This window comes from Micromonospora sp. BQ32 (genome assembly GCF_059358895.1).
In genome coordinates, this window is record NZ_JCADBI010000014.1 from 56,327 (window position 1) to 168,656 (window position 112,330).

Genomic DNA, 112,330 nt, shown 5'->3' on the forward strand with positions numbered 1-112,330 from the left:
CGACGACGTCGCCGCCACCAACCGCGCCCTGGACCGGCAGGACGGCCCGACCGTGCTGGCGGGCCACTCCTGGGCCGGCACGATCATCAGCGAGGCCGGCAACCACCCGAGGGTCACCGCGCTGGTGTACGTCGCGGCCCGCGCGCCGGACGCCGGCGAGGACTACGCCGCGCTCGCGGCCAAATACCCCACCCCGCCGGCGAACGCCGGCCTCGTCCATCACGACGGGTACGCGCAGCTCAGCGAGAGCGCTTTCCTGGCCGACTTCGCCGGGGGCGTCGAGGAGACCCGCGCCCGCGCCCTGTACGCGGTGCAGGGCCCGATCGCCAAGGACCTCTTCCAGGGCCGCACGACGACGGCCGCCTGGCGGGACCGGCCCTGCTACTACTCGATCTCGACGCAGGACCGCACGACCGCACCGGAGCTGGAGCGGTTCCTGGCCGATCGGATGAACGCGACGGCCATCGAGGTCGAATCATCGCATCTCGCCATGGTCACCCACCCGGAGACGATCGCCGACCTCATTCTCATGGCGACCAGGGGCACCCGCAGCCCCGCGTAGGGCGACCGAGGTCGACCGCGCGACTCCCCACCGCCGTGTCGGTGGGCTTGACGGGGCGTAGACATCGGAGGTTTACTGCGTCAACGATGCCAGTCGATGAATTCCGACCGTCCATTGTGGGTGGCGTGAGTCGTCGGCTGGTCTCGGTGCCCCATCCCCCACCACCCCGCACCACCTCAGCCGAGCATCGGCGGCCCGGCTTCCGCACCACCGCCATCGCGGCCTCCGGCCTGCCCGCCTGCACAGCCTGAGGTCGACGCTCAGCAGAGGAGCAAGACCATGCGTTCCCGTCCCCGCCTGTTGGCACTCGTCACCGGCCTGGCCGTCATGCTGGCCAGCCTGGTCGCCCTGCCGACCCCCGCCTCGGCGGCACCACTGACCAAGGTCCTGGTGTTCAGCAAGACCGCCGGTTTCCGGCACTCGTCCATCCCCAACGGCATCGCCGCGATCCAGCAGCTCGGCTCGGCCAACGGCTTCACCGTGACCTCGACCGAGGACGCCGCCCAGTTCACCACCTCCAACCTGGCCCAGTACCAGGCCGTGGTCTTCCTGTCGACGACCGGCGACGTCCTCAACGCCAGCCAGCAGACCGCGTTCGAGTCGTACATCGCCGCCGGTGGTGGCTACGTGGGCGTGCACGCGGCCGCCGACACCGAGTACAACTGGCCGTGGTACGGCTCGCTGGTCGGGGCCTGGTTCGACTCGCACCCGGCGATCCAGACCGCCACCGTGCGGATCGAGGACCAGACCAACCCGTCGACCGCGCACCTCGGCACCACCTGGGTCCGCTCCGACGAGTGGTACAACTACCGCACCAACCCCCGGTCCAGCGCGCGGGTCCTGGCCAGCCTCGACGAGTCGTCCTACAGCGGCGGCAACATGAGCGGCGACCACCCGATCACCTGGTGCAAGGCGTACGGCGGCGGGCGTGCCTGGTACACGGGCCTCGGACACACCGAGGCGTCGTACACCGACCCGAACTTCACCCGGATGCTGCTCGGCGGCCTCCAGGTCGCGGCGGGCTCCGTGACGGCCGACTGCTCGCCCCGCACCACGACCCCGCCGCCCACCCCCAGTGGCTCCACCCTGCGGGCCCGGGCCAACAACCAGTACGTCAGCGCGCCCAACGCCACCACCGCGCTGATCGCCAACCGCAGCTCCGTCGGCACCACCGAGCGGTTCGATGTGGTCAACCTCGCCAACGGCAACGTGGCGCTGCGCGCCAAGGGCAACGGGCAGTTCGTCGCGGCCGAGAACGCCGGGGCCGCCGCGCTGATCGCCAACCGGGCCACCGCCGGCGCCTGGGAGACCTTCCAGCTCGTCCGCAACTCCGACGGCACGGTGAGCCTGCGGGCCACGGTGAACAACCGCTACGTCGCCGCCGACAACGCGGGCGCCTCCCCGCTGATCGCCAACCGGACCTCCATCGGTCAGTGGGAGAAGTTCGACCTCGTCACCACCAACTGACAGCGCCTCGACGCGCTCTCTCACCACCCCTCCCGGTCGTGGTGCGCCCCCGCGCGCCCGTCCCCCGGTCGTCGAGAAAGGACGATCATGCCCTCGTACCCCCGGCGCTGGCCCCGGGCTCTCCTCGCGGCGGTCACCACCGTCGCGAGCGTGACCCTGGCTGTGGCCGCACCGTCCACCGCGCAGGCGGCGGTCATCCCCGCCTCGGACTATCAGCAGGTCAAGCTCGCCACCGGCTCGGGCGAGCTCGGTGAGGCCATGTCCCTGGCCGTCCTGCCCAACCGCTCGGTGCTGCACACCGCCCGCAACGGCGTCCTGCGGGTGACCGACGTGGCCGGCAACACCAAGGTCTCCGGCACCCTGTCGGTCTACACCCACGACGAGGAGGGGTTGCAGGGCGTCGCCGTCGACCCCAGCTTCGCCACCAACCGGTGGATCTACCTGTACTACTCCCCCTCGCTGAGCACCCCGTCCGGGGACGCCCCGACCACCGGCTCGCAGTCCGACTGGGACCGGTGGAAGGGGCACCTGCGGCTGTCGCGGTTCACCCTCAACAGCGACGACACGCTCAACCTGGGCAGCGAGAAGATCGTGCTCCAAGTCGCCAACGACCGTGGGCAGTGCTGCCACGTCGGTGGCGACCTGGACTTCGACGCCGCCGGCAACCTGTACCTGACCACCGGCGACGACACCAACCCGTTCGAGTCGTCCGGCTACGCGCCACTTGACGAACGGACCAACCGCAACCCGCAGTTCGACGCCCAGCGCACGTCGGGCAACACCAACGACCTGCGGGGCAAGGTGCTGCGGATCAAGCCGCAGGCGGACGGCACGTACACGATCCCATCGGGCAACATGTTCGCCCCCGGCACGTCGGGCACCCGCCCGGAAATCTACGCGATGGGTCTGCGCAACCCGTTCCGGATGAGCGTCGACAAGGCCACCGGTGTCGTCTACCTCGGCGACTACGGCCCCGACGCCGGGTCCACGAACTCCAGCCGTGGCCCCTCCGGTCAGGTCGAGTTCAACCGCATCGCGGCGCCCGGCAACTACGGCTGGCCGTACTGCACCGGCAGCAACACCAGCACGGAAACATACAATGAATACACCTTCCCGTCCGGGCCCTCGCAGTCCAAGTACAACTGCACGGGCGGGCCGACCAACAACTCGTTCCGCAACACCGGGCTCACCACGTTGCCCGCGGCGAAGCCGGCCTGGATCAAGTACGCGGGCGACTCCGGTTCGCCGTCGGAGTTCGGCAGCGGCTCGGAATCGCCGATGGGTGGGCCGGTCTACCGGTACGACGCCTCACTCAACTCCAGCATCAAGTTCCCGGCCTCGCTCAACGGTCAGTTCTTCGCCGGCGAGTACGGCCGCCGCTGGATCAAGGCCATCGCGGTCAACTCCGACGGCACGCGCGGGGAGATCTCCAACTTCCCGTGGAGCGGCACCCAGGTCATGGACATGGCCTTCGGCCCGGACGGCGCGCTGTACGTGCTGGACTACGGCACCGGCTCGAACAACCAGGCGCTCTTCCGGATCGAGTACATCGGTGGAGGCAACCGCAGCCCGATCGCGGTCGCCTCGGCGAACCCCACCTCGGGGCCGAGCCCACTGACCATCTCCTTCTCCTCGGCCGGCAGCTCCGACCCGGAGGGCGGCGCCCTCAGCTACCTGTGGACCTTCGGTGACGGCACCACGTCGACGGCGGCCAACCCCACCAAGACGTACACCACGAACGGCACGTACAGCCCCACCCTGAAGGTCACCGACCCGACCGGCCTGTCCGGCACGGCGAGCCTGGTCGTCACCGTGGGCAACACCGCCCCGACGGTGTCACTCACCTCGCCCACCGACGGGCAGCTGTTCGCCTTCGGTGACACGGTGCCGTACCAAATCTCGGTGAGCGACCCGCAGGACGGCACGATCGACTGTTCCAAGGTGAGCCTGACCTACGCGCTGGGCCACGACAGCCACGCCCACCAGATCACCTCGAAGACCGGGTGCAGCGGCACGATCACCGTCCCGACGGACGGCGAGCACGACGCGGCGGCCAACATCTACGGGGTCTTCGACGCCGCGTACACCGACAACGGCGGGCTCACCACGCACAGCATCAAGACCCTGCAACCGAAACACCGCCAGGGTGAGCACTTCAGCGCCCAGTCCGGTGTCCAGGCCACCGACCACACCAACGCCGAGGGTGGCCGCACGGCCGGGTTCATCGAGAACAACGACTGGATCTCCTACCAGCCGTACAACCTGTCCAACGCGAACCGGTTCACCGCCCGGGTCTCCTCGGCCGGCGCCGGCGGCACCATCGAGGTTCGCGCCGGGTCCGCCACCGGCACCCTGCTGGGCACCGCCACGGTGCCGGTGACCGGTAGCTGGGAGACCTTCGTCGACGTCTCCACCGCGATCAGCAACCCGCCCGCCTCGACGACCACGCTGTACCTGGTGTTCAAGGGCGGCTCGGGCAACCTGTTCGACGTGGACGCGTTCACCTTCACCACCGGCACCACCACCCCCAGCGGAGGAATCACGCTGCGGGCGCAGGTCAACAACCAGTACGTGTCGGCCGTCGGCACCAACCCGCTGATCGCCAACAAGGCCAGCGTGTCGACGACCGAGCAGTTCGACCGGGTGGACGCCGGCAACGGCAACATCGCCCTCCGGTCGCGCGCCAACGGCCTGTACGTCTGCGCCGACAACGCCGGCGCCAATCCGTTGATCGCGAACCGTACGACGATCGGACCGTGGGAGACGTTCCAGATCATCAACAACTCCGACGGGACCGTCGGTCTGCGGGCTCTGGCCAACAACCAGATCGTGGCCGCCGAGAACGCCGGAGCCGGGGCACTGATCGCCAACCGGACGTCGGTCGGGTCCTGGGAGAGGTTCGTCCTGACCACCGGCTGACCAGTGGTGGGCCCGGCCTGGACGGTGACCAGGCCGGGCCCTACCCGGTGAAGTAGGCGGCGCTCTGCGGGTCTGCCGGGTAGTAGGACTCCACCGCGATCTCCTCGACGGTGATGTCCATCGGGGTGCCGAAGGTGGTGATGGTCGAGAACAGCCGCAGCTCCTGTCCACCGACCCGCAGGATCATCGGGATCACCACGTCGGCGTCGACCCGCTGGCCGGTCGGCTCCTCGGGCAGCGGGTTCAGCAGTTCGTCGTAGAGTGCCGCGAGTTCCGGGTCGGGAGCGGCGGCGAGCTGACGCGAGATCCGGCTGCGGAACACCGCCCGCACATCCGCCAGGTTGACGACCAGGGGGGCCAGCCCGCGCGGGTCCAGGCCCAGCCGGACCAGGTTCACCGGTGGCCGCAACAGGTCGGGCGCCGCGTACGCGAAGAACGGGTCGACCGCCCGGTTGGTCAGCACGATGTTCCACCGGCGGTCGAAGACCAGCGCCGGGTACGGCTCGTGCGCCTCAAGCACCCTGCGGACCGCGTCGAGGGCAGCCGACAGGGCGGTGTCGTCGAGCGGGCGCTGCGCGTACCGGGGCGCGAAACCGGCGGCCAGCAACAGCTGATTGCGATCACGCAGCGGCACGTGGAGCTGGTCGGCGAGCCGGAGGATCATGCCGGCGCTCGGCGTGGACTTGCCGGTCTCGACCAGGCTGACATGCCGAGCCGAGACATCCGCGGCGATCGCCAGGTCGAGTTGGCTGAGCCCTCGGCGCTTGCGCCACTGCCGCAGGAGTTCCCCGACCTCGTACACGATCATGAGCCTACTCATCGTCGCTCCGGGCGCCATGACATGCGATGTCATCGACAACCACCCGGGCCGGGGAAACACTTGCGCCCATGACCACCGAGAACAAGAGCATCGTCGGTCGCGCGTTGGCGGGGCTGATCGATACGGGAGACGTCGACACGCTCGCCTCGTACCTGAGCGAGGACTTCATCCATCACCGGTCGGACGCGACGACCTCGACCAAGGCGCAGTGGCTCGCCGCGGTCCGCGCCGCGCTGGGCCCGACCGTCGGTATGCGGGTCGACATCCTGCACCTGCTGGCCGACGGTGACCACGTCGTGGTGCACTCGCGACGCCGACTGCCCGGTTCGGGGCCGGAGATCGTGGTGGTCGACGTCCTGCGTATCGCCGACGGGTTCATCGTGGAGGTCTGGGAGATCATCGAACCGGCCGGCCACGCAGCCGCCAACGCGGCGTGGTGGAACTCGGCCGTCGACGCGCGTGGCTAGATCGGGAAGCGGCCGCGGCGCCAGTACCAGTGGCCGCCGGCGCGCAGGTGGTCGATGAGCGCGCGCTGGAGCACGGTGCGGCGTGGCAGCTCGTCGAGCGGTGTGGTCAGGGTGCGGAACCCGAACCGCAGCACCTCGATGTCGGCGTCCGGCCCCTCCGACTCCTGGTAGGGCTGCAGCTCGAACCGGCGCTGGAACCGCACGATGTTGGAGTCCTCGGGAAGGTACTCCCGCAACTGCGGGTCGAGCAGCCAGGAGGCGCAGGAGAACGCGGTGTAGCGCTCGTCGGGAAAGTGCCGTGGGAAGAACGCGCGGGCCTCGTCGAGCGACGCCGCGACCGCCTGCGGGGTCAGCGGCCCCGTGTCGGGGACGTGCAGGCCGATCGCGCCGTCGCCACGCTGGTGCTGTAGCCGGCCCAGCTCGTAGACGCTGCCGCGCGAGTGCAGCGTCAGCCAGCTCTGCATGACCGGCCAGCCCTCGCCGCGCATCCGCCGGTCGATCGCGAGGCTGCGGCCCAGGTCAGCGAGGGTCACCCAGGTCACGGCATCGGGGATACCGTGGTCGCGGTGGTATCCCCGCACCACGTCGACCAGGGCCAGGTACGCGTACACGTAGAGGTGCCGCCAGGCCGGCCCCCGCTCTCGCGGCAGTTCCGGGCCGGGCGACATCCAGTCGTAGCCCGCGAGGTCGGCGCGGACCAGCGCGATCGAGCGGTCGAGCAGCCAGCGCAGCTCCGGGGTCCACAGCGGAGAGTCGGGGTCGGGCCAGCCTGCCATGATCTCGGTCGCGTCGTCCGGCGGCACGGCGAGCCGGTCGAGGATCGCGGGCGCGTCGGCCTTGGCTGGCAACGGAGCTGACGGTCTGTCACCGGCGAGCCGGTGCACGCGGTCGACGTCCTCGACGGGCACCCCGAGCCGGGCGGCGATGTCGTCCAGATCCACGCGACGACCCTACCGGCGGGCGGGCAGTTCAGGAGCCCGCCGGCACTCCGGCGTCGAACTGCCCGATCATCGGTGCGAGGAGGTCGTTGAGCTCCCGGTTGTCAACCCGCGTTGCGCCGCGGCCGTCAGCCAACGAAGACGCAGAAGGGATGTCCGGCCAGGTCGGCGTACACGCGGAGAGGCTCGTCGGGGTCGTCGATGCGGTCGTACAACAGTCGGCCGCCGAGGCGCAGCACGCGCTCATGCTGGACCAGCAACTCCTCGACGGACTCCACGGTCAGGTCCAGGTGCAACTGCTGGGGCACGGTATTCGACGGCCACGTCGCCTCCGGCAGCTGCTCCACCTGCTGAAACGCGATCTGGGGTCCACCGGCGGGCGACCGCAGCACCAGCCAGTCGCGGCCACGTTCGTCCGCCTCGCCCGCCGCTGGCGGTTCGTCACCGGGCCGGTAGACGAAGCCCAGTAGCTGTCGATAGAACTCCGCCAGCGCCCTCGCATCGGTGCAGTCGAGCACCACCGAACACAGCTTGGGCACGCTCTCCTGGTCAACCACGCTCGATCACCTCCGGGTGCCATTCTGGTCGAACCGCGACGCTGCCGCAGCGGCACCGACTTGACAAGGGGCCGGTTCCAGAGTGGACGATGCACCGTGCGAATTCTTGTGGTGGGTGGCAGCGGCCTGATCGGCGCTCACGTCGTGGAGGTGCTCCGGGAACGTGGCCACGCCGCCACCACGGTGGCGCGTACCGCCCAGCCGGGCGTCGACCACCTGCTCGATGTCGGGTCCGCCTCGATCGAGGACCTGCGGCCATTGCTCGCCGGTCACGACGGCGTCGTGTACGCCACCCGCACCGAAGAGCAGCGGCCAATGCCCAAGCCGATCTACCCCGAGTTCCGCCGCGACAACGTCGACCCGGTGGTGCGCCTGTGCACCGCCGCCCGCCTCGAAGGTCTCACCCGGGGCGTCGTGATGGGCTCCTACTACACCTACTTCGACCGGCTCCACCCGCAGTGGCGCCTCGCCGAACGGCACACGTACATCCGGTGCCGCCTGGAGCAGGCCCGGGAGGGGCGGGCGGCCGCCGGCGAGGGCCTGCCGATCGCCGTACTCGAACTGCCCTTCGTCTTCGGTCGGGCCGGCGACCGGCTGCCCAACTGGGCCGGTCCGCTGGACCGGTGGGCCCGCTCGCGTACCCCGCTGGTCGCCCCGACCGGCGGCAGCGCCGCGGCCTCCGCCCGCAGCGTGGCCGAGGTCGCGGTCGACGCCCTGGAGCAGACCAGCGGCGCGGACATCCCGGTCGCCGACGAGAACCTCAGCTGGCACGACATGATCGCGCGCATCGCCGACGCGGTGGGCCACCCCCGTCGGGTCCGCCGCCTGCCGGCCGGCGCGGCGCGGGCCGCGCTGCGACTCGGCGGCGTGGCGCAGGCCCTCGGCCGCAAGGAGTCGGGGGTGAACCCCAGCTACCTCGCCGATCTCCTGCTCGCCGACCTGTTCATCGAACCGACGAGCGGCCGGACGCTGGACCCGGCGCTGCGCGAAACCTTCCCCGCTGCCTAGCAGTCTGGACTTTCCTCAGACGGTCGGGCCAGATATGCGCTCTTGGCGTCGGGTGAAAACCCGCAGGCCTGGTAGAAGGCGTGCGTCGCAGGCGAACGCGAACCCGTCATCAGCATCGCCTTGTAGCAGCCCGCATCCCAGGCGGCCTGGAGTGTGCCGGCCATGATCAGCCGACCCAGGCCGGTGCCACGCCGCGACTCCTCGACGACGACGTTCTCGATGACCGCGTACGGCGACGCCGACCGGGTGAGGTTCGGGATCACGTTGAGGTACGTCGTGGCGACGACGACACCATTCACTTCGAGGACGAAGAGATGCAGCGCCGGCGAGCTCAGGATCTGCTGAAAGGCCGCGACGTCAGATCCGTCGCGCAGCACCGGATCGTCGGGGTTCAGTTGACGGTAGAGGCCGATGATCTGCTCGAAGTCGTCCGACCGGGCCGCACGGAACATGGCTGAAGCGTAACCAACAGTGGCAGCGTGGCCAGCAGTGGCCGAGATCAGGACCTGACACTCGGCGCATGACCCCGTGGGCGGCCCTCGGCCGGGCTGCTCGGCGCACCGATAGTGGCCAATACACCGTTGCCGCCTCGCGCAGCGTCAGATTGCCCGGCCCAGCACCGCAGGTGGCCCCAGCCGTAGAACACCCTGCTGGTCAGTCGATTCAAGGTTAGTTGCAGATCTGCTGCATGGCGGCCCGGCACATTTGCGGTCACAGCCCCGATGAACAGTACCGACACGGGGGGATCCGGGCGACGCGCGGTCCGGATCAGAGCTTCGTCTCGCTCCGCGAGAAGTCGGGCGGTGGATGGCCCGCTGCGGAGCGGTTCGTCACGGGTCGCACTGTTCCGGGGATGTCGACCGAGTGATCCGGGAGGGGGTGATTGACATGCAGAAGTCGAGCAGCACGCTCAACCGACTCGGCTCGGAGAAGCGGGCCGAACCGATGGTTAAGTCCGTGGGTTGCGGCATTTGCTGGGCCAGCGGCTGGGCGCCGTTCGTCGCGGCGTGCTTGGGGCCGCCGCCGTACTCGCAGGCCATGTGACCGATTCCGACCGGCCGTCCGGGGTGGGCGTGACGCCCGCTCCGGACGGCCGGGGCCGTACCTCTCGAAGCGACGAAATCCCGCCGGTCCCAGACCAACACGGTGCCGACGCAGCTGCCGGGCCGACGGCCGGCCAATCCCGAGGGAACCCTTATGACAACCGCGCTTTCCCACGCGTCCGGTGACTCGGTCGCCGGCACCGCCGACCCACCATCGCCTGACTGGGGCATTCACCTGCAACCCGTCGGTGGGCTGTTGGTGGACCGCAAAAGCCTGAACTACGTACGACTGTCCAGCGAGGCGCTGGAGATCGCCCTCCAACTGGCACGGACGCGCAGTGTGGTCCGCACCGCCCGGATCCGGGCCGGCACCTCCCACCGTGACCCGAACGAGGTTCAGGCGGAGATGGTCGAGGCACTGAACGGATCGTTGTTGACCTCCTCCTGGCTCAACGGGGCGCTCGACCAGCCCCTGCGGGTGTCCGGCTCGACCGACGCGTACCTGCCGCTACTGGCGTCGCTCCAACTCACCAACCGGTGCAACCTCAGCTGTTCGTTCTGTTACGCGAGTTCCGGGCCCGCCCTGCCCGGCGAGTTGACCGCCGACGACTGGGTCAAGGTGCTGGAGCGGCTGGCCCAGTCCGGAATCGCGGCCGTGACCCTCACCGGTGGTGAGCCGACCATCGCCCGGGAATTTCGGCGCATCCTGGCGACCGCCACCGCGCTGATCGACCACGTCGACATCTTCACCAACGGCCTGCACTGGTCGGACGAACTGGTCGCGATGGCAGCCGCCTGCGGCAACATCCGGGCCCAGATCAGCATCGACGGACGCGCTGAGCGGCACGATCTCATCCGGGGCCGAGCCGGGGCCTACAACGAGTCGCTGCACACGATGCGTCGCCTTGCCGCAGCAGGGGTACCGGTGATCGTTGCGATGACGGTGACCCCCGCGAACTACCGGGACGTCGCCGCCGTCGTCTCCGACGTGGACAGCGCCGGCGCCCGGCTGTTCCGGGCAGGTCGGGTGGTACCGGTGGGCAGGGGTGACCAGGACGGGTTCGGACTGACACCGGATCAGGTCGCGGATGTGATCCGGCAGTTCCAGGAGACACGCCACCTCAACCTCGAGGCGCTGGGCTGGGACCAGTGCGTGGATCTCGGTGAGCAGTTGGCGCCGATCGGGCTGCCCGTCGAGTTCCTCACTCCCGGCTACCTCAGTTGGCACGTCCGTGCCGATGGCCAGGTGACCCCGTGTCAGATCGAGGCGGAGTCCCTCGGTCGGATCCTCGCCGAGCCACTGGAGCTGATCGGGGAACCTGGTCGGTTGGCCACCGTCCGGTCCACTGCCCGCGGTTGCCGCTGTATCCAGCGGCTGAATCCCACCGAAGACGTTGACCTGCCGTTCGGTCTGACGCCGGGACCGTCGATCCGTGTGGACGCGGCGACCAGCGGCTGCTGTGGTACGGCGCGCTGCGGCTTGGGGTGCGGTGATGACTGAAAGTGTCGTTCTGGCCGTTATCGGTCTGCTGTTCGGTGCGCTGTTCGTCGTCCTACGAAACCGGGCGTACCCCACCGAGCCGATGCCCCCGGTGATGGACGCCGCTGCCGCAACGGATCAGGCGGCGGCGACGGTACGGCGCCTCTGTGGTCTCGACATCACGGGCTGGCGCTCCTTCGCCGTCCTGCACTTCGATGGCATCGTCGACCGGCTGCACCACCTCGGGCTCGTCGCCCGGCAACGGGAGTTCCTCAACGGGTGGGGTCTACAGGGCTCTTGGCGGGTCCGCTTCATTGGCGCCGACGGCAGCGTCCTGGTCGGGCTCTCACCCCGGGGCGAGGTCGTGCTCTTCGAACTCGCCGGTGATCTACGCGATCGGGTGGTCGACCGCGTCGTACCCTCTCGACTGTGCGACGGCGCGACCGACGACGGCACGGATCGGGGCGGCGACGTCGGGGTGGCGCCGGACACTGGCGACGACAAGGGGCTGCGACAGCGGCTGGGTGTCCCCGACGGGGTCTGGGCCGGGGCGGAGCCGGTGGGCGCCGGGTACTGGACCCGTGAGGACGAGTCGACCGAGCGTATTCGTCGGTTTCGGGCGACCAGTCCGGACGTTCGGATCGAGTTCGAGGTGGAGTCACTCGGCGCGACGGTGCTGCGCGTTGACTCCCTGGTGGAGTTGACCAACGAGCAGATACCGGCACTCGAGCGGGCCGAGCAGCGGGAAGTCCTCGCCGGTGCGGGGGCGCTGCTCGGCTCGGTGCTGGCACTGGTCGGCGGGGTGGCTCTCCTCGCGTTCGCCGGTGGTACCGCGCAGGCGTCGTTAGCCGCAGTGTTGGCGGTGCCGGTCCTGCTGGCGGTCCTCTTCGGTGAAGGCGGCCGGTTCCGGTACATCGCGGTGCACGGTTACGAGGGGACGCAATCGTGGGCCGCCTTCAGGGCGATCAACGCGCTCACGTCGGCGGTGACGGCGGTGACCATGAGTGCCGTGGTGGTGGTCGCCGCCCTGGCCGGTTCGCTGGTCGCCCAGCGGGTCGGGATTCCCACAACCTCGGATCTCGGTCGGCAAGTGATCTGGGGCGCCTGCCTGGCCGCGATCTGGCTGGGACTCGCCGCGGCGGGGTACGCCCTTCTGCGTCGGACGGGACTCGCCCGGGTCTCTCCGAACCCGGACCGGCGTTCGTTGCGTACGGTCGGAATGGACCTGCCCCACGTGCTCTCGCTGACCGCGCAGAGTTCGATCGGCGAGGAGGCGGTCTTCCGGCTTCTCGCGGTGCCGGTCGTACTCTGGCTGACCGGTCAGCCGCTGCTCGCCGCCCTGGTCGCCGCGGTGCTGTGGGCCGGTACGCACAGCGGCAGCATGGTCCGTCCGCGGTGGATCCGATTCGCCGAACTGACCCTCATCGGCGTGACGTTGGGGCTCGTGGCCATCGAGATCGGGATCGTTGCCGCCCTGGTCGCGCACGCACTCTACAACCTCGTCGTGCTCAGCGCGCCGCTGCTCGGCGTCGACTCCGGCCGGCGGCGGGTCAGCGAGGAGGCGCCGGCTGAGGCTCGGCGGGTATCGGCGACATCCACCGCCTGAGGTCCCGGACGCGCCGCCCGCGCCCGCCCTGTCCATTCGTCAAACCCAAGGAGTCTCACCGTGCGTACCGATATCCGCCGTAACCCTCCGGAGGCCGGCCCGGTGCCTCCCACAGATCCCGTGGCGGTGCCGTTGCGTGAGCTGCTCGGCCTGCTCCGCCCGCAGCGGCCGGTACTGCTGGTGGCGGCCGTCCTCGGCCTCCTGTCGGCCGGCCTCGCCCTGGTTCAGCCGCTGCTGGCCATGCGCACGATCAACGCGATGCTGCTCGGCCAACCGGTCGCGTCACTCGCTATCTGGTTGGTCTTCCTCTTCCTCGCCGCCGCGGTGATCTCCGGTGTGCAGAGTTTCCTGTTGCAACGCGGCGGCGAGGCGCTGGTGTTACGGCTGCGACTCGGTTTGACCGACCGGCTGCTGCGGCTGCCGATGCGGGAGTACGACCAACTCCGCACCGGGGATCTCCTGTCCCGGGTCGGCACCGACACCACCCTGCTACGGGCAGTGGTGGCCAACGGGATCGTCAACGCGGTCATCGGCGTGGCGTCACTGGCCGGTGCGATCGCGCTGATGCTCTGGCTCGACTGGTTCCTGTTCGTCTTCGCGGTCGCGTCGGTGGCCCTGGGCGGGTCGATTCTGGCGTTCGTGATGATCGGGATCAGGCGCTGGTCAGAACATGCGCAGGGGCGAGTCGGTCTGCTTCTCGCCGATCTCGAGCGGGCCCTGGCGGCGATGCGGACGGTCCGCGCCGCCAGGGCCGAGGATCGGGAGGCCGAACGGATCGGTGGACGAGCCCGGGAGGCGTATGAGGCGGGCATCCGGGTGGCCCGGCTAGACGCGATGATCGTTCCGGCCGTGTCCCTGAGCGCCAACGGCTCATTCCTTCTCGTCCTCGGTCTCGGTGGTGCTCGAGTCGCCTCCGGCCACCTGGACATCGGCCAGTTCGTGGCCTTCCTCCTGTACGTGTCGTTCCTGCTCGTCCCGTTGGTCGCCGTCTTCGCCGGGGCAAGCGCCGTGCAGAAGGGGATGGCCGCGCTGCAACGCATCCACGAGACCATGCGGCTCGACCCTGAGCAGACCGCCGACGTCGAGCGGGACGGCGCCGACGACGGGAACGGGCCGCCCGCTTCGATTGCCGGGCCAGAGACGCCGGCCCTGGAACTGCGCGATGTCCACTTCTCCTACGGCCCGGGTCGGGAGGTGCTGCGGGGGGTGTCGTTCGACGTCGCGCGGCATACCAGTGTGGCTCTCGTTGGTACGTCAGGTGCGGGCAAGACCACTATCTTCGCCCTGGTCGAGCGCTTCTACGAGGCGTCCTGGGGAACGATCCTGCTGGACGGTCGGGACATCGCGTCGATGCCGGTCGACGAACTACGGTCGACGGTCGGGTACGTCCAGCAGGAGTGCCCGCTGCTCGCCGGTACCCTCCGTAACAATCTCACGTACGCCTACCCCGGTGCGGACGAGGATGAACTCGCCGAGGTGCTCCGGGTGACCAACCTCGACGAAGTGGTGGACCGACTGCCTGACGGGCTCGACACCCAGGTGGGCGAGCACGGCAGCATGCTCTCCGGTGGGGAACGCCAGCGGGTGTCGATCGCTCGCGCGTTGCTGCCCCGACCTCGGTTGCTGCTGCTCGATGAGCCGACCGCGCATCTGGACGCGGCCAACGAGGCGGGGTTGGCGGAGTTGGTGCGCACCATCTCGCGTTCATGCACCGTGCTGATGATCGCTCACCGGAGTTCGACAGTTCGGGCCGCCGACCGGATCGTGGTGCTCGCCGACGGAGAGGTGACCGCGACCGGTGCCTCCGACCGGCTGCCAGCCGGGGTCGGCATACCGACCGGGTTGTTGGCCGAGCAACGAAGAGAAGCTGTTCCCGTGGATTGACCTGGGATCGTGCCAACCACTGAGGCTGCGAACTCCGCAGCGCCGCGTGCGGTGCTGCGGATTCGCGTTCTGGAAGCGGGGTTTGTCGGCTCTGACGGGCGGCCCTCGGCCTGAAACGCTTGTGGCGGCAGGATGACCAGCGCTCGCGCGGCCAGTAGGCTGCTCCACTCGCGGACCGAACTGGGTGGCTGTCTGCTCAGCGAGGTGTGGTCAGCGCAGTCGGGTCGGCTGGCGGCCTCGCGCAGCCAGCCGACCGCCGGCGAGCATCTGCAAGCACGCCCTGACTCGCGGCGAGCTTATCGCGGACCTGTTCGACCTCCGGATGCCCGATCGCTGTGAGGATCTCCAGGGCGCGCAGCCAGCAGAGGTTGGCGGCCTCCGGATAGCCGAGGGCCTGCTGGGTGTCACCCAGGTGCCGTAGGGCCTCCGCCTCGTTGTAGCGGTGTCCCAGTTCCCGGTTGAGTTCCAGCGCCCGGCGGTAACAGCGGGCCGCCCGCTGGTAGCGACCGAGATGGTGATGGGCATAGCCGAGCGTGTCCCAACTGTTCGCCTCGCCGGTCCGGTCCCCGAGCTGACGTTGCAGGACGACAGCCTCCTGGCAGTAGCGGATCGTCTCCTGGTACTCCCCGAGCATTGCGTGATCCCACCCGAGCGCGTTGAGAGCGCGGGCCGCACCTGCCTGATGCCCGTTGTCGCGGAACAGCCTCAGCGCCCGCCGGTCATGGCGCAACGCTGCTGCCTGATCGCCTTCCTTATCGCTGACCCAGCTCAGGGTCAACAGCGTGTGCGCCTCGCCGACCCGGTCGGCGAGTTCGTCCAGCAACATCAGTGCGCGTTCCAGGTGAGCCCGTGCCAATTCGAGCCGGCCGGTCTCCGAGTAGGCGGGAACGATGTCCTGGTGCGCCTGTGCCCGCGCCGCCCGGTCACCATTGCGCTCGGCGACAGCCAACGCGCGGTTCTGCACGGCGACGAGGTCCTCCCAGTGCCCCCGGCGGCCCAGAAAGGTGGTCAGTGCGCCGGCGAGCTGCCAGACGTACCGGTCGAGCCCGTGCCTGGCGGCCAGCTCGACCACCTGCCTGAGCACGGCGTACTCCTCGGCGAACCAGGACAACGCCTGGGCGTTGTCCGCTGGCTCCTCCGGCTGAACGCCCGCTTGGACTGGCGGCGGCTCGCTCGGATTCCGCAGCGGGGACAGCCGCCGGTCGGCGCACTGAGCGCTGTGGAGGTAGTGGCCCACGATCCGGTGCAGGGCGTCGCGGTGTATCTCCGCAGGCTCCAACTCGACCAGTTCCGCCGCGTACGCCCGCAGCAGGTCGTGGCAGGTGTACCTGCCCGGCACCCACTCCACCAGAAGCTGCGCCCGGTTCAGTTCAGCGAGGATGCCCCGTGCCTGCCGTTCCGGCACGGCGGCGAGGCTGGCGGCGGCCCGCACCGAGATGTCCGGCCCGGGGTGCAGCCCCAGCAGGCGGAACAGCCGCGCCGCCGGCTCGCCGAGCGCGCGGTACGACCAGGAAAACACCGACCGTAGGTCGGTGGCCGGGTCCCCGCTGCCGGAGAAGCCGTCAAGGCCGCCCTGCAGTTCGGCCAATTCCCGGCCGAGCGCGGCGAGCGGAAACCCGGGCTGGGTCGCCGCGCGGGCCGCCACGATCGCCAGCGCCAGCGGCAACCCGGAACACCGCTCGACGATGTCGTTCACTGGCTGCGGTTCGGACTCCACCCGGCCGCCACTGAGTCGACGTGCCAGCAGCTCCCGGGCGTCAGCGGTGCTGAGGAGGTCGAGCGTGACCGGGTGGGCGCCCTCGACCGCCACCAAGCCGGACAACTGCTGTCGGCTGGTCACCACCACCACGCAGCCCGCGACACCGGGCAGCAACGGACGGACCTGCTCGGCGTCGCGGGCGTTGTCGAGCACGATCAGCATTCGCCGACCGGCGACAATGCTGCGGTACAACCCGACCTGCCCGTCCAGGTCCAACGGCACCGAATCGGGCGGCACACCGAGGGCGTCGAGGAAGCCGCGTAGCGCTACCGCCGGTGGCATCGCCTCCGCGGAGGGCTCGAAGCCGCGCAGGTTGACAGCCAATTGGCCGTCGGGAAACCGGTCCAGGTTGTCGTGGGCCCACCGCAACGCGAGCCAGGTCTTACCGATCCCGCCCATCCCCGCGACAGTCATAATGGCGGTCCCGCTTCGGGCCTGGCGGTCCACGGCGTGGGTCAGCGCCGCCAGCTCACGAGCCCGGCCGGCGAAGTGCGCCGGCGGCGGCGGCAGTTGTCGGGGCGGGTGAGCCGTGGCCGGCTCCGCGGGTGCCCGCACCACGGCCGAGGCGGCGGCGAACTCACGATCGCCGTGCAGGATCCGTAGAAACAGCTCCTGCAGGTCACGCCCCGGGTCGATGCCCAACACGTCGGCCAGGCGTTGCCGGATCTGCTGGTACTGGTCGAGGGCTTCCGCCTGTCGACCGGAGCGGGACAGCGCCAGCATCAGCTGGCCGGCGAGACGCTCGTCCAATGGTTGTTCGGCCAGTTCACGCGACAGCTCGGACACCAACGCCGAATGCTGACCGCGACGCAAGGCGATGTCGGTACGGTCGCGCTCGGCGGCCAGCCGTGCCTGACGCAGAGCGGTACGCAGGGCGTTGAACCAGGGGGTGTCCAGGCGCGCGAACGGATCACCACGCCATAGCCCGATCGCCTCGTCGAACTGCCGCAGCGCGTCGTCGTCGTCCACGGCGAGCCGGACGCGGGAGACCAACTCCTGGAAACGGTGTAGATCCACCATCATGGGATCGACCTTGAGCAGGTAACCGCCCTGTTGCCGGACGATGGCGACGTCGTCGGCGCTCCTCAGACAGCGCCGTAACCGGGAGAGGTAGCTGTAGAGCGCGCCGTGTGCGCGTTGCGGCGGCCGGTCCACCCACACCCGGTCGAGCAACTGGTCGACGTGAACAACCTTGTTCGCCTCGACCAGCAGAACTGCCAGCACACATCGCTGACGGACATGCCCCAGGTCAATCGCTGTGCCGTCGATGAAGGCCTCGACGTCGCCCAGCAGCCTGAATTGCACGACCATGAGCCCTCGCTGTTCGCACCTGCCCCCATCAGCAGATTCAAGCTTCCCACAAAGTTTGTTCAAGGGGCGTCCGCTAGGTGATGGGCAGGGTCGCGCGGACTGAATCCGAGCCCTCTGAAGACCGTTCCGGTGGCTTGTCAAGACAGGGTCCATCCAGGCCATACGAGGGTCGATCTCGAATGTTGGACAGGCCACGCGTGTTCGGAATGCGACCACAAGGTGGGATCACCCTGATGGCCGCGGTGATCACATGTCATCTCGTCGACTTGCGCGACCCGCTCACAGTTGCGCGCCCGGGTGAGAACTGCCGAGCTGGAGGAATTCGAATGCGACGGAGGGGCCGGCCAGCCAGGCAAGCATCCGGTTGACCTGACGATCGGCTGATTAAGTCCGTATTTTCGTCATGCACGTGGCTATGCCGGAGACGCGGCGGTGAAGGGCCGCGAGCCGGATCCGTAGTGGGCCATCGCCTACCTCGAACGCCCCCGCCTCTGCAACCAGGCGGTGTCCAGGGGCTGCGGACTCGTCCGGGTGCGTGGCCCACCCCTGGCATCGCCTGTGGCACCCGACTGCCCGCTGCGGAGTGCTGAAGTGCTGCCCGAACCCGCCCGAGCCGCGACGCTGGGCTGGGCTGGGGCTTCCAGGGCGGGACGGCTGCGTCGAGTCTCAGGTGAGCTGTTCGGCCAGTCCGACGAGGATGCCCTCGGGGCCGCGGACGTAGCAGAGCCGGTAGACGTCCTCGTACCGCTCCAACTCCCCCACGAGCTCGGTGCCGTGGCCGCGCAGCCGGGTGATCACGTCCTCGATGTCGTCGACGGCGAACATGATCCGTCGAATGCCCAGCGTGTTCGCCGGCGCGTTCCTCGGTTCCGCGCTGATCGCCGCCGGTCGGTGGAACATCGCCAGCTCGACCTTGCCGTGACCGTCCGGGGTCCGCAGCATCGCCACCTCCTGCCGGACGTCGTCGATCCCGATGACACGCTCCACCCACCGTCCCTCGACCGGCCCTCGCCCCTCCAACTCCATGCCGAGCTCGACGAAGAACGCGATGACCGCGTCGAGGTCCTCGACAACGATGAGGACGTTGTCCATCCGCTGGATCGCCATGCTGGATCTCCCTGCTCTGGTGCGGTCACTGAGGTGCGGGCTTCATCAGGCCGCGGAACCTTGTGCGCGCGGACCAGTAGACCCCCTCGGGATATCGATCAGAGCAACGGGGTGCAGGTACTCGATCTGAAAATGGGAACACTGCTGGCCGGTGAACTTCGCCGACACGACGATCACCAGGCCACCATCTCGACCAAGCAACCTGCGCACCTCTCTCCCCTGCTTGCGACCAAGCAACGTGTGGAACACAATTTCCGCCGCCGCCGCAGTGCCGTACGTCGACATGCCCGCACACAGAAACCCGCGCCCCGTCGTCGGCGCGAGAGGGTTTCTCCCGACCAGGATCACCGCCAGGTCCTGAGTGGGCACGCCGGCTATCCGTTGCAGGTCGTAGCCCTCGACGCGGAATTCGGTGCCAATCGCGATCGCGCCGTTCGCGGCGTCGATACGCACGTCGCTACCGGCATACATCTCATTGAAGCCGCGCAGAAAGTCCGCAGCGCACGAGTTGAACAGCGGACCACCGAGAACAACCAGATCGCCGTGCAGGGTGCGGGCGACGCGTTCACTCATGTGGATCGACAGCGGCTTCTTCCGGTAGTAGCGCCCCAGTGCCTTCGCAACCCAGGCGATCGCCATGACCTCGCCATAGTTGGTCTTGTAGGACCGCGCAGTTCCCCCCGGGCTCTTCGAAAACGCTGACGTCGACACCACGATGTCCACCGCGCCACTGCGCGAGAAGGCCAGGAAACGTCGTGCGTGCGTGACGGAACCGATCAGGTGTCGGGCAGCGATAAGGACCGGTATGGTGCCCAGGGCGCCAAACAGGTTCAGCAGGTCACCGAGCGACATCCCCGACCTCCGGACCGCGTCAACGGGATAGCTGCGTCGTCGCCATATCGTAGAGGGGGTGCGCGACATGGACGCAGACCGAACCGGCCGCTCGGAGCACGTCCTGCGCCTGCTCGGCACCGGCGGGTGGATGCCCAACGATCAGCGGGAGACGTCCTGCTTCGTGATCCGGCGGGGGACCGCAGTGCTGATTTTCGACGCGGGCACAGGGATCAGGAGGCTCGCGACTCAGCCGTCGCTGCTGGAGGGTGTCGAGCGCGTCGACATCGCTCTCAGCCACTTCCACCTGGACCACCTGGTTGGGCTGAGCTACCTCGACGCGATCGGCGCCGGCATCGAGAAATTCGTCTGGGGCCCGGGGCGCGCGGCGTACGGGGTTCCGACCGTTGACATCCTGAACCGGATCCTGGCGCCCCCGTTCTCCGCGGCCGCCCGGCAGGAGTTGTTCACCGCCGTCAAGGACATCGACACGGCTCGCGAACAGATCGGGCCACACCAGGTCAGCGCGCGGATACAAGGTCGGCATACCCACCCCTCCGTCTCCTTCCGCTACGCAGACCTCATCGCCTACTGCACCGACACCGCGTTCGACGCGGGCAATGCCGGGCTCGCGCGCGGCGTTCGGTTGCTGCTGCACGAAGCGTGGCTGGCCGGCCCCACCGGCTCGGCGTCGCACTCGACCGCGAGCGAGGCGGCGCGGATCGCGCTGATGGCTGAGGCGCAGGCGCTCATCCTGGTGCACCTCGACCCCCGCGCCGAGCACAACCTGCTGCTGACCGAGGCCCGAAGCCTTTTTCCCACAGCTGAGCTCGGCCGTGACGGGCTCGCCATCTCGCTCGACGCGTCGTGAGGCGCGGTCAAGAGCAGCGCGCGAACGCGTCGCGGTCACGCTCGATCGAACCCGCCGCTCGAATGCCGGCCCGCCAGGCTGCGCCGGTGCTGTCTCCCACGCCTCACATCCTGACGGCCACGGGACGGTTGGAAGGCTGAGTGGGTAAGACTGAGACGTGGCACCTGCGTCACGTGAGGGGCGGTCAGCTATCCGTTGTCCCAAGTGTCAGGGTGAGCCCTTCCTCAGCCGCCAGCACGACACCGTCGAACTCCACCTGCGCGGCGGCCACCGCAGCCGCCCGATCATTGCCTGGCCAGAAGTGGGTGAGCATCAGGCGGCGGGCACCCGCCCGGCGAGCCCACAGACCGGCTTCGCTGGAGGTCAGGAGATTACGGGTCGGACGGCTGGTCTCGCCGTCATAGTCCGTCGCCTCGACGATGAACAGGTCGGCGCCACGGCCCAGTTCGGCCAACGCGGGAGCCGGCCCCGTGTCCCCGGAGTAGGCCAGAACGATCCCGTCGGCCTGAAGCCGGATGCCGGCGTTGGGCACGAAGTGCGGCAGAGACAGCCCGGTGAGGTCGAACGGCCCGACCCGGTAGCTGCCGGGCAGGGGGTGCAGGTCAAACACCGCGTGCAGGTCGACATCGGGCTCCAGGCCGCTGAGCCGGTCGAGCACCCCGGGCGGGCAATACAACGGCAGCCGTGATCCGCCGGGCTGACCGTAGAACCGCATCCTGAACAGACCGTGCAGGTCGACGCAGTGATCCGGGTGCTCATGGGTGATGACGACAGCGTCCACCGCACCATCAGGCCAGTGCTTGAGCAACCGCGGCAGCGTGGCGTAGCCCAGGTCAAGCACCACGCGGTAGCCGTCCCAGTCCATTGCGAAGCCGCTACAGGCACGGCCTGGCTCGGGAAAGGCACCGGAACTGCCGAGCACGGTGACCTGTCGCATCCGCACAGCCTGCCAGTCGGCTCACGTGGGGTCGACACCCGCTGACGGACGCGCCGTGGTGATGATGATGATCGTGCCGGACGGTCGGCGAGGTGGCCTGATCAGCGCCTGTTCCGCACCAGTTAACACCGTTGGTCGATCCGGGGCCCGTCAGTAGCGTCGTGCGCGTTCGGTCGACGACCTGATCGGCCTTGACCACAAGGAGAAACACGGATGATCTCTCCGTTTGCGCGGCGCTTAGCGAGCGCGGCAGTCACCGGCACGATTCTGGCTGGGGCGATGCTCATGTCGGCCAGCCCAGCTACGGCCGCCTACCCCACCTGCTACAGCAAACGGAAGGTGGCGACGTTCCCGTACAACGAGCTGGTGTGGATTCCCGCCGTGTCGTCCACCGGCTCGACCAGCTGCAACCTGCGTCTGGGAAACTACAACAACACGGGCGTCAGTGTGCTCCAAGATGCGATCAACCGGTGTAACCGGCCGCAGAACTTCACCCCGGTTGTCGTGGACGGCGACTTCGGGCAGAAGACCAAGGACCTGCTCATCGTGGGACAGGCGCTCCGGGAGACAGAGGCGGACGGCATCTATGGCCCCCTCACCCGGGACGCGTTCTACTGGCCGCTGCCGTCGGGGGAAGGCTGCCGCGCGGTCCTCTGACCGCCGGTGCGTCATCGAGGTGGCCGCACAGCGCCGAACACCACCGCGGTGACCACCCGCGAAACGCTGGTCTGAAGCGCGGGGGGTCACCGCGGCTGGTGGGCAGCACCGCCACCGTCTGGGTCTTGCGAACGAACCGCAGCCACCCTGATCATCGCCGTGTGTTGCGCATCCACTTCTCAAGCGAAGACCTGGCGCGTATCCATTTCGCGCCCAGCGTCGACTGGTTCTGGGAGACGGCACTCAGCATCCACCAGCTGCGCTTGCGGGACTCCAATCCGCTGCTCGACTCGTGGAAGCGATCCGCACGGCAACAGCTACATCCGTCCGGCGAGCTGAGGACGAAGACGAACCCGATCATCGCTCTCAGCCCGCCGCGGGGCTACTTCCCCGACTTCCTCACGCCCCCGGACCACGGGTTCGATTCTGGCGTCGAAGCCATCCTGTCCACCCCCCGCGCGCGGCTGCGACAGGAGATCGGCCTACTCGCCACGTCCCACAGGGACATCCACGCCGACGTCGACGGCCTCGCCGGAGGCCAACCGGCGGCGCTGGCCGACCTCGGTGCCGCCCTACGGGCCTACCGCGACGTGGTGCTGGCACCTATGTGGGCACGGGTATCCGCCGCAGTCCAGGCCGACCTGCAACGCCGCCTGCGGCACCTGGTCGCCGGAGGGTGGGCGCAGGTGCTCGACACACTGCACCCGCAGGCCCGGTACGCCGACGGCAGCCTGCACATCGCACAGTGGGGCGTAGCCGGCGACAGCGACCTGCACCTCGACGGACGCGGGCTGACGCTGATCCCGTCGTACTTCAAGGAAACCCGGCAGCTGATGGTGCTCGCCGACTTCGACCTGCCGCCGGTGCTGGTCTATCCGGTCGACCCCGTCATCCGGGTCCTGGCCGACGCCGGTCACTCACCCCTGGCGGCGCTGATCGGCACCACACGCAGCCGCATCCTCGAACTCGCGGCGGGCCGCAACACCTCCGAGATCGCCCGGATCGCCGGCGTCTCCGTGCCGGCGGCGAGCAAGCACCTCGCGATACTGCGCCAGAACAACGTCGTCACCAGCGTTCGGCGCGGTGGCATGGTCATCCACACCACAACCGCGCTCGGCATGGCGCTGCTGGAAGGTCACTGCCAGTTCACCTCAGACGGCCTGGAGACGGCCTGATCTTGACGCCATCTCCGAGGGCTCCGCTCTCCGCCGAGGGATGCGGAGGCGAGCTGCCGACTCTTGCCACCTCGATGCCTGACGTTCCGCTCACAAGTCCTGTGCCCGTTATCCGGTTGCTCACGCGCGTTACCGTGTCCCGTGATCGTATGGCTCAACGGCACCCACGGCGTGGGCAAGACGACGACCAGCGCGCTCGTGCAGCAACTGATACCGGATTCACGGGTGTTCGACGCCGAGAAGGTCGGCGAAACACTCATGGACATCACACCCGGGCTACCCGCCACGGACAACTTCCAGCACTGGCCGCCATGGCGGCAACTCGTCGTCGAGACCGCCCGCCGCGTGCTCGACTACACCGGCGGCACTCTGGTGATGCCCATGACCGTCCTGGTCGAGCAGTACTGGCGCGAAATCAGCACCGGTCTTGCCCAACATGCCATCCCGGTAAGGCACTTCGTTCTCCACGCTGACGAAGACACCCTCCGCGGGCGTATCGAGGGGGAACACCCCGTCCCCTCCCCGTTCCGCCTCAAGTACCTCAAGCCCTACGCCGAGGCGGCCCGCACGTGGCTACATGCCGAGGCCGAGGTCGTCGACACTACGAACCTGACTCCCGCCCAGGCCGCCGTGCAGATCGTCCGAGCTACCACGGAAGGCTCTCTGCGGACCTACACGCATCTCCTGCCGACCAGCGAGGACCGAACACGCAGCGCCATCGACACCGGGCTCGGCGAGGACCAGGCCACCGAGGGCGGCCCGGAAGCCGTTGACGGCCTGGAGACGGCATGATCATGATTCAACGGCCTTCCGGACGGCCTCAGGTGCAGGTCAGGGCACCTGCACCCGTTACTTGGCGTTGAAGTAGTTGGCCTCCGGGTGGTGGACCACGATCGCGTCGGTGGCCTGTTCCGGCATGAGCTGGAACTCCTCGGACAGCTCGACTCCGATCCGGTCCGCGCCGAGCAGATCCATGATCTTCGCCCGGTCCTCCAGGTCGGGGCAGGCCGGGTAGCCGAACGCGTACCGGCAGCCCCGGTAGTCGTTGTGCAGGATGCCAGCCAGGTCCGCCGGGTCGTCGTGCCCCAGCGGGCGACCGTCGGGCAGGGTCATCTCGGCACGGATGCGCTGGTGCCAGTATTCGGCGAGCGCCTCGGTGAGCTGCACGGAGAGCCCGTGCACCTCCAGGTAGTCGCGGTACTCGTTGCGGGCGAACAGCTTCGCCGCGTACTCGCTGACCGGCTGGCCGACGGTGACCAGTTGCAACGCGACCACATCGAGCTGGTCGCCCTGGGGCCTGAAGAAGTCCGCCAGGCAGAGCCGCCGCTCCTGCCGCTGCCGGGGGAAGGAGAACCGGGCGCGCTCCGCGTGCCCGTTCTCGTCGAGCACCACCAGGTCGTTGCCTTCGGAGTACGCGGGGAAGTACCCGTACACCACGGCTGCCTCAAGGACCTGGTCGGCGATCAGCCGGTCCAGCCAGTACCGCAGGCGCGGCCGGCCCTCGGTCTCGACCAGCTCCTCGTAGGAGGGTCCGCTGCCGCCCCGGGCACCGCGCAGCCCCCACTGCCCGGAGAAGGTGGCCCGCTCGTCGAGCAGCGCCGCGTAGTCGGCCATCGGCACGCCCTTGACGACCCGGGTGCCGAAGAACGGCGGGGTGGGCACCGCCACGTCCGCGGCCACGTCGGAGCGGACCGAGGAGTCGTGCAGCTCCGGCAGCGACGTGGTGACCATCGAGCGCTGCCGTTCCCGGCGCGCCCGCCGGGCCGCGAGAGCCGCCTCCCGCTCCGGGTCGATCACCGGGGCGCCGCCCCGCTTGGCGGTCATCACCCTGTCCATCAGGGACAGTCCCTCGAACGCATCCCGCGCGTAGTGCACCTGCCCGGGGAACGTCGACCGCAGGTCGTCCTCGACGTACGCGCGGGTCAACGCCGCCCCACCCAGCAGGACGGGCCAACGCTCCGCGACCCCGCGGGTGGCCATCTCGGCCAGGTTCTCCTTCATGATGACCGTGCTCTTCACCAGCAGCCCGGACATGCCGATAGCGTCGGCGCGGTGCTGCTCGGCGGCGTCGAGGATGGCGCTGATCGGCTGCTTGATGCCGATGTTCACCACCTCGTAGCCGTTGTTGGACAGGATGATGTCGACCAGGTTCTTGCCGATGTCGTGCACGTCGCCGCGCACGGTGGCAAGCACGATGCGGCCCTTGCCGCCGTCCTCCGCGGTCTCCATGTGCGGTTCCAGGTAGGCCACCGCGGTCTTCATCACCTCGGCGGACTGGAGCACGAACGGCAACTGCATCTGGCCGGAGCCGAACAGCTCACCGACCACCTTCATGCCGTCCAGCAGGATGTCGTTGATGATCGACAACGGGGACCGGCCGCCGGCCATCGCCTCGTCCAGGTCGGCCTCCAGGCCGTTGCGCTCACCGTCGATGATTCGCCGCTTGAGCCGCTCGTCCAGCGGCAGCGCCGCCAACTCCTGGGCACGGCTGGCCCGGGCGCTGGTCACGTCGACGCCCTCGAAGAGCTCCAGGAAACGCTGCACCGGGTCGTAACCCTCGCGGCGCCGGTCGTACACCAGGTCCAGGGCGACCTCGCGCTGCTCGTCGGGGATCTTCGACATCGGCAGGATCTTGCTGGCGTGCACGATCGCCGAGGTCAGGCCGGCCTGCACGCACTCGTGCAGGAACACCGAGTTGAGCACCTGCCGGGCCGCCGGGTTGAGCCCGAAGGAGATGTTCGAGATGCCCAGCGTGAAGTTGACGCCCGGGTAGCGGCGGGAGATCTCCCGGATCGCCTCGATCGTCTCAAGGCCGTCGCGGCGGGTCTCCTCCTGCCCGGTGGCGATCGGGAAGGTCAGCGCGTCGATCAGGATGTCGGCACGGTCCATGCCCCACCGGCCGGTCAGGTCGTCGATCAACCGCGCCGCGACCCGGACCTTCCACTCCTGGGTACGGGCCTGCCCCTCCTCGTCGATGAGCAGCGCCACCACCGCCGCGCCGTGCTCGCGGACGATCGGCATCACCCGGGCGTACCGGGAGTCGGGGCCGTCGCCGTCCTCGAAGTTCACCGAGTTGACCACGCACCGGCCGCCGAGCATCTCCAACCCGGCCTCCACCACGTTCGGCTCGGTGGAGTCCAGCATGATCGGCAGGGTGGACGCGGTGGCGAACCGGCCGGCCAGCTCCCGCATGTCCTGCGTGCCGTCCCGACCGACGTAGTCCACGCACAGGTCGAGCAGGTGCGAGCCGTCGCGCGCCTGGCTGCGGGCGATCTCCACACAGGCCCGCCAGTCGCCGGCGAGCATCGCCTCCCGGAACGCCTTCGAGCCGTTGGCGTTGGTCCGCTCCCCCACCATCAGCACCGACGCGTCCTGCGCGAACGGCACCGGGTGGTACACCGAGGAGACGCCCGCCTCGTGCCGGGGCTCGCGGGCCGGGGCGGTGACGCCGTGCAACCGCTCGGCCAGCACCCGGATGTGCTCCGGGGTGGTGCCGCAACAGCCGCCGACCAGCCCCACGCCGTACTCGGTGATGAACCGCTCCAGAGCCTCGGCCAGCTCCACGGGAGTCAGCGGGAAGTACGCCCCGTCGGCGGTCAGCACCGGCAGGCCGGCGTTCGGCATCACCGACAGCGGGATGCGCGAGTGCTGCGACAGGTAGCGCAGATGCTCGCTCATCTCGGCCGGGCCGGTGGAGCAGTTGAGTCCGATCAGGTCCACGCCGAGCGGCTCGATCGCGGCGAGGGCCGCACCGATCTCGCTGCCGACCAGCATGGTGCCGGTGGTCTCCACGGCCACGTGACAGATGATCGGCACCGGTAGGCCCAGCTCGGCCATCGCCCGCTTCGACCCGACCACGGCCGCCTTGACCTGGAGCAGGTCCTGGCAGGTCTCGATGATCAGCGCGTCCGCGCCACCGACGATCAGACCGGCGGCGTTCTCCTGGTAGGCGTCGCGCAGGGTCGAGTAGTCGGCGTGCCCGAGGGTGGGCAGCTTCGTGCCCGGGCCGATCGAGCCGAGCACGAACCGGGGCCGCTGCGGGGTGCTGGCCGCGTCGGCGGCCTCCCGGGCGATCCGGGCGCCCGCCTCGGACAACTCGCGGATGCGGTGCGGGATGTCGTACTCGGCGAGGTTGGCGAGGTTGGCGCCGAAGGTGTTGGTCTCCACGCAGTCGGCACCGACGGCCAGGTAGGCGTCGTGCACCCCGCGCACCACGTCAGGGCGGGTGACGTTGAGGATCTCGTTACACCCCTCCAGCCCGTCGAAGTCGTCGAGCGTGAGGTCCGCGGCCTGAAGCATCGTGCCCATCGCGCCGTCGGCGATGAGAATGCGATCAGCCAGCACATCCATCAATGAAGTCCGCACCCGTTCAGGTTAGTGCGATTCGGCCGGACTCCACGACCATCCTCGAGCGATCCCCTATTGTGTCACGGGGATCACCCTGTCTGGTTCGTTCGGGTATGACCTGCTGCCGGAGCGGCCGACCGGCGCGGCCGACGGGCCGCACCCTTTCCCTGCACGTAGGCTGACGGACGTGAAGGACAACAGGGACGCCACCGTGCCACACGGTATGACGACCGGGCGCGGTCCCGGCGCCAGCCGCGACGAGCAGGGTGAGGTGACGGCGTGACCGAGTTCGACGGACTGCCGGTGCTGCGGTCCCCGGTGGCGATCGCCGCGTTCGAGGGTTGGAATGACGCCGCCGACGCGTCCACCGCCGCGGTCGAGCACCTGGAGCAGGTCTGGAACGCCCGGCAGATCGCCGAGCTGGATCCGGAGGACTTCTACGACTTCCAGGTCAGCCGGCCCACCATCACCATGGCCGACGGGGAGACCCGGCGGGTGGAGTGGCCGACGACCCGGTTCATGGTGGCCAGCCCGGAGGGCACCGACCGTGACGTGGTGCTGATCCGCGGCATCGAGCCGAGCATGCGCTGGCGGACGTTCTGCGAGCAGGTGCTGGAGATCTGCCACAGCCTGGAGGTGGAACGGGTGGTGCTGCTCGGCGCGTTGCTGGCCGACGTGCCGTACACCCGGCCCCTGCCGATCAGCGGCAGCGCCTCCGACGCGCAGGCCGCCGAGCGCTACCAACTCACCCCGACCCGGTACGACGGGCCGACCGGCATCGTCGGCGTGCTGCACGACGCCTGCACCCGCGCCGAGGTGGACGCCGTCTCGTTCTGGGTGCACGTGCCGCACTACGCCAACAACCCGCCCTGCCCGAAGGCCACCCTCGCCCTGCTGCACCGGGTCGAGGAGGTCGTCGACCTGCCGGTGCCGATGGCCGACCTGGCCGAGGAGTCCGCCGAGTGGGAGCAGCGGGTGCGCAGCGCCGCCGAGCAGGACGCGGAATTGGGCGAGTACGTCCGCGAGCTGGAAGAACGGGTCGGCGACGAGGGGATCACCCCGTTGACCGGTGACGAGATCGCCCAGGAGTTCGAGAAGTACCTGCGCCGCCGGGGCGGTTCGGCCGGCCCCACCGCCGGCTCCTGGTAGCGCTGTCTCGCTGGCTCTTCGCTGCGGGCCTTCGGACCTTTTGTGGTTCGGGGGCCCGTTTTCGCGTGTCCGGGGTAGCGCGGTCACACCCGCTAGGGCATCCTAGGAACCTAGATGTGATCAAGGAGGCGGGTGTGCAGATCAACCCCGGGGCCGCCGAGTTCCCGCACCGACAGATCGCCGCGCAGCTCAAGGCCCAGGTCCGCCGCGGCGACTGGGGGCCGGGTGAGCGGCTGCCGTCCATCCCGGCCATCGCCGAGATGTTCGGCGTCGCCAAGCAGACCGTGCAACGCGCCGTCGACCAGCTGCGGGTCGAGGGAATCCTGATCACCAAACCCGGCTCCGGTACGTACGTCCGGGGCACCCGCCGCCGCCTCAACCGCCTCTCCCGAGGCCGGTACGGCGGCTTCCGCGGCTACCACGCCGACCTGGCCGCCCGATACCGTCAACAACTCGTCTCCGTCGGGCACGCCCCCGCCCCGGCCGAGGTGGCCGACGCCTTCGGTGTGTCGGACGGCACCAGCCTGCTCTGCCGCCGGCACCTCGTCCGCACCGACGACTCCCCCGTCGAGGTGGGCGCGTCCTGGTTCCTGCCCCGCGACACCGCCGGCACCTCCCTGGAGCGCACCGAGGCGTTCGGCCGGCCGCTCTACCAGGAGGCCGAGGAAGCCACCGGACGGCGGTACGTCTCGGCCACCGACACGATCAGCGCCCGCCAGCCGAGCCGCGAGGAGGCCGAGACTCTCCAGATCCGACCCGACACCCCGGTGCTGCACCTGCTGCACGTCGCGTACGACGCGCACCGCAAGCCGATCGAGGTGTCCCAGGCGACCTGGCCCGGCCCCATGACCACCCTCACCGAGGAGTACAAGATCCCCGGCCCGACCCCCGACCCGGAGCCCGACCCGGGCCTGGTCCTGGGCTAGCGGACGCTTCGCGGGTCGCGGCCCCGCCCGCCCTGGGCCCACCGACGTCGATCATGAGGTTGACGGGGGTGGCGTCTTGCCAAGGTCGACTCGGTTTCCTGGAAGTCGGGGCATCGCACCGCCCCGGACACCGCGACTTCCTGAAAACCGAGTCGATCAACGCGTGCGCGGGCTGCTAGAGACGGATGCCCAGGAGGGCGTCCACCGTCTTCGCGAAGAGGGCGGGCGCTTCGGCGTCGTCCGGGGCGCCGGCGAGAGTCGCCTCGGCCCAGCGGTCGGCCGCGGCCAGGGCTCCGGGGGTGTCCAGGTCGTCGGCCAGCCGTGCGCGTACCTCGGCCAGCAGCTCGGCCCCGGACGGCCCGGCGGGCGCGGCGGCGGCCCGCCGCCAACGGTCCAGGCGCTCGTGCGCGGCGGTGAGCAGGTCGTCGGTCCAGGTACGGTCGCTGCGGTAGTGCCCGGAGATCAACGCCAGCCGGATCGCCATCGGGTCGACCTTGTCGGCGCGCAGCCGGGACACGAAGACCAGGTTGCCGCGGGACTTGGACATCTTCTCGCCGTCCAGGCCGATCATCCCGGCGTGCACGTAGTGCTCGGCGAACGGCGCCTGGCCGGTGAGCCGCTCGGCGTGCGCGGCGGACGCCTCGTGGTGCGGGAAGAGCAGGTCGTTACCGCCGCCCTGCACGTCGATCCGGTCGCCGAGCAGGTTGAGCGCGATCACCGCGCACTCGATGTGCCAGCCAGGGCGACCCGGGCCCAGCTCACCGCCCGGCCAGGACGGCTCGCCCTCGCGGACGCCGCGCCACAGCAGCGGGTCCAGCGGATCCCGCTTGCCGGCCCGGTCGGGGTCGCCGCCGCGCTCGGGGAAGATCTCCAGCATCTGCTCCCGGGTCAGGTTCGACTCGTAGCCGAAACGGGGCGTGGCGGAGATGTCGAAGTAGACGTCGCCGGTGCCGTCGTCGAGCCGGTACGCGGCGCCGTCCTTGAGCAGCACCTCGACCTTGTCGGCGATGTCCGGGATCGACTCGACCGCGCCCACGTAGTGCGCCGGCGGGATGATCCGCAGCGCCTCCATGTCCTCCCGGAACAGCGCCGTCTCGCGCATCGCCAGGACCACCCAGTCCTCGCCGTCGCGGGCGGCCCGCTCCAGCAGCGGGTCGTCGATGTCGGTGACGTTCTGCACGTAGCGCACCGGGCGGCCGGCGTCGCGCCACATCCGCTGCACCAGGTCGAACGTGATCATGGTGGCGGCGTGGCCGAGGTGGGTGGCGTCGTACGGGGTGATGCCGCAGACGTACATGCTCCCCGCGTCGGCCGGCGCACTCGGGTGGACACCCTGCCGCGCCGAGTCGTACAACGCCAGTGGCTCGCCCCTGCCCGGCAGCCGTGGCACCTCGTGTCCCGCCCAAGACTCCATGGGATCAGCCTAGCCAGCCCGGCGACGACGCCGGAGCGCCCCACCGGTGATCAAGATGACAAGCGCGTCACATGGGCGGCCAGGGCATCGCCGGCCAGTCCTCCGGAGGCTGGGGGAAACGGCCGCTCTCGCGCAGCCGGTCGACCCGGGCGGCCACCTCGGCCACCTCGCTGATCGTCAGGTGGTCGGCCAGCTCCGCGCCGAGCGCCCCGCCGACCTGCCCGGCCAGCGCGTCGAGCATCTCCACCGCGTCCGGGGGCAACTGCTTGCCGGCCCAGCCCCAGAGCACCGTACGGAGCTTGTCCTCCACGTGGAAGCTCACCCCGTGGTCCACGCCGTAGATCCGGTCGTCGGCCCCGACGAGCACGTGACCGCCCTTGCGGTCGGCGTTGTTGAGCACCGCGTCGAGCACCGCGAGCCGGGCCAGCCGTGGGTCGTCGGCGTGCGCCAGCTCGTACGCGGCGCCGTCGTCGTCCCGGGCCGCGGCGATCGGGATCCAGCGCGGCGGCAACTCCCCGGCGGGCAGGAAACCGACGAGTGGTTCGGCGTCCTCCGGCTCGTCGATCCACAGCTGGCAGGAGCCGGGGCCGAACGGGCCGTCGCGCAGCACGGTGGGCGGCACCAAACCCCACCCGGTGGCCCGCGAGACCAGGTACGCCGAGACCTCCCGGCCGGCCAGGGTGCCGTCGGGGAAGTCCCAGAGTGGGCGCTCGCCACGGACCGGCTTGTAGACGCAGCGGGCGGTCACCCCGTCCAGGGTCAGGATGCCGCGCAGCGTCGTGTTCGACGCGTCGACCAGCCGACCCTCCAGGTCGAGGACGCCGTCACGCAGCAGCCGCAGCGCGGCGTCGCCGTCCTGGCGAGGCTGGAGGCCGGACGAGGTCACCGGTGATAACCGTTGTGCCGCGGGCAGAGGTGCCCGGCGGGGTCCAACGGTTGGCCGCAGAGCGGGCACGGTGGCCGGCCCGCGTTGACCACTCGCCGGGCCCGCTCGATGAACTGGCGGGTCGCCTGCGGGGTGAGCCGGACCCGGAGCCGATCCAGGTCCTCGTCCGGCTCGTCGTCCTCGTCGTCGTCCTCGTCGTCGTCCTCGTCGCCGAGCTCGACCTCGGGCTCCACCTCGCCCGCCGCGATCGCCTCGATCACCACGGTCGCGGTGTCCACGTCGAAGGCCAGGCCGAGGGTCCCGACCCGGAACTCCTCGTCGACGGGGGTGTCCAGCGGCTCGTTGTCGCCGATCACCGGCGCCAGCTCGGGCAGGTCCACCCCGAAGCGGCGCTGCGCCTCGGTCAGCAGCTCCTCCAGCTTCTCGGCGAGCAGGGACACCTGGACCTTCTCCAGCGCGACGCTGACCAGCCTGCCGCCGCCGCGGGCCTGCAGGAAGAACGTGCGCTCCCCCGGCGGCCCGACAGTCCCGGCGACGAACCGCTCCGGCGGTTCGAAGGCGTGCACCTGGTGGGTCATACCCACGACCCTATCCGGCCCGCCCTGGCACCGCGCACCCCACCGACGCGAATCGCCGCAGCGGCGGCGCGCCCGGCGCACCAGGGCCTAAACCCGGGCGTGGCGGCCTCTCCGGCGGGCTTTGACGCCCCGGCCGGGGGCGATGTCGTGACGCGCCTCACCGCGACGCACCCGCCCCGCCGCCGACCGCCGCGTCCGAGTCGGCCACCCGGTTCGCGCGCCGACGCCGCTTGGCCGGCGGTGGCACCAGCGCCGCCAGGTCACCGCCGGTGTCGTTGAGTCGCACCAGAAACGGACGCAGCGGCGTGAACCGGATCGCCGTCACCGACGCCGGGTCGGCCACGATCCGCTGAAAAGCATCCAGGTGTACGCCGAGCGCGTCCGCCACGATGGCCTTGATCACGTCGCCGTGGCTACACGCCAACCAGACCGCCTCGGGTCCGTGTTCGGCGCTCACCCGGGCGTCCCAGGACCGCACCGCCGCCACGGCCCGCGCCGCCATCCCCGCCATCGCCTCCCCACCCGGGAAGACCACCGCGCTGGGGTGCTGCTGCACGACCGGCCAGAGCGGCTCCTTGGCGAGCTTCTTCAGCGGCTGCCCCTCCCAGCTGCCGTAGTCGCACTCGATCAGCCCGTCCTCGACCACCGGGGTGGCCTGCGGAAGCGCCAACTCCAGGGTCTGCCGGCAGCGGATGAGCGGGCTGGTCACCACGGCGGCCAGCGGCACCGCCCGCAATCGCTCGCCGACCGCGGTGGCCTGGGCGCGCCCGGTGTCGTCCAGCTCGACCGGTTGGCGGCCGGCCAGACCGCCATCGGCGTTCGCCGTGGTTCGGCCGTGTCGCAGAAGCAGAAGGGTCGCCACGGGGACCACCCTATGACCTGGGTCCCGCGCCGGGCCGTCGCGGGCTCCGCAGGCACCACCTGGCGTGGTCGCCACCAACGCCCTGCCGACGCCGCGCGCGCCCTGCCGACGCCGCGCGGGTGGGGTTCGGCCCGCTTTGGCCGCCTTCAGCCGACGCCCGCAGCGGGCGGTCTGCATGATCAACTCGGTCTTCAGGAAGTCGGGGCGTCCGACCCTCCCGGATGGCGCGATTTCAAGGAAGCCGAGTGGATCGCGGGCGCGGGGACCCCCGGCGCGGGAGGCGCGGGGCGCGGGACGCCCGACGCGGGAGGCGGGGTCATCAGGCGCCGTCGCGGGTGACGCGGCGGGGACGACTGCGGCCCCCAGCTCCGCTCGCAGGCGGGGCCGGGGGCCGTCGACGGGTCGATCAGGTGGCGCTGATCGTGCCGGTCAGCAGCAGGGCCAGGACCAGGGTGCCCAGCGCGACCCGGTACAGCACGAAGACGTACAGGGTGTGGTGGGCGACGTAGCGCAGCAACCAGGCGATGGCCGCGTAGCCGATGCCGAAGGCGATGAGGGTGGCCACGATCGTCTGGGCCACGGTGGGTACGGACGTGCCCGGGGCGGACGGTTCGAAGACGTCCCCGAGGCTGAACACACCGGACATCACCACCGCGGGGATGGCCAGCAGGAACGAGTACCGTGCCGCCGCCTCCCGGGTCAGGTTGAGCAGCAGACCGGCGGTGAGCGTGCCGCCGGAGCGGGACACCCCGGGGACCAGCGCCATGGCCTGGGCGAAGCCCATCACGATGCCGTCCTTCATCCGGAAGTTCTCCAGGGTGCGGGTCTGCCGCCCCCAGTACTCGGCGAACGCCAGCACGAACGCGAACACGATCAGCGTGGTCGCCACCACCCACAGGTTGCGCCCGGCGGTCTTGATCTGGTCCTTGAACACGAAACCGAACAGCCCGATCGGGATCGAGCCGACGATCACGTACCAGCCCATCCGGTAGTCGAGGCTGGAACGCACCGACTTGTCCCGGATGCCCACCAGCCAGGTCCGGGTGATCCGCCAGATGTCCTTCGCGAAGTAGATCAGCACGGCCGCTTCGGTGCCGAGCTGGGTGACCGCGGTGAACGACGCGCCCGCGTCCCGGTCGAAGAAGATCGCCGAGGTGATCCGCAGGTGCCCCGACGAGCTGACCGGAAGGAACTCGGTCAGTCCCTGGACGATGCCCAGGACGATGGCCTCGACCCAGGTCACTCGCCGACTCCCGAGAGGTCGAGAGCCTCGGCGACGGTACGCAGGGTCTGCACGCCGCTGTCCCGGTCGGCCACGAAGAGGGTGACCGACAGCGTGGTGACGCCGGCGGCGGCGTACTCCCGCATCCGCTCGGCGATGCGCTCCTTCGGGCCGAGCAGCGAGGTGCGGTCGATGAACTCCATGGGTACCGCGGCGGCGGCGTCGCGCTGCCGCTTGGCCAGGTACAGGTCCTGCACCTCGCGGGCGGCGTCGCCGTAGCCCATCCGGGTGGCGAGCTGGTTGTAGAAGTTCTGCTGCCGGCTGCCCATGCCGCCCACGTAGAGCGCGGCGTACCAGCGGACGAGTTCGGCGCAGGAGGCCACGTCGTCGCCGATCACCACGGGCACCGACGGCACCACGTCGAACCCGGCCAGTTCCTTGCCGACCTTGGCCCGTCCGGCGCGCACCGAGGCGAGCTGCTCCTCGGCGAACTCCGGGGCGTAGAACACGGCCAGCCAGCCGTCGGCGATCTCGCCGGCCAGCTCCAGGTTCTTCGGGCCTACCGCGGCCAGGTAGATCGGTATGTGCTCGCGGGGTGGGTGGAAGCCCAGTCGCAGGGCCTTGCCCGGGCCGTCCGGCAGCGGCAGCGTGTAGTGCTCGCCGTCGTACGCCACCTCCTTGCGGGCGATGGCCAGCTTCACGATGTCGACGAACTCGCGGGTCCGGGCGAGCGGCTTGGCGAAACGCACACCGTGCCAGCCCTCGGACACCTGCGGGCCGGAGACACCCAGACCGAGCCGGAACCGGCCGCCGGAGAGCGCGTCGATCGTCGCGGCGGTCATGGCGGTGGCCGCCGGCGTACGGGCCGGGATCTGCATCACCGCGGCGCCGACGTCGATCCGTTCGGTCTGGCCAGCCATCCAGGCGAGCATGCTGGGCGAGTCGGAGCCGTAAGCCTCCGCCGCCCACACCACCGAGTAGCCCAGCCGGTCCGCCTCCTGGGCCAGCGCCAAGTGGTCGGCCGGTGTGCTCCACGCCGTCTGGTATCCGAGACTGAGCCCGAGTCGCACTGGTCCTCCCCCATCCGTGGCACAGGTCGCCCCAGGTTACGCAATGCCGATAACGGACTCGATCACCGGCTCGACACCTTTGATCCCCCCTCCATCGGGGCAGCCCGGGGCGGCGGAACCGGCAGAACCGGCAGAGATACGGGAGCGAGGATATCCGTGGCGGCAGGTTCGAAATAAGGTTCACCCATGCAACAGCGACCGCTCGGCCGAAGCGGGCTGGCGGTTTCCCGGCTCGCGCTCGGCACCATGACCTGGGGCCGGGACACCGACGCCGACGACGCGGCCGCTCAGCTGAAGAGTTACCTCGACGCGGGCGGCAACCTGATCGACACCGCCGACGTGTACGGCGACGGCGACGCCGAGTCGGTGATCGGCTCGTTGCTGGGTTCCCTCGTCCCCCGCGAGGAGCTGCTGATCGCCACCAAGGCCGGGTTGCGCCCCGGCAGCGGCCGACGCCGGGACGGCTCCCGGGGGCACCTGCTGCGCACGTTGGACGCGTCGTTGCGCCGGCTCGGCACCGACCATGTCGACCTGTTCCAGGTGCACGGGTACGACCCGGACACCCCGCTGGAGGAGACCCTGGCCGCCCTGGACCACGCGGTGGCCAGCGGCAAGGTCCGCTACGTCGGGGTGTCGAACTTCTCCGGCTGGCAGACCGCGCGGGCCGCCGCCTGGCAGACCGCCTGGCCGGGGCGGGCGCCCGTGGTCGCGTCCCAGGTGGAGTATTCGTTGCTGGAGCGGGGCGTGGAGCGGGAGGTGCTGCCCGCGTGTGACGCGCTCGGCCTCGGCGTGCTGCCCTGGTCGCCGCTGGGCCGGGGGGTGCTCACCGGCAAGTACCGGCACGGCCGTCCGGCCGACTCCCGGGCCGCGTCGCCGCACTTCGAACGGTTCGTCGCCACGTACCTGGAGCCGCGCTGCTCCAGCATCGTGGAGGCGGTGGCGACCGCGGCCGGTGGGCTGGGGGTGTCGCCGCTGGAGGTGGCGTTGGCGTGGATCCGGGACCGGCCCGGCGTGACCGCGCCGATCCTCGGCGCCCGTACGGTGGGTCAGCTGCTCGGCGCGCTCCAGGTGGAACGCATCACCCTGCCCGAGGAGATCACCACCGCGCTGGACGACGTCTCCGCGGTGCCGGTCGGCTACCCCGAACGCGACGGCTGACCCGCCGGCCGGCACACGGCTGACCAGACCGCCGGGTCACGGCTGACCCGCCGGCCGGGTCACGGCGTCGGGCGGTTTCCGGGGAGGTCCTGGATCGCGGCCAGGAACCGCGACTGGTCGTCGCGCAGCGCGGGCTGGGTGAGCCGGATCCACGAGCCGTCGGCGAAGACGACGGTGGAGGCGAGCTGCACGAGCCCGCTCGCACCACGCTCGGAGTCGACCCGGGCCACCCGGTCGCGGCGCACACTCCACAGCACCCGCGGTTGCCGCCGGTCGGGCCGGTCGGCGTCCGGGCGGGGACCCATCCGCAGCAGGTGCAGGTGGGTGTCGGTCACCGCCAGCGGGGTGCCGCTGTAGCGCTCCAGGAAGAGCAGCAGGCTGCCGGCGAGGGTGGCGAGGTCGCCGCTGAAGACGTACCGGCGGCGGTAGGCGATCTCGGCGAGCTGCTCGGCCAGCGGCCGGTACCGACTCAGCCGGAACAGCGCGCGGAACGCCTCCTGCTCCTCGGTGAGCGGGATCGGCTCCCGCTGGGCGGGTTGGTGGGGCAGGCCCGGCTCCGGCGCGGCCAGCTCCGGCAGCCCGGCGGCGACGGCGCCGGCCTTGCCCGGCAGCAGCAGCACACCCGCGGCCAGCCGCACCGGCGCCAGCACGGCGTCGACCCAGACCACCGGGTTGACGATGTTGAGCAGCCCGAACAGCACCTTCGGGTCGAGCGCGTCGGCCAGCTCGGCGCCGACCTCGTCGGCGAGCTGCCGACCGGCCCGGTGGGTCTGCGACATGCGCACCGGCCCGAGCCCCACATAGCGGAGGTCCTGCCCGGCCAGCAGCGGCGCCACCAGGGCGCGCTCCGGCTCGTCGCTGGTGCGGAGTTCGTCGCGCAGCTCGCGCGCCTTGTCCCGGGCGGCCCGCGCGCCGCCGAGCACCGCGTCGGTGAACCGACCGAGCCGACCCCGCTCCCCTGACATCACCCGTCGCCTCCCTAGCGGCCCGCCGGCTGGCCTACCGGCGGCTGCCCGAAGACATTCTGGTCGACCCAGTCCGCGCCGCCCTGCACCGCCTGGTCGATCTGGTCGCCGACCTGTTCGCTGCCGGGAACGGAGAGCCCACTGGTCAACGCGACGGTCCCCCAGGTCACCCCGTGCACGACCGAGTTCGGCACGTTCCACGGCAGGTTGGTCGCCCAGTCCCGGGCGATCACCCGGGCGCCGTCGGCGACCCCGTGCGCCCGCAGCGCGCCGGCCCGCTCAAGGGCGCCCATGTCGAACGGGGAGCCGGACTTGCCCAGCTTGTAGGTGCCCTTGGAGGGGTCGAGGAACTTGTGGTGCCACTTGTCGAGCAAGCCGTCGGCACGGCGCTTGTCGGCGTACTTCTTGCCGGTGCGCAGCGCCTTCTGCATGTCGACCAGCTTGTCCAGGTGCGTCCGCAGCTTGCGCAGGTACAGCAGAACCCGCTGGAGCAGGCGGATGACCTTCTGCAGGTGCACCGCGAGCGGGCGGATGACCTTCAACATCCGGGTGACCACGATCAGGCCCCTGGTGACGGCCAGGCCCACGCCGGCAGCCCAGGACGCGCCCATGGTGACCGGCGCCATCAGCAACGCCGTCACCAGGGTCACCAGGAGGAAGTTCACGAACTCCACGCAGAGGTCCACGAGCACGTCGTGCACGGTCTGCAGGCCGTCGGCGACACTGCGCAGGTACTCCGCGGTCGCGGCGAACTGCTCGGCGACGCCGAGGAGTTGCTGCTCCACCTCGGCCAACCGCTGGCCGTACGCCACACCGGAGGGTGAACGCCAGCCGGCCTGCGCGGACTCCCGGGCGCCGCGGTGCCCCTGCGCCAGGTCGCGCACCTGCGCGGCCAGCGCGTCCCACTCGGCGGCCTTCGCGCGCAGCACGGCGGGCTCGCCGTCGACCAGGTCGACGAGCTGGATCAGCGGCCAGGCCAGGGTGCGGCAGACACTGTCGACGGCGTCCTGCACACCGGAGAGCGCGTTGTCGAGGCCGTTCCACAGCTCGACGGCGCTGCCGGCCGGGCCACTCATCCGAGCAGCCCCGACTGGATGGCCTTGAACCCGGCGTCGAGGTCCCGCTCGTTGTGCTCGTACGCCTCCACCGTGTCGGCCAGCGCCGTGGCCACCCGGCCGAACGCGGCGTTCGCGGCGGCGAACAACTCCTTGCCGCCGGTGACCTGCTCGGCGTACTTGTCGCGGAGCAGGTCGCTGGCGAACGGCAGATGACCGAAGGCGTCCGACGGCACGTCGCCGGCCGAGACGATCTGCCCCTCCAGCGCGGCGAGCGAGCTGGCGACCTGCTTGGCGGCTGTCTCCAGTCGACGGACCGCCTGCACGTCGACCTCGATATCCGGCGGCATGCCGTTCCTCCCCCATGAGTCGAGCGCACCGACGATACGATCTCCCGGCCGCCGGGCACCACCCGGTCGCACGATCCACGGGGAGGAATCTCATGACGGACCCGACGTCCGCGTTCGACGCGCTCGCCGGGCGGATCGCCGACATCGAGCGCCGGTTCGCGGGCCTCCGCGACGACCTGGCCGAGCTGTCCGGCACCGCGGCCGACGAGAGCGGGCTGGTCTCGGCGACCGTCGACGCCACCGGTGCGCTGACCGGCCTCACCCTCGCGCCCGCCGCCCTGCGCGCCGGCACCGGGGGGGTGGCCGAGCTGGTGCTCGACGCGTACCGGCGGGCCCGTGAGGTCGCCGCCGGGCACGTCGACGAGCACACCGAGGGGTTGGACGTCGCGCTCGGCGCGGGGCTCGGCGACCTGTTCGGCACGCCGGGGGACTTCTCGGCGCTGGGTCGGCTGGAAGAGACCGTGGCTCGGCTCGGGCGGCTGGACGACCGCTTGCCGGGCGCACCGGCGTGACGTCGCCGTCGCCGACCTGGCCGGAGATCGCCGCTCGGTTGCGGGACACCGTCGCCCGCTGCGACCGGGACACCGACCTGGAGCTCTCCGCCGGTCCGCGCGGGATCCGGCTGCTGGTGCGCCGCCAGGTGGTGCGGGTGGTCTGCCCCGGTCACGACGAGGCACGCCTGGCCGCGCTCGGCTGGCACCGCCCGACCGGCGCCGAGGGCTGGTGGTACGAGGCGGCGCGCACTCCGGAGCAGGTGGAGCGGCTCAGTGTGTTCGTGACCCGTACCGCCGCCGAGGTGTTGACCGACGAACCCGGCGTGCTCTCCTGCCGGCCGGTCCCGCCGGCTGCGGGCCCCGCCCCGACGGCGCGATCGGTTGCGGGCCCCGGCCCGACGGCGCGATCGGTCACGGGCCCCGGCCCGACAGCGCGATCGGTCGCCGCCCGGACGGCGCCGAACGATTCTGCCCCGGTCGAGGCGACCCGCGTCGAGCCGCCACCGGCCGAGGCGACACCGGCGAGGGCTGCGGAGCCGGCGGTGGCGGCGGTGCTCGCCGCGGCGGTCGACCGGCGGGACCTGGCCGGCTACCTCGGAGCGCTGGCCGGCGCCACGGTGTGCGTCCCCCTCTCCGGGGAACCGGCGCCCGATGCCGACTTCCCGTGGACGGTCGTCGGCGACCCGACCGGCGCGCCGCTGCTGCCGGTCTTCACCTCACCCGGGGCGCTCGCCGCGTTCACCGGGGACGGTGTGCCGTTCATCGCGCTGCCCTGCGCGGAACTGTTCGAGGACTGGCCGGACCCGTCCTGGGGGCTGACGGTCGACCCCGGCAGCGCCCGAGCGGTCGCCCTGGCCGCGCCGGCCCTCGCCGCCCTGCTGTCGGCGAACGTCCCCGCCGCCGACTGACGTCCTGCCCAGCCGGGACGACGCCCACCCTCCCGCGATCTTGCAGTTGCTGTGGCGACAGAGGGAGCGTTCCACTCATCCCGGCGACAGAAACTGCAAGATCGGCGCGACGGGGACACAGGGGGACACCGGGGGCAAGGGGGGCACGGGGCGGCACGAACCGCCCAGGGCAGCGTCGTTGGTCACCCCCGAGGGGGTGGCGAACGGCCGCTGGGCTGGGCAGCATGGGTGGCATGGACTACGAGTACGCGCCACTGCGGCTGCCGCCGAACGTCGACCGGTTGACCGCCGCGGCGCAGTTGGCGATCCAGGCGGAGTTCTCCGGATGGGAGTTGGCCCGGGTGCGGCTGTACCGGGACGGCACGCGGCAGGTGGTGCTGCGTCGCCGGCGGGTCAACCAGCCGCAGCCGGGCCTGTCGTACTGACGACCGGGCGGTGCCGCCCGGGGCCGGAGTCGGCCTCGGGCGGCACCCGGCCTAGTGCTGGTGCCCGGCGTGGTCGTGGTCGTCGTCGAGCTCCAGGAACGGGTGCTCGTCGAGTCGACCGACCAGCCGGTCGTCGGCCGCCGGCTGGAACGGGCCGACCGCGTCGTCGTCGTCGAACGACTCCAGGTCGACCGGCGTGCCCACCTCGCTGACCATGACCACCCCGTCGAGCGGTTCCAGCTCGGGGACGTCCAACGCGCCGAGCGAGCCGTCGCCGCTCTGCAGCAGCTCCAGCACCGCCTCGCCGACCCCTTCCACCGGCGCCGGCTCGTCGTCCTCCGGGGTGCCCTCGCGGCGGGCCGCCTCGGCCACCCGCAGCAGCGCGGCGACGCTCGGCACCCGGTAGTCACGACGCTGACGCACCGAGATCACGCGGGGGTGCGGGTCGCTGGCCTCGGCTCCCTCGCCGCCGCCGAAACGCTCGTCGGCCTCGTCCGGGTCGATCGAGTCGACATCCCACGGCGTCACCTCGCCGAAGGCGTCGAGCAGCCGCTCGTCGTACGCGAAGGAGGCGTTGTTCAACGCCACGTACGCCTGCCAGACGTCGTCGTCGTCGACGCGGCCCTGCGCGGCGCGTACGGCGGCCAGGTGGTGGCGGGCCGCTTCGATCACCCGCTCGAGAGCGGCGTCCAGCTCACCATGCTGGTCGGTCATGTGGGGCAGTCCCTTCACGATGGGGAGGTGGCGCGCCGGCCACGGCCGGACACGACTAGCAGGTGCGGAGGAACCGGTCGAGAACCCGCACGCCGAACTGTAGTCCGTCCACCGGAACGCGCTCGTCGATGCCGTGGAACAACGCCGAGAAGTTCAGGTCGGCGGGCAGCCGGAGCGGGGCGAACCCGAAGCAGCGGATGCCGAGTTGCGAGAACGCCTTGGCGTCGGTGCCCCCGGAGAGCATGTACGGGACGGGCCGCGCCCCCGGGTCCTCCGCGCGCAGGGCCGCCGACATGGCCTCGACCAGGTCACCGTCGAAGGTGGTCTCCAATGCCGGCTGCCGCTGGACGTACTCGATCGCGATGTCCGGGCCGACCAGCTCGCGCAGCTGCCGCTCCAGCAGCTCGGACTGCCCGGGCAGGCTGCGGCAGTCGATGGTGGCGGTGGCCCGGCCGGGGATGACGTTGTCCTTGTAGCCGGCGCTCAACCGGGTCGGGTTGGCGGTGTTGCGGATGGTCGCGCCGATGATGTTGGCGATGGGACCGAGCTTGGCGATGGCCGTCTCCGGGTCGTCCGGGTCCAACTCGATGCCGAGCAGATCGGAGACCTCGGTCAGGAAGGCCCGCACGGTGTCGGTGACCACCACCGGGAAACGGTGCCGGCCGATCCGGGCGACCGCCTCGGCCAGCGCGGTGACGGCGTTGTCGTCGTGCATCATCGAGCCGTGCCCGGGGCGACCCTTGGCGTGCAGCCGCAGCCAGTCGATGCCCTTCTCGGCGGTCTCGATGAGGTAGAGCCGCTGGCTGTCGTTGACCGAGTAGGAGAAGCCGCCGACCTCCCCGATCGCCTCGGTGCAGCCGTCGAAGAGGCCGCGGTGGTTCTCCACCAGGAAACGCGCGCCGTAGTCGCTGCCCGCCTCCTCGTCGGCGGTGTACGCGAGCACGATGTCGCGCGGTGGTCGTACGCCGGTGCGCTGCCAGTGCCGCACCACGGCGAGCACCATGGCGTCGAAGTCCTTCATGTCGATCGCGCCCCGGCCCCAGAGGTAGCCGTCACGCAGCTCGCCGGAGAACGGGCCCACCGACCACTCGTCGGCGTCGGCGGGCACCACGTCCAGGTGCCCGTGCACCAGCAGCGCGCCCCGGCTCGGGTCGGTGCCCGGGATGCGGGCCACCACGTTCGCGCGGCCCGGCGCGGACTCGTGCAGGACGGACTCCACGCCCACCTCGGCGAGCTTCTCCGCCGCGTACTCGGCCGCGCGGCGCTCGCCGACGCTGGTGTCGTTGTCACCCGTGTTGGTGGTGTCGATGCGCAGCAGGTCGCGGCAGAGGTCCACGACCTCTGCGGTGGGGTCGGGTCGGGCGGAGGCGGCATCGCTCGTCATCGCCTCTTCATACCAGCCCGAGCCGGTCGACGGGCCGGCGCACCGACGCGGACGGCCTGGCGCGGTGTGCGGACGGACCGGCGCTCCCCGCGTCCGGCGACGAGGGCATCGACGGGTGTCATCCGCCCCGCCCAGCGCGACCGCCACGGACCTCAGTCGGAAACACGTCGCAAGAGCTGGCGTGCGGGATCTCGGCTCGTCGACGGACGAACCGTACAGTCGAGGCTCTGGCGATGACCGGATGCGCCTGCCTCTCCGCAGCTCCACTCAGGGATACGATGTGACAGAGTCCGAGCCGCGCCACCTCCGGACCCACACCGTTCTCACCCGTGACCAGGATCGGGCGGGCGTCCGAGGCCACCGCGTCCCGGTCACCGACGTCGGCGGCGCCACCCTCGTCGTCCGGTGCGACATTCCCCCACGTGGCGCGGCCCGCCGGAGATCCCTTCGGCTGACCCGGGCGGCTCTCGAGAAGAAGTTTCCGGGCCGCGACTGGCCGGCCGAGCAACTGGTCCGGATCAGAGTGCCCGACTGGCGGTGGCGCTACGCCGTCGCCGCGCTCTGCGTGCTGGCCGGCCTGATCGCCGAGGCGTGGCTGTACGCGTTCGCGCTGGCCGTGATCTGCGCGGCGCTGGCGGTCAGCGCCGCGCACGCCCGGGTGCACGACGTCGACCGGTTCGATCCGGCGGTGCGGCGCGGCTTCGCGGCCACGCTGCGCGACAACCTGGCCGGCACCGCCCGTCTGTACCTGTTCCCGCTGGGCGCGGTTCTCGCGTTGTACCTCGTGGCCGCGGCGGTGCTCGGATCGCTCATCGCCCCGACGGCGACGCAGGACACGATCCTGGCCACGCAGAGCTTCCTGGATGACGCCGCCGACACGGTCGGCAGGCTGAAACTGCCCGAGTGGGGCCTGGCCCTCGTGCTGCTCGGGGCGTGGTTGCTGACCTCCCTGCTGACGGCGGCCGGCACTCCCCGCGCAGCGGGGGCATGGCTCAACGGGATCGTCCGCGGCTACGGGCGCTACAGCGGGCCGGCGGTCGCCACGGTCACCGCGCTGTCGGTGTTCACTCTGCTCACGGGCACGGTGGCCACCCTCCGCGGACGGGTACAGCTGGCCGCCGAGTGGACGACGGACGACTACCGGCACGCCGCGGCCGCGGTCGAGGAACGGCTGGCCGCCCAGGTCCTCGAACAGGTGGTCCGCGCGCTGCGCGAGCAGCTGCCGACGGACTACCAGCAGGTGCTCGGCGGCGCCGTCTCAGTCCAGGTGACCACCGAGCTGGAGCGGATCCGGGCGGCCGACGGCGACCGGTCCCGCGACGATCCGGTCGTCGCGACCGAGGAGGATCGCGTCGCCCGCCGGGGCGGCCTGCCGGAGCAGTCGGTCATCACCGTCTCCGGTGACGCCCCGGCGCTGCCGACTCCCGGCGATCTGACCGGCGAAAACGCGCAGACGGCGCGACGTTGGGCGGAGGCGGCGCCGCCGGTCGCGCCGACCAGCGTCGCCACTGACGGGGGCAAGGAGGTCCTCGTGCAGATGCCGAAGATCGCGACCGAACTGGCAGCGTGGAAGCGACTGGGCGATTGGGCCCAGGACCACCACCCGGCGGCCAAGCCACTGATCGACGCCGTCGCCGAAGCCTTCGACACCCAGTTGCAGGACCGGCTGCGAGCCCAGGTGCCGCCGCTCGTTCGGAAGATCTCGGGCCGGTCCAGCGACGTGCAGGCGGCCATGAGCACGGCGGTCCGCGACCTCACGGCGACCATCGACATCCCCGCCATCGCCCGCAGGTACGCCGATCAGGCTCGGCAGGCCGTCGCCGCCGCGCAGAACACCCTGTCGGCCCTCACGACCAGGCGCCAGCAGTCGACGGCGCGGGCCGCTCTACTCACCGAACTGCTCCAGGGGAATACCCACGAGCGGGCCCTCACGGACACCGCCACCGCGAGCGAGGCGGTGCGGCGCGCGGTCGTCGCGGAGCTGCGTTCCACCATCGACACCACGACGGCGTCGCCCGATCTCCGTCGCGCGGCCGCCGTCACCCTGCACAACCTGTCGGGCCGAGGAGTCCGGGAGGTCACCGCCACCGACCTCGCCAAGGCGGTGCGGATCTGTGGCTGCGGCACCTGACGGGAGGCAACTCCAGGCGCCGACTGAGCGCGCCAGTGCCGTTCGGCGAGACCGAACCGGCCGCGCCGGTGCGGGCCGGTTTCGCCGTGGTCGCGTTCGGGTACCGCCGCCCACGACCGTACGTCCCTGCCGGGGCTTCCGCCCGCCAGTCGAGGAGGGCACCATGTCCGCTGTTCCCCTGCCGCCGCTGCCGCCCGCGCCCGCACCCGAGGAGGGCTATCGACCCGCCGGTCGCAGCATCGCCGACATCGTGGACCGGGAGCACCGGCAACTGCTGGCGCTGCTGGACCAGCTCTCCGGCCCGGACACCACACCGCAGGAGGGGCTGGCGGTGCTCACCGCCGCCCTGTCGCGGCACCTCTCCGCCGAGGAGCAGTACCTGCTGCCGGCGGTACGCGCGGCGCTGCCGACGGCCGCCGAGCGGGTGGACGCGGAGATCAACGCCGACGCGGCCCTGCTGGGCGCCCTGAAGGGGCTGACGGACGAGGCGTTGAGCGACGTCGCCGAGCGGGTCCGCCGGCATGTCGACGGGGTGGGCGGGCTGGTCACCGAGCTGCGCACGATCGCCACCGAGGAGGAGTTGATCCGGCTCGGCAACCGGCTGGAGATCGCCGAGGAGGCCGCGCCGACCCGACCGCACCCGGGCACGCCGGCCACTCCTCCGTGGAACCGGATCGTGGAGCCGGCGGTCGGGGTGGTGGACAAGGTCCTCGACGCGGTGACGCGGCGGCCGACGTACCTGGCGGACCTGCCGGAGCCACCGCGCGACCGGTGACCGGCGACCGGCGACAGCCGGCATGCATTCATTATCACCGATCCGCTTGGGCTATTCCGCCAGCAGACGCGTAGTCCTACCGTCACCCTATGAACCTGGAGCTGCGTCACCTGCGGGTGGTCTGCGCGATCGCGGAGACGGGAAGTGTGACGAAGGCGGCGTCGGCGCTCGGCCTGGCCCAGCCGGCGCTCACCGCCCAGCTCCAACGCATCGAACGGACGCTGGGCGGCCCGCTGTTCGACCGGGACCGGCGCGGGGCTCGACCCACCGCGCTCGGTGAGCTGGTGCTGGCCCGCGCCCGGGTGCTGCTGCCGGCGATGAAGGGGCTGCAGGACGAGGCCGCCCGGCTGGCCGGGGCGGGCGACGCGCCGGCGTGCTACCGGTTCGGTGGGGTGAACAGCCCGATCCTGGGTCGGCTGGTGCACCGGTTGGCGGCCGAGCAGCCGCCCGCCCAGATCACCACGTACGCGTCCTGGTCGGTGGACGAGTTGGCGCAGTTGGTGGCCGGCGGTCGACTGGACTTCGCGCTGGCCGGGGTGTGCGGCGACGCCAGCCCGTCGGCCGGGTCCGGGTTGAGCTGGCAGGAGGTGGCCGTCGACCCGGTGCTGGTGCTGCTGCCGGAGACCCATCCCCTCGCGGCGCAGGACGAGGTACGCCTGGCGGACCTGCGCCACGAGCAGTGGGTCGCCGCGCCGGGCGACGGCTGCTTCGCCGACTGCTTCGCCGCCGCCTGCGCCCGCGCCGGCTTCACCCCCCGGAAGGTGTACGAGACCGACATCCGCGGCTGCGTCGACCTGGTGGAAGCCGGCGTGGCGGTGGCCCTGTGCCAGGCGACGTTCCGCCCGGTGAGCGGTCTGGTCACCCGTCAACTCGCCGGGACGCCGCTGCGCTGGCGGCTGCTGCTCGGCTGGCATCCGGACTCCCCCGCCGCCCAGGGCGCCGCGCTGGTGCTGGAGACGGCCAAGGCGGCGTACGTCGACTCGTTGGCGCCGCATCCGGCGTACCTGGCCTGGCTGCCCCGCAACCCGGGGTTCGGCGTCCGGCAGCCGAGCGGGGCCCGACCGGGCTGAGCGGCCGGTATTCCCGGCCGCTGGCGGTGCGAACCGCCGTGGGCCGGGTATCTGGCGGACATGACCGACCTCTACCCGCCCGCCGACGACCGCGAACTGCTGCGCCAGGCGGCTGCCGCGCACACCGCCGCCACCCGTGCGGTGGAGGCGTTCCTGCGCCGCCTGCCGACGGTGCCCGACCCGGCCGACGTGACCGAGTACGCGAACCTGCTCACCCGGGAGGACCAGACCCGTGGCGACCGGGACGCCGCCGCCGACGCGGCCGGACTGACCATCGGCAGCCTGGAGCCCGACAAGGGTCAGTAGCGCGCCGCGACGGTGCCGTCCCGGGTCGGGACGGCACCGTCGCGGGTGAACCTCGCTCAGCGTTCGACGAGCGGGTCGTGACCCAGGTCGAGCAGGGAGTGCCGCCAACTGTCGTCGGCGTTGCCGCGCGACGGTTTGGCGTCCATCAGCTCGCGGATCCGCTCGACCGCCTCCCGCATCACCTCGATGTCCTCCGGGGTGAGGTCCACCTTGCGCTTGGTCAGCACCTTGAGGATCTCCCGGCCCGGCTGGGGCAGGTCGAGGTTCGGGTTCGGGCTGAACGACTCCTCCCCCGAACCCCGGGTCAGCAGCCAGGTCCGCAGCTGCTCCGACGGGACGTTGACCTCGGCGTGGAAGTCCTCCCAGAGCACTTCCACCTCGGGGTCGAGCCGCGCTTCGCGTACCATCAGGTCTCCTCTCCGGGCGGCGGCCCGGACGTCTCCGGGTCGTCCTGGTCGGTCTTCGGGTGCAGGCCCTCCGCGGGCACCCGCGTCCGGCGGGGGTTCGCGGTGGGCGGCGCCAGGATCGGGTCGGGATGGTCGTCCTCGTCCCGGGGTTTCGCGGACTCCGCGGCCTGGTGCGGGTCCTCGTGTTCGTCCCTTCGCGCCGACCCGCTCATCGCGGGTGTGTGGTCGTGGCGGCGGTGTACCCCCGCTCGCCCGCGGTCACGTCGAAGGTGAGCGCGCCGTCGCGGACGTCCACCGTGACCTTCTGCCCCGGCGAGATCGCCGATTCCAGCAGCATCCGGGACAGGTGGTTGTCCACCTCCCGCTGGATCACCCGGCGCAGCGGACGGGCGCCGAACTCCGGCTGGTAGCCGTGCTCGGCGAGCCAGTCGATGCCGGCGGTGGTGAACTCCACCTGGAGGTCCTGGGCGTGCATCCGGCGGCGGGTCTCCTCCAGCAGCAGCGCGGTGATGTCGCGCAACTGCTCGGCCTCCAGCCGACGGAAGATGATCACCTCGTCGATGCGGTTGAGGAACTCCGGGCGGAAGTTCTCCTGGAGGCGGCGCATGAGCCGCTCCCGCAGCTCGTTGCTCTCCTGCTCGCTGCCCACGTCCCCGGTGCCGAACCCGACCGAGCGTTGGGCGCCGGTGATCAGCTCGGAGCCGAGGTTGCTCGTCATGATCAGTACGGTGTTCTTGAAGTTCACCGTGCGACCCTGGCTGTCGGTGAGCCGCCCGTCGTCGAGCACCTGCAGCAGGATGTTGAACACGTCCGGGTGGGCCTTCTCGATCTCGTCGAGCAGCACCACCGCGTACGGGCGGCGACGCACCGCCTCGGTGAGCTGACCGGCCTCCTCGTAGCCGACGTATCCGGGCGGCGCGCCGACCAGCCGGCTGACCGTGTGCCGCTCCTGGAACTCGCTCATGTCCACCCGGACCATCCGGTCCGCCTCGCCGAACAACGCCTCGGCCAGGGCCCGCGCCAACTCGGTCTTGCCGACACCGGTCGGGCCGAGGAACAGGAAGCTGCCCATCGGTCGCTCCGGGTCGGCCAGCCCGGCCCGGGAGCGACGGACGGCCTCGGCGACCGCGGTGACCGCGTCGTCCTGACCGACCACCTTCTGGTGCAGGTGACCCTCCAGGCGCAGCAGCCGGTCGCGTTCCTCCTCGGTGAGCTGGCTGACCGGGATGCCGGTGGCCCGGGAGACCACCTCGGCGATCTCCTGCGGACCCACCTCGGGCACCTGGGAGCCGGACGAGCCGTCCTCGCCGTTGGCGCGACGGATGTCCTCCTCCAACTCGGCGATCCGGTCGCGCAGCGCGGAGGCCCGCTCGTACTGCTCGTCGGTGACGGCCTGTTCCTTGTCCCGGCGTACCTCGTCGAGTTCCTGCTCCAGCTCCCGCACGTCGGAGGCGGGGGTACGGGTCCGCAGCCGCACCCGGGCGCCGGCCTGGTCGATGAGGTCGATCGCCTTGTCCGGCAGGAACCGGTCGGTGACGTACCGGTCGGACAGCTCGGCGGCGGCGACCAACGCCTCGTCGGTGAAGCGCACCTGGTGGTGGGCCTCGTACCGGTCGCGCAGCCCGCGCAGGATGGCGATGGTGTCGTCGACGCTGGGCTCGGGCACCAGCACCGGCTGGAAGCGCCGGGCCAGGGCGGCGTCCTTCTCGATGCTCTTGCGGTACTCGTCGAGCGTCGTCGCGCCGATCACCCGCAGCTCGCCCCGGGCGAGGGCGGGTTTGAGCATGTTGGACGCGTCCATCCCGCCCTCGCTGCCGGCGCCACCGGCCCCGACCAGGGTGTGGATCTCGTCCATGAAGATGATCAGCTCGTCCCGGTGTGCCCGGATCTCGTCGATCACCTTCTTCAGCCGTTCCTCGAAGTCGCCCCGGTACCGGGTGCCGGCGACGAGGCCGGCCAGGTCGAGCTGAACGACCCGCTTGCCGAGCAGGGTCTGCGGTACGTCCCCGTCGCAGATCCGTTCGGCCAGCCCTTCGACGATGGCGGTCTTGCCGACGCCGGCCTCGCCGATCAGCACCGGGTTGTTCTTGGTACGCCGGGACAGGATCTCGACGGCCTGCTCGATCTCGTCGGCCCGACCGATCACCGGGTCGATCTGGTCGTTGCGGGCCAGGTCGGTGAGGTCCTGCCCGTACTGGTCCAGCGTGGGGGTGCCGCGGTCCGGCTTCGGCCCGTTCATCGGCCCTCGCTCGGCGTTGGCGGCCTGCAACGACTCGGGTTGGATCCGGCCGGCGGCCAGCATCCGCCCGGCCGGGGACTCCGGGTTGAGCGGCAGCGCCATCAGGATGTGCTCGGGGCCGATGTAGTTGGCGCCCATCGCCCGGGACAGCTGATGGGCGTCGAGCAGCGCCCGCTTGGCGGCGGGGGTCAACGACAGGTTGGGCGGCACCTCTCCGCGCGGCGCCCCGTCGCCCTTTCCGCCGAGCGCGTTGAGCAGGGTGTCCGGGTCGGCGCCGGCCCGGCGTACCAGGTCGCGCAGCGGTTCGCGTTGCAGCGCCGCCCAGAGCAGGTGGTCGGTGTCCAGGTCGCTGCTCTGCCGTTGCGCGGCCCGCCGGGCCGCGTCGGCCAGCATCTCCCGGGCGTCGGCCGTCATCAGTCGGGTGATGTCGACCCGGTGCGGCGGTCGGCGCCCTCCCTCACCCCGGCCGAAGTACCTGGCCAGGAATTCGTCCCACGGGTCGGAGCCGATGTCACCGGGTCCCATCATGTCTGTCCTCCGCAGTAGGGCTCGGCACGGTCGGCAGGGGCTACCCGGCGCGAGCCCCGACAAACGCCGCGGGTGGCGGAGCACCGGCATCCCGGGAGTGGCGTCGAGCCAGGGCCGGCCGGTGGTGGCAGGCTGACGGGATGGATGAGACCCCGCTGCTGATCGTGGATGGCGCCAACGTGGTGGGCTCCCGCCCGAACGGGTGGTGGCGTGACCGTGCCGGGGCCGCGGCCCGGTTGCGCGACTCGCTCGCCCCGGTGGCGACCATCGGCTTGCCGGCCCGGCTGACCGCGCCGGTGGAGGTGGTCCTGGTGGTCGAGGGGGCCGCGCGGGACGTGCCGGGCACCGAGGGCGTCCGGGTGGTCTCCGCCGCGGGCTCCGGCGATGACACGGTGGTCGAGTTGGTGGAGGGCGCGCCGCGTCGTCGCCGGCTGGTGGTCACCGCCGACCGGGAGTTGCGCGGGCGCGTGACGGCGCTGGGCGCCGAGGTGTACGGCCCGCGCTGGCTCCGCGAGAATCCGACCAGCAACTGAGAAGTTCTCGCACTGGGACTCCCACAGATCGGACTCCCGGCACTTCCGGGGGCCTTCCGGACAGGCGGGCAGGAACACCGACAGGGCGGATGTTCTTTCGAGACCGCCGATAGGCTCTAATGGAGATCTCCCCGCCCCCAGGAGGTTCCGCCGTGGCGAGCGTCGCCGAGCTGAAGGCTGCCATCGATGTCGCCCTCCAACAGATCGGAGACGGGCAGACAGCCGTGCAGGCGGCCGGCGAGAAGTTGTCCGAGGCACAGCAGACCCTGGCCGGGGCGCTGGAGGGCAGCGGGCACGAGACGGTCGAGGCGGCCCAGGCGTCGCTGACCCAGGCCAGCCAGGAGCTGGAGGAGTGTCTCGCCGCGACACTTGTCGCGGTGGAGCAGGCGCAGCTCTACGTCTCCACCCTGTAGGCCACCATGTCCATCATCGAGGATGTCGGCGGGCAGGTCCGTGCCGCCACCGAGGAGTTCCCGCTGGCCCTGCTCGGGCAGGCGCTGGAGAAGTTCGGCCTCGCGGCGGAGCGGCTGCGCTGGGTACGGCAGGAGTCGGCCAACCCGATGGGGGTGCCCGAGCTGTCGGCCGCCACCGAGCATGCCGAGAGCGCCGGCTACGCGCTGCGGGTGGCACAGGAGCAGCTGTCGGCCTATCTGACGGCGATCGGGCTCGGCGCGGACGGCGCCCCGGCGCCCCGCCCTGAGCAACGCGCTCCCCGACACGACACGCCACCGGCGTCCGGGCCCACCGCGGTCGCGCCGGAGCCCGCCGAGCAGGTGCGGATGCGCCGCTGGTGGTCGGTGCGGGTGGCCGAGCTGACCGGCGGGCGCGAGGGCACCGACGACGAGCCCGACGAGCGGGTGGGTGACTCCCAGGAGTTGCTGCGCCGAGTGGTGGGTGGTGTCCGCTCCGGCGACCGGGACCGGCTCCGCAGGGAGCTGCGCCGGGCCCCGGCCGACGTGGGGCTGGGCATGGCCGCGCTGGCGCCGCCGCTGCTGCGCGAGCTGGCCGGTGAGCTGCTCGGGCACCCGCCTCGCGCCACCGACCTCGGGCGGCTGCGCGGCGAGTTGGACGGACGCGTCCGTGACCTGCTGCCCGGGCTGCCGCCGCCGGTGCTGGAGACCCTGTTGACCCGGGTCTGCCGGATGCCGCCGCCGCGCGGCTCCGGGGAGCCACCGCACGCCGCCGACTCCGCGGTCACCGCCGGGGTGGCGGCCGGGCTGCTGCTCGCCCGCCTCGGCCGGGACCTGCCGGCCGGCGGCGCGAGAGAACCGGCGGGCGCCGGGCAACCGGGCGGCGCGGGGCAACCGGCGGGCGCGGGGCAACCGGGCGGGACCGGGCGGCCCGCGGGCGCGGTTCCCCGCGCCGGCGGTGCGGTGCAGCGGTCGGGCGCCGCCGGCGCGCAGCGCTCCGGTGGTCTGCCGCCGCGCTCGGATGCGCCGACGTCGCGCCCCGGTGGGCTGCCCCCGCGCTCGGGCAGCCCCTGGCGGGACGCGCCGACGCGTCGGAGCTCCGATGGCTGACCGGCGCGGTCAGCTGGCCAGCCGGATCCGGGACACCCTCGCCGAGGCGTTGGGCGCCACCCGTACCCGGCTGTCCGCCGCCCAGGCCGACCTGACCGCCGGGCGGGAGCGACTGGCCCGTGTCCAGCGGGCGGCGGCCGCCGTACCGGAGCGGGTGGGCGCCCAACGGGACCACCGCCTCGCCGAGATCGACGCCCGCTACTCGGCCCGGATCGCGGAGCTGGCCCGGCGGGCCGCCGACGCGGCCCGCCAGGAGGCGCCCGGCTGCGCGGGGGCCGACTGGGCAGGGTGGGCGCCGACACCCGCCCGCCGGGCCGAACCGCCCGGCGCGCTGCGGGTCGGCACGGTCCGGATCGACGACGTCGACCCGGTGCCCGCGCTGGTGCCGCTGCTCGACGCCGGGCATGTCCATCTCTCCGGGGATGACCGCGCCGGCTGCGACGCGGTGGTCTCCGCGTTGCTGCTGCGGGCCGTCGGCCGCGCCGACCCGGGGGCGGTGCGACTGATCGGGTACGACCCGGATCAGCTCGGTGGGGGCCTGGCCGGATTCTCCCCGTTGGGCACGGCGGGGCTGCTCACCTTCGTCGGCCCGGGCGGGCTGGGTCCGCTGCTGGATGACCTGGTGGAGCAGATCCGCCGGATCAACGAGACGGTCCTCGCCGGCGAGTACGCGTCGCTACGAGAACTGGCCGCGGCGACCGGCCGACGACCCGAGCCGTGGCGGGTGGCGGTGCTGCTCGGTGGTGAGGAGCTGAACCGGCACGAGCGCGGGCAACTGGACCGGGTGGTGCGGGCCGGCGCGGCCTGCGGCGTACACCTGGTGGTGCACGGTGTGCCGTTGCCGGAGGACCCGACGGTGACCCGGGTGGTGGCCGGGGTGTCCGGCGCGCGGATCGGCGGGTCCGCCGGGCTGCCGGTCCGGCTGGACCCACCACCACCGGCGACGCTGGTCACCGAGACCTGCCGGGACGTCGCCGCCCGGGTGAACGCGGGCCCGCCGCCGACCCCCTTCGCCGACCTGCTGCCCCCGCCCGAACTGATGTGGCGGGAGGACTCCGCCGACGGCCTGACCGCGCCGATCGGCGAGGGCCCGCACGGCCGGCCGGTGCGATTGACGCTGGGTGACTATCCGCCGCACGCGTTGATCGGCGGGCCGTCCGGCACCGGCAAGACCAACTTGATCTTCGCGTGGATCGGCGCCCTCGCCGCCCGCTACCCCCCCGCCGAGCTGGAGTTCTACCTGCTGGATTTCAAGGAGGGGGTCTCCTTCGCGCGGTTCGCCCAGGGCCGGCGTGACCCGAGCTGGCTGCCGCACATGCGCCTGGTCGGCATCAACGTCAACACCGACCGGGAGTTCGGGCTGGCGCTGCTGCGCTTCCTCGCCGAGGAGCTGCGCCGACGCGCCGACGCGGCCAAGAAGCACGAGGTGACCAAGCTGGCCGAGCTGCGGGCGGTCGACCCGACCGGGCACTGGCCACGGATCGTCGCGGTGGTGGACGAATTCCAGATGTTGCTGGCCGGCCGGGACGTGGTCGCCCGGGAGGCGGCCGACCTGCTGGAGGACCTGGCCCGGCGCGGCCGGTCCCAGGGCATCCACCTGGTCCTGGCCTCGCAGGACGTGCGCGGCATCGAGGCGCTCTGGGGCCGCCCCGCGCTGGTCGCCCAGTTCACCCTGCGCATCGCGTTGCCCAAGGCGCTGCGCATCCTCGCCGAGCGCAACGACGCGGCGCAGTCGCTGCCGCGCTGGCACGCGGTGGTCAACGCCGAGTCGGGCATGGTGGAGGGCAACGAGGTGGCCCGCATCCCGTCGGCCAGCGACTGGGAGACCTGGAGCGGGTTGCAGCACCGGCTGTGGCGGATGCGGGCACCCGACGCGGCGCCCGCCCGGCTCTTCGACGGCGACGCGATCCCCCGGCTGGCGGAAGCCCCGGACTTCCGGGCGCTCACCGCTGCCCCGGACGGGACCGCGCCCCGCAACCCGGTCGCGCTGCTCGGCGAGATCATCGACGTGCAGTCCCGCTCGGCGGCGCTGCGGCTGCCGCGCGCCCCGGGCCGCAACCTCGCGGTGCTCGGCACCCGCGTCGACGAGGCGTGCGCGGTGCTGGACGCGGCGGCCCGGTCGCTGGCCCGTCAACACCCGCCGGGCACCGCCCGGTTCTCCATCGCCTGCCTCGACGCGGACGCCGACCCGATCGCCCGCGCCCTCTACGACGACCTGGCCGACGACGCCGCCTGGTACGACGAGGAGACCGTCGGCGAGCTGATGGCCGAGACCGCCGACGGGCTGAGCGGCCCGGGGAGCCCGCACTACCTGCTGCTGTTCGCGGTCGACGCGGCAGCGGGCGCGTTGGCCGCCCGGGCGGGCCGGCGTACCGGCCTGGAGCAGCTGCGCCGGATCATGCACGACGGGCCGGAACGACGCACGCACGTGCTGGCCTGGTGGCGGGGCGTCGCCCGGATGCGCGCCGACCTTGGTGGGCCGGCCGCCCGCACGGACCAGATCGGCGCCTGGGTGGCACTGGACGCGCACGGTGGCGAGCTGGGCTCCTCGCTCTACCCGGGCACCGGCGGCCCGGACTGGTATCCCCGCCCCTGGCGGGGGCTCTTCTTCGACCGGGCGGTGCACCGCACCGGACAGGTGATCATCCCGTATGGACCGACACGATGAACGAACCGGTGACCAGCGAGTCGTACGTGGCGCAGCTGCGGCGGCTGGCCGAGCTGACCGCGCGGGTGCGTGAGCAGCGCGCCGAGGCGCGCACCTGGCACGAGCGGCAGTGCGCCGCCGCCGAGCGGGCCGTCGCCGACGCGGCCGAGCAGCTGCAGAGCGCCGAGGAGGAGCTCGTCGCCGCCCGTGAGCAGCAGGAACGGGTCGACGCCGAGGTGGCGCACCTGTGGCAGCAGGTCCGCTCCCGCCTCGGTGCCCGCCGCCTCGGTGGCCCACCCGCCCCGGCGAACGGCATCGGGGCCACCGACCCGGTGCCGCTGCTCGCCAAGGCCCGTGACCTGCTCGACCGGGCCGGGCAGCCGGGCGAGCTGCCGGGCTCGGTCAACCCGCTGCTGGCGCTCTGCGGGGTGGCCGGCAGTGTGCTGGCGTACGCGCTGGGCGCCGGCGCCCGCGCGCTCGGCGTCGGGTACGGCGGCGACCTGGCGGTCGGACTGCCGGTGCTGGCGCTGGTGGTGACGCTGCTCGGGCCCCTGGTCGGCCTGGTGCCGGCGCGAGTGCTGGCCGATCGCCGGCACGCGGTGCTCGGCCCCCGACCGATCACCGTGGTCCTCGGCGCGGGGGTGGTCGCCACCGGGCTGCTGCTGGCGCTCGGCCGCTGATCCCGCGCCGGGCCCTCCCGCCGGGCGCGGCCGGGGCGGGCGCGGCCGGGGCGGGCGCGGCCGGGGCGGGCGCGGCCGGGGCGGGCGCGGCCGGGGCGGGCGCGGCCCTCGCCGGTCTGGCCTGCCGCGGCGATGGCCGCGACGCGCCGGAACGGGAGCGTGCGCTGGCGGCGTGATCGACTCGGCTTCCTGGAAACCGCGCTATCCCCGCCGTTCGGACACCGCGACGTCCGGAAACCGAGTCGATCATCGCCGACGGGCCGGTCCGGCGGCGACCGGTCGATCAGCCACCGGCCTCAGGCCGGGACGAGCACCGCCTCGCGCAGCAGCCGGCGGGTCAGGGTGACCCGATCGGCGTCGTCGGGCAGGCCGGGCAGGTCACCGACCCGGGTGACCCCGCCGGTGAGCAGGGCACGGGCGGCCGGCTCGCAGCTCGCCGGCAGGGTGATGGTGCGGTCGAAGAGCCGCACCGCCACCGTGTCCGGGTCGTGCGGCACCAACTGCCAGCGCAGGCCGGGCCGCAGGGTGACCCGGGAGTCGGCGTCCAGGGTGGCCAACGCGTCGGCCTGGGCGAGCGGTCGGATCGGCGCCGGGCGGGCCGCCGACCAGGCCCGCTGCCGCAGCCGTGCGGCGACCGCGCCCGGGTCGGCGCGCAGCAGCCAGTCCCGCAACGCCTCCACGGTCTCGGTCAGCTCCGGCTCGATGGCGTCCGGGTCGGCCACGTCGGTGCCGAACGGCAGGCTGGCTCGCAGCCGCTGGTCCTCGGCGGCCAGCGCCAACAACTCCTCCACCAGGGCATAGCGGGTGAGCGCGCGGATGCCCACGGTCAGGTGCAGCGAGCTGGCGTCCTGCGCCTGCGCGCTGTGCAGCCAGCCCCGGGGCAGGTAGAGGGCGTCACCGGGGGCGAGCACCACGTCCAGCGCGGCTGAGCCCTGGGCGGTGGCGCCGACCTCGTCGGCGCGGCCACCCCACGGCTGCTTCTCCAGCGGGTCGGGCAGCACCGGCGGGTGGATCCGCCAGTGCTTGCGGCCGTCGACCTGGAGCACGAACACGTCGTGGGTGTCGTAGTGGGTGGCGAAGCCCTGACTGCCGGCCGGGGTCAGGTAGGCGTTGATCTGCAACGGCTGGTTGAGCGCGAGGCCCAGGTCGCGGGCGAAGTCGATGAGCGGTGGCCAGATCCGGTGCAGACCCTGCAACACCAGGGTGGCCCCGGACGCGTACTGCTCCAGGACCCGCTCGTCGAGCACCTGGTCGCCGATCTCGGCGCCCGCGCCACCGCCGCCGGTCCAGCGGGCCGCCGCGACCAACTGGCCGTCCTTGGCGACGCGCAGGAACGGGGTACGCAGACCGCGCCGACTCAGCAGCTCGTCGGCGTCGGCGGGGCTGAGCAGGTCGGTGAAGCCGGCCGGGTCGGGCAGTTCGGCGGCGCGGGACAGCAGCGGGGTGTGCCCCCAGTGCGCGGCGGCGAACTTGGCCGGCTCGACCGAGACACAACGGGCCAGCGCCGCGGTGGCCTCCGCGGACGGAACCGCCGGGCGGTGGTGACCGCCCGGCGGGTCGAGGTACGTCATGGCGTGCCGCTACCGAGCGCTGCCGTCAGCGCCACCGTCCTGCTGGCCCGCGGTGGCACCACCGTCGGCGGGACCTTCCGCGCTGCCGTCAGCGCCACCGTCGTGCTGACCCGGAGTGGCACCACCGTCGGCGGGACCTTCCGCGCCGCCGTCAGCGCCACCGTCCTGCTGACCCGGAGTGGCACCACCGTCGGCGGGACCTTCCGCGCCGCCATCGGCGCCACCGTCCTGCTGACCGGGGGTCGCGCCGCCGTCGGCCGGGCCCTCTGCGCCGCCGCCGCCGGTGGTCTGCATGTCGTCATCGTTGAGTGCCATCGGTACTCCCTCGGGTGTGCCGCCCCGCCGTACGCCGGGGTCCGTCGTGCTGCGGGTGGTACCCCACGCGCGATCTTCTCTAACCCTCACCGTAGACGCCGAACCGGGGCGACACGGGCAGTTCGCGAGCGGCGGCGGAGAGTGCCAGGATGGGGTGGTGATCCTGGTGGGCACGTCCGGCTGGCAGTACCGGGACTGGCGCGGCCGCTTCTACCCGCAGCGGCTGCCGCAGCGGCTCTGGCTGGAGCACTTCGCGGCCGGGTTCGCCACGGTCGAGGTCAACAACGCGTTCTACCGGCTGCCCGAGCGGGACACCTTCGCCGCCTGGCGGGCGCGGACCCCGGCGGACTTCTGCGTGGCGGTGAAGATGAGCCGCTACCTCACCCACATCAAACGGCTGCGTGACCCGGCGGAGCCGGTGGCCCGGTTCCTCGGCCGCGCCACCGCGCTCGGTGACCGGCTCGGCCCCGTGCTGCTGCAACTGCCACCGAACCTGCGGGCGGATGTCGAGGCGCTGGACGCGACGCTGCGACTGTTCCCGGCGCAGGTGCGGGTCGCGGTCGAGCCCCGGCACCCGTCCTGGTGGACCGACGCCACCCGGGCGGTGCTGGAACGGCGTCGGGCCGCGCTGGTCTGGGCGGACCGGCTGGGACGCCCGGTCGCCCCCCGCTGGCGCACCACCGACTTCGGCTACCTCCGGTTGCACGAGGGGCGGGCGCGGCCGTGGCCCCGTTACGGTCGGGCCGCGCTGCGATCCTGGGTGGATCGGCTGACCGACGCCTTCGGCGAGGACGAGCCGGCGTACGTCTATTTCAACAACGACCCCGGCGGCGCCGCGATCGTGGACGCCGTCGCGTTCGCCGCGCTGGCCCGGCGGGCCGGGCATCCGGTGTCCCGGGTGCCGACCGCCGCCGAGGCGGCCGCTGACGACGAATGAGCCCGCCCGACGGCAGTCGGGCGGGCTCGCGGTGTCGGCTCAGGCCGTCACGGCATCATCGCGGCGAGGTCCTTGGGCATGGTGTCCTTCACGTCCTGCCACTCACCCTGGGTGACGTGGCGGCGCAGGGTGTCCAGCACCACCTGCGTCACCCGCTCCGGGCCACCCTCCGCGTCGTACGGGAAGCCCTGCCGGACTTCGTACAGGAAGTCGTCGCGGTTGAGCTTGATCGGCACGTCGGACGGCACCCAGCCGTCGAAGTAGATCCCCCGGACCAGCACCGGCAACTGCTGGGCGAACTCCACGCTCTCGTCCACCGGTAGCCGGTCGCGCAGCAGGTGCAGCACCGTGCGCAGGGCCGCGTACGACTGGTTGCGCCGATCCTTCGGCCAGCCGTAGGCGTTCTCGATGTCCTTGAGAATGAGGTTCGTCTTGTCCAGCGAGGACTCGAACGCTGAGATCATCGTGTCAGCCATCGGTCGACCCCCGTTCCGTGCTGTCCCACCGTCGGTAGTCGGCGCGGCGCGGCGGCCCCACCGGGCCACGGCGGGCCCGCACCGGGCTGCCCTGCGGGGCGCGCCGGGCATTGTCGGCCGCGCCGACCACATGCAGAACGGCACCCCGCCGTCGATCCGTCACCACTCGAACCGTCATCCCCGTCACCTCCGTGTCGTCTCCGGCGTCGGCCGTCCACGGGCGGCCGTACCCACCGCGTCCACCCTCCCCGCGGGGCGGGTGAGGCGGCCCCACCCGGATCGGGTGAGATCAGTCGACGTTGAGCAGACCCGCGAGGGTTTTCGCGTTGGTCTGCGCGTAGTCGCGGTAGCAGTTGTTCATGAGCACGTGGGTCTGACCGGCCTCGTCGGCCAGTTCGCGCAGCTTCGGCGCCCAGTCGGCCAACTCCCGCTTGGAGTAGTGGTAGCCGAACTTCTCGTGGATGTCCTTGCTGGTCCACTTGTCGCTGTGCCCGTGGAAACGCATGACCGCGAGGTCCGCGGTGGCGGCCAGCACCGGGGGCAGCGACGAGCGGTGACCCTGCGGCATGTCCACGCAGACGTACGGCAGTTTGTGCTCGCGCAGGAAGGCCAGGGTCTCGTCGGCGTTGTCGCCGTCGAACCAGGAGGCGTGCCGGAACTCGTAGACCGGGCGCAGCGGCGCGCAGCGCTTCGCCACCTCCAGCAGGTACTGCTTGTTGGCCCGCTTGATGGTGAACCAGGGCGGGAACTGGAACAGCAGCGCGCCGAGCTTGCCGGCCTCGACCAGCGGGTCCAGCGCGGACAGGAAGCGCGTCCACACCTCCTCGTACGACTGCGCGGGCAGGTCGTCGGGGTAGACGTTCTTCTTGTCGGTCTCCGGGCGCAGGTCCTTGTAGAGCGCGCTCACCCGGGTGGGGTGCCCGGTGAGCAGGCTGAACGCCTTGATGTTGAAGGTGAAGCCGGCCGGGGTGCGTTCGGCCCACAGCCGCGCGGTCGCCTCGGCGGGCGGCGAGTAGTAGGTGGCGTCCACTTCGACCAGCGGGAACTGCCGGGCGTAGTAGGCCAGCCGCTTCTCCGGGGTGTCGGCGGTCTGCGGGTACCACCCGGAGTCCAGCAGCGTGCGGTCGGTCCAGGACGCGGTGCCCACCAGGATGTCACCCATGAGTGAAGTCCATCGCGTCGCGGACCGACCGGCAACCGCTGGGGTGGCTCAGGCCGCCCGCCGCTCGCGGGTCTGCTTGCACGTCACGCACGTGGTGGCGGACGGGAAGATCTCCAGCCGTTCCACCGGGATCGCCGCCGAGCAGCCCTCGCACCAGCCGTAGGTGCCCTCTTCGAGCCGGCCGAGGGCGTGCTCGTACTGGGCGCGGCGGTCGAGGATGGTGCGCAACAGGGACTGGGCGGTGTCCCGCTCGGCGGTCTTGGTGCCGCTGTCGGCCTGGTCGTCGCCGGCGGTGTCGCCGACCTCCACCAGCCGCAGCACCTGGCTCTGAAGCACCGCCTGGTCGTACTCCGCGGTCAGCTCGTCGTAACGCGCCTGGAGCGACTGTCGGATCTGTTCGATCTCCGTCTGGGACCGGGTCGTACCGACCGTGTCGTGGACGAGCATCGCTGCCTGCCTTTCTGGGCCTGTGGCTCAAGGTGAACCGGGCGCCGGCGGCGCGGGGCCCCGGTCACGGTCGCGTTCGGTGCGCGGGCGGTGACCCGCGCTCTGTGAGCCGGGCGAGTACCCGCCCGATCAGCCGCGCAAACCGACAAATTCTCGGTTGTTGTCAGGCGTACCCGCCGGGCTCCACGAGCGCTGGTCGGCGGGGGTCGTCCGCGCGTACCACCACGTCGGCGAAGCTGGCCGGGGCGACCTCGTCGGCGTACCGGTCGAAGGCGGGCAGCGCCCACGCCTGGGCGGGTTCGGTACGCCGGCGCAGCGCCGCCGGGGACAGCTCCAGGTGGACGGTCACGTCGAAGGGCAGCGCACCGCCGAGCAGCAGCGAGCCGCTGACCAGGACGACACCGCCGGGTGCCAGGTCGACGTAGCGGGCGCGGCTGGCCCGGTCGGCGTCGGCGTCCCAGAGCGACGGGAGGAGCCGGCCGGTACCGCCCGGACCGGCCGGGTCGAGCACCTCCCGGCGCAGCCCGGCCTCGTCGACCCATGCCTCGTAGAAGGAGTCGGGGTTGGCGCGGCCCAACTCGAAGCGCAGCGACGCGGGGCGGAGGAAGTCGGTGGCGCGGACGTGCAGCACCGGGCGGCCCTGGGCGCGCAGCGGGTCGACCAGCGCCGCGGCCAGTTCGTCGGCGCCGGCGGCGGGCGCGCCGTCCACGGCCACCCGCAGTCGCGCGGGCCCGGCGGCGGAGGTCGCGGCGCGGGCCGCCGCGTCGGCCAGCCGGCCGGTCAGCTCGGTGACGAGCAGGTCGGGCGAGATGGGGCGGATGCGCACCAAGCCATCCTGCCCCGCGCCGGGTGCGCCGGTGCCGCCGGTCAGCCGGTGCGGTCGATGGTGACCCGGGCGTCGTCGGCCAGCCGGTAGCCCACGCCGTAGACGGTGGTGACCAGCGGGACGTCCACGCCGACCTTGCCGCGCAGCCGACGCACGTGCACGTCGACGGTGCGCACGCCGGCGTGCTCGTAGCCCCAGACGGCGTTGAGCAGTTGCAGCCGGGTGAACACCCGGCGCGGGTGGGCGACCAGGTGCAGCAACAGGTCGAACTCCAGCCGGGTCAGCGGCAGCGGCTCCTCGTCGCGCAGCACCGAACGCGACGAGGCGAGGATGTGCAGGGCGGGAATGGTCGGGCTGACCGGGCGGGCCGGCGACCGGTTGGTGGCCGCCTGGTCGGGACGGCGTTCGGCCGGTACCGAGCCGATGATCACCCCTTCGCCCCGCTCCAGCATCTCGCGAGCGGCCTCCAGCAGCCGACGCGCCGCCGGGGTCAGCGACTCCTCACAGGCCAGCGGGATGGACAGCGTCACGGTGAGCACGGGCGCGGCGGTGTTCGCCGGACGACGCTGGCCGCCGGGGGGTCGACCGGGCACTGCGGGTTGGGACGTATGCCATCCGGCGCGCGACGAGGCGGGGCTGACCGACATGGTCCTCCTTGGGCTGGTCCGGGTATCTCCCCACGGCCCGGGACGCCGCTTCATCGATGCTTCCCGGCGCCTGGGCGAGGGTCAAGAGGCGGCTGCGTTGCATGAATGTGACAATTGACGAACACATCGGAGCCAGATGCTCGCTCTGCGTACGAGGCCTGATGATTACAGCAGAGTCGTCGAGTTGCCCCGATACGGGGGTCCCCGACCGGTTCACCAGGCCGGTCACCTCGCCGCCGGACCAGGGCTCAGCTGCTGTGATCCACGCTGACCGGGGCCTCGTCGGCCAGCCGGTACCCGACCCCGTAGACGGTGGTCACCACCTCCGAGCCGGCCAGCTTGGTGCGCAGCCGGCGGACGTGCACGTCCACCGTCCGGGCCACCGCGTGCTCGTAGCCCCAGACGCTGGAGAGCAGTTGCAGGCGGGTGAAGACCCGGCGGGGCCGCTCGGCCAGGAACAGCAGCAGCTCGTACTCGATGCGGGTCAGCGGAATGACCCGGTCGCCCTGGCGGACCATCCGCGAGCCGGCCAGGATGCGGACGCGGTCGGCCTCGGCGGACGGTTCGGCGGTGGCGGGGCTCGGGGCCGGTCGCGGCCCCGACGTGGCGTCCTCCACGGCGCGCAGTTGACCCTCGCCCGATTCGGCCAGCTCGCCGAGCAACCGCACCAGCCGAGCCAGCCGGGGGCTCAGCGGCCCGGGGACGAGGTCGAGGGTGATGGTCAGGGTCGGGCTGGTGCGCGGGCGGGCCGGGCGCACCCCCGGGTGGCGGCGGGTGGGGATGGCGACGACGGACATGGTGCCTCCTGAGTGGCGGTGCGGCCGCCACGCCGGGTGTGGCGTGGCGGTCAGTGGCGCGCCCACCCGGCGTTGACCGGGGACGCATGGGGAGAGGGGTGCAGTGGGGTCGGGCCGAGGGCCGGCAGGCCGGCGATCCGCCAGGCCGCGAACCCACCGACCACATCGGTGGCCCGGTGCAGGCCGACGTCCTGCAACGCGGCGGCTGCCAGCGACGAGGTGTAGCCCTCCTGGCAGAGGATCACCACCGGCACGTCGTAGTCGACGGCCTGCGGCAGCCGGGCCGGGCAGCGTGGGTCGAAGCGCCACTCCAGCACGTTGCGCTCGACGATGAGCGAACCCGGCACCACGCCGTGCGCGGCCCGCTGCGCGGCCGGGCGGATGTCGACCAGCAGCGCTCCGGCCCGGTACGCCAGGTGCGCCCGCTCCGGGTCCAGCCGGTGCAGCCGGGCCCGGGCGTCGGCCAGGATCTCGTCGATGCCGCGGGAGCCCGGCGGCGGCACGGGGGCGGGACAGTGCTCGGCGGTTATCTGCATTCTCGGTTCCTTCCGGTGACAGGGGGACTCGGTGCGCGGCTACCAGGACCGGCCCGCCTCGGCGACCTCGGCGACCCGCAGCCGCCCGTCCAGGAGGTCGTAGCGGGTCATCCGCAGCAGCGCCGGTCGGTAGACGTGCACGCTGACCGCCGGCACCGAGCCCCGGTTGGTGACCTGGTGCACGTGCCGGGGGCCGAAGCGACGGCCGGCGCCGGCCGGCAGTAGTCGGGGGCGGAGCCGGCCGGCGCTGACCGTCTCCTCGGTGAGCACGCCGCCGACCACCCGGAACGCTCCGGAGGAGCCGCCGTGATCGTGCAGGTCGGTGCCCTGCCCGGGCAGCCAGCTCAGCGCCCACACCTCGTGCTCGTCGCTGACGGCGAGGCGGGCGTACCAGCGTTCGGCGGGGTCGAAGCGCAGCGCGACCGGCCAGCCGGCCGGGTCGGCCCACCCGGCGGCAACGGTGAGCAGGTCGGGCTGCGGACGGTGGTGCGTCATGGCGGTTCCTCGCGGGTCGTTCGGCGGGGTGCCCTCGTACTCTAGACGGCAAAGCCTATAGGTTTAGTAGGTAATTCCGTCTGTTGGGACACGGAGTCGGCCGTCCAAGAGCCGATCAGCGCAGCACTGGCGGGTCCGCCCGATAGCCCGGCAACGACGGCCAGCGCACTGTCAACACCACCGACGCGCACTCGGCGAACCAGGAGTGGTCCACCCCACGAGCCCACACCACGTAGTCGCCCGGCGCGGCCAGCCGTACCGTCCGGTCCGGCAACTCCACCCGGAAACACCCCTCGACGAGTACGAGCAGAGTGGTCCGCACCTCGCCGGTCGCCCACCGCGACCGGGCCTGACCGGGCGGGTGCACACCCCACTTCACCTCGACGTCGGTGCTGTGCCGGATCTCCCCCGGCGGCGCGAAGTGCCCGAGCAGCCAACCGGCGTTGGTGGCGCCGTCGACGCCCGCGTTACCCACGTACACCGTCTCACCCATCGGACCCCTCACCCAGCGCGCCGGCCGAGCAAACTATCAGCACCGGTGTGGCTAACCTGGACCGGTGACCGAGAACCTCGACGCCGAGACGCTGGCGTTCGCGCACCGGATGTTCGACCTGGCCCGAGCCGGCGCCACCGACGAGCTGGCAGCGCAGATCGACGCCGGCCTGCCGGTCAACCTCACCAACGACAAGGGCGACACGCTGCTCATCCTGGCCGCGTACCACGCCCACCCGGACACGGTGGCCGCCCTGCTCAGCCGCGGCGCCGACCACACCCGGGCCAACGACCGGGGGCAGACCGCGTTGGCCGCGGCGGTCTTCCGCAGCAGCACCGAAGCAGTCCGCGCGCTCCTCGCCGCCGGCGCGGATCCGGCGCACGGCAACCCGTCGGCCATCGAGACCGCCCGCTTCTTCGACCTGGCGGAGATGACCGAGCTGCTGCGCGTCGGCTGACACCGGCACGGCCGGCCGGTATACAGGGTCGGTGGAAGATCCTCTGCCCGAGCAGATGCGGGCCGCCAGCACCGCGCTGCTGACCGCGCTCGACCCCGCCGCCCGCGAGAGCGCCGTGCACTCGTTCGACGACGAGGCGGCCCGACGCTGGCTGGAATACCGGCCCCGGCCCCGACCGGGCGTCTGCCTCGCCGAGCTCGACGTCACCGCCCGCAAGGCCGCCCACCGGCTGCTGGCCACCGCGCTCAGCCCTTCGGCGTACGCGCAGGCGATGGCGATCATCTCGCTGGAGGAGGTGCTGGACCGGGCCGAGGGCTGGCAACGCGGGCGGCACAGCGCCGACTACTGGGTGGCCGTGTTCGGCGACCCGGCGCGCGACGACCGCTGGGCGTGGCGACTCGAAGGGCACCACCTGTCGGTGAACATGACCGTGGTGGACGGACAGGTCTCCCCCGCCCCGATCTTCTTCGGCGCCAACCCGGCCGCGGTCCGCTACGCCGGCCGGCCGGTCTCCCGCCCCCTCGGCGTCGAGGAGGACTTGGCCCGCGCCCTGCTCGACGCGCTGGGCCCGGCCGAGCGGGCCGCCGCGGTCATCGCCGACGAGGCGCCGACGGACATCATCAGCGCCACCCGCGGGCGGGTCGACGCACCGCTGGAGCCGCTCGGCGTACCCGCGGAGCGGTTGGGACCGACCGGCCGCGCGCTGCTCGACCAGGTGGTCGCCCTCTACCTGGACCGACTGCCGCCCGAGCTGGCCATCCGGGAGGCGGCTCGACTGGATGCCGGCCCGCTGCACTTCGCCTGGGCCGGCCCGACCCACCCCGGGCGGCGGCACTACTACCGGGTGCAGGGCGACGACCTGCTGATCGAGTACGACAACACCACCGCCGACGGCAACCACGCGCACACCGTGCTGCGCCGCCCCGCCAGCGACTTCGGCGCCGACGTCCTAGCAACCCACCACCAAACCCACCCCCACTAACCCCGCCCCTCGCCCTCGCCCTCGCCCGTCGCCCGTCGCCCGTCGCCCGTCGCCCGTCGCCCGTCGCCCGTCGCCCGTCGATCTTGCAGTTTCGGCGGTCGGATTGCCCTGATAGGCGGCTTTCGCGGGTGCCGAAAGTGCAAGATCGGCGGGTGTGGGTCTCCGGCAGGGGCGGGCGGGGGTGGCTGTCAGGGGCGGGTGGCCTCGATGAGGAAGCGTTGGGCGTGGGCGACGAAGGGGCCCTCTTTTGCGATGCGGTGGTGGAGGTCGCGCAGCGGTGCGCGGTAACGGTTGACCGTGAAGCCGGGCACCGTCCAGACCACCTTGCGCAGGAACCAGACCACCGCGCCGATGTCGGAAAAAGTCGCCCGCAGGGTGGCCCGACGCAGGTCGACCACCCGCAGGCCAGCCGCCTCGGCGGCGGCGACCGCGTGTTCGGGGTGCCGCTGGGTCGGCGGCGGCAACGGCCCGAGGATCGCCTCACTCAACTCCCGCATGGTGCCCGCGCCGATCTGCTGCGACAGGAACGTCCCGCCCGGCCGCAGCACCCGCGCCGTCTGAACCCAGTCGGTACGCACCGGATGTCGACTGACCACCAGGTCGAACGAGGCGTCGCGAAACGGCAGCGGCCCGTCCGGCGCGACCGCCACCACCGACGCGCCGACCCGACGCAGGGTCCGCCGGGCGACCTCCACATTCGGCGGCCACGCCTCGATCGCCGTCAGCAGCTTCGGAGGACGCGGCACCTCGGCGAGCACCTCCCCGCCGCCGGTGTCCACGTCCAGAGCCGCGTCGGCATGCGCCATCCGGTCGGCGACGAGCCGGGCGTACCCCCAGGGTGGACGCTCCTCGGTGGCCCGGCCAGCCAGCCAGCCGAAGCCCCAACCATCGACGGGCGCGGCGGCAGCCTCCGCGATCAAGTCCTCGGCGTCACGCTCGGCGGTCATGGCGGTCAGCCTCGCCGCCGGTCACCTCGACCGGCAACCCATTTGCCGCCGCCCGGCCGGCAACGCGTTTGCCGTCCCCCGGCCGGGCGTCCGCAGTGGATCTCAGCCCAGGCCGAGCCCGTGCTCTTCGAGGGCGGCCTGGAGGATTCCGAGCGCTTTGGGGCCCATGCCGTGCAGCTTGGCCAGGTCCACCCGGGGGACGCCCGCGAGCTGGCGCAGCGCGGTGTAGCCGGCGCCGTGCAGGGCCCGGGTGGCGGGCGCACCGATCTTCGGGAGGGTGTCCAGCGGGGAGGTCATCCGCGGATGGTAGACCGACCAGCCGACCGAATGCCGGCCTCACGGGCGGGGCCCGCCGGCCGGCGGGGCGCCCGGCTCGCGGGTCGAGCAGCTCGGGGGCCAGGTCTGGCAGCTCAAGCCGGCCGGCCCGGCAGATCGGGGCCCGGCCCGGCAGATCGAGGCCAGTCCGGCAGATCGGGGCCAGTCCGGCAGCTCGGGCCCCGGTCCGGCAGCTCGGGGCCCGAGCTCGCAGGTCGGGGCCGGTCCGGCAGGTCGGGTCAGGGGCGGCAGGTCGGGTCAGGGGCGGGCGATCTCGCCGGTGGAGCCGGCCAACGCGTCCAGGCCGCCGGCCTCGGCCCGGCCGCTGTCGAACTGGCGCATCAGCCGGGCGCCCAGGTGCACTCCGACCCCGCCGACGGCCAGCGCGACCAGCTCGGTGACCAGGATCGCGACCGACGCGCCGCGCTGCGGCGAGTGTGACCGGACCAGACAGGTGAGCAGGAACATGGCGGCCATCACCGCGTTCACCAGGTTGAAGGCGACGGCGGTGCGGCGGGTACGGTCGACCGGCACGTCCCACAGGTCGACCATGCCGGCCACGGCGGTCAGCGCGGCGGCGACGAGGGCGGCGACGCCCGTCCAGTAGCCGACCTCGCCGAGGAACGCGGGCCCGCCGACCACGTCGGTGAGGTCGAAGACGGTGGCGCTCACGAAGAGCCCGAGCGGGAACGTCACCAGCATCGGTTGGATCGGGTGCCCCTGCACCCGCAGCCGGCTCTGCATCGGTCCTCCCCCGGGTCGGCGCAGCTCACCTGACCAGAGTGCTACCCGGGGCCGGTCGAGGCGAAACGATGCCGCCCGACTCGCCGGCAGCAGGGAGAACGGGCACCGCCGCCCGCCGACACCGGACGCCGCCCGCCGACACCGGACGGCGGACGGCCGGCCGGACGGCCGGACCGACGGGTGATCGACTCGGGTTTCAGGAAATCGGGGCATTCGCCGGCCCGTGACACCCCGAGTTCCAGGAACCCGAGTTGATCACGCCAGCCGGCGCGGCCCACGCGGCCGAGACGGCCGCCCGGGCCCAGGAGGCCAAACGGGGCCCAGGCGGCCAACCGGGCCCACCGGCCCACCGGGCCCACAGGGCCCACAGGGAACAGGGCCCACAGGGCCCACAGGGCCCACAGGGCCCACAGGGCCCACAGGGCCCACAGGGCCCACAGGGCCCACAGGGCCCACAGGGCCCACAGGGCCCACAGGGCCCACAGGGCCAACCCGGCCAACCCGGCCAACCCGGCCGAGGGTCAGGTGTCGCGTTGGCGGGAGACTGTCCGGACCAGTCGCTCGGCCACCTCGCGCAGCGGGATGTCCAGTGACGAGGCGGCGGTACGGAGCACGTCGAGGGCCTCGGCCGGCGGGCACCCGCGCTGCGTCATGATCACGCCGACGGCCTGGCCCACCACGCCGTCGTGCAGGAGCGAGGCGTCCCGTTCACCGGCGAGGGTGAGCTGTCGGCTGCGGTCGCGGACGGCGGCGAGCAGCAGGCCGGCGTGTTCGGCGAGCAGCATCGCGGTCAACTGGTGTTGCGGGGTCAACAGGTCCGGCGCGGCGGCGTACAGGTTGATCGCGCCGATCACCTGGTCGTCGATGTCGACCGGCGCGGAGATGACCCCGCGTACGCCGAGGTCGCGGGCGCGCGCCGTCCAGGCCGGCCAGCGGGGCTCAGCGGCCAGGTCGGCGGCGAGGATCATCTCGCGGCGGTGGATCGCGCTCATCGCCGGCGAGTCCGGCCCGTGCCGCAGGTCGTCCAGCCCGGCCAGCGCCTCGTCGGAGGCGGCCACCCCGGCCGGCTCGCCGGCTCGCAGGGCGGTGAACCCGCACCAGCGCACCCCGGCGACCGCGTCCCGGGTGACCCGGACCAGCGCGAGCAGCGCATCATCAAAGTCGGTCAGGGCGATCAGCCCGGCGGTCAGCTCCCGTAACAGCGCGGCTGCTTCCAGGACGCCGAGGGTCTGCACCACCGGTTCCCGCGTGTCGAGGTTCACCGGTTCGCTGCCTCCGTGCCCTCTCGCGCCTGCCCGGCAAGCATCGTCACCTGTGTCATCGTCTGCTCTCTCCCCGACTCGACCGACCAGCCCTACTACCCTGGGAAACCTGGGTCGAAACGGCGTAAATCGGGGCCCCTGCCGCACCCGGAGGCGCGACCGGGGCCCCGACGGTCGGTACGTCAGCGCGAGGCGCCGCTGAGCCGCCGCCCGATCGACGCGATGAGCCGGTCGAGCTCGGACCCGAACGGGTTGTCGTGCACCAGGTACGTCCAAGTGGCGGTGGGCCGGACCAGGGTGCCGTCGTCGGGCTGCCAGTCCTCATCGAATTCGGTCTCGGTGAAGGTGGCGATGGTGCGGGCCTCGATCTCCGGGATCAGGTCGTTGAACGCCGGCACCGCGGCCCGGTGGAACTCGTCCAGCGGGTCGAGCCGGCCCAGCGCGCGCAGGTGCACGCCCTCGCGGACCTCCGACAGCTCGGCCAGGTGCTCGGCCCAGAGCCGGTCCAGGTGGTAGAGCGCGATCGACCGGGCGGCCCGGGCGAGCAGGTCCTCGTCCATCTCGCTGGCCTTCTCGGGTGCCTTCTCGAGCAGCATCACCGCGGCCACGTCGCTGGTGAGCAGCCGCTCCCGGCGTGCGGCGAGGGCCTTGCGCTGCTGCTCGATCACCACGCTGTAGCGCCAGGTGTTGCGGTGGATCTCGTGGTTGACGCCTTCGGCGACCCGCTGGGCGTGCTCCACCGCGTAGTCGACCTGCTCGTCGGTCACCAGGCCGTCGGCGTTCATCCGCGGCGAGGCCGGGACCGAGTCGGCGGCGTGCCGGACGACGAGGTCGTCCTCCAGGCTGACGAAGAAGACCGAGCCACCCGGGTCGCCCTGCCGGCCGGCCCGACCGCGCAGCTGGTCGTCCACCCGGCGGCTGTCGTGCCGGCCGCTGCCGATCACGTAGAGCCCGCCCAGCTCGGCGACCCGCTCCTGGTCGGTCTGGTCGCTGCCGCCGAGCCGGATGTCGACGCCCCGGCCGGCCATCTGGGTGGAGACGGTCACCGCGCCGTACGCGCCGGCCTCGGCGATGATCGCCGCCTCCTCGTCGTCGTTCTTGGCGTTCAGCACGACGCAGGGCACTCCGGCGGCGTTCAGCCCGGCGGCCAACCCTTCGGACTCCTTCACGTCCAGGGTGCCGACCAGCACCGGCCGCCCCTTGGCGTGCCAGCGCTGGATCTCGTCGATCAGCGCCTCGTCCTTCTCCGCCCGGGTGGCGTAGATGCGGTCCGGCTCGTCCTCGCGGATGCACGGGGTGTTCGGCGGGATCACCGCGACCTCGAGGTCGAAGAACTCCCGCAACTGGTCGCCGACCAGCACCGCGGTGGCGGTCATCCCGCAGACCTTCGGGTAGAGCGCGATGTACGCCTGCATGGCGATGGTGCCGAGCACCTCACCCTCGGCGGTGGCGTCCAGCCCCTCCTTGGCCTCGACCGCGGCCTGGAGACCGTCCGGCCAGCGGCGGCGCTGGGCCACCCGGCCGCGCATCTCGTCGACCAGCTCGACCGAGCCGTCCCGGACGATGTAATCCACGTCACGGTGCAGCAGGGCGTGCGCGTGCAGCGCCACGTTGACCGCGGAGAGCTGCGCGACGTGCTCCTCGTCGTACAGATCGATGCCGAGCTTGGCCTCGATGGCGGCCAGGCCGGCGGAGGTGAACGCCACGCTCCGCCCGTCCTCCGCGACCGTGTAGTGCTTGCCCTTGCGCAGGCCACGCACCAGCGCGGCGGCGGCGTGCACCGGGTCCTGCTCGCCCGGTACCGCGCCGGCCAGGACCATCGGCACCCGGGCCTCGTCGATCATGATCGAGTCGGCCTCGTCGACGATGGCGGTGGTCAGCGCCGGCTGCACCCGGTCCTCCACGTCGGTGACCAACTGGTCGCGCAGGTAGTCGAAGCCCGCCTCGCTGACCGAGACGTAGGTGACGTCGCAGGCGTACGCGTCGCGCCGCTCCTGCGGGCTGGATGCCTCGTTGACCCAGCCGACGGTGAGGCCGAGCAGGGTGTAGACCGGCTCCATCCACTGGGCGTCGCGGCGGGCCAGGTAGTCGTTGATGGTGAGCACGTGCACCGGGCCGTTGCCGAGCCGGACGTGCCCGTACGCGGCGATCGTGGCGGTCAGTGTCTTGCCCTCACCGGTGGCCATCTCGGCGACCTTGCCGGAGAGCAGCGACATCGCCCCGAGCAGCTGCACGTCGTACGGCCGCTGGTCGAGGCCCCGGCGGGCGGCCTCGCGGCCGACCGCGCAGATCTCCTCGTAACCGGCGGCGACGCCCGCGGCCTGGGTCAGCTCGGCGTCGTCGAGCGCGGCGAGCTCAGCCTCGCGCGCCTCGATCGCCGGGAGCAGTTTCTCCAGCGGAGCAAGATCCACGGTCGAGCCGGGGCGCTGGAGGAACCGCCGGAACTTGCTCTTGAACCGTTGCGACACACCCATGAGCGGCAACGGTACGCGATTCCGGGCGGCGCGCGCGGCCCGGCCGCCCGGCAAGTTGGCCTTCCTGGGGCGCGGTCAGCCGACCAGCAGCTGGTGGCTGGCGAGTTCCCGGTACAGCGGGTCGGTGGCGGTCAGTTCGGCGTGGGTGCCCACGGCCACCACCCGGCCGGCGTCGAGGACGACGATCTGGTCGGCGTCGACCACGGTGGCGAGCCGGTGCGCCACGATCAACAGCGTCCGGCGGACGGCCACGGCGTCGATGGCGCGGCGCAGCGCGACCTCGTTGCGGGAGTCGAGGTTGCTGGTCGGCTCGTCGAGCAGCAGCACCGGCGGGCCGGCGAGCAGCGCGCGGGCGATGGCCAGTCGCTGCCGCTCACCTCCGGAGAGCAGGACGCCGCCCTCCCCCACCTGCACGTCGAGGCCCTGCGGCGTGCGCTGCGCCAGGTGGCCCAGGTTGACCTCGCCGAGGACCTCGCGCAACCGGTCGTCGGTGGCGTCCGGAGTGGTGATCAGCAGGTTCTCCCGCAGCGTGCCGGCCAGCACGGGGGCCTCCTGCTCGACGTAGCCGAGCCGGGCCCGCAGCGCGTCGCGGGGCAGGTCCCGTACGTCGGTGCCGTCGAGTCGGACCGCGCCGGCGCTCACCTCGTAGAAGCGCTCGGCCAGGGCCAGCAGGGTGGACTTGCCGGCGCCGGACGGGCCGACCAGGGCGGTCCGGGTGCCGGCCGGAACCGCGAAGCTGACCTCGTGCAGCACCGGCTCGCCGCCCGGGTAGCCGAAACCCACCCGGTCGAACTCGATCATCGGGGTCGGGCGGCGCGGTCTCGCCGTCGCGGCGGCGGGTGCCGGTCGGTCGTCCGCGCCCTCCGCGGGCACGGCGAGGATCTCCTCGATCCGCTGGAGGGCGCCCAGGCCGGACTGCAACTGGGTGTACGCCCGCAGCACCTGACCCAGCGGCAGCGCCAGCAGGAACAGGTACATGACGAACGCGACCAGGTCGCCGACGGAGATCGCCCCGGCGGCGACCCGCGCCCCACCGATGCCGAGCACCAGCAGGAACGCGCCCTGCACGGTGACCGAGCCGATCGGGCCGACCAGCGCCTGCACCCGGGCCACCCGCAGCCCGGCCGCGTACGCCTCCCGGGCGCTGCCGGTCACGGTCTCCGTCTCCCGGGTCTCGGCGCGGCTGGCCCGGATGGTCCGGGCCGCCGAGATGGCCCGCTCCACCGCCGAGGTCATCTCGCCGATCCGCTCCTGGGCGACTCGGGCCAGCGCCCGGACCCGGCGGGCGAAGGTGGCGGCGAAGGCCAGCCCCAGCGCCACCCCGAGCAGGGTGACGCCGAACAGCAGCGGGTCGAGCAGCACCATGGCCGTGCCGGCGCCGACCACCGTCACCGCCCCGGTGACCGTCTCGAAGAGCCCGGAGGTGACGACCGCGCGCAGCAGGGTGGTGTCCGAGCCGACCCGGGAGAGCAGGTCGCCGGTGCGGCGGCGGTCGTACTCGGCGATGGGCAGCCGCAGCAGGTGACCGGCCAGCCGACGCCGGGTGCCCAGCACCACCCCCTCGGCGGTGCGTTGCAGCAGATAGTCGCGCAGCCCGCCGATCGCCGCGCCGAGCACCACGAGGGCCACCAGCACCGCCACCAGCCGGGACACCCCCTGCTCGGCGCCGATCCGGTCGAGCACCGACCGGGTGAGCAGCGGCTGCGCCAGCGCCGCCGCCGAGCCGATCAGCGACAGCGCGCCCACCACGACCAGGGTGCCGCGGTGCTCCCGCAGGTACGGCAGCAACGCGGCCAGGCCGACCGGCCGGCTCGTGGGGCTGCCGCCGGCCGGCCGGTCGGTTGAGGTGTCGCCGGGAGCCGGCCGTTCCTGCACGGTGCTCATGCGGGGAACGGTAGCCGGCCCTGACACGCCGCGACGGCGGGTCAGCCGGCGAGCACCACCTGTAGCTCCTGGCGGCGACGGTCGGCCAGGTCGGTGAGGAGAGCGGGCGCCTCGTCGAACGGCACCACCGCCGAGACGAGGTGCTTGCGGATGGTGTCTCCGTACGTCCGGAGCAGGTCGACGGTCTCGGCGGAGAGCCGTTCCCGGTCCCAGGTGGGTGCGAGCCCGCGCGGCACCCGGCCGATCTGGGCGCAGCGCAGCGACAGCCCGTTGTGGTGGAACTCCTCACCGAGGCGGACCGCGTCCGCGCCGCCCTGGTAGAAGGCGAGGTCGATGACGGTGCCCTGAGGCCGCAGCAGCCGCAGGGCGAGGTGCAACGCCCATGCCTGCCCCCGGCACTGGAACACCACGTCGGCGCCCCGGTCGCCGGCGGTGTGCGCCCAGCGGGTCTTGAGCACGACCGCCGGGTCGTCCGCGCCCGGGTCGAGGGTTTCCAGGCCGAGCGCCTCGGCGACCTGACGGCGGTGCGGGGTGGGGTCGAGCACCACCACCGACGCGGCGCCGTGGCGCCGGGCGAACAACGCCGTCAGCAGCGCCACGACACCGGCACCGACGACGGCGACCCGGCGGCCGCGTACCCCGTCGCCGAGCGCGCGGACGTCGGTGCCGTGCAGGTCGGCGGCGGCGTGCAGCAGACCGTTGGCGCAGATCGGGCCCATGTGCGCGACGTAGACGCCGAGCAGCGGGTCCAGGTCGTCGGGGAGCGCCACGAACCGTTCGGCCACCGGGTCGGCCAGCCAGCCGGTGCGGTGCCCGTACGTCATCGCGCCGACCGTGCCCACCGCGATGGCCGGGGTTTCGCTCTCCACCACCCGGCCCACCTGCATGTAGCCGAGTCGGGTCACCGGGTAGGGCGTGCTGGCCGCGCCCGGCTGGAACAGCCCCAGGTCGGCGTTCCAGGTGACGTTCAGGTAGGGGTTCGTGCCCTTGACGTAGCTCAACTCGGTGCCGGCGGAGACACCGCTGAACAGCGTCTCGACCCGGAACGTGCCGGGGCGCAGCGGCGCGGCGTCCTGCTCGACCAGGTCGACCCGGCCGGGACCGGTGACCACCACGACCTTGTCACGCATCGACGGTCACCCCGGTGGCGAGCATCGCCGGCGCGGTCGCGGTGGCGACCCGCACGGTCGTTCCGGTACGGGCCGCGTCGGCCACCGCGAGGGCCAGGCGCTGGGTCGCGAGGGCCTCGGCGTACGGGACGCGCACGTCGTCGCCGATGCCGCGGACGGCGTCGACGAAGGCGCGGTCCACCGCCACCCGGGCGGCTTCCGGGTCGGCGGGCAGGTGTCGTTCGCCGTCGGCGTCGCGGATCGTCAGACCGTCCTCGGTGATCGCGAGGGCCAGCCCGTCGGCGATGATCTCCAGACCGGCGCGGTGCTTCCAGCCGAGGACGCAGGCGGCGCTGAGCGTGCCGACCGCGCCGTCGGCGAAGCGCAGCGCGGCGGTGGTCACCGAGTCGATGTCGGCGCCGTCGACCGGCGGTGGGGTGCCGTTGCCGTACGCGGTGACCTCGGTGACCTCACCGGCCAGCACGCGGATCAGATCGAGCACGTGGGCGGCCTGCTCGACCACCGGGCCGCCGGAGCGGTCCCGTCGTGACCACCACGCCACCGGGGGCACCTTGTCCAGCCAGGCGCCGCTGACCATCCGCACCGGGCGGTCGGCGAGCAGGTCGCGGGCCTGGTCGAGCACGCTGAGGTAGCGCCAGTGGTGGCCGACGGCGGTGCGCAGTCCGCGCCGCGCGACCAGGTCGGCGATCCGCTCGGCGGTGCTCAGGTCGACGGCGACGGGCTTCTCCACGAACATCGGCACCCCGGCCTCGATCACCGCCTCCTCGGCGGGGCCGTGGGCGAACGGGGGCACGCAGACGTACACGGCGTCCGGACCGGTGGCCAGCAGTTCGGCGACGTCGACGCAGGCTCGCCCGCCGTGCTGTGCGGCCAGCGCGGACGCCGCCTCCGGCGCGACGTCGGTGACGCCGATCAGCTCCACGTCGTCGAACCCAGCCAGCACCCGCGCGTGGCGCTGTGCCACGCCGCCGGCTCCGACCAGACCCACCCGGCTTTTCCGCATCCTGACACCCCTTCGAAGACATTTCATCTGCGGTGGGAGCAGTCCCCTGGGGTGTGCGCAATCAAACGTTCATCGCCCGGGAACGCATGGGTGTCACCTCTGTGATCAAGCTGTTGCCGAGAAAGCGGTTAGCGCGTGACGAGGAATGGGAACAACCAAATTCGGTTTTTCCACGCACGAACGGAGGGGTGCCCGTGCGGGATGCGACATCGAACGTGTCACCGGTGGTGGAGGCGTGGGCCACGTACCGGACCACGTCAGCGGCGGACTGGCCGACCCGTCGGCTGGTACGCGCCAAGGGTGAGACCCGGGTCAGCGTCGTGCTGCCGGCGCGCAACGAGGAGGCCACCGTCGGCGCGATCGTGTCGACCATCCGGGAACACCTGATGGATCGGGTCGCCCTGGTCGACGAGTTGATCGTGGTGGATTCCCGTTCCACGGACCGGACCGCGCAGGTGGCTCGTGCCGCCGGGGCGGAGGTGGTCAGCCAGGACGCGATGACCCGGGGGTTGCCCCGGCTCACCGGCAAGGGCGACGCGCTCTGGGCCGGGCTGGCCGCCGCCGAGGGAGACGTGGTGGCGTTCATCGACGCCGACCTGCGGGAGTTCCGGCCGCACTTTGTGAGCGGGCTGCTCGGCCCGTTGCTGACCGACCCGTCGGTCGACTTCGTGAAGGGCTTCTACCACCGGCCCCTGGTGGGCACCGCCAGCGTGGAGCAGGACGGCGGGGGCCGGGTGACCGAGTTGATGGCCCGACCGCTGCTCAACCTCTTCTGGCCCGAACTGGCCGGCTTCGTGCAGCCGCTCGCCGGTGAGTACGCGGCCCGCCGGGACGTGCTGGCCCAGGTGCCGTTCGTCTCCGGGTACGGGGTGGAGACGGCCATGATGATCGACCTGCTCGAACTGGTCGGTTTGGACGCGCTGGCGCAGGTCGACCTCGGTGAGCGCAAGCACCGCCACCAGGACACCGCGGCCCTGGGCCGGATGTCCGCGCAGATCATGTTGACCGCCTGGTCCCGGTTGCAACGGCGCGGCTGGGCGGCCCCCGGGTTTACGCCGGAGGCGTTGCTGACCCAGTTCCGTCGCGGTGGTTCGGACACGTTGCCGAACCTGGACCGCGAGATCGTGGTCAGCGACGTGTCCATCGAGGAGCGCCCGCCGTTGGCCGAACTGCGCCACCGGGTGCCCCGCCGCCGGGTGGCCGCCGCGTGAGCGCGAGGAGCCTCACCGTGCTGATGAACGCCGGCCCGTGGCTGTCGGTGCCACCGCCCGGCTACGGCGGCATCGAGAACGTGATCGCCACGCTGGTGCCGGAGCTGCGGCGACTCGGTGTCCGGGTGGTGCTCGCCTCGGTGGGCAGCAGCACCCTGCCGGTGGACGAGCAGGTCTCGGTCTTCGCCGACGGGCAGTTCGCCGCGTTGCAGCGGCCGTACAACCAGGTCTGCGGGATCGCCCAGGCGCATCTGGCGGGGGTGGTCCGGGAGCTGCACTCCCGCGACGACATCGACCTGGTCCACGACCACGTCGAGGCGGTCGGGCTGGCCACCCTCGCCGCGATGGGGCCGGCCGGGCCGCCGACCCTGCACACCCTGCACTGGGACCTGGCCAAGCACCCGGCGCTCTACGGCAACCTGGACGGCGGCGACCGGGTCCGGGTCAACGGCGTCTCGGCGTCGCAGCTGGCCCGCGCTCCGTTGGCGTTGCGGGAGCACTCGGTGGGGCACGTGCACCTGTCCACGCCGCTGGCCGTCGACGCCGACCGGCGGCCCCGACCGGAGAAGGGCGAGCACCTGCTCATCCTGGGCCGGATCAACCCGGGCAAGGGGCAGGACGTGGGTGCCCGGCTCGCGCACCGGGTCGGTCTTCCGCTGGTGCTGGCCGGCCCTGTCGGCCCGTACCATCGGCCGGCCGACCTGGCCGCGGCCGGCGACGAGGCTCGGCAGAACCCGGACGTGCGGTTCTTCCTCGACGAGGTGGCGCCGCACGTCGACGGCGACCTGGTCCGCTGGGTCGGCACCGTGGCCGGCCAGGAGCGGGACGACCTGCTCGCCAGCGCCCGCGCGTCGCTGTTCCCGCTGCGGTGGGAGGAGCCCGGCGGCACGGCGGTCGTCGAGTCGCTCGCCCTGGGAACGCCGGTGGTGGCCACCGCGCGGGGTTGTCTGCCGGAACTGATCGAGCACGGCCGCACCGGGCTGCTCACCACCGACGAGGAGGAGCTGGGCGACCTTCTGCTCGCCGCCGAGCTGCTCGACCCCGACGAGTGCCGGCGGGTGGCCGCGCAGCGCTTCACGCCGGCGGTGATGGCCCAGCGCTACGTCGAGCTGTACGACCGGGTCCGGCAGTCGGCCCGCGCGCCGCGGCTGCTGCCGGCCTGACCGACGGTGGGGCCGGCGTGGTTTGCCGGCCGCGGCAGCGGGTAGCCGGCAGCGCTCTTGCCCGCCGCGCGACGAGGAGCCGGGAATGATCGGACCGATGGCGCACTCCCGGGCCCGACCCAACCCGGCCGACGGCAAACCGCCGGTCCGTCGCGCGGCGGCGACGGTCGGGGTGCTGTTCCTGCTGATCGGCGCGCTCGGCTTCGTGCCGGGGATCACCAGCGGCATGGACGCTTTGCGCTTCGCCGGTCACGATTCGGGCGCGTACCTGTTCGGGGTCTTCCAGGTGTCGGTGCTGCACAACCTGGTGCACCTGGCGTACGGGGTGGCGGGGCTGCTGCTGGCGCGGACGGTCACCGGCGCTCGGGCGTTCCTTGTCGGCGGCGGCGCGGTCTACCTGGTGCTCTGGCTCTACGGGCTGGCGGTGGACCACGACACCGGGGCGAACGTGCTGCCGGTCAACACCGCCGACGACTGGCTGCACCTGGGGCTCGGAGTCGGCATGATCGCGCTGGGCGTCCTGACCGGTCGGGCCCGTCGCTGACCTGGGGTTACGCGGCGTGACCTGCCTCGCCCCGGCGTCGGGCCGGTTTGATCGGGAACGGGCTCGGGTAGTTGGCAGATCCCGACCCAGCAGCGAATTGAGGCGCCGATGTCGAGCGGGATCACCTGCGAGGTGCGTACCACGGCACCGGTGGCGGTCGTCCGGCTCACCGGCCCGCTGCACCTCGGCACGATGCGCTCGGTGCACCAGGCGCTCAGCGACGCGCTGATCGACCAGCCGGAGGCCCTGGTGGTCGACATGGCCGGGGTGAACGTGGAGGACCGGTTGGCGTTGTCCGTCTTCGCCGCGGCCGCCCGGCGGGCCGAGGAGTGGCCGGCCGTACCGGTGCTGCTCTGCTCCCCGTCGCCGGTCGCCGCCCGATGGCTGGCCGAGTCGACCACCTGCCGGCTGCTCCCGGTCTCCGCTGACTGCGCGGAGGCGACCCGGTTGGCCGGCACGACGTCCGCGTTGCGGATGCGGGCCCGGCTGGAGCCGGTGGCCGGGGCGTGCCGGCGGGCCCGGGAGTTGGTCACCGAGGCGTGCGCGCGGTGGAACCTGCCGGACGCGTCCGGCCCGGCCGCGTTGGTGCTCAGCGAGCTGGTCGGCAACGTGGTGCGCCACGCCGGCACGCCGATGCAGGTGACGGTGACCCTGCGCCGGCCGTATCTGCACCTGGCGGTGGTGGACGGCAGCAGCGCCCAGGCCCGTGCGGGCGGGACGGACCTGCGCGCCGAGGGTGGGCGAGGGCTGATGCTGGTCCGGGAGCTGACCCAGCGCTGGGGCAGCGTGCCGGCGGGTCCGGGCAAGGCCGTCTGGGCGATGCTGCCGGCAACCTGAGCGTTCGGGGCGCTTGCTCCCGGTACCAGCGTTCTGACCGAAATCACCGCTCTGGCCTGGTTACATGGTGCGAGGGTCGGGTAGGCACGCCCGTCCTTTCTGCCGTCACGACGGGGTGAGCAGCCATGCCCAAGCGGGTAACCACGGAACCCGGTCGCGATCGGGGCCCGGCGATCCTGGCACCGGCCCGCTTCGGCGGGTTCCCGGGAGCGGTACGGGCACCGATCCCCGGCAACTCCCTGATCAAGTTCCTCGCCACGACCGACCACAAGCAGATCGGCCTGCTGTATCTGCTGACCTCCTTCGGGTTCTTCGTGGTGGCGGGGCTGCAGGCGATGGTGATGCGGGCCGAGCTGGCCCGCCCGGGGATGCAGTTCCTCTCCTCCGAGCAGTACAACCAGCTCTTCACCTCGCACGGCGCCGTGATGCTGCTGCTGTTCGCCACGCCCGCGGCGTTCGGGTTCGCCAACTACATCGTGCCGATCCAGATCGGCGCACCGGACGTGTCGTTCCCCCGCCTCAACGCGCTGGCCTACTGGCTGTACCTGTTCGGCGGCCTCATGGTGATCGGCGGATTCCTCACCCCGGGGGGTTCGGCGGACTTCGGCTGGACCGCGTACAGCCCGCTCAGCAGCGTCGAGCACAGCCCCGGCGTGGGGGCGAACATGTGGGTGCTCGGCCTGGTGGTCTCCGGGCTCGGCACCATCCTCGGCGCGGTCAACCTGATCACCACGATCCTCACGCTGCGCGCGCCCGGCATGACCATGTTCCGGATGCCGATCTTCACCTGGAACATGCTGTTCACCAGCGTGTTGGTGATCCTCGTCTTCCCGCTGCTGGCCGCCGCGCTGCTGGCGCTCTCCGCCGACCGGTTGCTCAACGCGCACGTGTACGACCCGGCCACCGGCGGCCCGATGCTCTGGCAGCACCTGTTCTGGTTCTTCGGCCACCCCGAGGTGTACATCATCGCGTTGCCGTTCTTCGGCATCATCACCGAGATCATCCCGGTCTTCTCCCGCAAGCCGCTCTTCGGCTACACCGGCATCGTGCTGGCCACCATCGCCATCACCGTGCTGTCCATGACGGTCTGGGCGCACCACATGTTCGCCACCGGCCAGGTGCTGCTGCCGTTCTTCAGCATCCTGAGTTACCTGATCGCGGTGCCCACCGGCGTGAAGTTCTTCAACTGGATCGGCACCATGTGGAAGGGTCAGCTCACCTTCGAGACGCCGATGCTCTTCGCCATCGGCTTCCTGGTCACCTTCCTGCTCGGCGGCCTCACCGGCGTCCTGCTGGCCAGCCCGCCGGTGGACTGGCACACCCACGACACCTACTTCGTGGTGGCGCACTTCCACTACGTGGTGTTCGGCACCGTGGTCTTCGCCCTCTTCGGCGGCTACTACTTCTGGTGGCCCAAGATGACCGGCCGACTGCTCGACGAACGGCTCGGCAAGGCGCACTTCTGGACCATGTTCATCGGCTTCCACGGCACCTTCCTGGTGCACCACTGGCTGGGCAACGAGGGCATGCCGCGCCGGTACGCCGACTACCTGCCCACCGACGGCTTCACCGCGCTGAACACGGTCTCCAGCATCTTCGCGTTCATCCTCGGCCTGTCCACCCTCTTCTTCATCTACAACGCCTGGAAGTCCTGGCGGTACGGGGCGATCGTGACGGTGGACGACCCGTGGGGCTTCGGCAACTCCCTCGAGTGGGCCACCAGCTGCCCGCCGCCGCTGCGCAACTTCGACCGGATGCCCCGGATCCGGTCCGAACGCCCCGCCTTCGACCTGAAGTACGGCCCGCTCGTCGCCGATCTGGGCCGCGACCTGCCGCAGCGCACCACCAAGCCGCCGCAGCAGTTCACCGAGGAGTTGCGGGTGGAGCATCACGCCCCGGAGTCCCCGTCCGCCGAGGGCGCGCACGGCGCCCGCGAGGCGACCGACTACCAGCCGGCGCCGCGCTCCGGTGCCCGGCCGGTGGACGTGCCGGAGCCCGAGGGCGTCCGCCGGCCGAGCTTCGAGCAGAGCGACCCGCCGGAGGACGCCGAGGACGCGCCGAAGCCGCACGAACGCTGGCGTCACCCGCACACCGAGGGCAACCCCGAAGAGCGCTGACCAGGGGTACGCGCGCAGAAGGGCCGACACCCGCGTGGTGTCGGCCCTTCGCCCGTTCTGGTGCGGTCAGTCCCGGGCCGGCGCCAGGCCGGCGGCGGTGAGTGAACGGCGTACCGCGGGCTGGACCCGGGTCAGCCGCAGCGGCACCCCGGTCCGCTCCGCGGCGTCCCGGCCGGCCATCAGCGCGGCGATCCCGCCGGCGTCGAAGCCACCCGCGCCGACCAGGTCGACGACCACCTCACTGGGCTGGCCGGTGACCGCCTCCAGCATGGCCCGGCGCAGCTGGTCCGCGCCGTCGCGGTCGATCTCGCCGCCGACCTCGACCACCACCGAGTCGCCGTTCTGCTTGACCGAGATCCGGGTCTTGCCCGGGTCGGGTTCGGCGGCCCCGTTCTGCCAGGGCGGCGGCGCGTCGGCGAGCATCGCCTGACGCAGCCAGGTGAGCGCCCGCGACAGCAGCCGGGACACGTGCATCTGCGAGATGCCGAACCGGGCGGCGATCTCCGCCTGGGTCTGGTTGCCGTAGAAGCGCATCGCGAGGATCCGCCGCTCACGCCAGGGCAGTCGGTGCAACAGGCCGCTCACCGTCACCCGGTCGTCGACCGACTCCAACGCGTTGTCCGACTCGCCGACCAGGTCCCCGAACTCGGCGGAGCTCTCCCCACCCACCGGCGCGTTGAGGGAGGCCGGGCTGTAACCGGCCGCCGACTCCAGGGCGGCGAGGATCTCCTCCTGCGGGGTCTCCAGCCGGGCCGACAGCTCGGCCACCGTCGGGGCCCGGGACAGCTCGCTGGTGAGTGCGGCGGTGGCCTGCCCCACCTCGAGGATCAGGTCCCGCAGCCGGCGGGGCACGTGCACGCCCCAGGTACGGTCCCGGAAGTGCCGTTTGATCTCGCCCACGATGGTGATCGCGGCGTACGCGGTGAACGAGCCCCGTTCCGGGTCATAGCGGTCGACGGCGTTGACCAGCCCCAGCCGGGCCACCTGCTCCAGGTCCTCCAGCGGCTCCCCCCGCCCCCGGTACCGGCGGGCGAGTCGGCCGGCGAACGGCAGCGCGAAGCGGACCAGGTCCTCCCGCGCCTCCCCCCGCCGCTCGGGCGGCAACCCGGCGATCCGGGCCGCGTACGCCAGCGCCGCCGCGTCGAGATCCTCCAGACCTCGATCGGTCGGTGGTGGTGGTGTGGTCGTGGTCGTGCTCGTCTGTCCGAACATCCGCGCCTCCCTCAGGAAGGTCCCCCGCCCGGATCGGGAAACCGGTCGTGCGCGTGGTCGAGCCACGCACCGGGCCGGAAAGTGGGTCAGTGACTGGGATGCCAGCGGGCGACACCGCCTCTACGCAGCGCAATTAGGCCGTCGCAGCCAGCGATGTTCCCGCTCCGTAGGTACTCAATCACGGGACCCCGGGTTCGCGAGGATGTTTCGGCGTCCTCCGTCTCAGGAGACCAACAACCCCTGGTGGCCGCCGCTGTCGCGGAGCACGGCCAGCGCCTCGGCGACCCCCAGCGGGGGCGGCACGGGCAGGTCGTACGGCTGGGCGCGCAGGACCTCGGTGGCCCGGCGGGTGGGCACCGAGGTGACCGGGTAGCCCCGGGCGGTGGTGCGGTCCAACGCCCGACGCCGCCGGCCGAACCCGGCGACGGCCAGCCACTGCGGCAGCCCGGCCAGCGCGGGCGAGCGCACCCCGGGCGGCTCGGGCAACACGTCCACCGAGCTGAACGCCTCGCTGCCGGCCAGCCACCACTCGGCCTCGTCGACGCTGCGCCGGGTGGCGTTCTCACACCAGTACGGCACCAGCCCGGCCCGCACCACCTGCCACGGATCGAGCAGTCGGCCGCACTCCACCACCAACCGGTCACCGGTCTTGCCGGCGCGCCGCAGCCACCGCCGGTACAGGTCGGCCACGCCCGCGCTCAGCGCCGCCGGCCGGGGCACCAACACCCGGTGCAGCGGGTGCTGACGCCGGGTGGACCAGTCCCGCGCGGCCACCTCGAAGCCCGAGTCGACGTCGTGCTCGGCGTACGCCGACGGTACGGACACCTCCGGCGGCTCCCACCGGGTCGCGTCGCCGCCGACGGAGCGCAGCACCTGCCGCAACGCGTGGCTGTCCGGGTGGAAGTCCACCGGGTCCAGCCCGCTGCCCGGGCAGCCGACCTGGAAGCTGTGCCCCGGCCCACGCTCGAGCACCGGCCAGGTGCGCGCGTCGCGGACCAGCAGCACGGGGGCACCCGGCACCAGCAGGTCGGCCAGGAACTGCGCGTACGCGGCCGGTAGGGCCCTCCACGCGGCGGTCAGCGACACCGTCGCCCCGCTCAGCGCGCCCTGGCTGGCCGGGCAGTGCACCTGGCGCAGGTGCAGGTCGGCGTTGCCGGCGAGCAACCGGGTGCCGAGTGCCGCGCCGTGCGCCACGGCGTCCGCCGGGCGGTCCACCCCGCCGTCGGACCAGTGCACGGTCATCTCGAAGCCCGCCGGCAGCCACGGCACGCCGAGGGCCACCGCGAGGTGTGCCGCCGCGCCGTGCGGAGAGCCGATCAGCACCCCCGGGTAGCGCCGGCGGGGGTACTGGTCGACGAACCAGCGGGCCACCCGGGCGGCGTCCACCTCGTCGACCTGGGCCACGGTGAGCGCGACCCGGCTGGCGGCGCGGGTGACCCCGGCGCGGCGTACCGGCTCGGGGGCGCCGGGGAACCGCGACGTCGGCCCGGTGTGCCCGAGGTCGGCGCAGTCGACCCCGCGCAGCGCCCGGGCGGTGGCGGCGACCAGCACCCGGGCGGAGCTGCCCGCGGTCACGACCCGGTCGCCGGCCAGACCGGCGCCATCGGCCGTGAGCCCCTTGTGCACCTTGTGCACCGGCCCCACCTTGCCTCGTTCGCTCACCACGCGGCCCGGCTTCCCGTCCCGATGGGGTTCAAACGGGGCATCACCCACCCGGCGGTACATTCCGCTGCTCAGCGGGGTGCGCCGGGCATCACCGGCGTTCGGCCGCGCGGGTTTCGGCGGGGCCAGGACGGGCACTTCCGGGGCCATGCGCACCGACGACACCAGCGAGCCAGCCGCCGCCACGATCACCCCGTACGAGGACGGACCGCTGCTGGTCCGCGGCGACTTCGCGCTGGTCACCCCGGACGGCGAGCGCATCGACGCACGCCGGGGCACGGTGGCGTTGTGCCGGTGCGGCAAGTCGGCGCTCAAGCCGTTCTGCGACGGCACCCACAAGGCGATCAACTTCCGCGCCGGCACGACCCGCGAGGGGTGACCGCACGTCGCCGCGTCCCGCAGCGGAAGGGCGCGGACGGGCCGCACCAGAGGCACGCCGCCTTTGCTCTGCACCCGCCCACGCGCCAGTTACGGACCGTGCCTGGTGCGCCGGCGGGTGCAGAGCAAAGGGTTGACCACGCGCGGCACGCCCCCACCCAGCAGCGGCGATCCACCCCGCCGCTCCACACGCATGGGCGTGATCCGTCGGCTTCCCGGGTGCGACAAGCCCTCGGATCAGACGAGCGCGGGCGGGGCCTGCGGGGCCACCGCGGGCGACGCGACAAGCGAGACCGTAGGCGGCAGGGCCGGCGGGGTGGGTGCGCGCAGCGAGCTGCGGCCGACGGCCCAGCTGTCCAGCAGATGCGCGGCGAACAGCCGGTCCACTGCGAGCCCGGCCGCCGCGCCGAAGAGCACGTCGGCGGCGAGGGCCGGCTCGACACGGACCAGGCCACCGCACATGTCGTGCGCGGCGATCTGCTCGTGCACCGCGTCGGCCTCGACGTGCTCGTCGTAGAAGCGGGTGGCCACCTCGTCGAAGCCGAGGCGGCGCAGCCCGTTGCCGTAGCGACGGTTGGGCAACGAGGAGGTCATCTCGAACGCGGCCAGGTGCCCGAGCAGCGCGCCGCGCAGCCGTCGGTGCAGCCCGAACAGCGACATCAGGTTGTTGGTCGCCAACGTCACCGCCGGCGCCACGTCGACGTGGGCGCCGTAGGCGGTGTCCAGGCCCAGCCGGTCGAGGGTGCACCGGAACAGCTCGGCGTGCATCCGGTCCAGCCGCCCGTTGCCGTACTCGTCGGTCTGGATCTCCACGAGCGCGGCCTTGGCCGGGCCACCGAGGCGGGGCAGCGCCCAGCTGTGCGGGTCCGCCTCCCGCAGGTGGTAGACGGAGCGGTGGGCGACGAACTCGCGGAACTGGGTGAGGTCGGCACGTCGTTGCAGCGTCGCGGCCAGCGCCGGCCCGTCATCGGCCGCGACCAGCTCGGCCAGGCCGGCCGCCACCCCGGCGGCGGGCACCCGCGGCGCGCCGACCAGCCGGCGCAGCGCCGCCTCGAAGACCCGTTCGCAGCGGGCGCGCAGCGCCAGCAGGGTCGGCTGCCACTCCCACGACTCGTCCACCCCGAGCCAGCCCCGGTAGTGCAGCTCGTAACAGAGGAACAGCGTCAGTTGCAGGTCCTCGTCGGTGATCGGGTCCGTCGGGTCGAGGTCGGCGCCGAGATCGGTCGGCAGGTCGTGCGGTGGGCGTCGCAGAGCCCCGACGACCGCCGCGGAGAGCGGGCCCCGCGCCCTCGGCAGGCTCGCGGGACCGTAACGGCGGTCAGCGGGCTCGGACATGGGACCTCCAGCGTCGTCGGGCCGCTTCTCATGCCCTGGTCGAAGGTGGCTAAACGAGATCGTCGGCGCCGGCGGTGACCTCCACCTGCTCGCGGACCTTCCGGGCCGGAGCACCCTCGGCGTACAGACCCCGCAGGTCGGCGAAGGCGGGCTCCGGCGGCGACAGCGACACCGCCGGGTCGACGACCGCCTCCAGTACGCAGGGGCGGTCGGCGGCGAGGGCCTCGTCCCAGGCCGCGCCGACCAGCTCCGGGCGGTCCGCCCGCACTCCGTGCAGCCCCAGCAGCCGGGCCCAGCCGGCGTACGGCACGTCGGGGCGACGGTGGGTCGGGTCGGGCGACGGTTGTCGCCCGCCACCCATGCCGTTCTCGTCCCGGTTGTTGAGCACCAGCACCACCAGCCGCGGGTCGCGCCACCGCTGCCAGAGGTGCGAGACGGTGATCAGTTCGGCGAGCCCGTTGAGCTGCATCGCCCCGTCACCGACCAGCGCGACCACCGGCTGGTCGGGGGCGGCGAGCTTGGCCGCCACCGCGTACGGCAGCGCGCAGCCCATCGAGCCGAGGGTGCCGCACAACTGCGCGTTGACCCCCGGTGGCAGGGTGAGGTGCCGGGCGTACCAGTAGAGCACCGAGCCGACGTCGACCGCGACCGCGCCGGTGCCGGGCATCCGGGCGGACAACTCCTCGAGAACGAGCTGCGGGTTGACCGGGTCCGCGGGGGCGGCGGCCCGCTCGGCGGCGACCTCCCGCCAGCGGTCCACCGAACTCTCCACGGTGGCGCGCCACTGCTGCTCGGGTCGGCCGCGCAACCGGCTCAGCAGCGCCCGCAGCGTCTCGGCGGCGTCACCGACCAGCGGCACGTCGGCCGGGTAGCGGGTGCCGATCCGGCGGCCGTCGATGTCGATCTGCACCGTGCGCGCCTGCTCGGGCATCGGGAAGTAGTCGGTCCACGGGTCGTTGGTGCCGACCATCAGCAGCGTGTCGCAGCCACCCATCAGCTCGGCCGCCGCCGGGGTGCCGACCTCGCCGAGCACACCGGTGTGGAACGGCAGCCGCTCGTCGAGCACCGGCTTGCCCAGCAGTGAGGTGGCCACCCCGGCGCCGAGCCGGTCGGCGATCTCGATGATCTCGGCGGCCGCGTCCCGACCGCCCTGACCCACCAGGATCGCGGTCCGCTGGCCGCCGCTGAGCAGCTGCGCGGCGGCGTCCAGGTCCACCTCGTGCGGCAGGACCCGGGCCAGCGGCTCACCGGGGGTCGCCGTGATCACCCCGGCGCCGTACGACTGCAGGTCGGGCACCAGCGCCTCCTGCAACTGTCGGGGCAGCACCACGCAGGTCGGGCTGCGGGTCGCCGCCGCCGTCCGGAACGCCTGGTCCAGCAGCGTCCCCACCTCGTCGGGGCTGCGGCCGTACCGGACGAACTGGTTGCACACGTCCCCGAAGAGCCGGCTCAGCCCGATCTCCTGGTGCGCGCCGCCGAGCGGCCCGGAGATGTCCTCCCCGACGATCGCCACCACCGGTTTGCTGTCCAGCTTGGCGTCGTAGAGGCCGTTGAGCAGCTGGACGGCGCTGGGCCCCTGGGTGGCGAGGCAGACCCCGATGCCGCCGGTGAACTTGGCGTGCCCGGTGGCCATGAACGAGGCGGTCTCCTCGTGCCGGGCCGGAATGAACGCCGGCTCGCCGCCGGTGCGGTCCAGCGCGTCGACAAGCGGCGCGATCGCCTCGCCCGGGTACCCGAAGGCACGGGGTACCCGCCAGGCCAGGAGCCGCTCCACCACGACGTCCGCAACCGTTCGGTCAACCATTGCCGCGCCCCGGTGTGCTGGGATCGACGTAGCGCAGCACCGCGCCGACGCCGTCGGTGAGATCGGGTGCCTCGTCGGGGCCGAGCACGGTCAGTGCCGCGTCGGTGCCGACGAGCGCCCGGACGAGCGCCGCGTCGGCGCGTACCCGCTGCGGGTCGGCCACCGACATGGCGGCCAACTGCCCCGGGTCGACGGCGATCTCGGTGGGTTCCGGGCCGATCCACAGCTCACCGTTGGCCGACGGATCGTCCACGATGATCATCGTGTCGACCTGGTTGCGTTGCAGGGCCGAGACGACCGCGTCCAGGCCGCCGCCCACGTCCTCCTGCACGCCGAACTTGTCCAGCGCGGCGCTGATCCGCTGGTCGGCGATCTCCGCGATGGTCTGCACGGTGAGGTCGTCCAGCAACGTCAGGTCGGCGCCGGCGGCCCGGGAGCCGGCGTCGGTGCGCACCATCAGGTCCTGCCAGCGCTCGGGCATCTGGGCGGCGATCATGCCGGTGGCCCGGACGTCGCCGGCGATCACCACCACCTCCGCGCCGACCTTCTCGGCCAGCTGCACGGTCGCCGCGGTGACGTCGCCGGCGTTGCGGTGCCAGGCCTCCATGGCGGCCTTCTGGTAGATGTCCTGGGACCAGCCACCGGGTTGCGGCTTGCGCAGCGGGAAGGTCTCCCCGCCGACGACGTGCGCCCTGCGCGGGACCCCACCGGCACTGATGGCGATCGCGTCCGCACCGGTGCGGTCGGCCAGCACGCGCACCCAGGCCACCTGCTCGCCGCGCTGGGCGAGCATCGGCATCACGTGCGGCAGCGGCCCCACGTGGGCCAGGTCCCGCAGTGGCGGCGCGGACAGGTACTCGGAGAGCACCACCCGGCCGTGACTGGCGAAGACCGCCAGGCCGTAGTCACCGACCATCGGGTCATGACCTCGGACCACCCGGTCCAGCGCGGCGATGTTCGCCTCGTCCGCCCCCTGTTTGGCCAGGCTGCGTTCCAGGGCACGCCAGCGCAGATCCAGGGCGGGATGGGCGTCCTCCGTGTCCGCGGAGGCGTCCAGATACACCGAGCACCACGGCCCGGGACGGTCGTAGAGCGGGCGCAGGAAGGACAGCTGCATGCTCGACCCCTTTCCAGCTCGGCCCCCCGCTTACCCGGGTCGCCGGGGATGTCACCTCGCGGCCGTGAGCCCGTGACCAGGTTTCATTCACGTCGTTCAACCGAGGACGTCGATACGATCTGTGAACACAAGCGAACTCTCGGTGGTGGAGATGGACAGCGGACTCGATACCCGGCGGATCGTGCACCCGACGGAACGAATCGTCACCGGGCGGCTGATTCGCCTGCTCGACGGCTACACCCGCGAGGTACGCATCGGTCAGCCGGTGCTGGTGGCGGTGCTCGCCGCGGCGGCCTTCGCCCGACTGCCCGCCCTGCTGCTGCGCTCGCTCTTCTCCTTCGGCGGTGGCGGCACCCGGCGTCGCTGGAAGGAGCTGAAGCAGGGCCCGGAATACCTGGTCACGCCGGTGCGGCTGCGTAACACCGCCGGTCAGCTCTGCGAGGTGGAGCTGCACGGTCACCTGCCGCAGAGCGCCCTGCACCCGGCGGATCAGGTGCAGCTGACCCTGCGCCCGCAACGTGACCCGGAGCTGCCGCCCCGGATCGAGCGGATCGTCAACCTCACCACCGGGCAGCTGCTGACCCCGCGTACCGCGACGCTCTGGTCGCATCTCGGGCCGCCGCTGCTGTTGCAGGCGTTCCTGGGCACGCTGCTGCTGGCCGGCATCGCGGCCTGCTCCGCGCTGACCTAGATCCCACCCCGGTCAGGGCAGGGCGGTCTGCCGGTCAGGGCGGGCTCAGCCGTACCGGGGCGAGCGGGCGGGTCGGCGGCTCAGCCGACCGGGGCGGGCTCGCGGGCCGGCTGCCGGTCTCCGCCGAGCATTCCCCGGCGGCGGGCCCAACGCTCGAAGGCCAGGGTGGCGAACGGCGGCACCGCGCTGACCAGGGCCACCGCCGTGGCCAGCAGGCTCCACCGGTGCAGCCGGGCCACGGCCAGCACCAGCAGGACGTACGCGACGAACAGGCCGCCGTGGATCGGCCCGAAGATCTTGACGCCCAGCTCGTTGTCCGGCGGCCCGTACTTGACCAACATGCCGACCAGCAGGGCCAGCCAGGAGCATGCCTCGGCGATCGCCGCCGCGACGAACAGCCGGGTCACCTTCTCGCGCATCCGCACGCCACCACCTCTCGAGACGCCATGCTATCGGTCCCCGCTGGCTGGGCTAACAGGGCGGCCAGTTGGGTAGGAAAGGGTTCTCGGGTCTTCCCCGCCCGCCGATCGCGTGCGAGGTTTAGGGGAACCAGCGGTGACAGGGTGGTGACCATGGGCGAGGACGTCGGCGTGCGAACCTTCAGTCGAGAGGATCGCGCCCGCTACCGCGACAAGGTCCGTCGCTGTCTGGACGTCTTCGCCGAGATGCTGCGCGAGTCCCGCTTCGACCTCGACCGGCCGATGACCGGCGTGGAGATCGAGCTGAACCTGGTCGACGAGGCGTCGAATCCGGCGATGCGCAACGCCGATGTGCTGGCGGCCATCGCCGATCCGAGCTTCCAGACCGAGCTGGGCCAGTTCAACATCGAGATCAACGTGCCGCCGCGTCGGCTGACCGGCACCGGCACGGCCGACTTCGAGGAGTACGTGCGGGCCAGCCTCAACGCCGCCGAGGTGAAGGCCCGGGCGATCGGCGCGCACATGGTCATGATCGGCATCCTGCCGACGCTGCGCCCCGAGCACCTGACCGCCGAGACGCTGTCGGCCAACCCCCGCTACAAGCTGCTCAACGAGCAGATCTTCGCGGCCCGGGGCGAGGATCTGCCGATCGCCATCAGCGGGGTGGAACGCCTGGCGGTCACCGCCGACACGATCACCCCGGAGGCGGCCTGCACCAGCACCCAGTTCCACCTCCAGGTCAGCCCGGCCCAGTTCGCCGACTACTGGAACGCCGCCCAGGCGGTGGCCGGCATCCAGGTCGCGGTCGGGGCGAACTCGCCGCTGTTCTTCGGCCGGGAGCTGTGGCGCGAGACCCGCATCCCGCTGTTCCAGCAGGCCACCGACACCCGGTCGGAAGAGATCAAAGCCCAGGGGGTACGCCCCCGGGTCTGGTTCGGCGAACGCTGGATCACCAGCGTGTTCGACCTGTTCGAGGAGAATGTGCGCTACTTCCCGGCGCTGCTGCCGGTCTGCGACCCGGAGGACCCGGCGCAGGCCCTCGCGGCCGGCGAGGTGCCCAATCTGGCCGAGTTGCGCCTGCACAACGGCACCGTCTACCGGTGGAACCGCCCGGTGTACGACGTGTCGCGGGGCCGTCCGCACCTGCGGGTGGAGAATCGGGTGCTGCCCGCCGGCCCGACCGTGTTGGACACCATCGCCAACGGCGCCTTCTACTTCGGGTTGGTTCGCGCCCTCGCCGAATCGGACCGGCCACTGTGGTCGCAGATGTCGTTCAGCGCCGCCGAGGAGAACTTCACCAGCTGCGCCCGGCACGGCATCGACGCGCAGGTCTTCTGGCCCGGTCTCGGCTACCTGCCCGTCACCGAGTTGGTGTTGCGCCGGTTGCTGCCAATGGCGCATCACGGCCTGGACCGGTGGGGGCTCGACCCGGCCGAGCGGGACCGGCTGCTCGGCATCATCGAGCAGCGCTGCCTGACCGGTCGCAATGGCGCGACCTGGCAGGTGGAGACGTTGCACCGGCTGGAGACCGCCGACCACCTGGACCGGCCGGAGGCGCTGCGCGAGGTGGTCCGGCACTACGTGGACCTGATGCACAGCAACCGGCCGGTGCACGACTGGCCGATCCCGTAAGCCTCCGCGTGTCCCTTGTGGACCCCCACGCTCATCGAAGACTGTCGTAGGCTGTGGCGACTCGCACATCGATGATGATGGAGGGTTGCCGGTGACCACTTCTGGAACCGACCCCGTCCCGACGCAGGGGCCCGCACAGGTGGCCCTGTCCCGTCGGCACATGCTGCGGATGGGAGCGGCGGCTGCCGGTGGCGCGGCGCTCGTCGGCACGGCAGCGCCGGTGGCCGCTGCCCCGGGTGGCGCGAAACGCGTGCTGCGGGCGCCGGTGCTGGCGCCCGGTGACCTGGTTCGGGTCGTGTCGCCCGGCAGCACCCCCGACCCCACGAACATGGCCCGCGGCATCGAGATCCTGCGCAGCTGGGGTCTGAAGGTCGAGCTGGGCAGGCACGTCTTCACCAAGTACGGCTACCTGGCCGGCACCGACGCGGAGCGGCTGGCCGACCTGAACGCCGCGCTCACCGACCCGGGGGTTCGTGCGGTCTTCGCCGCCCGCGGCGGTTACGGCACCCAGCGGATCGTCGACCAGATCGACGTCTCCGCTCTGCGCCGCGATCCCCGGGTGATCGTCGGCTTCAGCGACATCACCAGCATCCACGGCAAGCTCTGGCGCGACACCGGCCTGGTCACCTTCTACGGCCCCATGGTCAACTGGAGCGACGCGCGCACCGGCCCGGAGTCGGCCGAGGCACTGCGTCAGGCGGTGATGACCACCGCGCCCGTCACGATCACCAGGGATCCGGCCGAGACGGCCGCCTCCGTGCTGGTGCCGGGGCGGGCATCGGGCCCTCTGCTCGGCGGCTGCCTGACACTGATCTCCACGTCGCTCGGTGCGGCGGACTCGCCGAAGTTCAACGACGCGATCCTGTTCTTCGAGGACGTTGACGAGGCTCCGTACAGCATCGACAGCATGCTGACCGAGCTGCGCCGGGTGGGCGTGCTGTCCAGGGTTGCCGGGGTGGTCATCGGTCAGATCACCAACAGCGTCGGCGAGCCGGGTGAGTGGGACGCGGCGGCGGTGCTGAAGGACCGCCTCTACGACCTGGGCGTGCCGGTCCTGGGCGGGCTCCGACTCGGGCACGGCAATGGTCAGCTCACCGTTCCGCTCGGTTCGCGGGCCACGATCGATGCCGTGGCGGGGACCCTGACGGTGGAGCCCGGAGTCCGTCCCCGCTAGGCGTGGCTCGACCGGCGTGCCGGTTGCTCAGACGTCCGCCTCGGTGCCGGGCCCTCGGTCCGTTGGATCCATGGCCCGAACTCTGCGGCCGGGGCGCTGCTCAGCCGCGCGGGGTGGGAACGCCGAAGAGATCGATGATGCCGCCGGGAAGCTGCGCGAGCAGGTCGTGGCGATCGTCGTCATCGAGCGCTTCGGCCACGGTGCGCAACACCGCCTGGGCGTGTTGACGCACCTGGTCGGCGTCCGCGACCTGCTCCCGGTCGCCGACGTGCTTCAGAAACTCACCGACGTCCCACCGGCGACCCTGTGGGTTACGGGTGACGGACGCGTCCAGCCGATCCGGTAGCTGTGCTGCCAGGTTGTCGGCCTCCCGGCCGGCGAGCCGTTCGCCGAGCACCGACAGGACGGCCTGTATGGACCGGACGGCCTCGTTCTCCCCGAGGCCCGCGCGCTGCCGTACCGTGGCGATCATCTGCTCGTACTCCATGACTCGCTCCTTCCGTCTCCTCGACCGGCCCTCAAGCCTGCCAGCGGACGAACGGGGCGAGTTCCCAGGCTCCCTGGCCGCAAACGGGGTCGCCCGTCGACCCGGACTTCGCGTCATCGGGCGGGCACGGCCTCACATCTCGCCGCGAACCAGCCGGATCAGCCGGTCGAGGACGCGGCCCCCGCTTTCTCGCAGGCCGTCGTGCTCGTACTCGTTGGTGATCCAGGGACGTAGGCCGCGCACCGCTCGCGCGGTGGCCAACGAGTCGTCGGTGTCGACGTACATGTCGTCGTGGTAGATCGCGGCGGCGACCGGCACCTCGTTGCGGGCCAACTGCTCCGGGTCGTACAGGTCCGGCCAGTCCGTACGTCGCGCCAGCAGCTCCGCCGCCTCGGCCAGCGGGGCCAGCGCGGGGTCGGTGACGACCATCCACGGATAGATCATCTCGCCGGTCAGCAGCACCGGCCGGTCCTCCGCCAACGCCCGGTCGGCGTCGAACCGCGGGAACTCGGCCCGCACCGCCTCGGCCGCCCACCCGGTGGCGCGCGGTGTCACCGAACGCTGGCCGTAGATCGACTCGTGCAGCAGCGCGTAGAGCGGGCGGTTCGCGTACGACAGGTGGCCCTGGACCTCGGCGAGGAACGGGTCGGAGAGCTGCTGGCCGGGCATCCCGGGCAGGAAGGCGTCCTCGAGCAGGTAGTGCAGTGCGTGCGACCCGTTGCCGCTGCCCAGCATGATGCCGATGGCCTGGAACGCCTCGGCGGTCAGCAGTCCCCCGCCGGGCAGCCGCACCTCCCGCTCCCGCAGGTGTCGCACGACGGCCCGGACGGTCTCGACGTCCTCCGGGTAGCGCGCGTAGTGCGCCTCGACCTTGCGCCGCACCCGTGGGTAGGCGGCCCGGTAGACGTCGTCGGCCGTGCTGCGCAGACCGGGCAGACCGCCGGTCACGAACGCCTCGCGGACGCCGTCGGGCGCGTACGACAGGTAGGTGAGGGTGCAGAAGCCGCCGTAGCTCTGGCCGAGCAGGCTCCACCGACCGTCGTCGCCGAGAAGTTCCCGGCGGATCAGTTCACCGTCGCGGACGATCGAGTCGGCTCGAAAGTGCGCCAGGTACCGGGCCTGGGCGGTCGCGTCGCCGCGCAGCGGCAGCGTGTGCCGGTCGGCGAGGGTGGAGCGCCCGGTGCCGCGCTGGTCGAGCAGCAGCACCCGGTAGTCGTCCAGCGCCCGGTCCAGCCAGCTGTCCCGGCCCATTGGGCGGGGCGATCGGCCACCGGGGCCGCCCTGCAGGAAGAGCAGCCACGGCAGAGACTCGCGCTCCTTGCCGACGGCCACGACCTCGCGGGCGTACACCTCGATCCGCTCGCCGGCCGGGTCGGCATGGTCGAGCGGTACCTGGAAACGGTGGTCGGTGATGATGGTGCCTGGGTGGCGGTAGACCGGCACGGGCGCCCCTTTCCGGAGGCGGTGCCGATGCCTCCGATCGTCGGCCGACACCGTACGTCACCGCACGACCCGCGCTCCGATCAGACCTTGAGCAGCACCTTCGTGCAGTCGTCCTGCTTCTTCTGAAAGATCTTGTAGCCCTTCGGGGCGTCGCGCAGCGGCATCCGGTGGCTGACGATGAAGCTCGGGTCGATCTCGCCGCGCTGAATGCGCTCCAGCAGCGGCCGGGTGTAGCGCTGGACATGGCACTGACCGGTCCGCATGACCAGTGAGCGGTTCATGAACGCGCCCATCGGGAACTTGTCGACGAAGCCGCCGTACGCGCCGACCACCGAGACCACCCCACCCGAGCGGCAGGCCAGGATCGCCTGCCGCAGCGCGAACGGCCGTTCCGTCTCGACCCGCGCGGCCTGCTTGGCCCGGTCGTACGCGTACATGGCGGCGTTGCCGTGGTGGCCCTCCAGGCCCACCGCGTCGATGCACGCGTCGGGGCCCCGGCCGGCGGTCATCTCGTTGAGGGTGTCCAGCACGTCGACTTCCTCGTAGTTGATCGTCTCGGCGTCGATGTGCTCCCGGGCCAGCCGCAGCCGGTACGGGAACCGGTCGATGACGATCACCCGCTCCGCGCCGAGCAGCCGGGCGCTGGCCGCGGCGAGCAGCCCGACCGGCCCGGCGCCCCAGACGGCGATCACCTGCCCGGGCTTGATGTCGCACATCTCGGCACCCATGTAGCCGGTCGGGAACACGTCGGCCAGCATGACCGCCTGGTCGTCGCTGACCTCGTCGGGCACCTTGATCGGACCGACGTCGGCGAACGGCACCCTCGCGTACTCGGCCTGGCCGCCCGCGTAGCCGCCAAGCAGGTGGGAGTAGCCGAAGATGCCGGCCGGCGAGTGCCCCATGATCTTCTCGGCGATGCCGGCGTTCGGGTTGGAGTTCTCGCAGACCGAGTAGAGGCCGCGCTGGCACGACGAGCAGTGCCCGCAGGCGATCGGGAAGGGCACCACCACCCGGTCGCCCGGGGTGAGGTTGCGGACCTGCGGGCCCACCTCCACCACCTCGCCCATGAACTCGTGGCCGAGGATGTCGCCCTTGCGCATCGCGGGGATGTAGCCGTGGTAGAGGTGCAGGTCGGAGCCGCAGATCGCGGTGGTGCTGATCCGGACGATCGCGTCTCGGGCGTTCATGATCTTCGGGTCGGGTACGTCGATGACCTTGACGCTGTCGGTGCCCATCCAGGCGGTGGCCTTCATTCTCGGTCCCTTTCGGAGAGCTCGGGCGGTCAGCGGCGGGACGCCGGCAGCGGCTGGGCTGGACGCTGCATGGCCTGCTGGCGTACGGAGATGCCGTTGGGGCTGCCCTCGGAACGGACGACCTCGCCGGTCTCCAGCACCTGCTTGAAGCGGCGCAGGTCGTCCCGGACCTGCTGCTCGGGTTCCTCGCCGAAGAGCTTCGCCACCGCTCGGCCGAACGCGCCGGCCGGCGGGGCGTAGCGCAGTTCCACCCGCACCTCGGTCCCCCGGTCGCCGGGCGCGGGTACGAACCGGACCCGGCCGGCGTTGGGCACCCGGGTCCCCGGCAACGACCGCCAGGTGATCGACTTGTTCGGCTGGTCGTCGATGATCTCGGCGTCCCACTCGACGCGGTGCCCGGCCGGACCACGGGCGATCCAGTGCGAGCGGCGCAGGTCGTCGGCGCGTACGGACTCCAGGTGCGCCATGAACCGGGGCAGGTTCTCCATGTCCCGCCAGAAGCGGTACGCCTCGGCGGGTGACCGGTTCACCGTCACCGCGATCTGCATCCGGATCACCCGGGCGCGGGCCCGTCGAGCCCGGCCGACGCGTACGGCGGCGAGCACGTCCACGGCGGTGATGCCGGCGATGGCGAGGGTGGTCAGCGCGACCCGGCGGCGGCGTTCACCGCCACGGTCGGCGAGGGCCCGCCCGAGCAGGGTGAGGTCCATGGCGTCGCCGGCCACCCGGCTCCAGGCCCAGCCGGCCGGGTGGCGGCCGCTGAGCAGGCCGGCGGCGCTGCCCAGCTCCCGCAGGCCGATGGCCGGAAGCACGGCGCGCGCGGCCGCGGCGTCGTCCACCCCGGCCATCCGCGCAATGGGTCCGGGCGCGACCAGCGCGCCCACACCAAGGGCCAGGCTCAGCAGACCGAGCGCGCTCGGCAGCGTCGCCGGCACCGGCCCGTCCAGCTCCGGCAGGAGCACACTGTCGACACGACTCATGTCCGGTCCCTTCCGGTGGGCGTCGCCGCCGGTCCGCCGGCGGGGGCGGCGGTGGTCCGCCCCCGTGACGCTATGTCGTACAGGTGCCGGATGCGCCAGGTTCGGCCCAGAACGTCTCATCCGAGGCGGCGTGGGCGGGAACGCGTTCGGCAAGGGTCGACCTGCTGACATTGACCGATTCGGATTATCCGAAAGCCGTTACCGTCGGCCCACGCCGCCCGCGCCGCCGGAAGGACACCCCCATGAGCCGTGCTCTGCTGCGCCACCTGACCACCCCCATCGCCGTCGCGCTGCTCATCGGGGCAGCCGCCGCGCCGGCCACCGCGGGTCCCTCCGGCTCGGTGCCGCCCGCGCCCGGCGGCGTCCGAACGGTGGTGCGGGACGCGACGACCGGCGCGCCGGTCCCCCGGGCCTGCGCCGCGCTCGTCCCGGTGGACGCCGCGGCGTTGGCGGCGGTCAGCATCGGTGAGGACCAACTCGGGCGGTACGGGGGCTGCGCCGACGAGCAGGGCGTCCTGGTGACCGGGGACGTCGCCCCGGGGAGGTACCGGCTGCTGGTGCGCCCCTACGACAGGACGACGCACGGCTGGCAGTGGGTCGGCCAGCACGGCGGCACCGGTGACCGCGAGCGGGCACAGGTGATTCAGGTGCGGCCCGGCGTGGTGACCAACGCGCCGGTCATCCGGCTCGACCCGCCGGGCACCGTCGTCGGAGTGGTGACCGACGCGGCGACGGGTGCGCCGATCCCCCGGGCGCTGGTCATGGTGGTGCCCTACGTGCCGCACCCGAAGTACGGCGATCACGGCCCGACCACCGACGAGAACGGCCGCTACACGATCACCGGACTCGGCCCGTACCACTGGCCCGTGCAGTTCGCCGCCGCCGGGCTGGCGACCGTGTGGTCCGGTGGGGTGGGCGGTCGGCAGCAGGCGCGGCCGGTGCGGGTCCGCGCCCAACAGACGGTGACCCTGAACCAGGCGCTGCCCGCCGGTACGCCGCTCAGCGGAGCGGTTCGGGTCGACGAGCTGCTCACCTACGCCCAGGTGATCGCGTTCGACGCGGCCACCGGGGACCTGGCCGGCGTGGCGGACGTGGGCACCGGTTACGCCCTGCGCCTGCTGCCCGGGCAGCGGGTGAAACTGCGCTGCGACTGCGCGTACACCCCGCCGGTCTGGCACCGCGACGCCGCCGGCTTCGATGCGGCGACGCCCGTGCGGGTTCGTCGGGCGCCGGTCGTGGTGGACTTCAACCTCGGCTGACCGGATTCTGGTCGGTCACCGGAACCTTCTTCCCGGCCCGCTGGTGGGATTGGTGGAGAAGGGAGGTGACGGTGTCCGACGGCGATCTGATCTCCGAGCTCTACGCCGGCTGTTTCCGACGCCTGGTCGTCCAGCTGTACGCGGTGACCGGGGACCTGACCGAGGCGCAGGAGGCGGTGCAGGAGGCGTTCACCCGAGCGCTGATGGCGCCTGGGCGGTTCGCCGGGCTGGAGAACCCGGAGGCATGGTTGCGTCGGGTCGCGGTGAACTGGGCCCGCAGCCGGTACCGCCGCCGCCGGATGCTCGACGGGCTGCTGCGCCGGATCGGCCCGCCGCCGGCCGTCGCCGACCATTCCCCGGAGCACCTCGCCCTGCTCGCCGCACTGCGCGTGCTGCCCGAGGGGCAGCGCCACGCGCTGGCCCTGCACTACCTCGTCGATCTGCCGGTGGACGAGGTCGCCGCCACGCTGGGCGTCTCGTCCGGGACGGTGAAGTCCCGGCTGTCCCGGGGTCGGGTCGCCCTGGCGGCGCTGCTTGCCGACACCGACGCTACGGAAACCGGGAGGATCGATGTCCGGTCGTGAGTTCTCCGGCTTCGACGTGGACACCGTCACCGAGGCCGTCTCGCAGCCACCCCTCGACGAGCTGCGAACCACCGCCCGGTCCCGTCGGCACCGGTCGGTCGCGATGGTGACGGCGACGCTGGTCGTACTGGCCGGGCTGGCGGTCGTACCGCTGGTGGCCGAGCCGGACCGGGCCGCGCCGGCCGACCCGCCGACGCCGTCGAGTGCGCAGTTCAGTCAATTCACGCTGACCGGGCCCGACTCCGCGGTCGACGTGCGGCAGGACGGCTGCGTCGTGCGCTTCGCCCACACCGGCGACGGTGGCCGCAGCTGGTCGGACTGGGACGCGGCGCGCTTCGAGGGCACCCGATGTGCGGCCGGGACGCCGGGCAGCGGCACGGACTTCTTCGTCCTCGGTGAGCGATCCTACCTGGTCACCGACTCCGGGCTGGCCCACCTCTCCACCGACTACGGCCGCACCTGGCGGGACGCGGAATCCGCGATCGTCGCCGTACCCACGTTCCCGGCGACGGCCCGACCGGTCCTCTGCGGGTTCGGCTGTGGGCCGGTGTCGGAGGCGCTGGCGGTGGACCCGTCGAGTGGAACGGTGTACCGGCTCACCGCCACGGCACCCTCGTGGCGTCCGTTGTCCAGCCTCTACCCGGCAGCGGACGGCAGCATCTGGGCCGCGTACCGGATGGGGAGCTCCCGGGGGTCGACCGTCGCCCGCAGCGCCGACCGAGGCGCGACCTGGACCACCTGGGAGGTGGGCGACGACACCGAGGTGATCACGGCGGTCGGGCTCGACAACCAGGAAGGGTACGTGCTGACCCAGTCGTCGACGGCGGGTGGCGGGGTGCGGCTGTTGCGGACCACGGACGGCGCGAAGACCTGGGCGGACACCGGCGCCACGCTGCCGGATCAGCTGCACTACGACCTCACGGTGGGGTCGGACCGATCCCTGCTGGCGATCACCACCGGTGATGGCACCGAACCCGACCGCCGCGCCCGGCTGCTGGTCAGCCGGGACGACGGGGAGCACTTCACGGTCGCCCGGGAGTACGGCCGGCTCGTCGGTTCGGTCAGTGTCGCGCCCGGCTACGCCTGGATCTTCGGGCGCGACGACGGGTCGACGGGCGAGCCGGACCACGTCCTCGTCACCACGGACGCGACCACCTGGACCCGCTTCTCGCTCGCACCCTGAGCAACTGGCGCCGCCCGGCGTTAGAAGTGACCCGCACCGGGTAGCCGGCATCCGCTCTTACCAGCGCCCGAGGAGGTGGGATGTCGGCGACCAGCACCTTCTTCGAGCGGTTGACGGTCGCTGGCCAGGATCCGCGGTTCAGCAAGGTCTGCGGGAGCGTGCGATTCGACATCCGCGACGGCGGCCACCTGGAGCAGTGGCTGCTGGTCATCAATCACGGCCGGATGCGGGTGACCCGGAGCGGTGCTCCCGCCACCACGGTGATCCAGGTGTCCGCGCAGGTCGCGGAGGCGATGGCGCGGGGCGAGGTGAACGGGCTGGCGGCGATCACCCGGGGCGAGATCATGGTCGACGGCGACCTCGGCCTGGCGTTGCGCATCGGACGGCTGTTCCCGCGAGAGCCCGGGCCGCTTCAACGCGACGACTCCGACAGCGGGGCGTGACCGATGAGGGACATCGCGGGCACCGTGGCGTGCATCGACGGGAACACCTTCATGGTGTCCGACGCCAGCGGCGACGTGCAGTCGTCCCCGAGCACGCCGGTCGGTCTCTTCGCCGCCGACACACGCTTTCTGTCCCGTTGGAGGCTCACCGTCAACGGCGAGTGCATGACCGCGCTCTCGGTGGACGACAGTCAGTACTTCGAGGTCACGTTCTTCGCGGTGCCTGGCGCGGCGGTGGACTACGTGGAAGCCGACGTGTCGGCGATTCGGCGCCGGCGCATCGGCCCAGACCTCAGCGAGTCCCTCACCATCTTCAATTACGGCGAGCGGGACATGACGCTCGACGTGCGCTTGGAGGTGGCCGCCGACTTCGCCGACATCTTCGAGATCAAGTTCGACATCGGTGACAAGACCGGCGCGCGCTACACACACGTCGGCCCGAACGAGTTGCGCCTGGGCTACCGGCGCGGCACCTACCGACGTGAGGTTGTCGTGTCGGCGAGTGAGCCCGCGGAGTTCGACCCGGGCGGCCTTCGGTTCGCGGTCCGGCTGCGCCCCGGGCAGCAGTGGTCGACCCGGTTGCAGGCCGTCATGCTGGCGTTGCGCCCGGACGGCGTCGACCTGCGCTCCGCCCTGCGCGCCCTACGGCCGGACGAGTCCACGCTGCCGACGAGCGTGCGGGCCTGGGTCGCGGCGGCACCGACCCTGGACACCGACAGCGTCGGCCTCCAACAGGTCTACCACCGCAGCCTGGTGGACCTGGCGGCGCTGCGCTTCGCCCCGCTCTCACTCAGCGGCGCGAGCGTGCCCGCGGCCGGGTTGCCCTGGTTCATGACCCTGTTCGGCCGCGACAGTCTGTTGACCTGCCTACAGACCCTGCCCGTCACCCCGTCGCTGACCCCACCGACACTGCGGATCCTCGCGTCGTTGCAGGGCGCCCGGACTGACGACGTGCTGGAGGAGGACCCGGGCCGGATCCTGCACGAGCTGCGCTACGGGGAGTCGGCCGCGTTCGAGGAGCAGCCACACTCCCCGTACTACGGCACGGTGGACGCCTCACCGCTGTTCGTGGTGCTGCTCGACGAGTACGAGCGGTGGAGCGGCGACACCGCGCTGGTGATGGAGTTGGAGCAGGAGGCTCGCGCCGCCCTGGCCTGGATCGACCTGTACGCGGACCTGACCTCTACGGGCTACGTCTGGTACCAGCGACGCAACCGCTCCACCGGCCTGGAGAACCAGTGCTGGAAGGACTCCTGGGACAGCATCTCCTACGCCGACGGCCGGCTGCCGGGCTTCCCGAGGGCCACCTGCGAAATCCAGGGGTACGCCTACGACGCGAAGATCAGAGGAGCACGGCTGGCCCGTACCTTCTGGGGTGATCCCGTCTACGCCGAGCGGCTGGAGAGTGAGGCGGCGGCCCTGTACGACCGGTTCAACCGGGACTTCTGGCTTGAGGACCGCGGCTTCTACGCCCTCGCGCTCGACCATGACGGCACACCCGTGGACAGCCTGTCGTCCAACATCGGGCACCTGTTGTGGAGCGGCATCGTGCCGCCGGAGCGGGCTCGCCGGGTGGTCGAGCACCTGATGGGTCCGGCGCTGTTCTCCGGTTGGGGGGTGCGGACGTTCGCCGAGGGGCAGCGCCGTTACAACCCGCTCGGCTACCACAACGGCACGGTCTGGCCGTTCGACAACTCGTTCATCGCCTGGGGTCTGCGCCGTTACGGGTTCGGTAGCGAGGCGGCCCGCATCGCCGAGGGCATCCTCTCCGCCGCCACCTACTTCGAGGGTCGGCTACCCGAGGCGTTCGGTGGGTTCGACCGCGACACCACCCGGTTCCCGATTCGGTACCCGACCGCCGGCAGCCCGCAGGCGTGGTCCAGCGGAGCGACCATGCTGCTGATCCGCACCATGCTCGGTATCAACCCGCACGAGGACCACCTGGCCGTGGACCCGGCGCTGCCCACCACCTTCGGGCGGATCGCGCTCCTGGACATTCCCGGCCGTTGGGGCAAGCGCGACGCGTTCGCCCGTCAACGCCCCGACCAGCACTGACGGCACGGTCAGCCGACGGCAGGCCCGGTGGCCCGGAAGGTGCGCCGGTACGCGTCCGGCGGCACGCCGACGGTGCGGTGGAAGTGTCGACGCAGCGTCGCGGCGGTGCCCATGCCGGCCGCCTGGGCGATGGCGTCGATGCTGTCGTCGGTCTTCTCCAGCAGCTCCTGGGCGCGGCGGACCCGCTGCGTCGACAGCCACAGCAGTGGGGTGGTGCCGGTGGCCGACCGGAAGTGGCGGGCCAGGTTGCGCGAGCTCATGTTCGCCTGCCGGGCCAGGTCCTCGACGGTCAGCGGCCGGTCCAGGCGGGCCAACGCCCAGGGGAACAGGGTGGCCAGCGGGTGGTCGTCGCGGGCGGGTACCGGGGTGGTCACGTACTGGGCCTGACCGCCGGCGCGGTGCGGTGGCACGACCAGGCGGCGGGCGACGGCGTTGGCGACTGTCGGGCCGTGGTCGCGGCGGATCAGGTGCAGGCACAGGTCGAGCGCGGCGGCCTTGCCGGCGGAGGCGAGCACGGTGCCGTTGTCGACGTAGAGCACGTCCGGGTCGACCCGTACCCGGGGATAGCGGGCGGCCAGCACCTCGGTGTGGGCCCAGTGGGTGGTGGCCCGCAGCCCGTCGAGCACCCCGGCGGCGGCCAGCACGAACGCGCCGGTGCAGAGCGAGACCATCCGGGCGCCCGCGCGGTGGGCCGCGCGGACCGCGTCGAGCAGGTCGGCGGGTACGTCCCCGTCAACGTCCTCGATCGACGGGATGATCACGGTGTCGGCCCGGGAGAGGCGGTCCAGCCCGTCGTCGGGCGCCATCAGGAAGCGGCCGACCCGGACCGGACCGGGTCCGCAGACCGCCACCTCGTACCAGGGATCGGCCAGGCCGGAGGGGTCGTGGGCGAAGACCTCGCAGGCCAGGGCCAGCTCGAAGTGCAGCATTCCGTCGGTGGCGGCGATCGCGACAAGAGCCATGTCCGAAATTGTACGAGGCTTGGCGTTCCCGACACTGGTCGGTCGCCCGCCGCCGCGGGAGGCTGGTCCCAGTCGATCTTTCGAGGGGGCAGTGATGGGCCACAGAGTGGCGGTGTTCGGGGCGTACGGGCACACCGGACGGTTCGTGATGACGGAGCTGGGCGAGCGCGGGTTCGATGCGCTGCCGGTGGGCCGCGACCCGCGCCAGTTGGAGGCGTTCGGACTCGCCTACCGGGTGGCGTCGGCCGACGATCCGGCCTCGCTCGACGCGGCGCTGACCGGGGTGGACGCGGTCGTCAACTGCGCCGGCCCGTTCGCGGCGACCGCCGCCGGCGTGATCGAGGCCGCGCTGCGCGCCGGAATCCCGTACGTGGACGTGGCGGCCGAGATCGAGGCCAACCTCGACACGTTCGCGCACTTCACCGAGCGCGCCCGGGCGGCCGGTGTCGCGGTGGTCCCGGCGATGGCCTTCTTCGGTGGGCTCGGCGACCTGCTCGCGACGACGGCGATGGGCGACTGGACGTCGGCCGACGAGGCGCACGTCGCGTACGGACTGAGCAGCTGGCACCCGACGGCCGGGACGGTCGCCGCGGGCGCCGTCTCCCGCGAGCGCCGCGCCGGCCGCCGGGTCCGCTACACCGGCGGCCGGTTGGAGTACCACTCCGGTGGGGATCTGCCGAGGGTGGACTGGGACTTTCCCGCGCCGCTGGGCCGGCGCACCGTCCTCGGTGAGTTCACCATGGCCGACGTCGTCACCATCCCCCGTCACCTGAGCATTCCCGAGGTTCGCACGTACATGAGCGTCGACGCCGCCACCGACCTGGCCGCGGCGGCAGCGCCGGTCGCGGTCGACGGGCTGGGCCGGTCAGCGCAGACGTTCACTGTCGACGTCATCGTGCGCCGCGGCGACACGCGCCGCCGCGTCGTGGCCACTGGCCGGGACATCTACGCCGTCAGCGCGCCCCTGGCCGTGGAGGCGGTCCGGCGCATCCTCGATGGACAGACGAGGACCAGCGGCGTTGCCTCTGCCGGCGAGATGTTCGACGCGCCCGACTTCCTGCGCGCGCTGTCGCCGGCCATCTCCGTCGAGCTGGTCGGCGAATGAGGCCGAGAAATTGGACCACAATTCGTTACTCGAAATTCGTAATCACCGAACCAGAACGGGGCGGTGGGATTTAAAAGAAACTTAAGGCTGTACGTGCGAAAAATTGTCATCCCGAGTCGCCTCGCTGGCTGCCAGGGCACTTGCCGACCGGCCCCCTTAATTCTTTCCCCGCGAGTTGATGCAGGCCCTTGACGTGCACATACTCCTTCCGACAGGACCTTTGTCGTCGACTCGAAGGACACCACTGGTAATGCGGACTCCCCCCGCGCACGTCGCACCGCCGGATCGGGCGCGAAAGCGTCGTCGTCTCACCCGCGTCACGCTCGCCTCCGCGGTCGTCGCCGCGCTGGCCGGCAGTGGCATCTACATCGCCGGCGCTCAGGCCGAAGAGGTGGCCGTGCCCGGTCGGGTGCAGGCGGAGGCATTCGCGGCACAGTCCGGTGCGCAGACCGAGGGCACCGGCGACGCCGACGGCGGCCGCAACGTTGGCTGGCTGGCCAGCGGCGACTGGCTGCGCTACGACGGTGTGTCGGTGACGGGCGTCGACCTGACGGCCCGGGTCGCCTCGCACAACGGCGCCGGCGGCACTGTCGAGTTGCACCTCGGCGCCCGGAACGGTCAACTGCTGGCCAGCTTCCCGATCGCCCAGACCGGCGGCTGGCAGAAGTGGACGACCGTCACCGCGAAGGCGTCGGGTGTGCCGGCCGGCGCGCAGACCGTCTTCGCGGTCGTGAAGAGCGCCTCGACGTCGGATTTCGTGAACCTGAACTGGTTCACGTTCGGCCCCGCGACGGGCACGTCGCCGAGCGCGTCGGCCACGCCGAGCACGTCGGCCGTCCCGTCGGCCACGCCGAGTTCCACCGCGTCCGCGTCCGCGTCCCCGTCGACGTCCGTCCCGCCGAGCGCGCCGGCCGGCGGCTGGGTGCCGGTCGACCAGGCCAAGTGGAGCAGGGAACTGGCCGCCTTCAACGCCATCAAGCCGAAGGCGGTGCCGCCGGGCACCACCCGGGTGCCCGAGTTCCACACCGATTGCGGCGTCGCGAGTTCGGCCCCGGACGACCCGATCGTCGTGCCTGGCCTCCCGGGTGCCTCGCACCTGCACACCTTCTTCGGCCCGAAGATCGACGCCTTCACCACGACGGACAAGCTGTTCGCCGCGCCGAACACCTGCAACGCCCCCGGGGACAGGAGCGCCTACTGGACCCCGGAGCTGCGCAAGGACGGCAAGGCCGTGCCGATCAAGAGCATGCGCGTCTACTACGGCTCACGGGTCAAGGACCCGTCGACGGTCAAGCCCTTCCCGCCGGGCCTGGTGGTGGTCGAAGGCGACGCCAAGCGGCAGGTGGACACTCCGAAGAACGCCGGTAGCAACCAGTTCTGGTGCGCGGGCAGCGCCGAGATCGGCCGCAGCGCCGACGGCAACTGGCCGAGGTGCGCCCCCGGCGGCAACCTGATCTTCCAGCTCGTGTTCAAGGACTGCTGGGACGGCAAGAACATCGACTCACCCGATCACAAGTCGCACATGGGCGACCCGGTGAACGGCGTCTGCACCGGCAAGTACCCGGTGGCCGTGCCGGATCTCTCCTTCATGGTCAACTACGAGTCGCTGGGCGGTGACGGCCTCAGCCTCTCCTCCGGCAAGCCGTCATCCATGCACGGCGACTTCATGAACGCCTGGGAGCCGGAGCGTCTCGGCGACCTGGTGAAGTCCTGCCTCAACCAGAACGCCAAGTGCGGCGTCGACACGACCTTCGCCGGCGGCTGACACCTCCGTTTGCGACGGACGGCCCCCACGCTCAGGCGTGGGGGCCGTCCGTCATCACATCCGACCTGTTCAGGCCGCGATGGTCAGAGAACCATGCTGACCCCGTGGGCCTTGCAGGCGGCGCTGATGTCCTTGCCGGCCTTCTCGAAGGCTGGGTTGTCGGCGGCGGTCGCCGGGTCCGCCGCGGCCGCGGCCTTGGCCGCCTCGGCGCCGAACGTCCGCAGCGCGTCGGCCAACGTGCCGTCGCCGGTCGAGGCGACCGTGGTCACCTTCTGCTCCAGCCCAGTCAGGATCTTCTTGAAGTCCGCCGCCGACGCGTCGCCAGTCGTGGCGACCTTCACCATCTCGGCCCTCATCTCGTCGCTGGCCTTCTTCACCGCGACGCAGAGCTGCTTGTCGGTCGCCGCGCCCGCAGCGGGCGACGAGGCCGGCGTGGCGGCAGCGGAGGTGGCCACCGCGGACGGGGCCGCGGAGGTGGGAGCGGGCGTCGTGGATCCGGCGGTCGTCGCCTTATCGGTGTCGCCACAGGCGGCGAGGGCCGCCGAAACGGCAAGGATCAACATGGCAGAGGCAAGACGGGAAGATTTCACGGACGCGGACGATAGCGGAAGTCCAAACGACGATCAATCTCGCGGCGGCGCTGGTCGATCATCCACTGACGCCGACCAGCGCCGCCGGTCGCGTCGCGGCAGACGGGTACGGCGGTAGTAGGACCATCCGGCCAGCGGCAACGCGACCGTCCAGGCCAGTAGGAGCGGGAGGCCGATCAGGACGCCGGCCGGGGTGAAGATGTCCTCCGCACTGGACTCCGGCAGGTCCGCGGCGAACTGCCAGGGCAGGGTCGCCGAGTAGCCGATCATCAGGGCGGATCCCAGCGCCGTCGGCGTCAGCGGCACCCACGGTGGCACCCGACGTCCGCGCAGCCACGGCACCCACCGGGGAAAGACCACGCCCCAGTCCTTGATGAGCCCCAGCGCCAGAACGCCGCCGAGCCCGGCGAGGACGCACAGGAGACCCAGGTAGAACGCGCCGGCCGGCAGGCCCAGGAAACCGTTGACCGGGTGATCCCCCACCCCCGGCCCGCGACCGTGGTACCACTCGCGGAACGGGCCAGGGTTGGCGAACATCGGGATGCCCAGGATCCATGGCACGTGCAGCGGGATGAACCCCAGCACGGGGGCGATCCACGCCACGTGACCGGCTCGGCGGCCCCAGGACGGCGGCGGGGCGGGTCGGGTGTTCGTACCTGGTGGTCGAGTCACGGCGTCGTCTCCATCTCAACGGCGGGCGTTGGCAGATCCGAGATCACCGTCGCCGAACGGCGGGGCGAGCGGATCGCCGCGCGGAGGGAACCGTCTCCCTCCGCCCGGGGATGGTGTCTTTTCGTCACGACACCGCGTGTGACGAAAGCACTTCCCGGCAGGGGGCCACGCTCCGGAGGCTGGACATCATGAATGTGACCCGATTCGACCGACCGGGCGACGGCCGTGCCCAGCCCTCGCCCGGGGACACTCCCGCCCGAATCACCGCCGTGGACGCGCTGCGCGGAAGTGCGCTGCTGCTCATCCTGCTGGTGAACATCGTGTTCTTCAGCTCCGGCTACGACTTCCACCTCGTCGACGATCCGACGCGCGACGCGGTCGACCTACTGATCGTCGGCGCGGTGGAGCTGTTGTTCGCGATGAAGGCGTACCTGCTGTTCGCCTTCCTGTTCGGCTACAGCTTCACCCTGCAACTCGACTCCGCGGCGCGGCGCGGTGCGGCGTTCCGCCCGGCGTTCCTGCGCCGGCTCTCCGGGTTGTTCGTTCTCGGGGTGCTGCACGCGGTGCTGCTGTTCCACGGCGACATCCTCACCACGTACGCGCTGCTCGGTCTCGCGCTGCTCGCGGTCCGGCGGATCGAGCCCCGCACCGCGCTGATCGCGGCGGCGGCCATCATCGGCGGCATCGCCCTCGTGGTCGGGCTCGCCGCGGTCCTCGGCGCCACGCTGGTTCCGGACGAGGCCGCCGCGGTCGATGCCGGTACGCGTTCGACGCTGGCGCTCGGCGGTGGCCTCGGCGATGTCGTCCTGGAGCACCTGCGGTCGATGCCGGCGATGATCGGTGGCCTCGCCGTGCAGGGCCCCCTGGCGTTCGCGGCGTTCCTCGTCGGTCTCGCCGCCGGCAAGCACCGGCTTCTCAGCGCCGTGCCCGCGCACGAGGTGCTGCTACGCCGGTGCGAGAAGGTGGGATATCCGATCGGGCTGGCCGGTGCCCTCGTGTTCGCCGTCGGTGGTGGCACGGCGAACCTGACCGGGCTGATGGTCAGCATCGTCACCGCGCCGTTCCTGGCCGCGGCCTACGCCGCGACCCTGCTGCGCCTGTTCACGCGGCGCCCGCGCGTCGCGGACATACTGGCGCCCGCCGGGCGGATGGCCCTGACGAACTACCTGACCCAGTCGCTCCTGTGCGTGCTCGTGTTCACCGGTGTCGGGTGGGGCCTGGTCGGTCGCACCTCGCCGGCACAGACACTCCTGATCGCACTGGTGATCTTCGCGGTCCAGTTGGCGGCCAGCGCGTGGTGGCTGCGGCGGTTCCGGTACGGCCCGGTCGAATGGGCGCTGCGCGCCTGGACCCACCGAGGGCGCCGCCCCAACTAGGGTGCTGACATGGTCGATCGGCACCAGGTGATGAACTTCCGGGTCCGGGCCCAGCAGCTCGACCGGGACGAGGGCACGCTCGCCGACACCGCCGTCCTGGACCTCGGGGTGCAGAACACCGGTCCGGACGGCGCCCGGTGGGCGCTGGCGATACGCGGGGTCGACGTGACCGCGTTGTCGGACGCGGAGGTGGTCCTGTTGTGGACCGTGCGAGGCGCTCCCCACCTCTACCGCCGGGCCGACGTCGGGAAGGTGGCGGCCGGGGTCGAGCCCTTCTCCGAGGCCGACGCGGGCAAGCGCATCTACGACGCCGCGAAGCCGTTGAAGGCTGCCGGCATCGGCACTCTCGCAGCGCTGGACGAGGTCGCCGCCCGGATGCGGGCCATCGTCAGCAAGCCGACGGTCAAGGGGGATGTCTCCGGCCGCCTGGCCACGATGTTGCCCGAGCCGTATCTGCGATTCTGCCGGGCGTGCGACGCCACGCACCTCTACGAGATGCCGTTCCGGCTGGCCGCCGTGCGGGCCGGGCTGGAGTTGCAACTCGACACCTCACCTCCGGTCCTGCGGCGCATCACCGGGTTCACCAGAGCAGCCGCCCCGGGTGACCGATTCGACCTCGTTCGCGGGTACCTTCGCCTGCTCGGCCCGGCCACCCCGAAACAGGTGGCCGACTATCTCGACGCCCCGGTGAAGGACGTGAAGGCGCACTGGCCCGACGACGTGATCGAGGTGACGGTCGACGGCGAGGTGCGCTCCCTGCTGGCGGCCGACGGGGAGGCGCTGGAGTCGGCCGACGGCAGGGTCACCCGCCTGCTCGGCCCGTTCGACCTGTTCCTTCAGGCCAAGGACCGGGCAACACTGGTGCCGGACGCCGCCCACGCCAAGGAGCTGTGGCCGGTGTTGGGTCGCCCCGGCGCCGTCCTGGTCGACGGGGATCTGGTCGGCACCTGGCGCCCCCGCAAGTCCGGCAGGACGCTGACGGTCGCCGTCCAGCCGTGGCAGCGGCTGTCGGACGCCACCCGTAAGGCCGTCACCGCGCAGGCCGAACACCTCGCCGCGCACCGCTCGGTCTCGCTCAGCGGCGTCGACTTCGGCGGCTAGCCGGGGCGACGACACTCACTGCACCGCCCAGACGATGGCGGGTGGTCGCACCCGGGCGCAGATCGGCCCACCGGCGGCGTCGGTCAATCCGACCCGGCCGACCAGTGTCCCGTTGCCCTCGTGGGCGGCGCGCAGCAGCTCGGTCGGCACGTCGGTGAACATCAACTTCGCTCGTCGGAACATGGCGAAGCCGTCCTGGGTCACCGCGCCCCAACTCAGGTAGAGAAACCGCGCCCCAGGCCGGCCGTGCACCCAGGGGCCACCGACGTCGAGCGCTCCGTCGACCTCGCGGCTGGACACCTCGACGGACCAGGTGGCGCTGGCCGCGTCGGCCGGCACCTGATCGACCACCTCGGCCTTGCGCTGCACCCCGACGTGCACGTTGCCCAACCGCAACGCGTCGGCCTCCGCACCGGGGCGCTGACCTGGGAGATCGCTGCCGTCGATCCGGATCCGCATGGCACCGACTCTAGTTAGTCGGCCAGTTCAGGTAGGCAGCTGGGCGGTGGTGGAGCTGGCGGCTGTCCTGCGCAGGTAGGTCTCGGCCAACTGGCGAAGGCGTGGCCTGTCGAAGCTCTCCCCGTGGCCGGGATGGACAACGGACACGTCGAGGTCGACGAGGAATTCCATGCTTCGCCGGTAGGCCGCGACGTCGGAGTTCGGCAGATTGTCGATCAGGGCACCCTCGTAGATGATGTCGCCGGAGTACAGGGTCCCCGTGCGCTCCTCCAACAGGGCGATGCTCCCCGGCGTATGGCCGGGTAGGTGCAGCACGGTCAGCACCCGCCCGCCCAGGTCGACCCGGTCGCCGTCGCCGAGCAGGCGGTTCAGGGTCATGGGTGCGACGCGGTAGGCAGCCGGGTCGTAACCGAGGTCGGGCAGAACGTCGATCATGAGCTCCGGGACGGCTTCTCCGGCGGCGTCGATGCCCAGCTTGTCGAAGAGTTCCGTGCCGTACAGGCTCGCCGGTGCGCCGGCCGCCAAGATCCCGGCCTCGGCGAGGTGGGCGGCCCGGTCCCCGAACTCCGACGCCCCACCGACGTGATCCAGGTGCGCGTGGGTGAGCACGACCATCGGATCGCGCTCGAACAGGCCCGGAATCGCCTCCCGCAGGGCGACGACTCCGAGCCCGGCGTCGATCACGATGTCCCGATCGTTGCCCCGCAACCACCAGAAGTTCGCCGACAGCAGTTCGTTGACGTGCGGCTCCGATATCCGGACGACGTCGCCGTCCACTTCGGCCCGCGCATACCAGTCGACCATGTCCGAGAGTGTGCCAGCGCGGCGCGTTCAGGGCCGCCCCATCTTGATGCGGGCCTATGCCTGACCGGCGGCCTGAGCGATGGCGAGGGTGTGCTGATACTCGCGCCAGTGGGCCAGCTTGCCGTCCCGGGTCCGCAGCACCCCGATGAACGGCGCCGAGGCGGTCACCCCGGTCGCCGTGTGGGTGCCGACCAGTTCGTATTCGACCACGATCACCTCGGGGTCAGCGGTCTCGTGCAGGACGACGTTGCGGCAGTCGTCGAACCGGACCGGGAACATCGCCCGGCCCGCCTGTGTGTACTCAAGGACCTGTTGCTTCCCCTCGATGCGCGTAGGGCGGCCGGGTGCGGCGAACGGTGTCTCGACCACCGCGTCGTCGGCGAGCGAGTCGGCCTCGTAGGTGGGCAGGTTCGCGAGCCACCGGGCGCGCATGCTGTCGAAGATCTCGCTTGGTGTCATGTCGTCCTCCTG

General features: G+C 72.0%; 107 protein-coding genes (1 of these 107 only partly in view). 48 read left to right on the forward strand and 59 right to left on the reverse strand.

Annotated elements, in window-relative coordinates:
- The 3 genes from AC5L30_RS24120 to AC5L30_RS24130 all read left to right on the forward strand — a co-directional run.
- On the forward strand, positions 1-562 hold the 3' portion of the coding sequence (locus AC5L30_RS24120; protein WP_494869906.1) for an alpha/beta fold hydrolase. The gene continues 152 nt to the left of window position 1, outside the view; 562 of the gene's 714 nt are visible here — the last part of the coding sequence; the start codon falls outside the window, past its left edge; the stop codon is at positions 560-562.
- Positions 563-889: 327 nt separating this feature from the next.
- Positions 890-2,029 (forward strand): ThuA domain-containing protein, encoded by a 1,140-nt coding sequence (locus tag AC5L30_RS24125; RefSeq protein ID WP_494870033.1) that lies wholly within the window; start codon positions 890-892, stop codon positions 2,027-2,029.
- A gap of 87 nt (positions 2,030-2,116) precedes the next feature.
- Positions 2,117-4,948, forward strand: coding sequence for a PQQ-dependent sugar dehydrogenase (locus AC5L30_RS24130; RefSeq protein WP_494869907.1), 2,832 nt, complete (start codon positions 2,117-2,119; stop codon positions 4,946-4,948).
- A 40-nt stretch (positions 4,949-4,988) separates the two neighbouring features.
- On the opposite strand, the gene AC5L30_RS24135 is transcribed toward AC5L30_RS24130, so the two are convergent.
- Complete coding sequence (locus tag AC5L30_RS24135; protein ID WP_494869908.1) at positions 4,989-5,768, reverse strand: helix-turn-helix domain-containing protein; 780 nt, start codon at positions 5,766-5,768, stop codon at positions 4,989-4,991.
- A 68-nt stretch (positions 5,769-5,836) separates the two neighbouring features.
- On the opposite strand from AC5L30_RS24135, the gene AC5L30_RS24140 reads away from it, so the two are divergent.
- Positions 5,837-6,235: a nuclear transport factor 2 family protein gene (locus AC5L30_RS24140; RefSeq protein ID WP_494869909.1), complete on the forward strand. Its 399-nt coding sequence runs from the start codon at positions 5,837-5,839 to the stop codon at positions 6,233-6,235.
- On the opposite strand, the gene AC5L30_RS24145 is transcribed toward AC5L30_RS24140, so the two are convergent.
- Together AC5L30_RS24145 and AC5L30_RS24150 are read right to left on the reverse strand one after the other, a co-directional pair.
- Positions 6,232-7,176, reverse strand: coding sequence for an acyltransferase domain-containing protein (locus AC5L30_RS24145; protein ID WP_494869910.1), 945 nt, complete (start codon positions 7,174-7,176; stop codon positions 6,232-6,234). The two genes, AC5L30_RS24140 and AC5L30_RS24145, sit on opposite strands and share 4 nt — an antisense overlap.
- A gap of 125 nt (positions 7,177-7,301) precedes the next feature.
- Positions 7,302-7,730, reverse strand: coding sequence for a VOC family protein (locus tag AC5L30_RS24150; RefSeq protein ID WP_494869911.1), 429 nt, complete (start codon positions 7,728-7,730; stop codon positions 7,302-7,304).
- A 96-nt stretch (positions 7,731-7,826) separates the two neighbouring features.
- Here AC5L30_RS24150 and AC5L30_RS24155 point away from each other — a divergent pair, with 96 nt between their 5' ends.
- Complete coding sequence (locus tag AC5L30_RS24155) at positions 7,827-8,738, forward strand: NAD-dependent epimerase/dehydratase family protein (RefSeq protein ID WP_494869912.1); 912 nt, start codon at positions 7,827-7,829, stop codon at positions 8,736-8,738.
- Here the strand turns inward: AC5L30_RS24155 and AC5L30_RS24160 are convergent.
- A complete protein-coding gene (locus tag AC5L30_RS24160; RefSeq protein ID WP_494869913.1) occupies positions 8,735-9,190 on the reverse strand; it encodes a GNAT family N-acetyltransferase in 456 nt (151 codons plus the stop codon). The two genes, AC5L30_RS24155 and AC5L30_RS24160, sit on opposite strands and share 4 nt — an antisense overlap.
- A gap of 745 nt (positions 9,191-9,935) precedes the next feature.
- Between AC5L30_RS24160 and skfB the strand changes: the two genes are divergently transcribed.
- The 3 genes from skfB to AC5L30_RS24175 are packed head-to-tail and all read left to right on the forward strand — an operon-like array spanning position 9,936 to position 14,751.
- A complete protein-coding gene (gene skfB, locus AC5L30_RS24165) occupies positions 9,936-11,282 on the forward strand; it encodes a sporulation killing factor system radical SAM maturase (RefSeq protein WP_494869914.1) in 1,347 nt (448 codons plus the stop codon).
- Positions 11,275-12,867, forward strand: coding sequence for a CPBP family glutamic-type intramembrane protease (locus AC5L30_RS24170; RefSeq protein ID WP_494869915.1), 1,593 nt, complete (start codon positions 11,275-11,277; stop codon positions 12,865-12,867). Before skfB ends, AC5L30_RS24170 begins: the two co-directional genes overlap by 8 nt.
- A 60-nt stretch (positions 12,868-12,927) precedes the next feature.
- Complete coding sequence (locus AC5L30_RS24175; protein WP_494869916.1) at positions 12,928-14,751, forward strand: ABC transporter ATP-binding protein; 1,824 nt, start codon at positions 12,928-12,930, stop codon at positions 14,749-14,751.
- 196 nt (positions 14,752-14,947) lie between these two features.
- Here the strand turns inward: AC5L30_RS24175 and AC5L30_RS24180 are convergent, their stop codons facing one another.
- The 3 genes from AC5L30_RS24180 to AC5L30_RS24190 all read right to left on the reverse strand — a co-directional run bounded on the left by AC5L30_RS24180 (position 14,948) and on the right by AC5L30_RS24190 (position 19,780).
- On the reverse strand, positions 14,948-17,821 hold the full coding sequence (locus AC5L30_RS24180; protein WP_494869917.1) for an AfsR/SARP family transcriptional regulator: 2,874 nt from the start codon (positions 17,819-17,821) through the stop codon (positions 14,948-14,950).
- 666 nt (positions 17,822-18,487) lie between these two features.
- Positions 18,488-18,928, reverse strand: coding sequence for a VOC family protein (locus tag AC5L30_RS24185; protein WP_494869918.1), 441 nt, complete (start codon positions 18,926-18,928; stop codon positions 18,488-18,490).
- 45 nt (positions 18,929-18,973) lie between these two features.
- Positions 18,974-19,780, reverse strand: coding sequence for a hypothetical protein (locus AC5L30_RS24190; RefSeq protein WP_494869919.1), 807 nt, complete (start codon positions 19,778-19,780; stop codon positions 18,974-18,976).
- Positions 19,781-19,847: 67 nt separating this feature from the next.
- Between AC5L30_RS24190 and AC5L30_RS24195 the strand changes: the two genes are divergently transcribed.
- Positions 19,848-20,630: an MBL fold metallo-hydrolase gene (locus tag AC5L30_RS24195; protein ID WP_494870034.1), complete on the forward strand. Its 783-nt coding sequence runs from the start codon at positions 19,848-19,850 to the stop codon at positions 20,628-20,630.
- A gap of 184 nt (positions 20,631-20,814) precedes the next feature.
- Here AC5L30_RS24195 and AC5L30_RS24200 read toward each other — a convergent pair whose 3' ends face one another.
- Positions 20,815-21,552 (reverse strand): MBL fold metallo-hydrolase, encoded by a 738-nt coding sequence (locus AC5L30_RS24200; RefSeq protein ID WP_494869920.1) that lies wholly within the window; start codon positions 21,550-21,552, stop codon positions 20,815-20,817.
- 228 nt (positions 21,553-21,780) lie between these two features.
- On the opposite strand from AC5L30_RS24200, the gene AC5L30_RS24205 reads away from it, so the two are divergent.
- The 3 genes from AC5L30_RS24205 to AC5L30_RS24215 all read left to right on the forward strand — a co-directional run bounded on the left by AC5L30_RS24205 (position 21,781) and on the right by AC5L30_RS24215 (position 24,191).
- Positions 21,781-22,224, forward strand: a complete 444-nt coding sequence (locus AC5L30_RS24205; protein ID WP_494869921.1) for a peptidoglycan-binding domain-containing protein — start codon at positions 21,781-21,783, stop codon at positions 22,222-22,224.
- A 161-nt stretch (positions 22,225-22,385) separates the two neighbouring features.
- Positions 22,386-23,399: an ArsR/SmtB family transcription factor gene (locus tag AC5L30_RS24210; protein WP_494869922.1), complete on the forward strand. Its 1,014-nt coding sequence runs from the start codon at positions 22,386-22,388 to the stop codon at positions 23,397-23,399.
- Between the two features lie 141 nt (positions 23,400-23,540).
- Positions 23,541-24,191, forward strand: coding sequence for an AAA family ATPase (locus AC5L30_RS24215; RefSeq protein ID WP_494869923.1), 651 nt, complete (start codon positions 23,541-23,543; stop codon positions 24,189-24,191).
- Positions 24,192-24,248: 57 nt separating this feature from the next.
- Here AC5L30_RS24215 and metH read toward each other — a convergent pair whose 3' ends face one another.
- On the reverse strand, positions 24,249-27,749 hold the full coding sequence (gene metH / locus AC5L30_RS24220) for a methionine synthase (protein ID WP_494870035.1): 3,501 nt from the start codon (positions 27,747-27,749) through the stop codon (positions 24,249-24,251).
- Between the two features lie 276 nt (positions 27,750-28,025).
- Between metH and AC5L30_RS24225 the strand changes: the two genes are divergently transcribed.
- Positions 28,026-28,895 (forward strand): PAC2 family protein, encoded by an 870-nt coding sequence (locus AC5L30_RS24225; protein ID WP_030332815.1) that lies wholly within the window; start codon positions 28,026-28,028, stop codon positions 28,893-28,895.
- Positions 28,896-29,029: 134 nt separating this feature from the next.
- The gene (locus AC5L30_RS24230) at positions 29,030-29,821 is read left to right on the forward strand and encodes a GntR family transcriptional regulator (RefSeq protein WP_494869924.1); all 792 of its coding nucleotides are present in this window, start codon (positions 29,030-29,032) and stop codon (positions 29,819-29,821) included.
- 175 nt (positions 29,822-29,996) lie between these two features.
- Here the strand turns inward: AC5L30_RS24230 and mshC are convergent, their stop codons facing one another.
- The 6 genes from mshC to AC5L30_RS24260 all read right to left on the reverse strand — a co-directional run bounded on the left by mshC (position 29,997) and on the right by AC5L30_RS24260 (position 35,853).
- The gene (gene mshC / locus AC5L30_RS24235) at positions 29,997-31,235 is read right to left on the reverse strand and encodes a cysteine--1-D-myo-inosityl 2-amino-2-deoxy-alpha-D-glucopyranoside ligase (protein ID WP_494869925.1); all 1,239 of its coding nucleotides are present in this window, start codon (positions 31,233-31,235) and stop codon (positions 29,997-29,999) included.
- A gap of 67 nt (positions 31,236-31,302) precedes the next feature.
- The gene (locus AC5L30_RS24240; RefSeq protein ID WP_494869926.1) at positions 31,303-32,121 is read right to left on the reverse strand and encodes an SCO1664 family protein; all 819 of its coding nucleotides are present in this window, start codon (positions 32,119-32,121) and stop codon (positions 31,303-31,305) included.
- Positions 32,118-32,699 (reverse strand): DUF3090 domain-containing protein, encoded by a 582-nt coding sequence (locus AC5L30_RS24245; RefSeq protein WP_238685851.1) that lies wholly within the window; start codon positions 32,697-32,699, stop codon positions 32,118-32,120. The genes AC5L30_RS24240 and AC5L30_RS24245 overlap by 4 nt, the downstream gene beginning before the upstream one ends.
- Before the next feature lie 157 nt (positions 32,700-32,856).
- Complete coding sequence (locus tag AC5L30_RS24250; protein ID WP_494869927.1) at positions 32,857-33,570, reverse strand: MSMEG_4193 family putative phosphomutase; 714 nt, start codon at positions 33,568-33,570, stop codon at positions 32,857-32,859.
- A gap of 397 nt (positions 33,571-33,967) precedes the next feature.
- Positions 33,968-34,804: an undecaprenyl-diphosphate phosphatase gene (locus tag AC5L30_RS24255; RefSeq protein ID WP_112676596.1), complete on the reverse strand. Its 837-nt coding sequence runs from the start codon at positions 34,802-34,804 to the stop codon at positions 33,968-33,970.
- Positions 34,801-35,853 carry an LLM class F420-dependent oxidoreductase gene (locus tag AC5L30_RS24260; protein ID WP_030332780.1) on the reverse strand — a complete coding sequence of 351 codons (1,053 nt, stop codon included), beginning with the start codon at positions 35,851-35,853 and terminating at the stop codon, positions 34,801-34,803. Before AC5L30_RS24260 ends, AC5L30_RS24255 begins: the two co-directional genes overlap by 4 nt.
- 186 nt (positions 35,854-36,039) lie before the next feature.
- Between AC5L30_RS24260 and AC5L30_RS24265 the strand changes: the two genes are divergently transcribed.
- Positions 36,040-37,011 carry an aldo/keto reductase gene (locus AC5L30_RS24265; protein WP_124770871.1) on the forward strand — a complete coding sequence of 324 codons (972 nt, stop codon included), beginning with the start codon at positions 36,040-36,042 and terminating at the stop codon, positions 37,009-37,011.
- Between the two features lie 59 nt (positions 37,012-37,070).
- Here AC5L30_RS24265 and AC5L30_RS24270 read toward each other — a convergent pair whose 3' ends face one another.
- The 3 genes from AC5L30_RS24270 to AC5L30_RS24280 are packed head-to-tail and all read right to left on the reverse strand — an operon-like array spanning position 37,071 to position 39,381.
- Entirely contained in the window at positions 37,071-37,979 is a 909-nt protein-coding gene (locus AC5L30_RS24270; protein WP_494869928.1) for a hypothetical protein, read from the reverse strand.
- A gap of 11 nt (positions 37,980-37,990) precedes the next feature.
- Positions 37,991-39,052 (reverse strand): WXG100 family type VII secretion target, encoded by a 1,062-nt coding sequence (locus AC5L30_RS24275; RefSeq protein WP_494869929.1) that lies wholly within the window; start codon positions 39,050-39,052, stop codon positions 37,991-37,993.
- On the reverse strand, positions 39,049-39,381 hold the full coding sequence (locus AC5L30_RS24280; protein WP_494869930.1) for a hypothetical protein: 333 nt from the start codon (positions 39,379-39,381) through the stop codon (positions 39,049-39,051). Before AC5L30_RS24280 ends, AC5L30_RS24275 begins: the two co-directional genes overlap by 4 nt.
- 92 nt (positions 39,382-39,473) lie before the next feature.
- Here AC5L30_RS24280 and AC5L30_RS24285 point away from each other — a divergent pair, with 92 nt between their 5' ends.
- From AC5L30_RS24285 to AC5L30_RS24295, 3 genes are all read left to right on the forward strand, one after another.
- Positions 39,474-39,893 carry a YbaB/EbfC family nucleoid-associated protein gene (locus AC5L30_RS24285; RefSeq protein ID WP_494869931.1) on the forward strand — a complete coding sequence of 140 codons (420 nt, stop codon included), beginning with the start codon at positions 39,474-39,476 and terminating at the stop codon, positions 39,891-39,893.
- On the forward strand, positions 39,890-40,783 hold the full coding sequence (locus tag AC5L30_RS24290) for an SseB family protein (RefSeq protein WP_494869932.1): 894 nt from the start codon (positions 39,890-39,892) through the stop codon (positions 40,781-40,783). The genes AC5L30_RS24285 and AC5L30_RS24290 overlap by 4 nt, the downstream gene beginning before the upstream one ends.
- A 233-nt stretch (positions 40,784-41,016) precedes the next feature.
- Positions 41,017-41,208, forward strand: a complete 192-nt coding sequence (locus AC5L30_RS24295; protein ID WP_013734349.1) for a DUF5703 family protein — start codon at positions 41,017-41,019, stop codon at positions 41,206-41,208.
- Positions 41,209-41,259: 51 nt separating this feature from the next.
- On the opposite strand, the gene AC5L30_RS24300 is transcribed toward AC5L30_RS24295, so the two are convergent.
- On the reverse strand, positions 41,260-41,922 hold the full coding sequence (locus AC5L30_RS24300) for a hypothetical protein (RefSeq protein WP_091408864.1): 663 nt from the start codon (positions 41,920-41,922) through the stop codon (positions 41,260-41,262).
- Positions 41,923-41,977: 55 nt separating this feature from the next.
- Positions 41,978-43,306 (reverse strand): M20/M25/M40 family metallo-hydrolase, encoded by a 1,329-nt coding sequence (locus AC5L30_RS24305; protein WP_494869933.1) that lies wholly within the window; start codon positions 43,304-43,306, stop codon positions 41,978-41,980.
- A 280-nt stretch (positions 43,307-43,586) separates the two neighbouring features.
- Between AC5L30_RS24305 and AC5L30_RS24310 the strand changes: the two genes are divergently transcribed.
- The 4 genes from AC5L30_RS24310 (at position 43,587) to AC5L30_RS24325 (ending at position 47,588) form a co-directional block, all read left to right on the forward strand.
- Positions 43,587-45,437, forward strand: coding sequence for a hypothetical protein (locus AC5L30_RS24310; protein ID WP_494869934.1), 1,851 nt, complete (start codon positions 43,587-43,589; stop codon positions 45,435-45,437).
- Positions 45,438-45,600: 163 nt separating this feature from the next.
- Entirely contained in the window at positions 45,601-46,212 is a 612-nt protein-coding gene (locus AC5L30_RS24315; protein ID WP_494869935.1) for a hemerythrin domain-containing protein, read from the forward strand.
- Positions 46,213-46,301: 89 nt separating this feature from the next.
- On the forward strand, positions 46,302-47,282 hold the full coding sequence (locus tag AC5L30_RS24320) for a LysR family transcriptional regulator (protein WP_494869936.1): 981 nt from the start codon (positions 46,302-46,304) through the stop codon (positions 47,280-47,282).
- Between the two features lie 60 nt (positions 47,283-47,342).
- Positions 47,343-47,588 (forward strand): hypothetical protein, encoded by a 246-nt coding sequence (locus AC5L30_RS24325; RefSeq protein ID WP_494869937.1) that lies wholly within the window; start codon positions 47,343-47,345, stop codon positions 47,586-47,588.
- A 56-nt stretch (positions 47,589-47,644) separates the two neighbouring features.
- Here AC5L30_RS24325 and AC5L30_RS24330 read toward each other — a convergent pair whose 3' ends face one another.
- From AC5L30_RS24330 to AC5L30_RS24340, 3 genes are read right to left on the reverse strand one after another with little or no spacing between them, the layout of a single operon-like run.
- Positions 47,645-47,995, reverse strand: coding sequence for a DUF3140 domain-containing protein (locus AC5L30_RS24330; protein WP_112700615.1), 351 nt, complete (start codon positions 47,993-47,995; stop codon positions 47,645-47,647).
- The gene (locus AC5L30_RS24335) at positions 47,995-48,207 is read right to left on the reverse strand and encodes a hypothetical protein (RefSeq protein ID WP_494869938.1); all 213 of its coding nucleotides are present in this window, start codon (positions 48,205-48,207) and stop codon (positions 47,995-47,997) included. Before AC5L30_RS24335 ends, AC5L30_RS24330 begins: the two co-directional genes overlap by 1 nt.
- A complete protein-coding gene (locus tag AC5L30_RS24340) occupies positions 48,204-50,762 on the reverse strand; it encodes an ATP-dependent Clp protease ATP-binding subunit (RefSeq protein WP_494869939.1) in 2,559 nt (852 codons plus the stop codon). Before AC5L30_RS24340 ends, AC5L30_RS24335 begins: the two co-directional genes overlap by 4 nt.
- Positions 50,763-50,902: 140 nt before the next feature.
- Here AC5L30_RS24340 and AC5L30_RS24345 point away from each other — a divergent pair, with 140 nt between their 5' ends.
- The 5 genes from AC5L30_RS24345 (at position 50,903) to AC5L30_RS24365 (ending at position 56,142) form a co-directional block, all read left to right on the forward strand.
- Positions 50,903-51,295 (forward strand): PIN domain-containing protein, encoded by a 393-nt coding sequence (locus AC5L30_RS24345; protein WP_091408422.1) that lies wholly within the window; start codon positions 50,903-50,905, stop codon positions 51,293-51,295.
- Positions 51,296-51,447: 152 nt separating this feature from the next.
- Positions 51,448-51,708, forward strand: a complete 261-nt coding sequence (locus AC5L30_RS24350; RefSeq protein ID WP_030332749.1) for a hypothetical protein — start codon at positions 51,448-51,450, stop codon at positions 51,706-51,708.
- 6 nt (positions 51,709-51,714) lie between these two features.
- Positions 51,715-52,815, forward strand: coding sequence for a hypothetical protein (locus AC5L30_RS24355; RefSeq protein ID WP_494869940.1), 1,101 nt, complete (start codon positions 51,715-51,717; stop codon positions 52,813-52,815).
- Complete coding sequence (locus AC5L30_RS24360; RefSeq protein ID WP_494869941.1) at positions 52,808-55,483, forward strand: FtsK/SpoIIIE domain-containing protein; 2,676 nt, start codon at positions 52,808-52,810, stop codon at positions 55,481-55,483. The genes AC5L30_RS24355 and AC5L30_RS24360 overlap by 8 nt, the downstream gene beginning before the upstream one ends.
- Positions 55,480-56,142 (forward strand): hypothetical protein, encoded by a 663-nt coding sequence (locus tag AC5L30_RS24365; RefSeq protein ID WP_494869942.1) that lies wholly within the window; start codon positions 55,480-55,482, stop codon positions 56,140-56,142. Before AC5L30_RS24360 ends, AC5L30_RS24365 begins: the two co-directional genes overlap by 4 nt.
- 296 nt (positions 56,143-56,438) lie before the next feature.
- Here AC5L30_RS24365 and AC5L30_RS24370 read toward each other — a convergent pair whose 3' ends face one another.
- Both AC5L30_RS24370 and AC5L30_RS24375 read right to left on the reverse strand, forming a co-directional pair.
- Positions 56,439-57,713 carry a cupin domain-containing protein gene (locus tag AC5L30_RS24370; RefSeq protein ID WP_494869943.1) on the reverse strand — a complete coding sequence of 425 codons (1,275 nt, stop codon included), beginning with the start codon at positions 57,711-57,713 and terminating at the stop codon, positions 56,439-56,441.
- 9 nt (positions 57,714-57,722) lie between these two features.
- Entirely contained in the window at positions 57,723-58,028 is a 306-nt protein-coding gene (locus tag AC5L30_RS24375) for a hypothetical protein (RefSeq protein WP_494869944.1), read from the reverse strand.
- A gap of 157 nt (positions 58,029-58,185) precedes the next feature.
- On the opposite strand from AC5L30_RS24375, the gene AC5L30_RS24380 reads away from it, so the two are divergent.
- A complete protein-coding gene (locus tag AC5L30_RS24380; RefSeq protein WP_494869945.1) occupies positions 58,186-58,965 on the forward strand; it encodes a DUF72 domain-containing protein in 780 nt (259 codons plus the stop codon).
- Positions 58,966-59,012: 47 nt separating this feature from the next.
- Here the strand turns inward: AC5L30_RS24380 and AC5L30_RS24385 are convergent, their stop codons facing one another.
- From AC5L30_RS24385 to AC5L30_RS24430, 10 genes are all read right to left on the reverse strand, one after another.
- The gene (locus AC5L30_RS24385; RefSeq protein ID WP_494869946.1) at positions 59,013-59,441 is read right to left on the reverse strand and encodes a DUF2267 domain-containing protein; all 429 of its coding nucleotides are present in this window, start codon (positions 59,439-59,441) and stop codon (positions 59,013-59,015) included.
- Positions 59,434-59,619, reverse strand: a complete 186-nt coding sequence (locus tag AC5L30_RS24390) for a hypothetical protein (protein ID WP_494869947.1) — start codon at positions 59,617-59,619, stop codon at positions 59,434-59,436. Before AC5L30_RS24390 ends, AC5L30_RS24385 begins: the two co-directional genes overlap by 8 nt.
- Before the next feature lie 111 nt (positions 59,620-59,730).
- Positions 59,731-60,603: a DUF72 domain-containing protein gene (locus tag AC5L30_RS24395; protein WP_494869948.1), complete on the reverse strand. Its 873-nt coding sequence runs from the start codon at positions 60,601-60,603 to the stop codon at positions 59,731-59,733.
- A gap of 48 nt (positions 60,604-60,651) precedes the next feature.
- Entirely contained in the window at positions 60,652-61,050 is a 399-nt protein-coding gene (locus tag AC5L30_RS24400) for a TraR/DksA family transcriptional regulator (protein WP_494869949.1), read from the reverse strand.
- Between the two features lie 163 nt (positions 61,051-61,213).
- Positions 61,214-61,876 carry a nucleoside/nucleotide kinase family protein gene (locus tag AC5L30_RS24405; RefSeq protein WP_494869950.1) on the reverse strand — a complete coding sequence of 221 codons (663 nt, stop codon included), beginning with the start codon at positions 61,874-61,876 and terminating at the stop codon, positions 61,214-61,216.
- Positions 61,877-61,917: 41 nt separating this feature from the next.
- Positions 61,918-62,523, reverse strand: coding sequence for a winged helix-turn-helix domain-containing protein (locus AC5L30_RS24410; RefSeq protein WP_494869951.1), 606 nt, complete (start codon positions 62,521-62,523; stop codon positions 61,918-61,920).
- 248 nt (positions 62,524-62,771) lie between these two features.
- On the reverse strand, positions 62,772-63,320 hold the full coding sequence (locus tag AC5L30_RS24415) for a winged helix-turn-helix domain-containing protein (RefSeq protein ID WP_494869952.1): 549 nt from the start codon (positions 63,318-63,320) through the stop codon (positions 62,772-62,774).
- 50 nt (positions 63,321-63,370) lie between these two features.
- The gene (locus tag AC5L30_RS24420) at positions 63,371-63,856 is read right to left on the reverse strand and encodes a rhodanese-like domain-containing protein (RefSeq protein ID WP_494869953.1); all 486 of its coding nucleotides are present in this window, start codon (positions 63,854-63,856) and stop codon (positions 63,371-63,373) included.
- Positions 63,857-63,895: 39 nt separating this feature from the next.
- Positions 63,896-64,351 (reverse strand): cysteine dioxygenase, encoded by a 456-nt coding sequence (locus tag AC5L30_RS24425; protein WP_494869954.1) that lies wholly within the window; start codon positions 64,349-64,351, stop codon positions 63,896-63,898.
- 115 nt (positions 64,352-64,466) lie between these two features.
- Positions 64,467-64,844, reverse strand: coding sequence for a signal peptidase I (locus tag AC5L30_RS24430; protein ID WP_494869955.1), 378 nt, complete (start codon positions 64,842-64,844; stop codon positions 64,467-64,469).
- Positions 64,845-64,908: 64 nt separating this feature from the next.
- Between AC5L30_RS24430 and AC5L30_RS24435 the strand changes: the two genes are divergently transcribed.
- Positions 64,909-65,301 carry an ankyrin repeat domain-containing protein gene (locus AC5L30_RS24435; protein WP_494869956.1) on the forward strand — a complete coding sequence of 131 codons (393 nt, stop codon included), beginning with the start codon at positions 64,909-64,911 and terminating at the stop codon, positions 65,299-65,301.
- 31 nt (positions 65,302-65,332) lie between these two features.
- On the forward strand, positions 65,333-66,283 hold the full coding sequence (locus AC5L30_RS24440; RefSeq protein WP_494869957.1) for a DUF3500 domain-containing protein: 951 nt from the start codon (positions 65,333-65,335) through the stop codon (positions 66,281-66,283).
- Positions 66,284-66,471: 188 nt separating this feature from the next.
- On the opposite strand, the gene AC5L30_RS24445 is transcribed toward AC5L30_RS24440, so the two are convergent.
- From AC5L30_RS24445 to AC5L30_RS24480, 8 genes are all read right to left on the reverse strand, one after another.
- Positions 66,472-67,230: a class I SAM-dependent methyltransferase gene (locus AC5L30_RS24445; RefSeq protein WP_494869958.1), complete on the reverse strand. Its 759-nt coding sequence runs from the start codon at positions 67,228-67,230 to the stop codon at positions 66,472-66,474.
- Between the two features lie 102 nt (positions 67,231-67,332).
- On the reverse strand, positions 67,333-67,527 hold the full coding sequence (locus AC5L30_RS24450; RefSeq protein WP_494869959.1) for a helix-hairpin-helix domain-containing protein: 195 nt from the start codon (positions 67,525-67,527) through the stop codon (positions 67,333-67,335).
- A gap of 276 nt (positions 67,528-67,803) precedes the next feature.
- Positions 67,804-68,289 carry a DUF2231 domain-containing protein gene (locus AC5L30_RS24455; protein WP_494869960.1) on the reverse strand — a complete coding sequence of 162 codons (486 nt, stop codon included), beginning with the start codon at positions 68,287-68,289 and terminating at the stop codon, positions 67,804-67,806.
- A 521-nt stretch (positions 68,290-68,810) separates the two neighbouring features.
- Complete coding sequence (locus tag AC5L30_RS24460) at positions 68,811-69,551, reverse strand: GAF and ANTAR domain-containing protein (RefSeq protein ID WP_494869961.1); 741 nt, start codon at positions 69,549-69,551, stop codon at positions 68,811-68,813.
- Between the two features lie 182 nt (positions 69,552-69,733).
- On the reverse strand, positions 69,734-72,025 hold the full coding sequence (secA2, locus tag AC5L30_RS24465; protein WP_494869962.1) for an accessory Sec system translocase SecA2: 2,292 nt from the start codon (positions 72,023-72,025) through the stop codon (positions 69,734-69,736).
- A gap of 75 nt (positions 72,026-72,100) precedes the next feature.
- Positions 72,101-73,909 carry an ABC transporter ATP-binding protein gene (locus AC5L30_RS24470; protein WP_494869963.1) on the reverse strand — a complete coding sequence of 603 codons (1,809 nt, stop codon included), beginning with the start codon at positions 73,907-73,909 and terminating at the stop codon, positions 72,101-72,103.
- Between the two features lie 41 nt (positions 73,910-73,950).
- On the reverse strand, positions 73,951-75,039 hold the full coding sequence (locus AC5L30_RS24475) for a zinc-dependent alcohol dehydrogenase (protein WP_494869964.1): 1,089 nt from the start codon (positions 75,037-75,039) through the stop codon (positions 73,951-73,953).
- Entirely contained in the window at positions 75,032-76,042 is a 1,011-nt protein-coding gene (locus tag AC5L30_RS24480) for a Gfo/Idh/MocA family protein (protein WP_494869965.1), read from the reverse strand. The genes AC5L30_RS24475 and AC5L30_RS24480 overlap by 8 nt, the downstream gene beginning before the upstream one ends.
- Before the next feature lie 227 nt (positions 76,043-76,269).
- Between AC5L30_RS24480 and AC5L30_RS24485 the strand changes: the two genes are divergently transcribed.
- The 5 genes from AC5L30_RS24485 (at position 76,270) to ctaD (ending at position 81,914) form a co-directional block, all read left to right on the forward strand.
- Entirely contained in the window at positions 76,270-77,253 is a 984-nt protein-coding gene (locus AC5L30_RS24485) for a glucosyl-3-phosphoglycerate synthase (RefSeq protein WP_494870036.1), read from the forward strand.
- A gap of 23 nt (positions 77,254-77,276) precedes the next feature.
- The gene (locus tag AC5L30_RS24490) at positions 77,277-78,416 is read left to right on the forward strand and encodes a glycosyltransferase (protein ID WP_494870037.1); all 1,140 of its coding nucleotides are present in this window, start codon (positions 77,277-77,279) and stop codon (positions 78,414-78,416) included.
- Between the two features lie 85 nt (positions 78,417-78,501).
- Positions 78,502-78,960 carry a DUF4383 domain-containing protein gene (locus AC5L30_RS24495; protein WP_494869966.1) on the forward strand — a complete coding sequence of 153 codons (459 nt, stop codon included), beginning with the start codon at positions 78,502-78,504 and terminating at the stop codon, positions 78,958-78,960.
- 108 nt (positions 78,961-79,068) lie between these two features.
- Positions 79,069-79,797 carry an ATP-binding protein gene (locus AC5L30_RS24500; protein WP_494869967.1) on the forward strand — a complete coding sequence of 243 codons (729 nt, stop codon included), beginning with the start codon at positions 79,069-79,071 and terminating at the stop codon, positions 79,795-79,797.
- A gap of 125 nt (positions 79,798-79,922) precedes the next feature.
- Positions 79,923-81,914 (forward strand): aa3-type cytochrome oxidase subunit I, encoded by a 1,992-nt coding sequence (ctaD, locus tag AC5L30_RS24505; protein ID WP_494869968.1) that lies wholly within the window; start codon positions 79,923-79,925, stop codon positions 81,912-81,914.
- A 66-nt stretch (positions 81,915-81,980) separates the two neighbouring features.
- On the opposite strand, the gene AC5L30_RS24510 is transcribed toward ctaD, so the two are convergent.
- On the reverse strand, positions 81,981-83,126 hold the full coding sequence (locus AC5L30_RS24510) for a SigB/SigF/SigG family RNA polymerase sigma factor (protein ID WP_494869969.1): 1,146 nt from the start codon (positions 83,124-83,126) through the stop codon (positions 81,981-81,983).
- Positions 83,127-83,348: 222 nt separating this feature from the next.
- Positions 83,349-84,791 (reverse strand): hypothetical protein, encoded by a 1,443-nt coding sequence (locus tag AC5L30_RS24515; RefSeq protein ID WP_494869970.1) that lies wholly within the window; start codon positions 84,789-84,791, stop codon positions 83,349-83,351.
- 145 nt (positions 84,792-84,936) lie between these two features.
- Between AC5L30_RS24515 and AC5L30_RS24520 the strand changes: the two genes are divergently transcribed.
- Positions 84,937-85,167, forward strand: a complete 231-nt coding sequence (locus AC5L30_RS24520; protein ID WP_112587484.1) for a CDGSH iron-sulfur domain-containing protein — start codon at positions 84,937-84,939, stop codon at positions 85,165-85,167.
- 236 nt (positions 85,168-85,403) lie between these two features.
- Here AC5L30_RS24520 and AC5L30_RS24525 read toward each other — a convergent pair whose 3' ends face one another.
- From AC5L30_RS24525 to AC5L30_RS24535, 3 genes are read right to left on the reverse strand one after another with little or no spacing between them, the layout of a single operon-like run.
- Positions 85,404-86,501 (reverse strand): iron-containing redox enzyme family protein, encoded by a 1,098-nt coding sequence (locus AC5L30_RS24525; protein ID WP_494869971.1) that lies wholly within the window; start codon positions 86,499-86,501, stop codon positions 85,404-85,406.
- Between the two features lie 49 nt (positions 86,502-86,550).
- Entirely contained in the window at positions 86,551-88,305 is a 1,755-nt protein-coding gene (locus tag AC5L30_RS24530; RefSeq protein WP_494869972.1) for a thiamine pyrophosphate-binding protein, read from the reverse strand.
- Positions 88,298-89,422 carry a baeRF2 domain-containing protein gene (locus tag AC5L30_RS24535; RefSeq protein ID WP_494869973.1) on the reverse strand — a complete coding sequence of 375 codons (1,125 nt, stop codon included), beginning with the start codon at positions 89,420-89,422 and terminating at the stop codon, positions 88,298-88,300. Before AC5L30_RS24535 ends, AC5L30_RS24530 begins: the two co-directional genes overlap by 8 nt.
- A gap of 142 nt (positions 89,423-89,564) precedes the next feature.
- Between AC5L30_RS24535 and AC5L30_RS24540 the strand changes: the two genes are divergently transcribed.
- Positions 89,565-90,113, forward strand: coding sequence for a hypothetical protein (locus tag AC5L30_RS24540; RefSeq protein ID WP_357273836.1), 549 nt, complete (start codon positions 89,565-89,567; stop codon positions 90,111-90,113).
- Between the two features lie 80 nt (positions 90,114-90,193).
- Here the strand turns inward: AC5L30_RS24540 and AC5L30_RS24545 are convergent, their stop codons facing one another.
- Positions 90,194-90,532, reverse strand: a complete 339-nt coding sequence (locus AC5L30_RS24545) for a DUF3817 domain-containing protein (protein WP_494870038.1) — start codon at positions 90,530-90,532, stop codon at positions 90,194-90,196.
- 153 nt (positions 90,533-90,685) lie between these two features.
- Here AC5L30_RS24545 and AC5L30_RS24550 point away from each other — a divergent pair, with 153 nt between their 5' ends.
- A complete protein-coding gene (locus AC5L30_RS24550) occupies positions 90,686-92,164 on the forward strand; it encodes a glutamate-cysteine ligase family protein (protein WP_494869974.1) in 1,479 nt (492 codons plus the stop codon).
- Positions 92,165-92,255: 91 nt separating this feature from the next.
- Positions 92,256-93,338 carry a S66 peptidase family protein gene (locus tag AC5L30_RS24555; RefSeq protein WP_494869975.1) on the forward strand — a complete coding sequence of 361 codons (1,083 nt, stop codon included), beginning with the start codon at positions 92,256-92,258 and terminating at the stop codon, positions 93,336-93,338.
- A 100-nt stretch (positions 93,339-93,438) separates the two neighbouring features.
- Here the strand turns inward: AC5L30_RS24555 and AC5L30_RS24560 are convergent, their stop codons facing one another.
- From AC5L30_RS24560 to AC5L30_RS24575, 4 genes are all read right to left on the reverse strand, one after another.
- Complete coding sequence (locus AC5L30_RS24560; protein ID WP_494869976.1) at positions 93,439-93,825, reverse strand: DUF2267 domain-containing protein; 387 nt, start codon at positions 93,823-93,825, stop codon at positions 93,439-93,441.
- Positions 93,826-93,957: 132 nt separating this feature from the next.
- Positions 93,958-95,268: an alpha/beta fold hydrolase gene (locus tag AC5L30_RS24565; protein WP_494869977.1), complete on the reverse strand. Its 1,311-nt coding sequence runs from the start codon at positions 95,266-95,268 to the stop codon at positions 93,958-93,960.
- Between the two features lie 80 nt (positions 95,269-95,348).
- Entirely contained in the window at positions 95,349-96,521 is a 1,173-nt protein-coding gene (locus tag AC5L30_RS24570; RefSeq protein ID WP_494869978.1) for a zinc-dependent alcohol dehydrogenase, read from the reverse strand.
- Positions 96,522-96,550: 29 nt separating this feature from the next.
- Complete coding sequence (locus tag AC5L30_RS24575) at positions 96,551-97,501, reverse strand: SRPBCC family protein (RefSeq protein WP_494869979.1); 951 nt, start codon at positions 97,499-97,501, stop codon at positions 96,551-96,553.
- A gap of 242 nt (positions 97,502-97,743) precedes the next feature.
- On the opposite strand from AC5L30_RS24575, the gene AC5L30_RS24580 reads away from it, so the two are divergent.
- From AC5L30_RS24580 to AC5L30_RS24600, 5 genes are all read left to right on the forward strand, one after another.
- Positions 97,744-98,760 carry a carboxypeptidase-like regulatory domain-containing protein gene (locus AC5L30_RS24580; protein WP_494869980.1) on the forward strand — a complete coding sequence of 339 codons (1,017 nt, stop codon included), beginning with the start codon at positions 97,744-97,746 and terminating at the stop codon, positions 98,758-98,760.
- Positions 98,761-98,831: 71 nt separating this feature from the next.
- The gene (locus tag AC5L30_RS24585; RefSeq protein ID WP_494869981.1) at positions 98,832-99,344 is read left to right on the forward strand and encodes an RNA polymerase sigma factor; all 513 of its coding nucleotides are present in this window, start codon (positions 98,832-98,834) and stop codon (positions 99,342-99,344) included.
- Positions 99,331-100,527, forward strand: coding sequence for a WD40/YVTN/BNR-like repeat-containing protein (locus AC5L30_RS24590; RefSeq protein ID WP_494869982.1), 1,197 nt, complete (start codon positions 99,331-99,333; stop codon positions 100,525-100,527). The genes AC5L30_RS24585 and AC5L30_RS24590 overlap by 14 nt, the downstream gene beginning before the upstream one ends.
- Before the next feature lie 80 nt (positions 100,528-100,607).
- Positions 100,608-100,970 (forward strand): SCP2 sterol-binding domain-containing protein, encoded by a 363-nt coding sequence (locus tag AC5L30_RS24595; RefSeq protein ID WP_494869983.1) that lies wholly within the window; start codon positions 100,608-100,610, stop codon positions 100,968-100,970.
- A gap of 3 nt (positions 100,971-100,973) precedes the next feature.
- Entirely contained in the window at positions 100,974-103,025 is a 2,052-nt protein-coding gene (locus tag AC5L30_RS24600; protein WP_494869984.1) for an amylo-alpha-1,6-glucosidase, read from the forward strand.
- Positions 103,026-103,033: 8 nt separating this feature from the next.
- Here the strand turns inward: AC5L30_RS24600 and AC5L30_RS24605 are convergent, their stop codons facing one another.
- Positions 103,034-103,987, reverse strand: coding sequence for a helix-turn-helix domain-containing protein (locus AC5L30_RS24605; protein WP_494869985.1), 954 nt, complete (start codon positions 103,985-103,987; stop codon positions 103,034-103,036).
- A gap of 94 nt (positions 103,988-104,081) precedes the next feature.
- Between AC5L30_RS24605 and AC5L30_RS24610 the strand changes: the two genes are divergently transcribed.
- A complete protein-coding gene (locus tag AC5L30_RS24610; RefSeq protein ID WP_494869986.1) occupies positions 104,082-105,092 on the forward strand; it encodes a saccharopine dehydrogenase NADP-binding domain-containing protein in 1,011 nt (336 codons plus the stop codon).
- Positions 105,093-105,342: 250 nt separating this feature from the next.
- The gene (locus AC5L30_RS24615; RefSeq protein ID WP_494869987.1) at positions 105,343-106,857 is read left to right on the forward strand and encodes a DUF1996 domain-containing protein; all 1,515 of its coding nucleotides are present in this window, start codon (positions 105,343-105,345) and stop codon (positions 106,855-106,857) included.
- A gap of 83 nt (positions 106,858-106,940) precedes the next feature.
- Here AC5L30_RS24615 and AC5L30_RS24620 read toward each other — a convergent pair whose 3' ends face one another.
- Positions 106,941-107,447 (reverse strand): hypothetical protein, encoded by a 507-nt coding sequence (locus tag AC5L30_RS24620; protein WP_494869988.1) that lies wholly within the window; start codon positions 107,445-107,447, stop codon positions 106,941-106,943.
- Positions 107,448-107,480: 33 nt separating this feature from the next.
- On the reverse strand, positions 107,481-108,119 hold the full coding sequence (locus AC5L30_RS24625) for a hypothetical protein (protein WP_494869989.1): 639 nt from the start codon (positions 108,117-108,119) through the stop codon (positions 107,481-107,483).
- Positions 108,120-108,307: 188 nt separating this feature from the next.
- On the opposite strand from AC5L30_RS24625, the gene AC5L30_RS24630 reads away from it, so the two are divergent.
- Together AC5L30_RS24630 and AC5L30_RS24635 are read left to right on the forward strand one after the other, a co-directional pair.
- Entirely contained in the window at positions 108,308-109,495 is a 1,188-nt protein-coding gene (locus AC5L30_RS24630; RefSeq protein WP_494869990.1) for a DUF418 domain-containing protein, read from the forward strand.
- A 9-nt stretch (positions 109,496-109,504) separates the two neighbouring features.
- Positions 109,505-110,596, forward strand: a complete 1,092-nt coding sequence (locus AC5L30_RS24635) for a winged helix DNA-binding domain-containing protein (RefSeq protein WP_494869991.1) — start codon at positions 109,505-109,507, stop codon at positions 110,594-110,596.
- Positions 110,597-110,611: 15 nt separating this feature from the next.
- Here AC5L30_RS24635 and AC5L30_RS24640 read toward each other — a convergent pair whose 3' ends face one another.
- The 3 genes from AC5L30_RS24640 to AC5L30_RS24650 are packed head-to-tail and all read right to left on the reverse strand — an operon-like array spanning position 110,612 to position 112,318.
- Positions 110,612-111,055, reverse strand: coding sequence for a DUF5990 family protein (locus AC5L30_RS24640; RefSeq protein WP_494869992.1), 444 nt, complete (start codon positions 111,053-111,055; stop codon positions 110,612-110,614).
- A 27-nt stretch (positions 111,056-111,082) separates the two neighbouring features.
- Entirely contained in the window at positions 111,083-111,859 is a 777-nt protein-coding gene (locus tag AC5L30_RS24645) for an MBL fold metallo-hydrolase (protein WP_494869993.1), read from the reverse strand.
- Between the two features lie 54 nt (positions 111,860-111,913).
- Complete coding sequence (locus tag AC5L30_RS24650; RefSeq protein WP_494869994.1) at positions 111,914-112,318, reverse strand: nuclear transport factor 2 family protein; 405 nt, start codon at positions 112,316-112,318, stop codon at positions 111,914-111,916.
- Between the last annotated feature and the right edge of the window lie 12 nt (positions 112,319-112,330).

Bases quoted from the DNA above. Each gene is read 5' to 3' on its own strand.
- AC5L30_RS24125 (WP_494870033.1), top strand. From the start codon at position 890: ATGCTGGCCAGCCTGGTCGCCCTGCCGACCCCCGCCTCGGCGGCACCA.
- AC5L30_RS24130 (WP_494869907.1), top strand. From the start codon at position 2,117: ATGCCCTCGTACCCCCGGCGCTGGCCCCGGGCTCTCCTCGCGGCGGTC.
- AC5L30_RS24135 (WP_494869908.1), bottom strand. From the start codon at position 5,768: ATGAGTAGGCTCATGATCGTGTACGAGGTCGGGGAACTCCTGCGGCAG.
- AC5L30_RS24140 (WP_494869909.1), top strand. From the start codon at position 5,837: ATGACCACCGAGAACAAGAGCATCGTCGGTCGCGCGTTGGCGGGGCTG.
- AC5L30_RS24160 (WP_494869913.1), bottom strand. From the start codon at position 9,190: ATGTTCCGTGCGGCCCGGTCGGACGACTTCGAGCAGATCATCGGCCTC.
- skfB (WP_494869914.1), top strand. From the start codon at position 9,936: ATGACAACCGCGCTTTCCCACGCGTCCGGTGACTCGGTCGCCGGCACC.
- AC5L30_RS24170 (WP_494869915.1), top strand. From the start codon at position 11,275: ATGACTGAAAGTGTCGTTCTGGCCGTTATCGGTCTGCTGTTCGGTGCG.
- AC5L30_RS24180 (WP_494869917.1), bottom strand. From the start codon at position 17,821: ATGGTCGTGCAATTCAGGCTGCTGGGCGACGTCGAGGCCTTCATCGAC.
- AC5L30_RS24185 (WP_494869918.1), bottom strand. From the start codon at position 18,928: ATGGCGATCCAGCGGATGGACAACGTCCTCATCGTTGTCGAGGACCTC.
- AC5L30_RS24190 (WP_494869919.1), bottom strand. From the start codon at position 19,780: ATGTCGCTCGGTGACCTGCTGAACCTGTTTGGCGCCCTGGGCACCATA.
- AC5L30_RS24195 (WP_494870034.1), top strand. From the start codon at position 19,848: ATGGACGCAGACCGAACCGGCCGCTCGGAGCACGTCCTGCGCCTGCTC.
- AC5L30_RS24205 (WP_494869921.1), top strand. From the start codon at position 21,781: ATGATCTCTCCGTTTGCGCGGCGCTTAGCGAGCGCGGCAGTCACCGGC.
- metH (WP_494870035.1), bottom strand. From the start codon at position 27,749: ATGGATGTGCTGGCTGATCGCATTCTCATCGCCGACGGCGCGATGGGC.
- mshC (WP_494869925.1), bottom strand. From the start codon at position 31,235: ATGGAGTCTTGGGCGGGACACGAGGTGCCACGGCTGCCGGGCAGGGGC.
- AC5L30_RS24245 (WP_238685851.1), bottom strand. From the start codon at position 32,699: ATGACCCACCAGGTGCACGCCTTCGAACCGCCGGAGCGGTTCGTCGCC.
- AC5L30_RS24265 (WP_124770871.1), top strand. From the start codon at position 36,040: ATGCAACAGCGACCGCTCGGCCGAAGCGGGCTGGCGGTTTCCCGGCTC.
- AC5L30_RS24275 (WP_494869929.1), bottom strand. From the start codon at position 39,052: ATGAGTGGCCCGGCCGGCAGCGCCGTCGAGCTGTGGAACGGCCTCGAC.
- AC5L30_RS24280 (WP_494869930.1), bottom strand. From the start codon at position 39,381: ATGCCGCCGGATATCGAGGTCGACGTGCAGGCGGTCCGTCGACTGGAG.
- AC5L30_RS24285 (WP_494869931.1), top strand. From the start codon at position 39,474: ATGACGGACCCGACGTCCGCGTTCGACGCGCTCGCCGGGCGGATCGCC.
- AC5L30_RS24295 (WP_013734349.1), top strand. From the start codon at position 41,017: ATGGACTACGAGTACGCGCCACTGCGGCTGCCGCCGAACGTCGACCGG.
- AC5L30_RS24300 (WP_091408864.1), bottom strand. From the start codon at position 41,922: ATGACCGACCAGCATGGTGAGCTGGACGCCGCTCTCGAGCGGGTGATC.
- AC5L30_RS24305 (WP_494869933.1), bottom strand. From the start codon at position 43,306: ATGACGAGCGATGCCGCCTCCGCCCGACCCGACCCCACCGCAGAGGTC.
- AC5L30_RS24315 (WP_494869935.1), top strand. From the start codon at position 45,601: ATGTCCGCTGTTCCCCTGCCGCCGCTGCCGCCCGCGCCCGCACCCGAG.
- AC5L30_RS24320 (WP_494869936.1), top strand. From the start codon at position 46,302: ATGAACCTGGAGCTGCGTCACCTGCGGGTGGTCTGCGCGATCGCGGAG.
- AC5L30_RS24325 (WP_494869937.1), top strand. From the start codon at position 47,343: ATGACCGACCTCTACCCGCCCGCCGACGACCGCGAACTGCTGCGCCAG.
- AC5L30_RS24330 (WP_112700615.1), bottom strand. From the start codon at position 47,995: ATGGTACGCGAAGCGCGGCTCGACCCCGAGGTGGAAGTGCTCTGGGAG.
- AC5L30_RS24335 (WP_494869938.1), bottom strand. From the start codon at position 48,207: ATGAGCGGGTCGGCGCGAAGGGACGAACACGAGGACCCGCACCAGGCC.
- AC5L30_RS24340 (WP_494869939.1), bottom strand. From the start codon at position 50,762: ATGATGGGACCCGGTGACATCGGCTCCGACCCGTGGGACGAATTCCTG.
- AC5L30_RS24345 (WP_091408422.1), top strand. From the start codon at position 50,903: ATGGATGAGACCCCGCTGCTGATCGTGGATGGCGCCAACGTGGTGGGC.
- AC5L30_RS24355 (WP_494869940.1), top strand. From the start codon at position 51,715: ATGTCCATCATCGAGGATGTCGGCGGGCAGGTCCGTGCCGCCACCGAG.
- AC5L30_RS24360 (WP_494869941.1), top strand. From the start codon at position 52,808: ATGGCTGACCGGCGCGGTCAGCTGGCCAGCCGGATCCGGGACACCCTC.
- AC5L30_RS24365 (WP_494869942.1), top strand. From the start codon at position 55,480: ATGAACGAACCGGTGACCAGCGAGTCGTACGTGGCGCAGCTGCGGCGG.
- AC5L30_RS24370 (WP_494869943.1), bottom strand. From the start codon at position 57,713: ATGACGTACCTCGACCCGCCGGGCGGTCACCACCGCCCGGCGGTTCCG.
- AC5L30_RS24375 (WP_494869944.1), bottom strand. From the start codon at position 58,028: ATGGCACTCAACGATGACGACATGCAGACCACCGGCGGCGGCGGCGCA.
- AC5L30_RS24385 (WP_494869946.1), bottom strand. From the start codon at position 59,441: ATGGCTGACACGATGATCTCAGCGTTCGAGTCCTCGCTGGACAAGACG.
- AC5L30_RS24390 (WP_494869947.1), bottom strand. From the start codon at position 59,619: ATGACGGTTCGAGTGGTGACGGATCGACGGCGGGGTGCCGTTCTGCAT.
- AC5L30_RS24395 (WP_494869948.1), bottom strand. From the start codon at position 60,603: ATGGGTGACATCCTGGTGGGCACCGCGTCCTGGACCGACCGCACGCTG.
- AC5L30_RS24400 (WP_494869949.1), bottom strand. From the start codon at position 61,050: ATGCTCGTCCACGACACGGTCGGTACGACCCGGTCCCAGACGGAGATC.
- AC5L30_RS24410 (WP_494869951.1), bottom strand. From the start codon at position 62,523: ATGTCGGTCAGCCCCGCCTCGTCGCGCGCCGGATGGCATACGTCCCAA.
- AC5L30_RS24415 (WP_494869952.1), bottom strand. From the start codon at position 63,320: ATGTCCGTCGTCGCCATCCCCACCCGCCGCCACCCGGGGGTGCGCCCG.
- AC5L30_RS24420 (WP_494869953.1), bottom strand. From the start codon at position 63,856: ATGCAGATAACCGCCGAGCACTGTCCCGCCCCCGTGCCGCCGCCGGGC.
- AC5L30_RS24425 (WP_494869954.1), bottom strand. From the start codon at position 64,351: ATGACGCACCACCGTCCGCAGCCCGACCTGCTCACCGTTGCCGCCGGG.
- AC5L30_RS24430 (WP_494869955.1), bottom strand. From the start codon at position 64,844: ATGGGTGAGACGGTGTACGTGGGTAACGCGGGCGTCGACGGCGCCACC.
- AC5L30_RS24445 (WP_494869958.1), bottom strand. From the start codon at position 67,230: ATGACCGCCGAGCGTGACGCCGAGGACTTGATCGCGGAGGCTGCCGCC.
- AC5L30_RS24450 (WP_494869959.1), bottom strand. From the start codon at position 67,527: ATGACCTCCCCGCTGGACACCCTCCCGAAGATCGGTGCGCCCGCCACC.
- AC5L30_RS24455 (WP_494869960.1), bottom strand. From the start codon at position 68,289: ATGCAGAGCCGGCTGCGGGTGCAGGGGCACCCGATCCAACCGATGCTG.
- secA2 (WP_494869962.1), bottom strand. From the start codon at position 72,025: ATGGGTGTGTCGCAACGGTTCAAGAGCAAGTTCCGGCGGTTCCTCCAG.
- AC5L30_RS24470 (WP_494869963.1), bottom strand. From the start codon at position 73,909: ATGAGCACCGTGCAGGAACGGCCGGCTCCCGGCGACACCTCAACCGAC.
- AC5L30_RS24475 (WP_494869964.1), bottom strand. From the start codon at position 75,039: ATGCGTGACAAGGTCGTGGTGGTCACCGGTCCCGGCCGGGTCGACCTG.
- AC5L30_RS24480 (WP_494869965.1), bottom strand. From the start codon at position 76,042: ATGCGGAAAAGCCGGGTGGGTCTGGTCGGAGCCGGCGGCGTGGCACAG.
- AC5L30_RS24490 (WP_494870037.1), top strand. From the start codon at position 77,277: ATGAACGCCGGCCCGTGGCTGTCGGTGCCACCGCCCGGCTACGGCGGC.
- AC5L30_RS24495 (WP_494869966.1), top strand. From the start codon at position 78,502: ATGATCGGACCGATGGCGCACTCCCGGGCCCGACCCAACCCGGCCGAC.
- AC5L30_RS24500 (WP_494869967.1), top strand. From the start codon at position 79,069: ATGTCGAGCGGGATCACCTGCGAGGTGCGTACCACGGCACCGGTGGCG.
- ctaD (WP_494869968.1), top strand. From the start codon at position 79,923: ATGCCCAAGCGGGTAACCACGGAACCCGGTCGCGATCGGGGCCCGGCG.
- AC5L30_RS24510 (WP_494869969.1), bottom strand. From the start codon at position 83,126: ATGTTCGGACAGACGAGCACGACCACGACCACACCACCACCACCGACC.
- AC5L30_RS24520 (WP_112587484.1), top strand. From the start codon at position 84,937: ATGCGCACCGACGACACCAGCGAGCCAGCCGCCGCCACGATCACCCCG.
- AC5L30_RS24525 (WP_494869971.1), bottom strand. From the start codon at position 86,501: ATGTCCGAGCCCGCTGACCGCCGTTACGGTCCCGCGAGCCTGCCGAGG.
- AC5L30_RS24530 (WP_494869972.1), bottom strand. From the start codon at position 88,305: ATGGTTGACCGAACGGTTGCGGACGTCGTGGTGGAGCGGCTCCTGGCC.
- AC5L30_RS24535 (WP_494869973.1), bottom strand. From the start codon at position 89,422: ATGCAGCTGTCCTTCCTGCGCCCGCTCTACGACCGTCCCGGGCCGTGG.
- AC5L30_RS24545 (WP_494870038.1), bottom strand. From the start codon at position 90,532: ATGCGCGAGAAGGTGACCCGGCTGTTCGTCGCGGCGGCGATCGCCGAG.
- AC5L30_RS24550 (WP_494869974.1), top strand. From the start codon at position 90,686: ATGGGCGAGGACGTCGGCGTGCGAACCTTCAGTCGAGAGGATCGCGCC.
- AC5L30_RS24560 (WP_494869976.1), bottom strand. From the start codon at position 93,825: ATGGAGTACGAGCAGATGATCGCCACGGTACGGCAGCGCGCGGGCCTC.
- AC5L30_RS24570 (WP_494869978.1), bottom strand. From the start codon at position 96,521: ATGAAGGCCACCGCCTGGATGGGCACCGACAGCGTCAAGGTCATCGAC.
- AC5L30_RS24575 (WP_494869979.1), bottom strand. From the start codon at position 97,501: ATGAGTCGTGTCGACAGTGTGCTCCTGCCGGAGCTGGACGGGCCGGTG.
- AC5L30_RS24580 (WP_494869980.1), top strand. From the start codon at position 97,744: ATGAGCCGTGCTCTGCTGCGCCACCTGACCACCCCCATCGCCGTCGCG.
- AC5L30_RS24590 (WP_494869982.1), top strand. From the start codon at position 99,331: ATGTCCGGTCGTGAGTTCTCCGGCTTCGACGTGGACACCGTCACCGAG.
- AC5L30_RS24595 (WP_494869983.1), top strand. From the start codon at position 100,608: ATGTCGGCGACCAGCACCTTCTTCGAGCGGTTGACGGTCGCTGGCCAG.
- AC5L30_RS24600 (WP_494869984.1), top strand. From the start codon at position 100,974: ATGAGGGACATCGCGGGCACCGTGGCGTGCATCGACGGGAACACCTTC.
- AC5L30_RS24605 (WP_494869985.1), bottom strand. From the start codon at position 103,987: ATGGCTCTTGTCGCGATCGCCGCCACCGACGGAATGCTGCACTTCGAG.
- AC5L30_RS24610 (WP_494869986.1), top strand. From the start codon at position 104,082: ATGGGCCACAGAGTGGCGGTGTTCGGGGCGTACGGGCACACCGGACGG.
- AC5L30_RS24615 (WP_494869987.1), top strand. From the start codon at position 105,343: ATGCGGACTCCCCCCGCGCACGTCGCACCGCCGGATCGGGCGCGAAAG.
- AC5L30_RS24630 (WP_494869990.1), top strand. From the start codon at position 108,308: ATGAATGTGACCCGATTCGACCGACCGGGCGACGGCCGTGCCCAGCCC.
- AC5L30_RS24635 (WP_494869991.1), top strand. From the start codon at position 109,505: ATGGTCGATCGGCACCAGGTGATGAACTTCCGGGTCCGGGCCCAGCAG.
- AC5L30_RS24640 (WP_494869992.1), bottom strand. From the start codon at position 111,055: ATGCGGATCCGGATCGACGGCAGCGATCTCCCAGGTCAGCGCCCCGGT.
- AC5L30_RS24645 (WP_494869993.1), bottom strand. From the start codon at position 111,859: ATGGTCGACTGGTATGCGCGGGCCGAAGTGGACGGCGACGTCGTCCGG.
- AC5L30_RS24650 (WP_494869994.1), bottom strand. From the start codon at position 112,318: ATGACACCAAGCGAGATCTTCGACAGCATGCGCGCCCGGTGGCTCGCG.